Source organism: Cryptosporangium phraense, assembly GCF_006912135.1.
GTDB lineage: Bacteria > Actinomycetota > Actinomycetes > Mycobacteriales > Cryptosporangiaceae > Cryptosporangium > Cryptosporangium phraense.
Map to the genome: position 1 here is coordinate 1 of NZ_VIRS01000031.1, position 90032 is coordinate 90032.

At 71.4% G+C, this 90032-nt stretch carries 83 protein-coding genes, 1 tRNA gene and 1 pseudogene; 40 read left to right on the forward strand and 45 right to left on the reverse strand.

What is annotated here, in order from left to right:
- Positions 1-325, reverse strand: a pseudogene (locus tag FL583_RS41210) (hypothetical protein); the annotation flags it as partial.
- Positions 326-402: 77 nt separating this feature from the next.
- On the reverse strand, positions 403-1788 hold the full coding sequence (locus FL583_RS31715; protein ID WP_205752642.1) for a T3SS (YopN, CesT) and YbjN peptide-binding chaperone 1: 1386 nt from the start codon (positions 1786-1788) through the stop codon (positions 403-405).
- A 196-nt stretch (positions 1789-1984) separates the two neighbouring features.
- Between FL583_RS31715 and FL583_RS31720 the strand changes: the two genes are divergently transcribed.
- Positions 1985-2287, forward strand: coding sequence for a hypothetical protein (locus tag FL583_RS31720; protein ID WP_142708560.1), 303 nt, complete (start codon positions 1985-1987; stop codon positions 2285-2287).
- On the opposite strand, the gene FL583_RS31725 is transcribed toward FL583_RS31720, so the two are convergent.
- Genes FL583_RS31725 through mobA form a run of 3 tightly spaced genes read right to left on the reverse strand, consistent with a single transcriptional unit; the run spans position 2267 to position 3445 of the window.
- A complete protein-coding gene (locus FL583_RS31725) occupies positions 2267-2569 on the reverse strand; it encodes an MTH1187 family thiamine-binding protein (protein WP_142708561.1) in 303 nt (100 codons plus the stop codon). The genes FL583_RS31720 and FL583_RS31725 overlap by 21 nt on opposite strands.
- Before the next feature lies 1 nt (position 2570).
- Complete coding sequence (locus tag FL583_RS31730) at positions 2571-2828, reverse strand: DUF6457 domain-containing protein (RefSeq protein WP_142708562.1); 258 nt, start codon at positions 2826-2828, stop codon at positions 2571-2573.
- A complete protein-coding gene (gene mobA / locus FL583_RS31735; protein WP_240746881.1) occupies positions 2825-3445 on the reverse strand; it encodes a molybdenum cofactor guanylyltransferase in 621 nt (206 codons plus the stop codon). Before mobA ends, FL583_RS31730 begins: the two co-directional genes overlap by 4 nt.
- Before the next feature lie 45 nt (positions 3446-3490).
- Here mobA and fdhD point away from each other — a divergent pair, with 45 nt between their 5' ends.
- A complete protein-coding gene (gene fdhD / locus FL583_RS31740) occupies positions 3491-4315 on the forward strand; it encodes a formate dehydrogenase accessory sulfurtransferase FdhD (RefSeq protein ID WP_142708563.1) in 825 nt (274 codons plus the stop codon).
- Here the strand turns inward: fdhD and FL583_RS31745 are convergent.
- Positions 4312-4821, reverse strand: a complete 510-nt coding sequence (locus FL583_RS31745) for a hypothetical protein (protein WP_142708564.1) — start codon at positions 4819-4821, stop codon at positions 4312-4314. The genes fdhD and FL583_RS31745 overlap by 4 nt on opposite strands.
- A 136-nt stretch (positions 4822-4957) precedes the next feature.
- Positions 4958-5830, reverse strand: a complete 873-nt coding sequence (locus FL583_RS31750; protein WP_142708565.1) for an LLM class flavin-dependent oxidoreductase — start codon at positions 5828-5830, stop codon at positions 4958-4960.
- A 57-nt stretch (positions 5831-5887) separates the two neighbouring features.
- Between FL583_RS31750 and FL583_RS31755 the strand changes: the two genes are divergently transcribed.
- The gene (locus tag FL583_RS31755; RefSeq protein WP_142708566.1) at positions 5888-6763 is read left to right on the forward strand and encodes a fructosamine kinase family protein; all 876 of its coding nucleotides are present in this window, start codon (positions 5888-5890) and stop codon (positions 6761-6763) included.
- Here the strand turns inward: FL583_RS31755 and FL583_RS31760 are convergent.
- Positions 6753-7130 carry a MarR family transcriptional regulator gene (locus FL583_RS31760; RefSeq protein WP_142708567.1) on the reverse strand — a complete coding sequence of 126 codons (378 nt, stop codon included), beginning with the start codon at positions 7128-7130 and terminating at the stop codon, positions 6753-6755. The genes FL583_RS31755 and FL583_RS31760 overlap by 11 nt on opposite strands.
- Before the next feature lie 49 nt (positions 7131-7179).
- On the opposite strand from FL583_RS31760, the gene FL583_RS31765 reads away from it, so the two are divergent.
- Positions 7180-7629, forward strand: a complete 450-nt coding sequence (locus FL583_RS31765) for a MarR family winged helix-turn-helix transcriptional regulator (protein WP_142708568.1) — start codon at positions 7180-7182, stop codon at positions 7627-7629.
- Here the strand turns inward: FL583_RS31765 and FL583_RS31770 are convergent.
- Together FL583_RS31770 and FL583_RS31775 are read right to left on the reverse strand one after the other, a co-directional pair.
- On the reverse strand, positions 7596-8258 hold the full coding sequence (locus FL583_RS31770) for a response regulator (protein ID WP_142708569.1): 663 nt from the start codon (positions 8256-8258) through the stop codon (positions 7596-7598). The two genes, FL583_RS31765 and FL583_RS31770, sit on opposite strands and share 34 nt — an antisense overlap.
- Positions 8251-9360: a sensor histidine kinase gene (locus FL583_RS31775; protein WP_142708570.1), complete on the reverse strand. Its 1110-nt coding sequence runs from the start codon at positions 9358-9360 to the stop codon at positions 8251-8253. Before FL583_RS31775 ends, FL583_RS31770 begins: the two co-directional genes overlap by 8 nt.
- A gap of 112 nt (positions 9361-9472) precedes the next feature.
- On the opposite strand from FL583_RS31775, the gene FL583_RS31780 reads away from it, so the two are divergent.
- Positions 9473-10000 carry a hypothetical protein gene (locus FL583_RS31780; protein ID WP_142708571.1) on the forward strand — a complete coding sequence of 176 codons (528 nt, stop codon included), beginning with the start codon at positions 9473-9475 and terminating at the stop codon, positions 9998-10000.
- Here FL583_RS31780 and FL583_RS31785 read toward each other — a convergent pair.
- From FL583_RS31785 to FL583_RS31795, 3 genes are read right to left on the reverse strand one after another with little or no spacing between them, the layout of a single operon-like run.
- A complete protein-coding gene (locus FL583_RS31785; protein ID WP_205752643.1) occupies positions 9971-10375 on the reverse strand; it encodes a DUF3037 domain-containing protein in 405 nt (134 codons plus the stop codon). The two genes, FL583_RS31780 and FL583_RS31785, sit on opposite strands and share 30 nt — an antisense overlap.
- Positions 10372-11220, reverse strand: a complete 849-nt coding sequence (locus tag FL583_RS31790) for a HipA family kinase (RefSeq protein WP_142708572.1) — start codon at positions 11218-11220, stop codon at positions 10372-10374. The genes FL583_RS31785 and FL583_RS31790 overlap by 4 nt, the downstream gene beginning before the upstream one ends.
- Before the next feature lie 22 nt (positions 11221-11242).
- On the reverse strand, positions 11243-11989 hold the full coding sequence (locus FL583_RS31795; RefSeq protein ID WP_142708573.1) for a metallophosphoesterase: 747 nt from the start codon (positions 11987-11989) through the stop codon (positions 11243-11245).
- A 224-nt stretch (positions 11990-12213) separates the two neighbouring features.
- Here FL583_RS31795 and FL583_RS31800 point away from each other — a divergent pair, with 224 nt between their 5' ends.
- A complete protein-coding gene (locus FL583_RS31800) occupies positions 12214-12894 on the forward strand; it encodes a hemerythrin domain-containing protein (RefSeq protein ID WP_142708574.1) in 681 nt (226 codons plus the stop codon).
- Between the two features lie 14 nt (positions 12895-12908).
- Here FL583_RS31800 and FL583_RS31805 read toward each other — a convergent pair whose 3' ends face one another.
- Genes FL583_RS31805 through FL583_RS31820 form a run of 4 tightly spaced genes read right to left on the reverse strand, consistent with a single transcriptional unit; the run spans position 12909 to position 18055 of the window.
- The gene (locus FL583_RS31805) at positions 12909-16193 is read right to left on the reverse strand and encodes an ATP-binding protein (protein ID WP_205752644.1); all 3285 of its coding nucleotides are present in this window, start codon (positions 16191-16193) and stop codon (positions 12909-12911) included.
- A 27-nt stretch (positions 16194-16220) separates the two neighbouring features.
- Positions 16221-16505, reverse strand: coding sequence for a DUF6510 family protein (locus FL583_RS31810; protein ID WP_205752645.1), 285 nt, complete (start codon positions 16503-16505; stop codon positions 16221-16223).
- Positions 16506-16544: 39 nt separating this feature from the next.
- Positions 16545-17705: an AbrB family transcriptional regulator gene (locus tag FL583_RS31815; protein ID WP_142708576.1), complete on the reverse strand. Its 1161-nt coding sequence runs from the start codon at positions 17703-17705 to the stop codon at positions 16545-16547.
- The gene (locus FL583_RS31820) at positions 17666-18055 is read right to left on the reverse strand and encodes a protein-tyrosine phosphatase family protein (protein ID WP_142708577.1); all 390 of its coding nucleotides are present in this window, start codon (positions 18053-18055) and stop codon (positions 17666-17668) included. Before FL583_RS31820 ends, FL583_RS31815 begins: the two co-directional genes overlap by 40 nt.
- 38 nt (positions 18056-18093) lie before the next feature.
- Here FL583_RS31820 and FL583_RS31825 point away from each other — a divergent pair, with 38 nt between their 5' ends.
- The gene (locus FL583_RS31825; RefSeq protein WP_142708578.1) at positions 18094-18723 is read left to right on the forward strand and encodes a class I SAM-dependent DNA methyltransferase; all 630 of its coding nucleotides are present in this window, start codon (positions 18094-18096) and stop codon (positions 18721-18723) included.
- Positions 18724-18744: 21 nt separating this feature from the next.
- Positions 18745-19392: a TetR family transcriptional regulator gene (locus tag FL583_RS31830; RefSeq protein WP_142708579.1), complete on the forward strand. Its 648-nt coding sequence runs from the start codon at positions 18745-18747 to the stop codon at positions 19390-19392.
- Here the strand turns inward: FL583_RS31830 and FL583_RS31835 are convergent.
- Positions 19381-20007 carry a VOC family protein gene (locus tag FL583_RS31835; protein ID WP_142708580.1) on the reverse strand — a complete coding sequence of 209 codons (627 nt, stop codon included), beginning with the start codon at positions 20005-20007 and terminating at the stop codon, positions 19381-19383. The two genes, FL583_RS31830 and FL583_RS31835, sit on opposite strands and share 12 nt — an antisense overlap.
- Positions 20004-20579 (reverse strand): TetR/AcrR family transcriptional regulator, encoded by a 576-nt coding sequence (locus FL583_RS31840; protein WP_205752646.1) that lies wholly within the window; start codon positions 20577-20579, stop codon positions 20004-20006. The genes FL583_RS31835 and FL583_RS31840 overlap by 4 nt, the downstream gene beginning before the upstream one ends.
- A gap of 50 nt (positions 20580-20629) precedes the next feature.
- Here FL583_RS31840 and FL583_RS31845 point away from each other — a divergent pair, with 50 nt between their 5' ends.
- Entirely contained in the window at positions 20630-21478 is an 849-nt protein-coding gene (locus FL583_RS31845) for an SDR family NAD(P)-dependent oxidoreductase (RefSeq protein ID WP_142708581.1), read from the forward strand.
- 219 nt (positions 21479-21697) lie between these two features.
- On the opposite strand, the gene FL583_RS31850 is transcribed toward FL583_RS31845, so the two are convergent.
- The 4 genes from FL583_RS31850 to FL583_RS31865 form a co-directional block, all read right to left on the reverse strand.
- On the reverse strand, positions 21698-22306 hold the full coding sequence (locus FL583_RS31850) for a DUF6518 family protein (RefSeq protein WP_142708582.1): 609 nt from the start codon (positions 22304-22306) through the stop codon (positions 21698-21700).
- A gap of 141 nt (positions 22307-22447) precedes the next feature.
- The gene (locus FL583_RS31855; RefSeq protein ID WP_142708583.1) at positions 22448-23122 is read right to left on the reverse strand and encodes a TetR/AcrR family transcriptional regulator; all 675 of its coding nucleotides are present in this window, start codon (positions 23120-23122) and stop codon (positions 22448-22450) included.
- 9 nt (positions 23123-23131) lie between these two features.
- The gene (locus FL583_RS31860; protein WP_142708584.1) at positions 23132-23959 is read right to left on the reverse strand and encodes a phosphoenolpyruvate hydrolase family protein; all 828 of its coding nucleotides are present in this window, start codon (positions 23957-23959) and stop codon (positions 23132-23134) included.
- Positions 23956-25542 carry a Tm-1-like ATP-binding domain-containing protein gene (locus FL583_RS31865; protein WP_142708585.1) on the reverse strand — a complete coding sequence of 529 codons (1587 nt, stop codon included), beginning with the start codon at positions 25540-25542 and terminating at the stop codon, positions 23956-23958. The genes FL583_RS31860 and FL583_RS31865 overlap by 4 nt, the downstream gene beginning before the upstream one ends.
- Positions 25543-25664: 122 nt before the next feature.
- On the opposite strand from FL583_RS31865, the gene FL583_RS31870 reads away from it, so the two are divergent.
- Entirely contained in the window at positions 25665-27035 is a 1371-nt protein-coding gene (locus FL583_RS31870; RefSeq protein ID WP_142708638.1) for an aminotransferase-like domain-containing protein, read from the forward strand.
- A 21-nt stretch (positions 27036-27056) separates the two neighbouring features.
- Positions 27057-27488, forward strand: coding sequence for an SRPBCC family protein (locus tag FL583_RS31875; RefSeq protein WP_142708586.1), 432 nt, complete (start codon positions 27057-27059; stop codon positions 27486-27488).
- On the opposite strand, the gene FL583_RS31880 is transcribed toward FL583_RS31875, so the two are convergent.
- Positions 27413-28456, reverse strand: a complete 1044-nt coding sequence (locus FL583_RS31880; protein ID WP_142708587.1) for a helix-turn-helix transcriptional regulator — start codon at positions 28454-28456, stop codon at positions 27413-27415. The genes FL583_RS31875 and FL583_RS31880 overlap by 76 nt on opposite strands.
- 87 nt (positions 28457-28543) lie before the next feature.
- On the opposite strand from FL583_RS31880, the gene FL583_RS31885 reads away from it, so the two are divergent.
- A complete protein-coding gene (locus FL583_RS31885) occupies positions 28544-28957 on the forward strand; it encodes a VOC family protein (RefSeq protein ID WP_142708588.1) in 414 nt (137 codons plus the stop codon).
- A 682-nt stretch (positions 28958-29639) separates the two neighbouring features.
- On the opposite strand, the gene FL583_RS31890 is transcribed toward FL583_RS31885, so the two are convergent.
- Together FL583_RS31890 and FL583_RS31895 are read right to left on the reverse strand one after the other, a co-directional pair.
- Positions 29640-29888: a DUF2283 domain-containing protein gene (locus tag FL583_RS31890; RefSeq protein WP_205752648.1), complete on the reverse strand. Its 249-nt coding sequence runs from the start codon at positions 29886-29888 to the stop codon at positions 29640-29642.
- A 452-nt stretch (positions 29889-30340) separates the two neighbouring features.
- Positions 30341-30411: transfer RNA gene (locus tag FL583_RS31895), tRNA-Gly, on the reverse strand.
- A 68-nt stretch (positions 30412-30479) separates the two neighbouring features.
- Between FL583_RS31895 and dcd the strand changes: the two genes are divergently transcribed.
- Positions 30480-31061 carry a dCTP deaminase gene (gene dcd, locus FL583_RS31900; protein ID WP_142708589.1) on the forward strand — a complete coding sequence of 194 codons (582 nt, stop codon included), beginning with the start codon at positions 30480-30482 and terminating at the stop codon, positions 31059-31061.
- Here dcd and FL583_RS31905 read toward each other — a convergent pair.
- From FL583_RS31905 to FL583_RS31925, 5 genes are all read right to left on the reverse strand, one after another.
- The gene (locus FL583_RS31905) at positions 31058-32086 is read right to left on the reverse strand and encodes a hemolysin family protein (protein ID WP_170323972.1); all 1029 of its coding nucleotides are present in this window, start codon (positions 32084-32086) and stop codon (positions 31058-31060) included. The genes dcd and FL583_RS31905 overlap by 4 nt on opposite strands.
- Positions 32083-33471 carry a hemolysin family protein gene (locus FL583_RS31910; RefSeq protein WP_142708590.1) on the reverse strand — a complete coding sequence of 463 codons (1389 nt, stop codon included), beginning with the start codon at positions 33469-33471 and terminating at the stop codon, positions 32083-32085. The genes FL583_RS31905 and FL583_RS31910 overlap by 4 nt, the downstream gene beginning before the upstream one ends.
- A 171-nt stretch (positions 33472-33642) precedes the next feature.
- Complete coding sequence (locus FL583_RS31915; RefSeq protein ID WP_142708591.1) at positions 33643-35931, reverse strand: (Fe-S)-binding protein; 2289 nt, start codon at positions 35929-35931, stop codon at positions 33643-33645.
- A gap of 118 nt (positions 35932-36049) precedes the next feature.
- Positions 36050-36346 (reverse strand): DUF4235 domain-containing protein, encoded by a 297-nt coding sequence (locus FL583_RS31920; protein WP_205752650.1) that lies wholly within the window; start codon positions 36344-36346, stop codon positions 36050-36052.
- Between the two features lie 63 nt (positions 36347-36409).
- Positions 36410-38314, reverse strand: coding sequence for a serine/threonine-protein kinase (locus tag FL583_RS31925; protein WP_142708592.1), 1905 nt, complete (start codon positions 38312-38314; stop codon positions 36410-36412).
- A 286-nt stretch (positions 38315-38600) separates the two neighbouring features.
- On the opposite strand from FL583_RS31925, the gene dnaK reads away from it, so the two are divergent.
- The 4 genes from dnaK to FL583_RS31945 are packed head-to-tail and all read left to right on the forward strand — an operon-like array spanning position 38601 to position 42906.
- Positions 38601-40490 carry a molecular chaperone DnaK gene (gene dnaK / locus FL583_RS31930; RefSeq protein ID WP_142708593.1) on the forward strand — a complete coding sequence of 630 codons (1890 nt, stop codon included), beginning with the start codon at positions 38601-38603 and terminating at the stop codon, positions 40488-40490.
- Positions 40487-41260, forward strand: coding sequence for a nucleotide exchange factor GrpE (gene grpE, locus FL583_RS31935; protein ID WP_142708594.1), 774 nt, complete (start codon positions 40487-40489; stop codon positions 41258-41260). The genes dnaK and grpE overlap by 4 nt, the downstream gene beginning before the upstream one ends.
- Before the next feature lie 18 nt (positions 41261-41278).
- A complete protein-coding gene (gene dnaJ / locus FL583_RS31940; protein ID WP_142708595.1) occupies positions 41279-42472 on the forward strand; it encodes a molecular chaperone DnaJ in 1194 nt (397 codons plus the stop codon).
- Positions 42469-42906 carry a heat shock protein transcriptional repressor HspR gene (locus FL583_RS31945; protein WP_142708596.1) on the forward strand — a complete coding sequence of 146 codons (438 nt, stop codon included), beginning with the start codon at positions 42469-42471 and terminating at the stop codon, positions 42904-42906. The genes dnaJ and FL583_RS31945 overlap by 4 nt, the downstream gene beginning before the upstream one ends.
- Before the next feature lie 502 nt (positions 42907-43408).
- Here FL583_RS31945 and FL583_RS31950 read toward each other — a convergent pair.
- Both FL583_RS31950 and FL583_RS31955 read right to left on the reverse strand, forming a co-directional pair.
- Entirely contained in the window at positions 43409-43762 is a 354-nt protein-coding gene (locus FL583_RS31950) for a hypothetical protein (protein WP_205752651.1), read from the reverse strand.
- 316 nt (positions 43763-44078) lie between these two features.
- The gene (locus tag FL583_RS31955) at positions 44079-44816 is read right to left on the reverse strand and encodes an SDR family NAD(P)-dependent oxidoreductase (protein ID WP_205752652.1); all 738 of its coding nucleotides are present in this window, start codon (positions 44814-44816) and stop codon (positions 44079-44081) included.
- Between the two features lie 64 nt (positions 44817-44880).
- Between FL583_RS31955 and FL583_RS31960 the strand changes: the two genes are divergently transcribed.
- From FL583_RS31960 to FL583_RS31970, 3 genes are all read left to right on the forward strand, one after another.
- Positions 44881-46398, forward strand: coding sequence for an SDR family oxidoreductase (locus FL583_RS31960; RefSeq protein ID WP_142708599.1), 1518 nt, complete (start codon positions 44881-44883; stop codon positions 46396-46398).
- 81 nt (positions 46399-46479) lie between these two features.
- On the forward strand, positions 46480-46914 hold the full coding sequence (locus FL583_RS31965) for a MarR family winged helix-turn-helix transcriptional regulator (RefSeq protein ID WP_142708600.1): 435 nt from the start codon (positions 46480-46482) through the stop codon (positions 46912-46914).
- A gap of 31 nt (positions 46915-46945) precedes the next feature.
- Positions 46946-47440, forward strand: coding sequence for a hypothetical protein (locus FL583_RS31970; protein ID WP_142708601.1), 495 nt, complete (start codon positions 46946-46948; stop codon positions 47438-47440).
- On the opposite strand, the gene FL583_RS31975 is transcribed toward FL583_RS31970, so the two are convergent.
- On the reverse strand, positions 47434-47976 hold the full coding sequence (locus FL583_RS31975) for a hypothetical protein (protein WP_142708602.1): 543 nt from the start codon (positions 47974-47976) through the stop codon (positions 47434-47436). The genes FL583_RS31970 and FL583_RS31975 overlap by 7 nt on opposite strands.
- A gap of 108 nt (positions 47977-48084) precedes the next feature.
- Here FL583_RS31975 and clpB point away from each other — a divergent pair, with 108 nt between their 5' ends.
- Entirely contained in the window at positions 48085-50685 is a 2601-nt protein-coding gene (gene clpB, locus FL583_RS31980) for an ATP-dependent chaperone ClpB (protein WP_142708603.1), read from the forward strand.
- 39 nt (positions 50686-50724) lie between these two features.
- On the opposite strand, the gene FL583_RS31985 is transcribed toward clpB, so the two are convergent.
- Both FL583_RS31985 and FL583_RS31990 read right to left on the reverse strand, forming a co-directional pair.
- Positions 50725-51549, reverse strand: coding sequence for an aldo/keto reductase (locus FL583_RS31985; protein ID WP_142708604.1), 825 nt, complete (start codon positions 51547-51549; stop codon positions 50725-50727).
- Positions 51550-51608: 59 nt separating this feature from the next.
- On the reverse strand, positions 51609-52961 hold the full coding sequence (locus tag FL583_RS31990; protein ID WP_142708605.1) for a hypothetical protein: 1353 nt from the start codon (positions 52959-52961) through the stop codon (positions 51609-51611).
- Between the two features lie 191 nt (positions 52962-53152).
- Here FL583_RS31990 and FL583_RS31995 point away from each other — a divergent pair, with 191 nt between their 5' ends.
- The 6 genes from FL583_RS31995 to pyrE all read left to right on the forward strand — a co-directional run bounded on the left by FL583_RS31995 (position 53153) and on the right by pyrE (position 58322).
- Positions 53153-54148 (forward strand): DUF695 domain-containing protein, encoded by a 996-nt coding sequence (locus FL583_RS31995; RefSeq protein ID WP_142708606.1) that lies wholly within the window; start codon positions 53153-53155, stop codon positions 54146-54148.
- 108 nt (positions 54149-54256) lie between these two features.
- Entirely contained in the window at positions 54257-54805 is a 549-nt protein-coding gene (locus FL583_RS32000) for a hypothetical protein (protein ID WP_142708607.1), read from the forward strand.
- 58 nt (positions 54806-54863) lie between these two features.
- Complete coding sequence (locus tag FL583_RS32005; protein WP_142708608.1) at positions 54864-55643, forward strand: SDR family NAD(P)-dependent oxidoreductase; 780 nt, start codon at positions 54864-54866, stop codon at positions 55641-55643.
- A gap of 40 nt (positions 55644-55683) precedes the next feature.
- Positions 55684-56676 carry a GNAT family N-acetyltransferase gene (locus FL583_RS32010; RefSeq protein WP_142708609.1) on the forward strand — a complete coding sequence of 331 codons (993 nt, stop codon included), beginning with the start codon at positions 55684-55686 and terminating at the stop codon, positions 56674-56676.
- 44 nt (positions 56677-56720) lie between these two features.
- Positions 56721-57716: an NAD-dependent epimerase/dehydratase family protein gene (locus FL583_RS32015; protein WP_142708610.1), complete on the forward strand. Its 996-nt coding sequence runs from the start codon at positions 56721-56723 to the stop codon at positions 57714-57716.
- A gap of 72 nt (positions 57717-57788) precedes the next feature.
- Complete coding sequence (gene pyrE, locus FL583_RS32020) at positions 57789-58322, forward strand: orotate phosphoribosyltransferase (protein WP_142708611.1); 534 nt, start codon at positions 57789-57791, stop codon at positions 58320-58322.
- A 3-nt stretch (positions 58323-58325) separates the two neighbouring features.
- Here the strand turns inward: pyrE and FL583_RS40505 are convergent, their stop codons facing one another.
- The 3 genes from FL583_RS40505 to FL583_RS32040 form a co-directional block, all read right to left on the reverse strand.
- On the reverse strand, positions 58326-59888 hold the full coding sequence (locus FL583_RS40505) for a flagellar basal body-associated FliL family protein (RefSeq protein ID WP_205752654.1): 1563 nt from the start codon (positions 59886-59888) through the stop codon (positions 58326-58328).
- A 144-nt stretch (positions 59889-60032) separates the two neighbouring features.
- The gene (locus tag FL583_RS32035) at positions 60033-60656 is read right to left on the reverse strand and encodes a hypothetical protein (RefSeq protein ID WP_142708614.1); all 624 of its coding nucleotides are present in this window, start codon (positions 60654-60656) and stop codon (positions 60033-60035) included.
- 2254 nt (positions 60657-62910) lie between these two features.
- Entirely contained in the window at positions 62911-63636 is a 726-nt protein-coding gene (locus FL583_RS32040) for a DedA family protein (protein ID WP_240746883.1), read from the reverse strand.
- A 96-nt stretch (positions 63637-63732) separates the two neighbouring features.
- Between FL583_RS32040 and FL583_RS32045 the strand changes: the two genes are divergently transcribed.
- The gene (locus FL583_RS32045) at positions 63733-65082 is read left to right on the forward strand and encodes an FAD-dependent oxidoreductase (RefSeq protein WP_142708615.1); all 1350 of its coding nucleotides are present in this window, start codon (positions 63733-63735) and stop codon (positions 65080-65082) included.
- Between the two features lie 97 nt (positions 65083-65179).
- On the opposite strand, the gene FL583_RS32050 is transcribed toward FL583_RS32045, so the two are convergent.
- Positions 65180-65797, reverse strand: coding sequence for a TetR/AcrR family transcriptional regulator (locus FL583_RS32050; protein WP_142708616.1), 618 nt, complete (start codon positions 65795-65797; stop codon positions 65180-65182).
- A 94-nt stretch (positions 65798-65891) separates the two neighbouring features.
- Between FL583_RS32050 and FL583_RS32055 the strand changes: the two genes are divergently transcribed.
- Both FL583_RS32055 and fbaA read left to right on the forward strand, forming a co-directional pair.
- Entirely contained in the window at positions 65892-67454 is a 1563-nt protein-coding gene (locus tag FL583_RS32055; protein WP_142708617.1) for an MFS transporter, read from the forward strand.
- Positions 67455-67547: 93 nt separating this feature from the next.
- Positions 67548-68576 (forward strand): class II fructose-bisphosphate aldolase, encoded by a 1029-nt coding sequence (gene fbaA, locus FL583_RS32060; RefSeq protein ID WP_142708618.1) that lies wholly within the window; start codon positions 67548-67550, stop codon positions 68574-68576.
- Positions 68577-68603: 27 nt separating this feature from the next.
- Here the strand turns inward: fbaA and FL583_RS32065 are convergent, their stop codons facing one another.
- Positions 68604-69689 carry an LOG family protein gene (locus FL583_RS32065; protein ID WP_170323974.1) on the reverse strand — a complete coding sequence of 362 codons (1086 nt, stop codon included), beginning with the start codon at positions 69687-69689 and terminating at the stop codon, positions 68604-68606.
- Positions 69690-69876: 187 nt separating this feature from the next.
- Here FL583_RS32065 and FL583_RS32070 point away from each other — a divergent pair, with 187 nt between their 5' ends.
- On the forward strand, positions 69877-70299 hold the full coding sequence (locus FL583_RS32070; RefSeq protein ID WP_142708620.1) for a DUF3151 domain-containing protein: 423 nt from the start codon (positions 69877-69879) through the stop codon (positions 70297-70299).
- 48 nt (positions 70300-70347) lie between these two features.
- Here the strand turns inward: FL583_RS32070 and FL583_RS32075 are convergent, their stop codons facing one another.
- Positions 70348-72069 carry an MFS transporter gene (locus tag FL583_RS32075; RefSeq protein WP_142708621.1) on the reverse strand — a complete coding sequence of 574 codons (1722 nt, stop codon included), beginning with the start codon at positions 72067-72069 and terminating at the stop codon, positions 70348-70350.
- A gap of 142 nt (positions 72070-72211) precedes the next feature.
- On the opposite strand from FL583_RS32075, the gene FL583_RS32080 reads away from it, so the two are divergent.
- Positions 72212-72952, forward strand: a complete 741-nt coding sequence (locus FL583_RS32080; RefSeq protein WP_240746884.1) for a TetR/AcrR family transcriptional regulator — start codon at positions 72212-72214, stop codon at positions 72950-72952.
- On the opposite strand, the gene FL583_RS32085 is transcribed toward FL583_RS32080, so the two are convergent.
- Together FL583_RS32085 and FL583_RS32090 are read right to left on the reverse strand one after the other, a co-directional pair.
- Positions 72917-75274 carry a hypothetical protein gene (locus FL583_RS32085; RefSeq protein WP_205752655.1) on the reverse strand — a complete coding sequence of 786 codons (2358 nt, stop codon included), beginning with the start codon at positions 75272-75274 and terminating at the stop codon, positions 72917-72919. The two genes, FL583_RS32080 and FL583_RS32085, sit on opposite strands and share 36 nt — an antisense overlap.
- A 240-nt stretch (positions 75275-75514) precedes the next feature.
- Complete coding sequence (locus tag FL583_RS32090) at positions 75515-76375, reverse strand: diacylglycerol/lipid kinase family protein (RefSeq protein ID WP_170323975.1); 861 nt, start codon at positions 76373-76375, stop codon at positions 75515-75517.
- A gap of 48 nt (positions 76376-76423) precedes the next feature.
- Between FL583_RS32090 and FL583_RS32095 the strand changes: the two genes are divergently transcribed.
- The 5 genes from FL583_RS32095 to FL583_RS32115 are packed head-to-tail and all read left to right on the forward strand — an operon-like array spanning position 76424 to position 82194.
- On the forward strand, positions 76424-77710 hold the full coding sequence (locus FL583_RS32095) for an adenylosuccinate synthase (protein ID WP_142708624.1): 1287 nt from the start codon (positions 76424-76426) through the stop codon (positions 77708-77710).
- 57 nt (positions 77711-77767) lie between these two features.
- Positions 77768-78958 carry a baeRF2 domain-containing protein gene (locus FL583_RS32100; protein ID WP_142708625.1) on the forward strand — a complete coding sequence of 397 codons (1191 nt, stop codon included), beginning with the start codon at positions 77768-77770 and terminating at the stop codon, positions 78956-78958.
- A 10-nt stretch (positions 78959-78968) separates the two neighbouring features.
- Positions 78969-80069, forward strand: a complete 1101-nt coding sequence (locus FL583_RS32105; RefSeq protein ID WP_142708626.1) for a low temperature requirement protein A — start codon at positions 78969-78971, stop codon at positions 80067-80069.
- 41 nt (positions 80070-80110) lie between these two features.
- Positions 80111-81160, forward strand: coding sequence for a transporter substrate-binding domain-containing protein (locus FL583_RS32110; RefSeq protein WP_142708627.1), 1050 nt, complete (start codon positions 80111-80113; stop codon positions 81158-81160).
- On the forward strand, positions 81157-82194 hold the full coding sequence (locus FL583_RS32115; RefSeq protein ID WP_142708628.1) for a hypothetical protein: 1038 nt from the start codon (positions 81157-81159) through the stop codon (positions 82192-82194). The genes FL583_RS32110 and FL583_RS32115 overlap by 4 nt, the downstream gene beginning before the upstream one ends.
- Here FL583_RS32115 and pdxR read toward each other — a convergent pair.
- On the reverse strand, positions 82165-83601 hold the full coding sequence (gene pdxR, locus FL583_RS32120; RefSeq protein ID WP_142708629.1) for a MocR-like pyridoxine biosynthesis transcription factor PdxR: 1437 nt from the start codon (positions 83599-83601) through the stop codon (positions 82165-82167). The genes FL583_RS32115 and pdxR overlap by 30 nt on opposite strands.
- Positions 83602-83679: 78 nt before the next feature.
- Here pdxR and FL583_RS32125 point away from each other — a divergent pair, with 78 nt between their 5' ends.
- The 3 genes from FL583_RS32125 to purD all read left to right on the forward strand — a co-directional run bounded on the left by FL583_RS32125 (position 83680) and on the right by purD (position 89051).
- Entirely contained in the window at positions 83680-85161 is a 1482-nt protein-coding gene (locus tag FL583_RS32125) for a CoA-acylating methylmalonate-semialdehyde dehydrogenase (protein ID WP_142708630.1), read from the forward strand.
- Between the two features lie 10 nt (positions 85162-85171).
- Entirely contained in the window at positions 85172-86500 is a 1329-nt protein-coding gene (locus FL583_RS32130; RefSeq protein ID WP_142708631.1) for an aspartate aminotransferase family protein, read from the forward strand.
- Positions 86501-87806: 1306 nt separating this feature from the next.
- Entirely contained in the window at positions 87807-89051 is a 1245-nt protein-coding gene (gene purD / locus FL583_RS32135; RefSeq protein WP_142708632.1) for a phosphoribosylamine--glycine ligase, read from the forward strand.
- The last annotated feature ends 981 nt before the right edge of the window (positions 89052-90032 follow it).

Below are 90032 nucleotides of genomic sequence, written 5' to 3' on the forward strand. Positions count from 1 at the left end.
CCGACCCGCCACCCGGCGCAGCGTCGGCCGCCGGCGACGCGTCGGCCACGGCGGCGGACGCCTTCCCGGACGCCTTCGGACGCGGCGCGGCCTTCGGCGCGAGTTGCAGGTCAGTGGGCGCGAACGGCAGTTCGTCACGCCCGAACCGCACCACCACCCACTCGTCGGACGACGGATCGTCGAACCGGACAACCTGCCCGATCTGCCCGGCCACCTGCCCGGCGGCCGAGGTGAACTGAACCTTGGGCTTGCGTCCGGCCTCGACCTGCGTGCGGAGCGTGTCGAGGTCGGCAGTGGACAGCCCTCGGCTGCGGGTGGTCGGCATCCTGCCTCCTCCAAAGCGTTCTTGGGGGAGTTACTACCAGAGCCCCCCGACGAAACCGCGCACCGGGAAGGCCGACATCACAGGTACATCCCGGTCCGCTCCCCGTGCGTCCCCGGTTCGCGCCGCTCCGGCAGTGCCTCCCCGAAGAACACCTTGCCCCCGAAGTCGCCCTGCAACCGGTCGTCGAGCACGTCGGCGAGCCCGGTCATCACCCGGATCGCCGTCGACAGGTGCGTCGGCTGGAAGTCGGTGCCGAACACCGCGACCGCGGCCCAGACCGTGTCGTCTTCCAGGTACAGCCGCCCCACCGGCAGCGTCTTGGTGAGCGCCGACAGTCGCTCGTACAGCCGCTGCGTCGCCCGGACCTCGGTCAACACCGGCGACGACACCTCGACCAGCGGCGGGTCGTCGGTGATCCGGACGAACACCATCGCCGACCCGCTGCGGATCGCGATGTCGCCGTCGGCGTCCACCGGCAACTCGTCCACCGGGCGGGCCAGCAGCTCGGACACGACCGCCCGCACCCGATCCGGCAGCGGAGCCGACGGGTCGTGTGCGGCCGGAGCCGACGCCACACCGGTTCCGGGCACCCGCCGGGCCGCCCCCAACGGCGGCAGCTCCACTTCGCCTTCGAGAGCCGTCGCCGAGTACGTCAGGAACGCCGGGTGCGGGGTGCCGTAGACCTCCCGCAGCGTCCGGATCGCGATCGCGGCCAACCGGCCGGCGTCGGACGTCGGCATCTGCAGGCCGAAGTTGTCGGTCGTGCCGTCGACGACGCCGGGCGGCGACCAGCCGAGCGCGACCAGGTCGGCGATCGCGTGCCGGTCGAGCCGGTGCCCGGGCGGGAGCGCCGCGTTGCCGACGGCCTCGGCGTGCAGCAGGTTCTCGTCGAACATGACGAACTCGACCGTGTAGGTCGCGTCGCCGGTGCCGCCCGCGGTCGGGTCGAGGGTGAGGGTCAGCTGGGTCCCGAGCTCCAGCTCCCGCAGGGCGCCGGCGAGCGCGGTCCGCAGCTCGGCCCAGGCCGCCTCGACCTTCGCACCCAGGTCGACGGTCGTCGGGTCTTCTGGCAGCGGCAACGGCTCGATGATCGGCACGGACGACGTCTCCGAGGAGTCCCCGAGCTCGACGAACCGCTCCAGCACGACCCGGCGCAGCCGTCCGGTGTTCCGGCATCCGCGCAGGTAGGCGAGCTGGGCGTCCAGACCGCGAGGGGGCGTTTCGTGGTCGCCCAGGCCGGCGGCCCGCAGGCCGGCGACCACGTCGGCGCGGGCGTCGGCGTCGTTGGTCAGCCAGCCGTCACGCAGCACCGGCCAGGCGATTCGGACGAAATCGGCGCGCGGCACCGGTCCGAACGTGGCGCTCAGTGCCGCGGCCGGACTGCCCGCCTCTTCCAGCGCGAGTTCGCGCGCTAGTTCGGCGGCCAGCCTGGACGGCACTCGCGACCAGTCGAATCCCGGCATGGCGCCTCCTGTTTCACACGTCCCCACACGGGTGCGCCCCGCCACCCTAGTGCGGCCTCTCCTAGCGCCCATCAGACCACTGGACCCGACCAGGGGTATGACGCGTGGCTGACTCAACAATCCTTCCCTCGCGATTTCACCGCACACTCGTGCGGGATCGGACACGGAACCCACTGGTGAAGGAGTAATGAGAGTCATGCGGTTAGGGGGCGCTCTCCTGACGGCGGCTGCGGTGGCGACGATGCTCACCGGCTGCTCGTCGTCGGACGAGAGCAACGTTCGGACGGCGCTGTCCGAGTACGTCGACGGCTCCACCGCCCGGGTCCGCGACGGCGACCTCGAGGTCACGACGAAGACCAGGGTCACCAAGAAGGACAAGGACGGCAAGAAGAAGACGACGACGAAGACGTCGCACCACACCGCGCCCGACGTGAGCAGCGGTGACGGCTTCACGCTCGTGAAGAGCGGCGACCACTGGCTAGTCAGCGCCGGTATCTAGGAATCGCTCCACGGTCGCGACCTTGCTGGTCAGGCCGTCGGTGACGCCCGGGCGGATGTCGGCCTTGAGCACCAGGCTGACCCGCCCGGCCCCCTCGCCGGCGGCTTCGCAGGCCCGCTTCACGACGTCCATCACCTCGTCCCACTCACCCTCGATCGACGTGAACATCGCGTCGGTGTGATTTGGCAGACCACTCTCCCGGACGACCCGGACGGCGCGCGCGACCGCCTCGCCCACCGACTCGCCGGTCCCCATCGGGCTGACCGAGAACGCCACTATCACGTCAGTCCTCCAGGACGGTGTCGGAGACGCGGTCGGGGTCCCACCCCTCGGCCAGCGCCGCGATCTTGTCCGCGGCCTCCCGCGGGTCCGCTCCCGCGCCCACGGCCAGGCCGAGGAGGTAGGTGGTCAGCGGCGCGGCCGGCCGGGCGACCCCGTGTGCGACGTCCCGAGCCAGGTCCAGCACCAGCGATCGGTCCACCGGGCCTTCCAGGCCCAGGTCCACGGTGACCGCGGCCACCCAGTCGTCCAGCGTGCTCATCCGTCTGCCTCCTTCGATTCGGACGTCTCCCGAGCGAGCGTTTCGGCGATCCGGACGTCGTCGGCATCGTCGCAGTCGAGCCAGGGAGGTGCCCCGCCGGGAGCGGCCGTAACCCGGGCCAGCGAGAGGCGTCCGATCACCCGGCGAAGCGGCGCCCCGCCCGGTGTTCCCTGCTCGGAGACTGCGCCGGCCAGCGAAGACAGCCGGTACACCCCGGCCAGGTACTGGTCCCGTCCGGAACCGTCGACCAGCACCGCTCCGTCGGTCGACGCGGCCGCCGCACGCAGCGACGACACCACCGCCGGGGTGAGGAACGGCAGGTCTCCGGCCAGCAGCGCCAGCCAGGTGATCGGCTGCTGGGAGACGTCCACCAAAGCATTGAGACCGGCGGCCAGGGCCGCGACCGGGCCACCGCCCGGGGGGTTCTCGCGCACCACCAGCACGTCGGCCGGGGCCGGCTGCGGCGGACCCACGACGAGGCGGGGCGCCGCATCGGCGACGGCGGCGAGCACGCGGTCGAGCAGCGAGACGCCGGCGATCAGCAGGCCGGGCTTGTGGACACCGCCCAGCCGCCGGGCCTGACCACCGGCCAGCACCAGCGCCCCGTACGGATCCACGGATCTCAACGTACGCTGCATACTGTCGACCGCAAGGAGGACGCCATGGGCAGGGTGACCGGGCGCCGGCCGGTAATTCGGGTGAACGGCTCGGAACAGACCAGAAGGCCCGACACGCTCGTGGCCGAGGAACCGCTGGAGATCCGGGTCGGCGGCCAGCCGTACGCGGTCACGATGCGGACGCCCGGTGACGATGTGGACCTCGTGCACGGGTTCCTGCTCAGCGAAGGCGTGATCACGTCGGCTTCGCAGGTCGCCGGAGCGCGCTACTGCACCGGCACCGGCCCCGACGGTCAGAACACCTACAACGTGCTCGACGTGGCCCTGGCCGACGGAGTGGCGCCGCCGTCGCCGGACATCGCCCGGAACGTCTACACGACCAGCTCGTGCGGGATCTGCGGCAAGGCCTCGATCGATGCCGTGCGCACGCAGAGTGCGTTCTCGGTGGCCGAGGACCCGTTCCGGATCGGCGTCGACGTGCTGGCCAAGCTGCCCGACCGGCTGCGCGCCGCTCAGCGCGTCTTCGACCGCACCGGCGGGCTGCACGCGGCCGCGCTGGCCGGGGCCGACGGCGAGCTGATCGAGGTCCGCGAGGACGTCGGCCGGCACAACGCGGTCGACAAGGTGCTGGGCTCGGCGCTGCGCGCGGGTTCGACGCCGGCGACCGGGCGGGTGCTGATGGTGTCGGGGCGGGCGTCGTTCGAGCTGGTGCAGAAGGCGGTGATGGCTGGGGTTCCGGCGCTGGCGGCGGTTTCTGCGCCGTCGACGCTGGCCGTCGACCTGGCGGTCGAGGCCGGGCTGACCCTGGTCGGGTTCCTGCGCGGCGAGACGATGAACGTCTACACCGGCGAGCAACGGCTCGTCTTCTAACCGATCTCCAGGATCTCCGGTCCGTCGACCGGTCCGGTCGTCGGCGGCTTCCGTTTCTTGGTGGACGCCTGCTCGGCGTGCTTCTTGCGTCGCGGTCGCAGTTCGACGGTCGTGAGCTGCGCGAGTACCGAGCGGGGAGCCGCCGACAGGTAGTCGTTCGGGAGGACCAGGCCGAGCCAGCCGCCGACCGCGGTGCAGACGCCGCCACCGAGCGCGGCCGGGATCGCGGGCAGCGCGGGGTGGAGCAGCGTCGCGTCGTGGCCCCAGCCGATGAGCGCGGCGGCCGTGACCGCGACGACGAGCACGGCCGGCCAGGCCCGCTGTGCGCGACCGGTGAGCGAGACCGCGGCGTGCCCGGTGGCAGCTCCGATCACGACATAGGACAGGAGCAGGAACAGCGCTGGGAGTACGTCGGGACCATTTGTGGTCACCCAAGCGAGCGCGCTCTCGTAGAGCAGGAGCGCGAGGAACGCGGCCGCCCCTCCGACGGCCCAAGCCCGTGCCATGGCCCGGACGCTAGCGCGAACGCCGTTCGCAAGTCGCGCATTTGATCATTACGGTCGCGCGCTCGGGGAGAGCGACTGGCACGGCGCGCGGCGGTCGATGGCGGCAGGCGGCGCACCTCGAGATCGTCACGGATGCTCATAGCAAGCGGCCGGCCTCGGCCAGGAGCTCGCACTGGCGTCGCCAGTCGCCGGCCGCGAAGCCGATGACCAGGTGAGTCGCTCCGGCTCGGGTGTATTCGGCTATGCGTTCGGCGGCCTGGGCGGGCGAGCCGGTGATCGGGATCTTCGCGGCCCGCTCCGGGGCGTGCCCGTAGGCCGCGCTCAGCCGAGCGCCGATCTCGGCGGCGGTCGGCCCGCCGTCCCCGAGCATGCCGGTAGCCCCAATCGCCACCACCGGCCGCCCGCCGCTGCCCCCGAGACCGCCGCCGCCGGCGAGCTCGGTCAGGCGGCGGACGCCGGCGGCTAGTTCGTCGGCCTCGATCACACTCGGGAACCATCCGTCGCCCAAGGTCGCGGCCCGGCGGATCGCCACCTCCGACGCGTTTCCCACCCAGAACGGCGGCCTCGGCACCGCCGGGGTCAGCCTCACCTCGGCGCGCTCGTCGGGGAGGAACACCGGACGCCCGGCCAGCAGATCCGGCAACAACCGCAGCGCCGTGTCCGTCCGACGCCCGCGCTCCCGGTACGGAACACCGGCCGCCGCGAACTGCGCCGCCCCACCACCGGACCCGATCCCGAGCACCAGCCTGCCACCCGCCACCACCTGCAGGCTCGCCACCTGCTTCGCCGCCAGCGCCAGCGGCCGGATCGCCGGCACGAACACGCTGACGCCGACCCTGATCCTCGACGTCACGGCGGCCGCGACCGCCAACGCGACCGTCGGATCGAGCGACGGCGACCCGGTGGCCAGGTGATCGCCGTGCCAGACGCTGTCCAGCCCGACGTCTTCGGCGTGCGCGGCGGCCACCGCCAGATCCAACTCCCGCGGAAGAATCACTCCCAGTTCCATGACCCAGCACTCTCCGACCTGCAGCGCACTTGAGGTCAAGGGCCTACGGTCGGCGACGTGGACCTCGAGTACCTACGGACCCACCCGGAGACGATCCCGCGGCTGGTCGAGCACCAACGGATCCGGATCACCCCGCTCGGCGGCGCGAAGGGCGGCCGGATCGAACGCTGGACGCTCGACGACGGCACCGACCTGTTCGCCAAGGTCGCGGCCGAGCCCGACGACGGGCTCCCGGCCGAGGGACGCTCGCTGCGCTGGCTCGCCGAGCCCGGCGTCGCGGCCGTGCCCGACGTGCTGACCGCGATCCCGGAGATGCTGGTCACGCGGTGGGTCGAACGCGGCCCGGCCACGGCCGACGGCGCCGAACAGTTCGGACGCCAACTCGCGGCCCTGCATACCACCGGGCCGGCCCTCTTCGGCGCCGACGCCGACGGAGTACTGGCCACGCTCCCCCTCCCGAACACCCCCGAACCAGACTGGCCGACGTTCTACGTGAAACATCGGTGCCTGCCGTTCCTCCGCCTCGCCCGCGACACCGGAGCACTCTCCGCCGCCGACACGGCCACGATCGAGGCGGCCATCGGTCGAATCCCCGAGAACGCCGGACCCCCCGAGCCCCCGGCCCGGCTGCACGGCGACCTCTGGTCCGGCAACCTCCTACCGGGCCGGGTGGACGGCGTCGAGGCCTGGTGGCTGATCGACGCGGCGGCCTACGCCGGTCACCGCGAGACCGACCTGGCCATGTTGCAACTGTTCGGCGCCCCTCACCTCGACCGCATCCTCGGCGCCTACCAGGAAGCGACCCCGCTGGCCCCCGGCTGGCGCGACCGCGTCGGCATGCACCAGCTCCACCCCCTGCTCGTCCACTGCGTCCTGTTCGGAGCCGGGTACGCGGCCCAGACCGTCGCCGCGGCTCGGACGATCACGCGCTGAGGTTCTCGGTGATCCGCTGGAGCGTCGCCACCGTCGTCCGGTAGTCGTCGTCGGACAGGCCGTCGGTCGTCCGACGGCGGAGCGCGCCGACCTCCTCGCGCAGGCCCGCGAGCGCGTCCTCGCCCAGGGTGGTCAGCGCGTACGAACCCTGCACCCACCCCAAGCGGGTGAGGTCCGCGAGCGCCGATCCGAGGCCGAACGGCGCGAGCGAAGCCTCCAGCGCATCCTCCGACCGTGGTGCCTCGGCCAGCAGGTTCAGGACCTGCCAGTGCCGCCGCCCGACCCCCCGTGCTCCCAGCGCACGATCGAACGACTCGTCGATCAGCCGGTCGACGCTCTTCACCCAGTACCCGATCGGTCGCTCCATCGCCATCTCCATGTAATAAGACAACTAGTTGTATGAGAGTATGCACTCGATGGACGAGCCTCTGCACCAGATCGAGCGAGCGATGGTCGCGATAAGGCGCCGGGCGACCCGCCGCACACTCGCCGGCGCCCACGCCGCCGGCCGCCCGAACGACCCGATCTACGACGTCCTCGACGTGGTCGAGGCGGAAGCCGACGCGGCGACCGTCACCACCGTGGCGACCGCCCTCCAGGTCGACCAGCCCCGGGCCAGCCGCCTGGTCGCGGCGGCCGTCGAGGCCGGCCTGATCCGCCGGGTCGCCGACCAGTCCGACGGACGCCGAGCCCGGCTGGAACGCACCGACCAGGGCCGCGCGGCCGCCGAGCACATCCACGCCTACCGGAGGGACGTCTTCGACGGAGCGATGTCCGGCTGGTCCGACGACGACCGGGCCACGTTCGCCCGCCTGCTGACCAGCTTCGTCGCTCAGCTGCCGGGAACGACCAGGCCGCTCTCGTAGGCCAGCACCACGAGCTGCGCCCGGTCCCGCGCCGCCAGCTTGAACAGCAACCGGCTGACGTGCGTCTTCACGGTGTTCAGGCTGACGACGAAGTGCTCGGCGATCTCCGCGTTCGACTTGCCCGCCGCGACCTGGACCAGCACCTCCCGTTCGCGTTCGGTCAACTCGTCCAGACCGGCCGGAGCGGAGGTGACCGGGCGGGAGGCCGACCGCCGGACGAACTCCGCCACCAGGCGGGTCGTGACCCGCGGGGTCAGTAGGGCCTCGCCCTCGGCCACCACCCGGATCGCGGCGACCAGGCCCTCCGGCGGGGTGTCCTTGAGGACGAAGCCGCTCGCCCCGGCGCGCAGCGCCGCGAACACGTGCGCGTCCTCGCCGAACGTGGTGACGATCAGGACGCGGGCGTCGTCGACGACGTAGCGGGTGGCCTCGAGCCCATCCATGACCGGCATTCGGATGTCCATCAGCACGACGTCCGGGTGGAGCGCCCGGGTCTGGCGGACGGCCGTGGCCCCGTCGGCCGCCTCGCCGACCACGGTCAGGCCGGGTGAGGCCTCCAGCAGCACCCGGAACCCGGCCCGGATCAGCGCCTCGTCGTCGGCGATCAGGACGCGGATCGGGTCAGCCACGAGAGGCCCCGGTCGGGAACCGGGCCACGACCGCGAAGCTGCCGTCGGGCCGGGGACCCGCGACGAGGGTCCCGTCGTGCAGCGCGGCCCGCTCCCTCATGCCGACGAGTCCGAAGCCGGCGCCCTTCCGCGGCGGCTGCGGGTCTCCGGCGGAGTTCACGACCGAGACCGTGAGTTCATCGTCGTCGCAGGTCACGTCCACCGTGGTCGGGACGTGGCCGGCGTGCCGGACCACGTTCGTCAGTGCCTCCTGCACCACCCGGTAGGCCGACTCTTCGACCAGCGGCGGCGCACTCACCGCGCCGACGTGGAGCACGATGTCGTAGCCGTCGGCGCGCAGGCGCTCGACCAGCTCGGGCAGGTCGGCCAGCGTCGGGGCGTCGACCGAATCCTCGTCGCGCACCGACTTCAGCACCGTGCGCAGCTCGTCGAGCGCGGTCCGGCTCGCGGTCTCGATCGCGCCGAGCGCGGCGCGCGCCTCGTCCGGCCGTTGATCGAGGACCACCCGGGCGACCCCGGACCGCACCGCGATCATGCTCAGCGTGTGCGACACGATGTCGTGCACGTCGGCCGAGACCCGCAGCCGCTCCTCGGCCCGGATCCGGCGGTCCGCCTCGGCCCGCAGCCGCTCCTCGTACTGCCGCCGCGTCTGCACGACGTACCCGGCCAGCCAGGCCGGGATGGCCAGGACCAGCTGGACCGCGTCCTGCTCGGTACCGGGGTGGATCGCCATCGCGATCAGCTCGCTCGCGGTCACCGCGGCGACCGCTCCGCCGGCGATCGCCAGCGATCGCCGCCACGGCAGTTGGTCGGCCACCGTCAGCACGGCGACGACGAGCGCGGGCCCGGCGTTGCTGACGTACAACGTGAAGCGGACGTCGCTCAGCGCGCCGACGATGAGCACGGCCGACACCGCGGCCAGCACCAGCACGGGGGCACGGCGCCGGAGGGCCAGCGGCGCGGCCGCCAGCAGCCCGAGCCCGACGATCGCCGCCGTCGGCCCGTGACCCGACGCCGCTCCGGCCAGGATCGGCCCCGTGTAGAGCACGAAGCTGCCCACGGCCAGGGCGACGTCGATCAGCCCGATGTTCGGCTTCCTCATGCGATCGACGCTAATGAGCACCCTGGTAGGGGGTCGTCACTCCAGAGAATGACGGCACTGATCACCACCTGGTGCGACGCCTCGACGGCCGCCCGGCGCCAGGGTCGACGGCATGACTCCTCGACTCTCTCGTCCCGCCCTCGTCGTCGCCGGCGTCTCTCTCGCGGCCGGGCTGCTCAGCGGCTTCGCCCTCTACGGACGCTCGCCGGAGAAGGCCCACGTCGACGGCACCGCCGCCTGGATTCCGCACTTGATCATCACCGCGGTGGTCGTCGTCTGGTTCGTGCTGGCCGCTCGTCGGAGTCCGTACGGGTGGCGGGTGGTGCTGGCGCCGCTGGCCCGGGCGACCAGCCAGCGCGTCCTGGCCACGTTCCGCTCGGTCGCCGGTCCGGTCGGTCTGCTGCGCTGTCTGGCCGTCGCGTTTCTGCTGTTCTTTGAGGCGTATCTGGCCTGGCGGATCGGGACCCAGGTGATCGCCGGGCTCGATCCGAACTTCACCGCGAACGCCTGGGGCGGCCCGGGTTACGTAGGCGCGCTGTACTGCCACTACATCGACGGCGCGCTGATCTGCACGGTGTGCCACCTGCTGTTGATCGCGGTGACCCGGCCGTCACGTGACCGGCAGCACCAGGACGCGTAGGAGGCGCTCGGCGTCGGCGTCCGGGTCGTTGGTGAGGCCGGTGTGCACCGGCCCGGGCTGGATCACCGTGCTCCGGGGCGCGGTGAGCCAGCGGAACCGGCGTCCGATGTCGTCCTCGCCCGCCGGACCGGTGGGCGAGGGCGAACACGTCTCCGCGGCCGCCTGCAGCGCCCGTTCGATCGCGTCGAGGTCGGCGGCCGGGTCGAGCGCCCGGAGGCGGTCGCGGTCCAGGTGGACGCGGGAGCCGAGGTAGCTGAGCGGGCGGCTGTAGAGCAGCACCCCGGCATTGATCGACTCACCCCGCTCGACCCGCGGCACCACCCGCAACACCGCGTACTCGAACACGTGCCGCTGAGCCGCCCCGGCGGCCGTCACTTCGACCCCTCCAGCCAGGCCGGACGCTGCGAGGCCACGCCACGGCGGGTGCCGCGGGCGGTGGCGGCCTGCTCGACCAGCGGCGGGAGCCAGGCCGGGCGGGCGTCCAGGCGGGCCTGCAACCGGCCGACGTAGGCCTCGCGGACCGCGTCCACCGAGTCGAAGCCGGGTTCGTCGGCCAGCCAGACGTCCGGGACCTCGTCCACCGCGGCCCGCAGGGCCTGCTCCGTCACCAGCGGACTCAGCGCAGCGTCGGCCGCGTCGAGGGCGGCCGGTTCGCCGCCGGCCGGAGCGCACGCGATCAGCGCGTGCTGGGACGCGTCGTAGGGCCGGTCGGCCGACTTCGCCGCCCCGGGCCAGTTGTGGTGGAAGGTCAGCGTGGCCCCGTGGTCGATCAGGTACAGATGGCCGTGCCAGTAGAGCATGTTCGGGTTCCGCCACGAACGGTCGACGTTGCCGACCAGGGCGTCGAACCAGAGCACGCGGCCGGCCAGTCCCGGGTCGACGCCGAACGCGGTCGCGTCGAAGTCCAGCGCCCGGGGCAGGTAGTCCAGGCCGAGGTTCAGCCCGGCGCTCGCGCGCAGCAGGTCCTGCACCTCCTGGTCGGGCTCCCCACCCGCCAGCGCGGGATCGACCTCGACCGTGACCAGGTCGGGCACCGGCAGGCCGAGCGTTTTCGCCAGCGTGCCGCAGATGATCTCGGCGATCAGCGTCTTCCGGCCCTGACCGGCGCCGACGAACTTCACCACGTAGGTTCCGAGGTCGTCGGCCTCCATCAGGCCGGGAAGCGACCCACCCTCGCGGAGCGGCGTCACGTAGCGGACGGCGGTGACATGGGGGAGCACAGTCCCCGAGCCTAGGCCGCGCCTACGGGACGACGATCCGATAGTGCGTGGTGAGCCGCCCGTCGTCGGACAGGACGTGGAACGCGATGCTGGGTGGCAGGTCGAGGTCCATGACCTGGTCGCTCTCCCAGGGCAGTAGCAGGGTCGAGACGACGCCGGGGGCGATCAGCAGCGGCCGGCCCGCGAACGTGGACGCCGCCGCGGTGTGCGCGTGACCGGTGAGGACGGCTCTCACCTGGGGAAAGTCGGCCAGCACGGTAGCCAGGCGCCGCTCGTCGCCCAGCTTGATGGCGTCCAGATAGGGCTGGTGCACCACGACGGGCGGGTGGTGGAACGCGACCAGGGCCGGGACGTCGTCCGGGAGGTCGGAGAGGGTCGCGGTGATCCAGGCGAGCGTCTCGTCGGCGAGGCGCCCCTCGCTGCGGCCGGGGATCGACGAGTCGCAGAGCAGGAGCGCGGTGCCGCCGACGTGGTGCAGCCGGTTGATGGGCTCGTCGGAGCCGCTCGGGTCGCCGTGCAGCACCGCGCGGTAGGCCGGGCGGCGGTCGTGGTTGCCGGGGCAGTGCAGTAGGCGGTCGCGCCCGGCGAACAGCTTGGCCGCCTCCTCGTACTCGGCCGGTTCGCCGTGGTCGGCGATGTCACCGGTGACCAGGATCGCGTCGACCGGGCGGCGGAGCCGGTCGAGGTAGTCGAAGACGGCGCCGGCCCGGCGGGCGGCGCGCGGGCCGCCGTCGAAATGGAGGTCGCTGACGTGCGCGATCAAGGTCATGAGCGGCAGCGAAGCACGGACCGGCGCGGTCGATCGGCCGTTTCACGGGAAACATGAACTCTCGGCGAGCGCTGCCCGTGCCTGTTGGGCCCGGCCGGGGCGGTGAGGGCGCTCCGGCCGGGCCCGTCGCCGCTTGCGACGGCGGTCGCAGGCGGACGACAAGCCGACTGCAAGCGGGTCCGCGCAGTGTTCCGGGTGTCACCCCGACCCGGAAGGAATCCCTCATGACCCGCCCGATCGACGTCCGCCCCCGCACCGCAGGCGAGCCCGTTCCCGACATCATCGGCATGAAGCTGGCCCACCGCGTGATGCTCGAGGACGCGGCCCGGCTGACCGCGCTGGCCGAGGCCCTGGCGGCCGGCCGCACCCGCTGCGACGCGACCCGGGCCAAGGCGGTGGCCGCGTACGTGACGGACTTCGCCGACTCCGTGCACCACCACCACACCGCCGAGGACGACATCCTGTGGCCGGTGATCGAGGCGTCGGCCGGGCCGCACGTCGACCTCACCGCGCTGACCGACGACCACAGCGCGCTCGACCCACGGCTGGACCAGCTCCGTGCGGCGGCGATCCGATTCGCGGCGAGCCCGGGCGAGGACACCGCGACCGTGCTCGCGGTCGGCCTGGCCGAGCTGCGTGACCTGCTCGACGAGCACATCGCCGACGAGGAGGTGTCGGTCTTCCCGGTGATCGAGGAGTACGTGTCGGTCGCGAACTGGAAGGAGGTCGAGACGCGGATCCAGAAGCGCGCGTCGCTGACGTTCGAGGCCCCCCGGGTGGTCGCGGCGATGACGCCCGAGGAGTACGCCGCTCTCCGGGCCGAGGCCCCGCTGCCGATCCGGATCATGATCAAGCTGCTGGTCCCTCGATTCGCCAAGCGCGAACGCCTGGTCTTCGCCGGGTGACGCCCACGCGGGCGTCAGAAACCGAGCGCTCGGAGTTCGTCCGCCACCCGGTCGTGGACCCGCTCCGCGCCGGCCCGGTGGGCGGCGGCCGCGGTGGTGTCGCCGAGCAGGTCGGCCACCGCGGCCAGCGCGTCGTCGACCGGGCCGACCGGCATCGTGCCGGAATCGAGCCCGGCGACCCGGCCCGCGTACGGCACCAGCGCGTCCCGGGCGGCGGTCGCCTCGGCCACGTCGCCGAGGCGGACGGCCGTGTGCGCCCGCAGCGCCATGGTCACCAGCCAGTAGTAGTCCCGGGCGACCGTCGGCGCCCGGACCGGCCAGGCGGCCCGCGCGTCCGCCTCGCGCCCGGCGTCCAGCAGGATCAGGACCACGACCTCGGTGAGCGCGCCCGGCAGCGCGCCGTGCAGCCAGATCGCGTCGGCCTCCATCGGCGAGAGGTCGCCGCGGGCGAACCCGGCCGCGAAGCGGCCGACCATCGCCATCAGCCCACCGTTCGTCGCACCCGCCTCGGCCAGCCGGGCCGCGACCGTCTCGTACCGCTCCCGGCCCTCGTCGAACCGGCCGGCGAGCACCAGCAGCACCCCGGAGAAGATCCCCAGCACCCCGACCAGGTGCCCCAGCTGACCGCTGTTCGACAGCGCGATCGCCTGGTCGACGTGCGCTTTCGCCTGCACCAGGTCGGTGTGCGCGGCCGCGGCCAGGAACAACAGCCAGTGCGCGACCGCCTGGTACTCCACCAACCCGGCCGCGGTCGCGACGTCGAGCAGCTCCGCGGCCAGCGCGTCGCGCTGCTCGACCAGGTCCGGCCCGAGCGACTGGTACGTGCGCACGTTGAGCGCCTCGCACAGCAGCCTCGGGTTCCCCTCGGCCCGGGCCAGCTCGAGCGCTTCCGCGCTCGCGCGCAGCGCCTCGTCGTCGTCCTCGCCCTCGATCTCCCGGAACAGCGCGGTCAACAACGTGATTCGGACGCTTCGCGGAAGCGCGTTCCCGTCCTCTAGTTTCACGTGAAGCAGCTCGATCAGCTCGGGGCTGACCGTGCTCTGATCGCGGACCCGCCACACGAGCGGGGCGTCCCAGGCCGCCAGCGCGGCGACCAGACGGTCGTCGTCACCGCGCCCGACGGCGATCCGGACCGCGGTGTGCTGCTGGGCCCGCGCGGTCACCGCGTCACCGGCTCTGGCGTGCGCGGAGATCGATCCGAGCAGCAGGTCGAGCAGGTCCGCGTCGGTCCGGGTGCCGGACAGGTCGTGCAGCCGGACCGCGGTGGCCCACTGGCGGGCGGCTTCACCGAGTGCGCCGAGCGACTCGGCCGCGCGGGCCGCCGCGACGACGTACCCGATCGCGTCGTCGGCCGTGGCGGCACTCGCCGACGCGACCGCGTGGTGGGCGAGCGTCGTCGCGTCGGCCCGCTGGGCGGCCAGCGTCTGCAGCGCGGCGGCGTGCAGGCGGGTCCGGCGCAGGACCGGGGTGTCGGCGTACAGCGTGTCGCGGATCAGCGCGTGCGCGAACCGCACCCGGCCCGGCGCCGGCTCGTCGAGCAACCCGGCCAGCACCGCGCTCTCCAGGGCGTCGATCACCTCGTCGGGATCGCGGTGGGCGACGTCGGCCAGCAGGTCGACGTCGACCTCACGACCGAGGACCGCAGCCTGACGCAGGACGGTCACCGACGGACCGGGCAGCCGGGCGATCCGGCGGCGCAGGACGTCGCCGACGCCGGTCGGGACCGTCTCGCGGGCCGCCGCGGTGCCCTCGGCGGCCATCAGCCGGGCCAGCTCGCGGACGAACAGCGGGTTGCCGCCGGTGCGCTCGCGCAGCAGCGCGATGACCTCGCCGTCGACGTGCGGAAGCCCGGCGGTGCGGGCGAGCTGCTCGATTCCGGTGTCGTCGAGGCCGGTCAGCGACTCGCGGTGAGCGCTGGCGACGGCGAGCGCGGCGCGGGTGGCGGCGAGCTGGTCGTCGGCCTCCGAGGCCCGGTAGGTGGCGAGCACGACGACCGGCTCCGGCCCGATCTGGTCGACGATCTGGCGCAGCAGTTGGAGCGTGAGGCCGTCGGCGCGGTGGACGTCGTCGAGCACGACCAGGACCGGGGCGCGCTCCGCGGCCGCGGTGACCTGCGCAGCCACCGCGCGGGCCAGCCAGAACGCATCTCCGGCCGAGCCCTCGGCCGGTCGGTCGGCGAGCAGGGGCGCGAGTGACGGGTGGTCGGCGTCACCGGGGAGCGCGCGGACGACCTCGCTCCAGGCCCAGGCGGGCGGAGCGCCGTCGACCTCGGGGCAGCGGCCCCAGGCGATCTGCCAGCCCTGGCTCCGCAGGTGGGCGGTGATCGCCTCGGCGAGGGTCGTCTTGCCTGCCCCGGCCTCGCCGGCGATCCAGACGACGCCCGCACCGGCCCGGCCGTCGATGGTCTGAAGAATGCGGCCGGCCGCCGGGGAGGGCGCGGGGTCGCCGGACGCTGGGGTGGCCGACGCGGGGGTGGCGGACGCGGGGGCAGCCGGGTCGGGGGCGGCCACGCGGGCCGGGCGGGCCGGGCGGGCTGGGGCGAGCAGATCCGGGGACTGGGCCAGCATCGCCGACTCGAGATCGCGCAGCGCCGGGCCGGGATCGATGCCCAGTTCGTCGGCCAGGTGGCGGCGGGCCCGGCGCAGCGTCGCCAGCGCGTCCGCCTGACGTCCGCTGCGATAGAGCGCGAGGCTCAGCAGCCGGACGGCGTCCTCGCGGGTGGGGTGGTCGTGCAGGTGACGTTCCAGGTCCGGCACGAGCACTGCGGCCTCGCCGAGCGCGAGCTCGGCGTCCGCCCGGCTCTCCAGGGCCACCAGACGCAGACCGTTCAGCCGGGTGATCTCGGGACCGGCCCAGGACGTGTCCGCGGCCTCGGCGTAAGCCGGGCCGGACCAGCAGTCGAGCGCTTCGGTCAGCAGTGCACTGCGGGTCGCCGGATCGGCGGTGGCCTGGGCCCGGGTGAGGAGCGCGTCGAAGCGCCAGGCGTCGACCGCGTCGTCGGGGAGCGCGAGCGCGTAGCCCGGAGCGGCGCTGACCAGGACGGTCGCGGCCGTGCGGCGGGCCCGGTCGGGCTCCAGCGCGCGTCGCAGGTGGGAGATGTGCACCTGGAGCGTGGCCAGGGCCTTGGGCGGCGGCTCGCCCTCCCAGAGGTCGTCGATCAGACGGTCGGTCGAGACCACGTGGCCGCCGGCGACCGCGAGCCGGGCGACGACCGACCGCTGACGAGGTCCACCCAGGTCAACGGGGACGCCGTCGAGCGTGGCCCGCACCGGACCGAGCACCGACAGCGAGGGGGTCACGAGTGGAGAACATAACCCGGAACGGGTTCAGACGGTCGGGTCGGCCGGAATGCTCAGGCAGGACAGACCGCTGACGTCGAGCCAGGTGCCGCTCGGGGTGGTGACGAGGCTGAGCAGCTCGGAGCCGCAGCCGCGACAGCGCATGACCAGGCCGGGCCCACCGAAGTAGACGCGGGTGTCGGCGAGCATCGACGTGCGACCGCACGTGGAGCACTGGCCGCGGACGGTCGTCGGCTCGACCGCGAGCAGCTCCTGGAGCGGACCGGCGGCGGCGTTGCCGTCGACGTAGCCGTAATCGGTCTCGGTCTCCACGGGGGTCATCTTGCCGCGTGCGGGAGCGGCCGTCGAGCGTCAGTTGTCCGTGTCCGTGGGGTGCAGGCGTTTACTTCGGCTGAGCAGGGCAGCGACGGCGGGCGCCAGCAACAGCATGACGAGCAGCCGCAGGACCTGGACCGTGAGGATCAGCGTGGTGTCGGCGCCGGTGCTGGTGGCGGTCGCGAGCACCGCGTAGAGGCCGCCCGGTGTCGTGGCCAGGTAGCCGTCGAGCGGGGACGCGCCGGCCAGGCTCAGCAGCGGGATGCCGACCGCGGCGGTGGCCACGATCAGCGCGACGACCAGCGTGATCGCCAGTGGGAGGACGCGGCGGACGGCCTTGAGGCTCTCGCGGGTGAACGAGAGGCCGACCTGGAGCCCGATCAGCGCGTAGGCGACCTGTTCGACGGGGCCGGGCACGGTGGCGTGGGCGGAGAGGCCGGTGGCGGTGAGGACGGCGGCCAGGACCATCGGGCCGAGCAGGGAGACGGCGGGGATTTTCGGGAGATATCTCGCCAGGAGGAGGCCGGCGGTCACGCAGACGGCGGTGAAGAGCAGGCTCCCGTGCTGGGTGGGCAGTTGAGCGGGGCCGTGGTGGCCGGCCGGGAGCGCGCTGGCCACCGCGGGCATGGCGACGACGATGATCAGCACCCGCAGGTACTGGACGACCGCGACGACGCGCTGGTCGGCGCCGAGTTCCGAACTGATCGCGGTGAGCCCCGACGCACCACCGGCGACCAGGGAGAACGACCCGGTGATCGGGTCGAGGTCTCGGTGCAGGCCGAGCAGGATGCCGCCGAGGACGCTGATCACGAGCGTGGCCAGGGTGGCGGCGAGAACGATCAGCCAGTCGCTCGCCAGCGCGCCGATCGCGCTCGGCTGGACCAGTGCGCCGATCAGGACGCCGATGCAGGCCTGGGCGAGCCGGTTGGCGAGGCTCGGGAGTTTGACCGGCGGATGGTCGGGCCAGCGGGACCGGAACGGACGGACCGAGACCACGACGCCGACCAGTAGCGCGGCGAACAGGGTCGCGGAGGGGAGCCCGAGGGCGGTGAACGCGTAGGCGAGGGCGGTAGTCGCGGCGGCGACGAAGATCCAGGTTCTCAGCGTGGTTTCTTCTCCGAGCGAAGCGTGGTTCTTTTCGGGGCCAGCGCGTTTTTTTAGGGCTGGACGAGCCGCCGGAGCCAGCGGGCCTGCCATGGGGTTTCCACGGCGTGGCGGTCGTATTCGCGGCGGACCCAGGAAACCGCTTCGGCCGGAGGCAGGCCGTCGAGGATGGCCAGCGCGGCTATCGCGGTGCCGGTCCGGCCCCGGCCGCCACGGCAGGCGACCTCGACGAACTCGCCCGCATGGGCGCGACGGAGTCCCTCGGCCAGCGCGTCGATCGCGTCGGCCCGGTCGCGGGGGATCCAGAAGTCGGGCCAGTCGATCCGGCGGTGCGGCCAGGGTGGGAGCGGGCCCGGGGCGAGGGCCAGCAGGAAGTCGGCCGGCGTCTCAGGGGCGTCACGCAGGCGCCGACCGCGAATTCTGGCGCCGGACGGCAGTTCCATGGCTCCATTTTGTCAGGGGGTCTGGGCACTCTGTCGGCGTGACTGAGCCACAGCTGATTCGGGCCGGGTACGACTCTCTCGCCGTCGACTGCGCCGATCATTGGGCCGACGAGCTCGACACTCGCCCCGTCGACCGCGCGATCGTCGACGCGTTCGCCGAGCTCGTCGGCAGCGGCCGAGTGGCCGACGTCGGGTGTGGGCCGGGGATCAAGACCGCTTATCTGCACGAGCGGGGCCTCGACGCGTTCGGTATCGATCTGTCGCCACAGATGGTCGCGGTCGCTCGGGAGCGGCATCCGCACGTGCGGTTCGAGGTCGGCACGATGCTCGCGCTCGACGTCCCGGACGCCTCGCTGGCCGGCGTCGCGGCGATGTTCTCGATCATCCACGTCACCGAAGACCGGCTGCCGACGGTGTTCGCCGAGTTCGCGCGGGTGCTGGCGCCGGGCGGCCAGGTGCTGCTGGTGTTCCAGACCGACGCCGAGACGCTGCACAAGTCCGAGGCGTTCGGCCGGCCGATCGACATCGACTTCCTGAGGCACCCGGTGGAGCTCGTCGTCGACCTGCTGTCCGCGGCCGGATTGGCCGTGCACGCGCGCCTGATCCGTGAGCGGGACGAGACGATGACCGCCCGCTACGCGTACCTCCTCGCGCGGAAGGAGGAGTAGGAGAGCTGCCAAGATGGGCGGATGGCAGGTCTTTCGCGGTCGCGCATCGTCGAGGCCGCGATCGCGTTGCTCGACGAGGCGGGGGAGAGCGGGCTGACGTTTCGGGCGTTGTCGGCCGCGTTGAAGACCGGGCCGGGGGCGATCTACTGGCACGTGGCGAACAAGAGTGAGCTGCTGGTGGCGGCTACCGAGGCAGTGCTGGAGGCGGTGCTGGAGGCGCCGCCGGGGCCTGGGCCCGAGGGGCCGCGGGGGCCTGAGGGGGCGATCCGGACGTTGGCGCTCGGGGTGTTCGATGCGATCGATGCTCATCCGTGGGTCGGTACCCAGGTCGCCCGGCCGGAGTCGCAGCCCATGGCGCTGGCGATCTTCGAACGCTTCGGGCAGCAGATCCAGGTGATCGGCGCGCCGATCGAGGCTCAGTTCGACGCCGCATCGGCGCTGCTGTACTACACGCTCGGCGTCGCCGGGCAGAACGCCGCGAACGCCCGCGCCCAGGATCCGGGCACGAGCCGCACCGACGTCCTGGCCGGCGCCTCGGCCGAGCTCGACCCGGCCGACTTCCCGTTCCTCCACGCCGTCGCCGGTCAGCTCCGTGACCACGACGACCGGGCTCAGTTCCTGGCCGGCGTCGACCTGATCCTGGCCGGTATCCGCAGCTCAGCCCGGTAGGACGCGGAAGACGTTGCCGTCCGGATCGGCCAACCGGTCGGAGCCCTCGACGCGCGTCGCGCCGAGCGACAGCAACCACCCGACGTCGGCCGAGGAGAGCTCGAACCAGATCCGGTCGGGACCGGTCCGCGGCATCAACGGCGGGCCGCCCCAGGAAATTTTCGGGCCGCCCTGCGGTGACTGGATCGCGGTCTCCTCACCCTGGTCCCAGACCAGCGGCCAGCCGAGCGCCGCGCTCCAGAACTCGCCTACCTGCCGGGACCCGTCGCAGGCCAGCGCACCGATGAACCCGCAGCCGGCGAGGAACTGGTTGCCGGGCTCGATGACGCAGAACTCGTTGCCCTCCGGGTCGGCGAGCACGACGTGCCCCTCTTCTGGCCGCTGTCCGACGTCGACGTGCCGGGCCCCGAGCCGGAGCGCCCGCGCGACCGTTTCGCGCTGGTCGTCGAGCGAGGTGCTCGTCAGGTCGAAGTGGGCGCGGTTCTGGCTCGTCTTCAGGGTTGTCGTTCTTTCGAACTTGGTGGTGAACCCGGGGTTCGGACCCAGTAATTCGGCCCAGAATCGCTCCTGCCGCTCGGGATGGAGCGCAGCGAAGCAGATCGCGGAGAGGCTCATCCCAGCTTTGTACCCGTCCAGACCGCCACGGTGTCGATCGCTCGGGTGATGACCTCGTCCGGCACCGCTCCGCGCTGCATGGCCGTCCGGTAGACCAGCGGCCCGATGAGCAGGGCGGCGGCATCGGCCGGTTTCACGGCCGGTTGCGCCTCGCCGGATTCGGACGCCAGCCTCAGCGCCACGCCGACCCGGTCGTTGAGGTTCGCGACCGACGCGTCGCGCTGTTTGGCGATCTCGACGTCCCACAGCGCCCCGTGCATCAGCGTCAGCGTGACCGCCGCGACCTCGGGTTGGGCCATCTCGTCGGCCAGCCCGCGGAGCTCCCGGTGGAGCCAGGCCCGCACCGGGGTCCGCGGTTCCCGGAACCACGGCAGGTCCGACCCGGACATCGCGTCGAGCAGCAGCGCTTCGGTGCGCGCCCAGTGTCGGTAGACGGTGGCCCGCCCGACGCCGGCCTGTTCGGCCACCCGCTGGTGGGTGACCGCGGTGGGTCCGTGGCGGAGCAGCAGTTCGCGAGCGGCGGCCAGGATCGCCTCCCGGCTGCGGGTCGCGCGTGGGTCTGTCTGCTTCACGAGACCGATTCTATGAGACACGTTGACTCATGTCGTCTACTCTCTGAGACATGATGTCTCAGAAATCGATAGCCCTGGTGACCGGCGCGACCGGGGGTATGGGTCGCGTGCTGGTGAGGTCGCTCGCCGGGGCCGGCAACACGGTCGTGGCGGTTGCCCGGAGCGCGGCCCGCGCGGACGAGCTCCGAGAGGCGGTCGCACCGTTACCCGTGGAGGTGCTGATCGGGGATCTGTCTTCGCGCGACGACGTGTTCCGGCTGGCTCAGCGGTTCACGACGCTCAACCTGTTGATCAACAACGCCGGTGCGCATTTCCGTCATCGGACGGTCAACGCTGACGGCATCGAGATGCACGTGGCCGTCAACTATCTCGGTGGATATCTGTTGACCGAGTTACTTCGCCCGGCGCTGCTCGCGGGGGCGCCGGCTCGGGTCGTGAACGTCGTGTCGGCGTCGCTGGCCGACACCCGGCAGGTCAAGATCCGTCGTCGGCCCCGGCCGGTCGGCCTCGGCGACCTCCGCGCGCTCACCGACGTCAACCCCGAGGCCGGTTTCACGGCCTACGCGCGGTCCAAGCTCCTGACACTGATGGCCGGCTACCGGCTCGCGGAGGAACTCGACGGAACCGGTGTGACGGTCAACTCCGTGCATCCCGGGGTCGTCGGCACCGACATCGTCGACGACATGACTCCGGCGTACCTGAGGCTGTTCGGCGGCTTGATCAAGCGGTCGTTGCTGACGCCCGAGGAGGGGGCCGCGTCGATCCTTCGCGTCGCCGGTCTATCGGGTGTGACCGGCCGGTATTTCGACCGGGACGTCGAGGCACGATCGTCGGAGGTGTCGTACGACCGGGCTCTTCAGGAGCGTCTTCTGGCGATCAGTCGGCCCTATCTTTCGTGAGCGGGGTCACACGCGTCGGCGGGGAATGATCGGGCGGCCCTCGTGCTTACATGAGGTGCCGGTTCGGTCCATGCCCCCGGGCCTCACCATTCGCCGCTGCGAGCGGCCACTCGCCGAGAGGCGGCTGCCGGGCCGGCACTGACGTTCCTTCGGGCGCGGTCTCAGTTCGAGTCCGCGCCCGAAGAAGTTTTCAGGCGAAGCCGTTCAGGCGGAGCCGTTTTAGGCGAAGCCGGCTGTTCGGAAGAGCCCGTAGCCGACCGCCGCGAACGGAACCGCGAGCAGCAGGGCCGCTCCGCGCCGAGGCCAGGGCGCGCGGAACAGCAGGGCGAGCGCGATCCCGATTCCGACGTCGAGCAGCGTCGCTTCCAGGCTCTCGGACACCCGGTACGACGGATCACCGAGGCGACCCGCGTACAGCAGCGCCTCGGCGAACAACACCGCGGGCGGAACGGCGAGCGCGGCGATCTGCCACCGGTCCGTCCGGCGCGCGACAACTCCGGCCGCACCGAAGATCACGCCCGCGATCAGGCCGAACGTCGTCCACGTCGGGCTCCACAGCGCGCCGATCCGATCGTGCTGAATGAGGAACGCGGCCAGGTAGTAACTCGGCACCGCGACGACGAGCAGCCCGACCGCGGCCGGGATCGCCCAGCGACCACCCACCCAGTACGCGAACAGGAACGCCGCCACCGCCCAGACCGCGCTGGAGTTGCCCAGACCGCCGAGCGCGGACGGCACGAACTTGATCCAGACGAAGTCCAGGAAGCCGAGGAGGAACCCGGCCACCAGGGTCGTCGCCGGGAGCCGCCACCCATTACGGAATCGCATGCCGTCACGGTCGCAGCAGACCCACCCGTCCCGCGTCTGCCGCGTCGGGTATATCGGTATCCGTCCAACGACCTACGTGTGCGAGAGCGACCAACCTTCGTGTGGGAGACCGACCGATCGACGTGTGCGAGAGCGACCGATCTAGGTGTGCGAGAGCGACCGACCGACCCACTCGGCCATCAGCGCGCGCTCGGCGTCAGTGAGGGCGGGCAGATCGTCGATCACGGTTCCGAAGGTCACCGCTACCGCGCTCACGTCGCCCTCCGGCGTCACCGGGGCCGAGCCGAGGATGCTGGCGCACACGGCGTCGAACATCGCGTCGGCCAGGTCGAGGCTCCGTCCCTCGGCCGGCATCGACAGCAGCGTGAGGATGCTCCCGACCCCGGCGGCCTGGATCATCTGGAACGCGCGCTCCTCGTCGACGCGCAGCAGCCCGGCCTGGGCCAACCGGTGCACGCGCCGGCGCAGCACGGCCGAGCCCGCAGCGACCGCGGGCGAGGTCCGCTCGGGGTTGAACAGGAGCGTGAACAGCCCGGGGTTGGCCAGCCCGAACTCGGTGTTGACCCGCCACCCGGCCCGCAGGTCCACGACCGGGTCTTCGTCGACCGAGACCGACTTCGAGGCGACGTACGTCGACATGACGTGCTCGGCCACGGCCTCGACCAGCCCGTCCTTGTCGCCGAACAGGCGGTAGATCGTCGGCGCCTGCACGCCTGCGGCCTGCGCGACCGCGCGTGTGGTCACTCCGCGGGGGCCCTCTTCGCGGAGGATTCGTGCAGCGGCCTCAATGATCGCGTCACGCGTCTCCGAGGACATAAAACGATGCTAACGCGAAAACGTTAGCGCCTTGAACTGTTCGGTCTGCTGACGGATCCCGACCTCGGTGGGCAGTCGCTCGATCGACGACGCCCCGAAGAAGCCCACGACGCCCTCGGTGTTCGCGAGCACGTACTGGGCGTCGGCCGGCTCGGCGATCGGGCCGCCGTGGCACAGGCACAGGATGTCGGGGTTGATTCGGCGGGCGGCGTCCGCGAGGGCTTGGACCCGTTCGGCGGCCTGGTCCAGGGTGAGCGCGGTCTGCGCCCCGATCGTCCCGGACGTCGTCAGGCCCATGTGCGGTACCAGGATGTCCGCGCCCGCCCGAGCCATGTCCGCGGCCTGCTCCTCGTCGAAGACGTACGGCGCGGTCAGCAGATCCATCTCGTGGGCCGCCCGGATCATGTCGACCTCGAGCCCGAACCCCATCCCGGTCTCTTCGAGGTTCGCCCGGAACACCCCGTCGATCAGCCCGACCGTCGGAAAGTTCTGCACCCCGGCGAACCCGATGTCGCGCACCTGGCGCAGGAAGTGCGGCATCACCCGGAACGGATCGGTGCCGCACACGCCGGCCAGCACTGGCGTCCGCGATACGACCGGGAGCACCTCGTTGGCCATCTCGAGCACGATCGCGTTCGCGTCCCCGTAGGGCAGCAGGCCGGACAGCGACCCGCGGCCGGCCATCCGGAAGCGCCCCGAGTTGTAGATGATCAGGAGGTCGATGCCGCCGGCCTCGGCCGACTTGGCGGTGATGCCGGTGCCCGCGCCCCCGCCGATGATCGGCCGGCCCGCCGCCACCTGGGCCCGGAACCGATCGAGCACGTCCTGCCTGTTCATGCTTTCTCCTTGATGAACGCGTCCAGCGCGTCGGCGGCCGCCGCGCCGAAGCCGGTGTCGTTGATCGCCTGGTCTCGCTCGACCACCGACACGGACGAGCCGGCCAGCCCGGTCCGCAGGGCGTCGAACAGTGCCTCGTCCGCCTTCGGGTCGCGGAACGGGCCACCGTCGACGTCGATCGCGCTCACCCCGCGCAGGGGCAGGACCAGCGTTACCGGGCCGGTTGCGGCGCTCAGTTTGCGGGCGATCCGCCGGCCCAGCTCGGCCATTTCGTCCGGCGTCGTGCGCATGAGCGTGACCGTGGGGTTGTGGACGAACAGGTTCCGGTGCTCGAACTCGGCCGGCACGGTGTCGCGCGGCCCGAAGTTGACCATGTCGAGCGCGCCGACGCTCACCACCTGGGGCAGGCCTCGGTGCCCGGCGATCTCCAACCGGTGCGGGCCCGCGCTGAGTACGCCGCCGACCAGGTCGTCGGCCAGTTCGGTCGTCGTCAGGTCGCAGACCCCGGCTAGTAGGCCGCTCTCGATGAGCTTCTCCATGGCCCGCCCGCCGGTGCCGGTCGCATGGAACACCAGGACCTCGTACCCGAGGTCGGTGAGGCGTGCGCGCGCTTCGTCGGCGGCTGGGGTCGTGACGCCGAACATCGTCAGGCCTATTAGGGGCTTCTTGCCTGTTGGCGTCTTTAGGCCGGTTGGCGGGAGTTGGCCGGTTGGCGGGAGTTGGCTTGTCGGCGGGAGCTGGCCTGTTGGAGGCTGCTGGTTTGGTGCCGGTAGTCGTTGTTCGTAGGCGGCTGCCATGCCGGCGATGCCGGCCGCGGCGTTGCCGAGGACGGCCTCCGACACGGAGTTGATGCCGGCCACGTCTACTACCGAGTACATCAGCGTCGCGTCCACCTCGCCGACGTACGGCTGTACGTCGCCGCTGGCCATCGTCGAAACGAGCAACTTGGGGACGCCGATGGGCAGCGCCTGCATGGCCGGCGCCGCGACCGAGGAGCCACCGGAGCCGCCCACGGCGAGCAACCCGTGCAGCCGCCCTGCGTCGAAGAGCCGGCGGACGACGATGGCCGCACCGGTGCCCATGGCGGCCATCATCTCGCCGCGGTCGCGACGGCTTCGGAGGTCGGCCGGGTCGACGCCAGCCGCGCTCAGCACGTCGTCGGAGCTGACGTGGCCGGGGCTGGCGGTGGCGGGGCTGGAGCTGGCGTCGTCGGAGCCGAGGTAGTCGGGGCTGGCGGTGGCGGGGCTGGCGTGGCCGGGGCTGAGGTGGTCGGAGCTGGCGTGGTCGCGGCCGGCGGGGCCTGAGCTGGCGTCGTCGGGATTGGTGGCGGGGCTGGCGTTGGCAGGGCTGGCGTCGTCGGGATTGGTGGCGGGGCTGGCGTGGTCGGGGCTGGCGTTGGCGGGGCTGGGGTCGTCGGGGGTGGGGTTGGTGGGGGCGGAGCTCGCGTTGGGGAGTGGGCTGGTCGAGAACGAGCCGACATCGATCGTGATCACGTCGGCGCCGTACTCGCGCAGCCGATCGCGGAGCCAGGCGTACTCGTCGCCTTTGGTGTCGAACGTGCCGAGCAGACCGATGGTCGGCATGGTCTTCCTCCTTGGCTCTTTCCGCCCGAGGCTAGGCCCGGACGCCGTCGCAGGGCTGGACCAATTCCCGGTGATTGGCCCATTGGCGCGCCGCCTTTCAGTGGGACAGTGCTGCTGTGGCGATGACGGCACTGGACGCGAGCGAGCTCTGCCGCCTGCTCGGCCCATGGACGACCGGCACCACCACGCTCACCGACGACCTGGTCACCGCACTCGTCGAGCTGATCGACGCGGGGCTCGTCCCGGCCGGTTCCCGGCTGCCGCCGCAGCGAGGACTCGCCACCGCGCTCCTCGTTTCACGGGGAACGGTCACCGCTGCATACGAGGCGCTCGAGGCCCGCGGCTATCTGGCGACCAGCCGGGGCTCTGGCTCGCGCGTGCGGTCGGCCCGCAACTCGCTGAACAGCCATCCCTCGGGCCGGCTGTTCTCGTTCACCAGCGCGCCGGCCGACGTCATCGACCTGTCGACGGGCTCGCTGCCCGCGTCGCCGGTGGCCGCCGAGGTGCTCGGACGCCCGATCGACGTCGGCGCGTACCTCCCAACCGACGGCTATTTCCCGGCCGGGCTCCCGGTACTGCGCCAGGCGATCGCCGACCAGTACTCCCGGGACGGCCTGCCGACGCGTCCGCAGCAGATCCTCGTGACGTCCGGCGCCCAGCACGCGACCTGGCTGGCGATGACCGCGCTGGCGGGTAGCGGCGACCTCGTCCTGACCGAGGAACCGACGTACCGGGGTGCGCTGGAGGCGGTCCGCGCCACCGGGGCCCGCGTCGAGGGGCTGCCGCTGATCACCGGTGGCCTGGACGTCGACCTGCTCCGGCACGCGCTCGCCCGGAAGCCGCAGGTGCTCTTCTGCCAGACCGCGATCCACAATCCGACCGGCCGGAGCATGGCCGACGCCGCCCGAGCCGAGCTCGCCCAGGTGCTGAACGACGCCGGGCTGATGACGATCGAGGACACGTGCTCCGCTGACCTGACGCTGGCCGGCCCCCCGGTCGCCCGCACGCTGGCCGGGCTCGTCGACCCGTCGCTTCTGCTGACGATCGGCAGTGCGTCGAAATTGTTCTGGGGTGGCGTCCGGATCGGCTGGATCAGGGCGAGTGAGACGCGCATCCACGGGCTGGTGGAGCTGCGGAAGGCCGTCGACCTGGCGTCGTCCGTCGTGGATCAGTTGGTGGCCGCGGACCTGATCGGGCGCACCGACGTCGCCCGAAGGCAACGGCGGGAGATGCTCGGCGAGGCGCTGAAGGCGACGGAGGCGGGGCTCGCGGACGCGTTCCCGGACTGGCGCTGGCAGTCGATCGACGGCGGGTCGGGACTCTGGGTCGATACCGGTCAGGACGCCGTCGCGCTGGCCGAACGCGGCAAACGGGCCGGTGTGCGGCTGGCCGCCGGGCCGAGCTTCTCCACCTACGCCGGACAACGCACGTACCTGCGGCTGCCCGTCTGGCACGAGCCGACCATGCTGCGATCCGCACTGTTCGTTTTGTAGTTCTCGTTCCGGGAGGTTCCGATGGCGAAGTCCTACTACAGCACGGTTCTCGACCACGACGCTGAGACGGTGTGGGCCGTCGTCCGCGACTTCAACGGGCTGGCGACGTGGTGGTCGGCCTCGGTCAGCGAGAGTCACATCGAGGACGGGAAGGCCGGAGACCAAGTCGGGGCGATCCGCTCGTTCAAGCTCGGCGACGCGACGATTCGGGAGCGGCTGATGGCGCTCTCGGACCTCGACCGGTCGTTCAGCTACGCGTTCGAGGAGCCGAGGCCGTTCCCGGTGGACAACTACGTGGCGACGGCGCGCGTGCGGCCGGTTGCGGACGGGCGCAGTTTCGTGGAGTACTACGCGGAGTTCGATCACGCGGACGTAGATCATTGGACGGCCTTCTTCGCGGCTGAGGTGTTCGCGCCGGCGCTGGCCGCGTTGTCGGAATATCTCGGGCGGTAGTCGGGGGCGGGGTCGGCCGGGGCGTAGCCAGCGACGAGCTCGGCGCCGATGCGGGCGAGGTGGGCCTGCACGGCGTCGGGTTCGAGCACCTGGACGTGGCCGCCCCATCCGGCCAGGGTGCGGGCGATATCGAGCGGCGTGGGCGCGGCGACGCGTACCCGCGAACGGGTGGTCGTCCCGTCCTCGAACTCTTCCTCGACGTGGCAGTGCAGGCCGAAGTGGTCGCGGAGGATCGGAACGAACTTCGTCTCGATCAGAACCACGGCCTCGGTGCCGGACCGTTTCTGCTCCACCTCGCCGACGACGCTCTTCCACGCCTCGGCGAGCTCGAAGTCACTCGGCCGCTCGAAGGACTCGTCGGTGAGCTGCGGGCCGGCGATCCGGTCGACGCGGAACGTCCGCTGGCCCTTCTCGGTGCCCGCGATCAGGTACCAGACCTCGTCCTTGTCGACGAGGCCCCAGGGCTCGACCAGGCGGGTGGACCGTTCGCGGGCGCCGCTCGTGTACTCGAACCGGAGTTTGCGCTGCTTCACCACTGCCGTCTGGAGCTGATCGACGAGCTGTGGACGCTGCCGGGCGCGCTCGCCCCAGCGGGTGGTGTCGATCATCGTGGCGGCGGCCGCCGCTTCGGCCTCGGCCCGGAACGTCTTGGGCAGGGCCTGAACGAGCTTGCGCAGGGCGGTCTTCGCTTCGTCGGAAATGGCCGCCGCCGGGCCCACCAGGAGGAACAAGGCCTGGGCTTCGGAGGCCGACAAGCCGCTCAGGTCGGTGCGGGCGCCGCCGACCAGCGACCACCCGCCGCCTCGCCCGGCCTGCGGATACACCGGAATACCGGCCGCGGACAGCGCCTCCAGGTCGCGACGGGCGGTCGCGACCGAGGTCTCCAGCTCGCCCGCGAGCTGGGCCGCAGTCACGCGCCCCTTCGACTGCAGGAGCAGAAGGGTGGCGACGAGTCGATCGGCACGCATGGGTTTGATTTTGGGTGAGAAAGTGCTCAGGGGGTGAGCAGTTTTATTTGCAGGATGGCGTTATTCGATCTTCGAGGGAGCGAAACCATGCTGCGAGGACTCACGACCATCACGTACTTCGCCGCCGACGTGGCGGCGGCGGTCGCCTGGTACGCCGAGGTACTGGTTGTCGAGCCGTACTTCGTCCGCCCGGTCGACGGCCCGCCCGCGTATGTGGAGTTTCGTATCGGCGACTACCAGCACGAACTGGGTTTGCTCGACCGCCGCTTCGCCCCGCCGGTGTCGCCCGGCGCTGGTCCGATCGCGTACTGGGCGGTGGATGACGTGGAGGCGGCATACGGGCGGCTGTTGGTGCTGGGCGCGACGCCGCACGACAAACCCACCGAACGAGGAGAGGGCTTCGTGACCGCGTCGGTGACCGACCCATTCGGCAACGTCCTGGGCGTGATGTACAACCAGCACTATCTGAACGTCCTGGCCGCGTCTACTCCCCGAACCTGAAGCCCAGCCGCGGCTCAGGAGGGCCCCGCCCGACGCAGAGGCCCTCGCTCCGAGGGGGCCCGGCGGGCACCGCCGGCGGATGGTCGGCGGGGAGCACCGGCGGATGACCGGCGGGGCCGGGGTCGGGGCCGACGATCGGGGACGGCCGTCGGGGGCGGCCGGGAAAGAACGGCGGCCTGTACGCGGCGGCTCGGGCGGGGGCGGCGGCCCGGAGGAGGAACGCGGCCGGCAGGAGCGGTGGCCGGGAAGGAGCGGCGGCCTGTGGGCGGCGGCTCGGACGGCGGTGGCGGCCCGGAGGAGGAAGGCGGACGGTACGAGGGGCGGCCGGGAAGGAGCAGGCCAGGTGGGCCTCACGGCTATCGGTGCCATCGAGACCTCGAAGTCAGGTCACCCCCCTCCTCCGATGTGGCCGAATCGGTCTACGAGCATCAGAGTGGGTGCAAATGGCGCCAACGCGTCCAGCCGAGCAGTGGCCGCCGCGACCTCAACCGCTGCGGTTGAGGTCACCGCGAAGGTCCAACACGGCCAAGCGCACTGCGAAGGCGCTCCGACTGCGAGGCCGCGTCCGCCTGCAAGGCCGCCTCCGACACGGCCGAGCCAGACGGGAACGCCCAACCGGTCCTGAGCAATTTGAAGCAGGCCCGGCGGCATCGCGGTCGATGCTCGGCGCAGCCGGGGACGGCTAGGTGCGATCGGCTGCCACGAGAACAGACCTGCGGAGCAGACCAGCAGCGCCGATGATCTCAACGCCCAGGAGGTGACCGTCAACGTCGAAGTCGAGCACCACGTCACCTCGTCCAGGCCGATCAATGACGACCTGCTCGACGGCCTCCCCGTCCTTCACGTCATCGGCTATCTCGACGTAAGCCGCATCAGCTTCCAAATCAACAGTGACTCGCACACCAATCAGTTGACCACGAACCAGCTCCACAGCTCAGCCGTGAGCGGCGCGGCTACCCCAGTCAGATCTCTAGCAGCAGCGGGCTGTCCCACGGTTCCGATGGTGGGAAAGCGATCCGGACTTTCGTCCCGGTCGCCACGTTCGCGAGCATGCGGTGAGGTGAACCGACTGCACGACGCCGCCAGGACGTCAACCTCGCCATGGTCGGCACGATCCAGGTCGGGCTCACCTACATCGAGCACTCGACCAGGGACACCGCGCAGCGACAACCCACCAGCCCCGAACGAAAAGATCGACCCCGAGATCAGCAAGCCGCCCGGCCACCAACCCTCCACGCACGCCACCCCCCCGAAGAAGCAATGAGCCCAAGACGGCCGCGCGACGGCACCACCGCACCGTGGGGTCCGGGGCTCGGCCCCGGAGCGAAATGGCGAGGGGGCCGCAAGTCCGCGCCTTCCGCGGACACACGGCCCCCAACCACGAGCGGGTGACGAGAATCGAACTCGCACTGTCAGCTTGGGAAGCTGATGTTCTGCCATTGAACTACACCCGCAACGCCCACCACCTTAGCGTCTCGCCGCGGTCGATGGGGCAGCACCCCTTACAAGTAGGCTCCGACCCATGCTGCTCTCCGACCGCGACCTCCGGGCCGAGATCGACGCCGGCCGGCTGGGCCTCGACCCCTACGAACCGGAACTCGTGCAGCCCTCCAGCATCGACGTCCGGCTCGACCGCTGGTTCCGGGTCTTCCGCAACATGCAGTACACGCACATCGACCCGGCCGAGCAGCAGGACGACCTCACCGAGCTGGTCGAGACCCCCGACAAGAACCCGTTCGTGCTGCACCCCGGCGAGTTCGTCCTCGGCTCCACGTTCGAGCTGGTCACGCTGCCCGACGACCTCGCCGGGCGGCTCGAGGGCAAGTCGAGCCTGGGGCGCCTCGGGCTGCTCACCCACTCGACCGCCGGCTTCATCGACCCCGGGTTCTCCGGTCACGTGACGCTGGAGCTGTCCAACGTCGCCAACCTGCCGATCACGCTGTGGCCGGGCATGAAGATCGGCCAGCTCTGCCTGTTCCGTCTCTCCAGCCCGGCCACCGAGCCTTACGGCTCGGCCGTCTTCGGCTCCCGCTACCAGGGCCAGCGCGGCCCCACCCCGTCCCGCTCCTGGAAGAACTTCCGGACGTGGTCCACCGAGCGTTAGACGGCCGCCGACGTCTCCCCGAACACCGCGTGCAGCACGTCGTCCAGCGTCACGACCCCCACCGGCTTCACCCCGTCCGTCACCAGCACGAAGTGCACCCGCTCGCGGCGCATCAGCACCAGCAGATCAGCCAGCGTCATCGACGGCGGCACGGCTTTCAACGTCCGGATCTTCGACGGCGGGAGCGGCGCACGGCGCTCGGCGCCGCTCATCCCCAGGATGTCCTTGACGTGGACGAACCCGACGATCTCCAGCGTGAACCGGTCGACGACCGGGAAGCGGGAGCGTCGCACGCGGGTCGCCAGAACCTCCAGCGCGGCCGGACTGATCTCCTGGTTGACGGTGTCGACCTGCGGCCACGGAACCGCAACGGTTCCGGCGGTCTTCTCGGCCAGTGAGAGCGCACCGGTGATCCGCTTGTGGTCCTCGGCGTCGAGCAGCCCCTCGGTGCGTGACTCGGCGACCAGGCTGGCCAGCTCGTCCGCCGTGTAGACGGTCTTCACCGCGTCCTGCGACTCGATGCCCAGCAGCCCGAGCAGCATCCGCGACACCCACTTCAGCGCCACCAGCACCGGCCGCGTGGCCTGCGCGAACCAGAGCATCGGCGCACCCAGCCAGAGCACGGCCTTCTCCGGGCCGGCCAGCGCGATGTTCTTCGGCACCATCTCGCCGAGCACCGTGTGGAGGAACACGACGATCGCCAGCGCGAGCACGAACGCGATCGGGTGCAGCAGATCCTCGGAGATCCCCAGGGCCGCGAACGGCGACTCCAGCAGATGCGCCAGCGTCGGCTCGGCGATCGCGCCCAGGCCCAGCGAGCAGATCGTGATGCCCAGCTGGGCTCCGGCGATCATCAGCGGGATCTGCGTCATCGCCTTGAGCGCGGCCGAGGCCCGGCGCGAGCCGAGCGCGGCCAGCGGCTCGAGCTGCGTACGCCGGGAGGCGATCAGCGCGAACTCGCCGGCCACGAAGAACGCGTTGCCGAGCAACAACAGGAACGTCACGGCCAACTTGAACGTGCTCACTGCGCCTTCCCTCGCGACCCGACCGAGGAGAGGTCCTCGTCCGATTCTTCGACCGACGTCTCGTCCGGGGCGGCCGCGGCGGCCTGCTCGGCGAGCCACTCCGCCGACGGGCGCACCTTCACCTGCTCGATCCGGTGCCGCTCGACCGACGTCACGATGAACGTCCAGCCGTGGTACTCGACCCGCTCGCCTTCGACCGGGATGTGTCCGAGCTGGGACATCACGAACCCGGCCAGCGTCTCGTACGGGCCGTCCGGCAGCCGGAACCCGGTCTCCTCGGCCAGCTCGTCCTCGCGCAGCAGACCGGGCACGAGCCGGGCCTGGTCGGCGTCGGGAGCGGTGATGAGCGGGGCCGACAACGGCGTCGGCGGGTCGTACTCGTCGTCGATCTCGCCGACGAGTTCCTCGACCAGGTCCTCGGTGGTGACTATGCCGTCGGTGCCGCCGTACTCGTCGACGACGACGGCCAGCTCGGCCTGCGCGTCACGCAGGGCGGCCAGCACCCCGTCGAGGTCCAGGCTGTCGGGCACCTGCACCGGATCCCGCGCGATCGACCGCGCCAGGGTCTCGGCCCGCCGCTGCGCGGGCACGCCGAGCGCGTCGATGACGCCGACGACGCCGACGACCTGGTCGAGCGTGTCGACGTAGATCGGGAACCGGGTGTGCCCGGACGAGGTGGCCAGCGCCAGCAGGTCCTCGACCGTGGCCGTCTCCTCCAGCCCGACGACGTCCACGCGGGGCGTCATCGCCTCGGCCGCGCGCTTGTCGCCGAACCGGATCGTCCGCTGGAGCAGCGTCGCGGTCTCGGTGGGCAGCGCGCCCGCGCGGGCCGAGATCGCGGCCAGCAGGCCGAGCTCCTCCGGCGAGCGGGCGCTGGCCAGCTCCTCCTGCGGCTCGATGCCCAGCCGCCGGACGACGACGTTCGCGGTGCCGTTGAGCAGCGCGATGATCGGCCGGAAGACCACCGAGAAGATCCGCAGCGGCCCGACCGTCCAGAGCGCCAGGCCACGCGGACGGGCCAGCGCCGCGTTCTTCGGCACGAGCTCGCCGAACAGCATCGAGATCAGCGTCGCGATGATCAGCGCCAGCGCCACCGCGATACCGTCGGCCAGGTCTTCGCCGCCGGGGATCACCGGCTCGATCAACTCCGCGATCGCCGGCTCGGCCAGGTAACCGGTGAGCAGCGCGGACAGCGTGATGCCGAGTTGCGCGCCGGACAGCTGGAACGACAGCGAGTGCAGCGCGTTCGAGAGACGGCGCGCGGACCGGTCGCCCGCCGCGGCCTGTTCCTCGATGCTCGCCCGGTCGACCGTGACGAGAGAGAACTCCGCTGCCACGAAGAATGCGTTCGCCGCGGTCAGCAGAGCGAACGCGATCAGGGGTATTAGAACGTCAATGACCGGTCACCTCTTCGCGAGGCAACTATGTCGGGGTCTCACAAGTGCCAATGGTACGGCTCGATGTCTCGCCGCACCCGTATCAGTTCCGCCCGGCATGTAACGCATTTAATAACGGCGGCCACTCCGTATTCGAGTGGCGGCCGTACGTAAACGAAATCAGGCGTTGGGTCCGATCTCCTCCGCCGACACCGGGTTTCCGAGCGGCGTGTCGGCCGGCTTGGCCGGCTCGGCGGCCGGCTGGATCGACTTCAGCAGCAACTGCGAGACGTCCATCACTTCGACCGCGTCGGACGCCGTTCCGGCGGCCTTCGCGCCGGTCACGCCGTCCGAAAGCATCGTCAGGCAGAACGGGCAACCGATCGCGACGACCTCCGCGCCGGTCGACAGCGCCTCCTCGGTCCTCTCGACGTTGATCCGCTTGCCGATGCGCTCTTCCATCCACATCCGCGCACCACCGGCGCCGCAGCAGAACGAGCGCTCCTTGAACCGCGGCATCTCGGTGAGGGTCGCGTTCGGCGACGCGTCGACGACGGCGCCCAGCACCTCGCGCGGCGCCGAGAACACCCGGTTGTGCCGCCCCAGGTAACACGGGTCGTGGTACGTGACGTTCTGCTCCAGCGGCGTCACCGGCGTGAGCTTTCCGTCGCGCACGAGCGTCGACAGCAACTCGGTGTGGTGAACGACCTCGTAATTCCCGCCGTCCTCGCCGATCTCCGGGTACTCGTTCTTCAGCGTGTTGAAGCAGTGGGCGCAGGTGGCCACGATCTTCCGTGCGCCCGGCTGCCGCTCCTCGAACGCCGCGTTCAGCACCTCGACGTTCTGCATCGCCTGCATCTGGAACACGAACTCGTTGCCGATCCGCCGGGCCGGGTCACCGGTGCAGGTCTCGCCGTTGCCGAGCACGGCGAAGGAGACGGACGCCTCGTGCAGCAGCGTCGCGACCGCCTTGGTGACCTTCTTGGCCCGGTCTTCCAGCGCACCCGCGCAGCCGACCCAGAACAGGTACTCGACGTCCTCGGGCAGCGGCTCGCCCTGCTCGACCTTCCGGACGTCGAACCCGAGGTTCTTCATCCAGTCCTCGCGGTCGTTCGGGTTCGCGCCCCAGGGGTTGCCCTTGTTCTCGATGTTCCGGAGCATGACGCCGGCCTCGGACGGGAAGCTCGACTCGATCATCACCTGGTAGCGGCGCATGTCGACGATGTGGTCGACGTGCTCGATGTCGACCGGGCACTGCTCGACGCAGGCCCCGCAGGTGGTGCACGACCACAGCACGTCCGGGTCGATGACGCCGAGCGAGTCGAGGCCCCCGATCAGCGGACGCTCGGCCTCGGCCAGCGCCGCCGCGGGCACGCCGGCAAGCGCCTCCGCCGACCCCTTCTCCTCGCCCTCCATGGTCTTGCCACCGCCGGCGGCCAGGTAGGGAGCCTTCGCGTAGGCGTGGTCACGCAGCCCGGTGATCAGCAGCTTCGGCGAGAGCGGCTTGCCGGTGTTCCAGGCCGGGCACTGCGACTGGCACCGACCGCACTCGGTGCACGTCGTGAAGTCGAGCATGCCCTTCCAGCTGAAGTGCTCGACCTGGCTGACGCCGAAGACGTCCTTCTCCGGGTCGGCCTCCTCGAAGTCCAGCGGCTTGCCCTCGCTGGTCATCGGCCGCAGCGCGCCGAGCGCGACCGCGCCGTCGGCGTGGCGCTTGAAGAAGATGTTGAAGAACGCGCTGAACCGGTGCCAGGCGACGCCCATCGTCGGGTTCAGGCCGAGGACGATCATCCAGGCGAACGAGACGACGACCTTGACCGCGGCGGTGAGCACGATCGCGGTCTCCAGCGCGCCGTGCGACGCGCCCTCGAAGAGGGCGCCGAGCGGGTAGCTGAACGCGAAATGAATGCTCCAGCTGGAAGCGTGCCCGGTCAGCGCCGCCTCGAAGCCGCGGATCAGCAGGATGCAGATCGGCACCGCGATGATCACGAACTCGACGAAGTACGCCTGCCAGAAGTTCGAGCCGGCGAACCGCGACTTCCGCTCCGGCTTCCGCGGGTGGGCCCGCTGCCGGATGACGATCAGCGTGGCGATGCCGACGATCGTCGCGACCGAGAAGAACTCGGTGACCAGCTCGTAGGGCCACCAGTGCCCGATGATCGGCAACACGAACTCGGGCGAGAACAGCTGCCCGATCGCGTTGGCCAGCGTCGCGACCAGCAGGATGAAGCCGAACGCCACGAACCAGTGGGCCACGCCCACGGCCTGCCACTTCACCATCTTGGTGTGGCCGACGAACTCGCGGAGCATCGTCTTCGTTCGTGCGCCCTTGTCGTTCGTCCGGCTGAAGTCCGGCGAACCGAGCTTGATCGTCCGGACGATCGTGACGATCGCGCGGACGAACAGAACGAGACCGACGACGGCCACCCCGAGGGCGACAACCGCGGCAATTACCTGGACGGCGTCCATCGCTGACGATCCTCCTGCGGGATCAGCGCGCTCTCCATCGAACGCACAACGGGCGTTCTGGCACCCTACGCCGAGCAGTACCCGTCAGTAACGTGACACCGCTCTCGTTGTGCCCTAACTAACCCACGTCCCGCAGGCCGGGCGGGAGCGCGCCGCGCCGCTTGCGCCAGTACTTCGCCGCGTTCCGGGCCGCCAGCAGCTGGGCCAGGCCGATCACCGCGCCGGAGAGCAGCGCGAACCCGATCGCCTCTTTCCAGGCCACGTCCGGGTCTTCCGGGTTGTTCGGCGGCGGGTTGCCGGTGGCCGCGCGCCAGGTGCCGTCGAGCGCCTTCTTGGCCACGAAAGCGGCGGCGGCGACCGCGCCTCCACCGACGACCTTCCAGACCAGCTTGTCGCTGATCGTGTCCTGCGCCACGGGTTCCTCCTCGAGACGATTGCTGGGTCACTGCCCGCTCGAACCGCACCCTACGCAGGTCTCTCATTTCGGAGTCAGCGAGCCCGCGATCTGCTCGAAGCCGGCTAAGAAGTCGTCGTAGCTGGCCTGCGGCGAGCGCAGCGAGATCTCGTAGAACTTGTCGCCGTCGTTGAAGCGGAAGATCCGGACCCGGTTCGGCTGGTCGATCACCGCGCCCCGGTGCGTGAACTCCAGCACCGCGCCCTGGTGGTCGCCGTAGCTCGCCTCCTGGAGCGCGACCCGCTGGTAGTCGGGGAACGCGCCCTTCTCGCGGGCGAACGTCTCCTCGCCCTGCAGCTGCTCCAGCGGCGTCCGGCCCTTGGCGTCGCCGACGATCACCAGGACGTATGGACTGCGCCGCAGGTCGGTGTTGTCGTCGGTGTGCTGGTCGGCGGCCAGCTGGTCGAAGTAGCAGCCGCTGTGCTCCTGCTTCTCGATCTCCCCCGGGTCGGTCAGGCAGTACTGGTTCCAGGTGGTGGGGTAGGTCAGCGAGTAGAGGTTCCCGTCGAACTTCTTCCCGGTGGGCTTCCCCGTGGGCGCGGTGCTGCTGGGCTCACCCGAGGTGGGTGGCGCGGTCGCGGTCGGGCTCTCGGTCGGGGTGCTGCCGCCGGACAGGTCCAGCCAGCCGTTCTTCCGCGCGACCACGCCGGCTCCGCCGGCCAACAACACGACCACGAGGGCCGCGAGCAGCCAGAGGCCGACCCGACTGCCTCCTGATTTCGACGGTGCTGGGCCCGGTCCGGACGGCGGCGCGGACGCCGGACGAGTCGCGCCGCCGGACACTTGCCGAGCCGTGAGGTCGACGCCCGGCGAGCCGGCGAGCGGCCGCGGACCGGACAGGTCGGGCACCCGCGGCGCCTGGTTCCAGTCGGGGCGGCTCCGGCTCCACTCGCCGCCCGGCGACCCGGCGTCCAACCGGTACTCGGCCGGCGTCCCACTGATCGGAGCGGTGCCTGAGACCGGCGCGCTTCCGGAGACCGGCGCGGTCGGCCCGCCGTTCACCACCGCGGAGCCGGAGGCGGGACCGCCTGGGTCGCTGGGCATCCAGAAGTCACCGGTCACCGGGGGCGTACCCCAGGACGTCGCGGACAGGTTCTCCACCGGCCGGCCGTCGGCGACGCGCCGCAGCCCGGCGCGGGTGCGGACCGCGTCCCAGCGCTGACCGGGGTCCTTGTCGAGCAGGCCGGCGATGACCGGCCCCAGGTTCCCGGCCCGGTGGGCCGGCGGCACCGGCTCCAGCGTGATCGCGGTGATCACTGCGAAGTGCTCGTCGCGCGCGAACGGGGACTTGCCCTCGACCGCGGCGAACAGCGTGCAGCCGAGCGCCCAGAGGTCGGCCGGCGGCCCGACCGTGCCGCCGGTGAGCCGCTCGGGCGAGAGGTAGGCGGGCGACCCGACCAGGTGCCCGGTGCGGGTCAGCGAGGCGTCGCCGGAGACCGAGGCGACGCCGAAGTCGGTGAGTACCGCCCGTTCCTCGTGGTCCACCAGCACGTTGGCCGGCTTCACGTCGCGGTGCAGTACGCCGGCCCGGTGCGCGTGATCGAGCGCGTCCAGGACCTGGAGACCGAGGACCGCGGCGCGCTCGGGAGACATCGGGCCGTCCTGCCGGAGGATCTCGGCCAGGTTCCGCGCCGCGATGAACTCCATGACGATCCAGACCCGGTCGGGCTCGGGCAGCACGTCGTACACGCCGACGACGCCGGCGTGGCGCAACCGGGCCGCGGCCCGGGCTTCCCGCAGGTAGCGCTCGCGCAGACGCTCGGCCTCGTCGTCCGGGAGCCCGTGCGGGATCGGCACCTCCTTGACCGCGACGTCGCGGTGGAGGAGGTCGTCGGTCGCGCGCCAGACCGTGCCCATACCCCCGGAGCCCAGGTGCGGGCCCAGGCGGTAGCGCCCGCCGACGAGTTGACCGTTTGCCCCGTCCGTCACGGTGACGAGGCTATTGGGTCGTGCCGCAGTCGTGTCACCCACAAGACAGGGAGGTGACAGAGCTGTCGTTTGGGTAACCCGAGATCGGCACTGTTGTATGGGGGAGTCCGATTTTTGGCCCCCAAGGTGAGGAACAAGCGTGGGGGAGCTATCGTTGGGCTGATCAGAAAACTTGCGCGAGGTTGACTCAAGTTCGGTGAGCCCGAACGACGAGCAGTACAACAACCCTCGAACGAGACAACTCTGCGGAGTCGAAACCTCCGCAACCCCCTAGGAGGAGGGATCCATGGCACGAGCGGTCGGCATCGACCTCGGTACCACCAACTCGGTCGTCAGCGTCCTCGAGGGTGGCGAGCCGACGGTCATCGCCAACGCCGAGGGCAAGCGGACCACTCCGTCGATCGTCGCTTTCGCTAAGAACGGTGAAGTTCTCGTCGGTGAGGTAGCCAAGCGGCAGGCCGTCACCAACGTCGAGCGCACGATCCGGTCGGTCAAGCGGCACATCGGCACGGACTGGACCGTCGACATCGACGGAAAGAAGTACACCCCGCAGGAGATCAGCGCCCGCGTGCTGCAGAAGCTCAAGCGGGACGCGGAGTCGTACCTGGGTGAGCCGGTCACCGACGCGGTGATCACGGTCCCGGCGTACTTCTCCGACCACCAGCGTCAGGCCACCAAGGAGGCCGGCACGATCGCCGGTCTGAACGTGCTGCGGATCGTGAACGAGCCGACCGCGGCGGCGCTGGCCTACGGCCTCGACAAGGGCGAGACCGAGCAGACCATCCTGGTCTTCGACCTCGGTGGCGGTACGTTCGACGTCTCGCTGCTGGAGATCGGTGACGGCGTCGTCGAGGTGAAGGCCACCTCCGGTGACACCAACCTCGGTGGTGACGACTGGGACCAGCGCCTGGTCGACTACCTGGTCAAGCAGTTCTCGCAGGCCAACGGCATCGACCTGTCCAGCGACAAGATCGCGATGCAGCGCATTCGTGAGGCGGCCGAGGTCGCCAAGATCGAGCTCTCCGGGCAGCAGTCGACGAACGTGAACCTGCCGTACATCACCGGTGGCCCCAACGGTGCGCTGCACCTGGACGTCAACGTGTCGCGCGCGGAGTTCCAGCGGATGACCGCTGACCTGCTCGACCGCTGCAAGGGCCCGTTCCACCAGGCCATCAAGGACGCCCAGATCCGGGTCGCCGACATCGACCACGTGGTCCTCGTCGGTGGTTCCACCCGTATGCCGGCCGTCACCGACCTGGTCAAGGAGCTGACCGGCGGCAAGGAGCCGAACAAGGGCGTCAACCCGGACGAGGTCGTCGCCGTCGGTGCCGCGCTGCAGGCCGGTGTCCTCAAGGGTGAGGTCAAGGACGTCCTGCTTCTCGACGTGACCCCGCTGTCGCTGGGCATCGAGACCAAGGGCGGCATCATGACCCGCCTGATCGAGCGGAACACGACGATCCCGACCAAGCGTTCGGAGATCTTCACGACCGCCGACGACAACCAGCCCTCGGTGCAGATCCAGGTCTACCAGGGCGAGCGCGAGATGGCCGCGTACAACAAGAAGCTCGGAATGTTCGAGCTGACCGGCATCCCGCCGGCGCCGCGCGGCGTCCCGCAGATCGAGGTCACGTTCGACATCGACGCGAACGGCATCGTCAACGTGTCCGCCAAGGACCTCGCGACGTCCCGTGAGCAGAAGATGGTCATCTCCGGTGGCTCGGCCCTGAACAAGGACGAGATCGACCGGATGATGCGCGACGCCGAGGCCCACGCGGAGGAAGACAAGCAGCGCCGCGAGCAGGCCGAGGTGCGCAACGTCGCCGAGTCCCTGCAGTACCAGACCGAGAAGTTCCTGGCCGAGAACGGCGACAAGATCCCGGCCGACAAGAAGACCGAGCTGTCCGACGCTCTGAGCGAGCTGCGGTCGGCCCTGGGTGGCAGCGACCTCGAGGCGATCAAGACCGCCCAGGAGAAGGTCGCGAAGATCTCCCAGGAGGTCGGCACCGCGATGTACGCCAACTCGCAGGCCGCGACCGGGGCCGGCGAAGCGGGCGAGGGCCCGGAGGCGCCCGGTGGCGCCACTCCGCCGCCGTCGGCTGCGGCGGCCGGTGGCAATGACGACGTCGTCGACGCCGAGATCGTCGACGACGAGGGCCGCGGGGGCGCTCAGAAGTGAGTGCCACCAACGACGGGCACTCCGAGGAGCAGCCGAAGGTCGTAATTCGCGACCGGCGCCGCATCGATCCGGAGACCGGGGCACCGCGTGAGGTTGCGGTGGCCAGCGTCGGTGGCGACGCGGCGGGGGCTTCGGCCCCCGCCGGCGCGGCCGACGCTCCGTCGGACGGCGGCAGCTTGGTCGACACCCCGGCCGATCACGCGGCCGGGGCGCACGACGGCGTGGGGGAAGGAGGCGGTATGGGCGCGACCGAGGTCTCGGAGCAGACTTCTGGCGGTGAGGCGGTTGCCAAGCTGACGACCGAGTTGGCCGAGCGCACCGCCGACCTGAAGCGTGTGACGGCGGAGTACGCGAACTACCGGCGTCGGGTCGACCGCGACCGGCAGGTCGGGGCCGAGCAGGCCCGCGGCGAGGTGCTGACCGCACTGCTGCCGGTACTCGACGACCTCGACCGGGCTCGCGCGCACGGCGACCTGACCGGCCCGTTCGGTGCGGTCGCCGAGCAGTTGACGGCGATCCTCACCAAGCTGGGCCTGAACGCTTTCGGGGAGAAGGGCGACCCGTTCGACCCGACGTTCCACGAGGCGGTCGCGCACACCACGAGTCCGGACGTCACCGAGACGGCCTGCATCGAGGTGCTGCGCAAGGGCTACACGCTGGGTGACCGGTTGCTTCGCGCGGCGATGGTGGCGGTGGCGGATCCGGCCGGTGGCTCCGGGTCGGAGCAAAATAGTGGCGTCGAGACGTCCGGTGAGTCGTCCGCCGAGTGACGAAGGGAGGCGCGCCCGGTGAGTACCAAAGACTGGATCGAAAAGGACTACTACGCAGTCCTGGGCGTGTCCAAGGACGCCTCCCCGGAGGTCATCAAGCGGTCGTATCGCAAGCTCGCGCGGGATCTGCACCCGGACAAGAACCCGGGTAACAGCGAAGCCGAGGCACGGTTCAAGGAGGTGTCCGAGGCGTACGGCGTCCTCTCGGACGAGCGCAAACGTCGTGAGTACGACGAGGCGCGGACGCTGTTCGGCTCGGGCGCCTTCCGGCGTCAGGCGGGTGCCGGCGGGTTCGGTGGTACCGGGCCCGGCGGCATGCCGTTCGATTTCACCGACCTGTTCAACGCGCAGAATGCCGGGGGCCCACAGGCTCCCGGCGGTGCTCATCGGGCCCGCAGCGGGGGCCTCGGTGATCTGTTCGGGGCGATGTTCGGCGGTGGACGGCAACCGGGCGCGTCCAATCGCGGCGGCGACATCGAGACCGAGGCGACGCTCGACTTCGCCGAGGCCGCTCGGGGCGTCACCGTGCCGCTGCGGTTGCACGCGCCGGGAGTCTGCGAGACCTGTCAGGGCAGCGGGGCAAAGCCCGGCACGAAGCCGCGCACCTGTCCGCTGTGTCTGGGTACCGGCCTGGTCAGCCGCAACCAGGGCGCGTTCTCGTTCTCCGAGCCGTGCCGTGAGTGCCAGGGTGCCGGTTCGGTGGTCGACGAGAAGTGCGTCGACTGCAAGGGCACCGGAGGCGTCACCAAGACCCGGACGATGCACGTGCGGATCCCGGCCGGGGTCAGCGACGGGCAGCGCATCCGGCTCAAGGGCAAGGGCCAGCCCGGCCAGCGCGGTGGGCCGCCCGGTGACCTGTACGTCGTCGTCCACGTACGGGGACACAACCTGTTCGGGCGCAGTGGCCTCAACCTGACGCTGACCGTGCCGGTCACGTTCCCCGAGGCGGTCACCGGAACCGAGATCCGGGTGCCGACCCTCGACGGGTCGGTCACGCTGCGGGTCGCGCCGGGGACGCCGAGCGGGCGCGTGCTGCGGGTCCGCGGAAAGGGCGTCCGGAAGGGCGATGCCCCTCCGGGCGACCTGTTGGTCACCATTGAGGTCGAAGTGCCCAGCAACCTCAACGAGGCCGCACGGAAGGCGCTAGCCGACTACGCGGCCGCGACGCCGGGTAATCCCCGGGCCCACCTGGAACGGGAGGGAGCGCGATGAGCCAGCCCAGCCGCAACGGGGATCTCGAGATCGAGATCGACGTGGCGTTCGAGGGCCCGGTCTTCGTGATCTCGATCGCCGCCCAGTTGTCCGGGATGCACCCGCAGACGCTTCGCCAGTACGACCGGCTCGGGCTGGTACAGCCCGGCCGGTCGGCCGGCGGGGGTCGCAGGTACAGCGCCAGGGATGTGGTCCTCCTGCGCGAGATCGCCCGGTTGTCGCAGGAAGAGGGCGTCAATCTGGCCGGCATCAAGCGGATCATTGCGCTGACCAAACAGGTGCGTGATCTGGAAGAGCGCACCGAACAGTTGGTCGCCGAGTTGCGGGCGGCGAGGCAGGAGTCGGCGGAGATGCGCGCTTCGATGCCGTATCGGGGTGAGCTGGTACCGCTGGATCAGTCGGTGCTGCCGGTTTGGCGCCCGAAGGGCCGTTGATCTGACCGGCCGGGACCAGCGGCGCGCCTGACCGGATCTTCCGCTCGAGCAGCCCTCCGGCGGTCTTCGCAGTGTTCGGCCTAGGGATTCACTTGCATGAGCGGCCCAGATCAAGCAGCTTCCCGGTGCGCTGTCGCCGGTCGACGCAGACTGGGGCCGCTGGTGGGTGAGGACAGCGGCTACTACGACACCTGACTGGTTGCGACCGACGACCGAGTAGTGGGCTGCTTAGTGGTCAACTGATCGGCGTGCGAATCACCGTTGATGCGGAGGCGATAGGACGCCGTCGGCGTGACGCGCCCGGAGCATGCGGCCTCTGGCCGGTCACCGTCCGCGCTGCAGCGGCGTCGCATACGACGCGCGCGTGCCGGCCGCCGTCGGCGTGCCGAGCAGACCGACGTCGGGGTTGCCAGTCTCCGGAGGACAGCTGTACGACGCCGGAGCAGTGGCGAACCCGACGGCGGCCCTCTCCCGGTGGGTGGAACGACGGCAGACGGGATGCCTAGGGCTGAAGATCGGTCGAGGGGTCGGGCCTCACGAGGGCGGCGAAGTCGTCGATGCGGTCGGCGGTGTCCCAGGCGTGGCACAGGCGCTCGATGATCGCAAACTCGTCGGGGGAGATCGAGAGGTTCCAGCCGAGGAGGCCGCCGGCCAGGTGGTCGATCGCGGTGTCAGGCTCGTCGACTCTCGCCAGGTCCTTGACGGAGTCCAAGAAGCTGTACGTGCCTTCGCGGCGGGTGATCGAGTCGACCACGTGCGCGAGTGCCTGGACGTCGGCCGGTTCAAATCTGGGCATCGCTCCGCCTCGTGTCGCCGTGCCGTCAGCGTGCCAATGGTGACGGAATTCAAGGTTCATCGACGGACACCCCGCACCGCAGGTCAGAGCTCACGACGGCCCCGGCGGCACCGGTTCCCAAGCTGAGTTCGATTCCCGTCACCCGCTCGTCGTCGTTCCAGGCTGGAACGCCCGCCGTGCCATTAGGCCGTCGGGGCGAGGTCGCCGTGCCCTGGGAGCCCGTCCGCTTTGGCGACGCTGGTCAGTGACGGCCTTCCCTCTCACCATCGCCAGCGCGGCCGTCGTACCTGTCTGGTACGGAACCGAGTTGGCCTCCTGGAGCCCCTGAGCAGGTCCCCTCGCCATGTCGCTCCGGGCTGGCGTTAGGTGGGTCTGGCTACCACGGCAGAACCTCGTGGTCCTGCCAGAGCAGGCCCGTTGGGGCCGGCGACCCATCCGCCTGCACCGCCGGGCGGGTGCACAGCCAGATCGCCGTCTCGGCACCCTCCGCGGCCGACCTCGGCGCCCCCGACCCGCCCAGATCCGTCCGGCTCCGGCCCGGCGCCACCGCGTCCACGAACAGCCCCCGCCGGCCCAGCCCCGTCTCGTACGCGAAATTCCTCGTCAGCGCGTTCAGGCCCGCCTTGGCCACCCGGTACGGGGCCACCCCACCCGTGTTCCCCGGGCCGGTCATCCGGCCCTCGTCCGCCGAGACGTTCACGATCCGGCCGGAGCGTCGGGCCATCATCGCCGGGGCGAACGCCTGGATGAGCAGGAACGGCGCGTCCAGGACGACCGCCGAGACCGCTCGCCATTCGCGGTAGCTGGCCTTCAACGTCTTCGAGGTCCGGCTGCCCAGTACTCCGGCCCCGTTGACCAGGATCTCCACCTCACCGATGGCGGCCACCTGCGACGGGAGACGAACGACCGCACCCGGCTGAGCCAGGTCGCACGGCGCGGCCACCGCGTCGATCGACTCCGTGCGCAATTTGAACACCGCCTCGTCGAGGCGTTCGGGGTCCCGGGCCACGCACACCACGGTGGCCCCCGCCCGCCCGAGACCGAGCGCGATCTCGTTTCCGATGCCCCGGCTCGCGCCGGTGACCAGTGCGACCTTGCCGTCCAGAGTCCCCACGGCTACCAGCCTTTCATGTCCGGCCCGAGATGCAGACTTGGACAAACGGCGCGAGGATCGAGCTATGCGCATACTCGTGACGGGCGCTACCGGCTACATCGGCGGACGTTTGGTGCCCAGGCTGCTCGAGCAGGGACACACCGTCCGCTGCCTGGTCCGGACGCCCTCGAAACTCCGCGACGTTCCCTGGGCCAAGCACATCGAGATCGTCCAGGGCGACGTCACCGACCCGGAGTCCGTCCAGAACGCGGCCCAGGGCATCGACGTCCTCTACTACCTCGTCCACAGCCTCGGCACCAAAGGCTTCGACGACCTCGACCGCCGGGCGGCGGAAACCGTCGCCGACGCCGCCGCGCACCAGAACGTCCAAAGGATCGTTTATCTGGGCGGATTGACCCCCGAAGGGGTGTCCGCCCGAGACCTCTCGCCCCACCTGCGGTCCCGGACCGAGGTCGGGCAGATCTTTCTCGACTCGTCGGTCCCCACCGTCGTGTTGAACGCGGCGGTCATCATCGGGTCGGGGTCGGCCTCGTTCGAGATGCTCCGCTACCTCACCGAACGCCTTCCGGCGATGGTGACGCCCCGGTGGGTGCGCAACCGGATCCAGCCGATCGCGGTCCGGGACGTGCTGCGCTACCTGGTCGAGTCGGCCGAGATCGACAGCACGGTCAACCGGGCGTTCGACATCGGTGGCCCCGACGTCCTGACCTACCGGGACATGATGCAGCGCTACGCCCGGGTCGCCGGGCTGCCGCGGCGGTTCATCGTGCCGGTCGGGGTGCTGTCGCCGACGCTCTCGGCGCAGTGGGTGAACGTGGTGACGCCGGTTCCGCGGGCGATCGCGATCCCGCTCGTGCAGTCGTTGATCCACGAGGTCGTCTGCCACGAGCACGACATCGCCGAGTACGTCCCCGACCTGCCCGAGGGGCTGACCCCCTACGACCACGCGGTCGAGCTCGCGCTGCGTCGCATCCGCGACGATGCGGTCGAGACGACCTGGTCCTGGGCCTCGACGCCGGGTGCGCCGAGCGACCCGCTGCCCAGCGACCCGGAGTGGTCCGGTGGCAGCGCCTATGTCGACGTCCGGGAGCGCGTCACCAAGGCGCACCCGCAGACGCTCTGGCGAGTGATCGAGGGCATCGGCGGAGAGAACGGCTGGTACTCGTTCCCGCTGGCCTGGTCGGTGCGCGGCTGGATGGACCGGGTGATCGGCGGGGCCGGCCTGCGCCGCGGACGCCGGGATCGGGACCAGATCTACGTCGGCGAGGCGCTGGACTGGTGGCGGGTCGAGGAGATCGAGCCCGGCCACCTGCTGCGGCTGCGGGCGGAGATGCGGGTGCCCGGCCGGGCCTGGCTGGAGCTGACCGTGGCGCCCGATCCGGTCGGCGCACGCTATAGGCAGCGGGCCGTCTTCCTGCCCCGCGGACTGGCCGGCCACGCATATTGGATCGCGATCGTGCCGTTCCATGGCATCGTTTTCGGAGGAATGGTCCGTAATATCACTAGGGCGGCCGAGCGGGCGGAGACCGGTGAACCCATGGTCACGGCCACCGGGTTGCCGCTGCAATCTCCAATTCGTTGAGAATGGGCTGAGCTGCGGCGTCACTAAGTAGGTACAGCCAAGTACCCTGCTCGGAATACTGTGGCCGACGGAGGAGCGCCGGTGAGCGAGCAGGACCATGACCGGGTCGAACGGGAGCTCTCCCTCCTCATCCGGCAATACCGGACGTTGATGGTGACGAGCGCGTCGACGGTTCACACCGGTCTGGAGCTCAGCGCGTACGCGACGCTGCGGCTGCTCGACACGGACGGACCGCTCCGCGCGTCGACGATCGGCGAGCGGTTCGCGCTGGACAAGTCGACGGTGAGCCGCCAGCTGAGCCGGCTGATCGACTGGGGACTCGTCGAGCGCACCCCAGATCCCTCGGACGGCCGGGCGCACCTGGTCGCGATCACGCCGACCGGCCACGACCGGCTGACCGGCGTCAGCAACGATCGCAAGCAGGAGATCCGGCGCCTGCTGGAGCTGTGGGACGAGAAGGACGTCGCCGAGTTCGGTAGGTTGCTCGAGCTTTTCAACCGGACGAACGCCGGGTGATACTCCGTTATCGGGCGGGGATAGTGGGGTTATGCGACGCAGAAATTGGCTGGCGATCCAGGTCGAGGTGATCGCCGGTGCGGACAGCCCGCTGTGGCCACGGCCCGGACGGCTGTTCGCGGTGGCCCGCTCGCACTCGTTCGCCGAGTTCGGAGCGGCCGTCGACCAGGCGCTGGCGCGCTGGGATCTCCCCAAGCCGGCCCAGTTCGTGCTGGCCGACGGCGTCCGGGTGGAGGACACCGAGCTCACCAAGATGGGCGAGCTGAACCAGGACGACCAGTTCGCCTACGTGTTCGACGGGAGCTGGGCCCACCTCTGCACGGTGATCGAGCGTCCGTTCGACCCGCGGAAGACCCGCCTCGGCGGGGTCCCCGAGCTCCCGACGCCCTACTGGGGCTGGGGTGCGCTGCCCGACCAGCACGGCCTGCGCTGGCCCAAGGACGACGGGCAGAAGCCCGGCCCCCGGCAGCCGGCCCAGCCCTACGACGACCTTCCGCCGCTGCTCCCCGGCTGGGGCGGTCAGTAGCGGTAGGCCTGCAGGCGCTTCTTGTGCGACGACCGGCGCAGCCCGACGACCAGCGCGATGATGCCGCCGATCGTGATGCCGAGGCAGGGCAGCCCGGCCAGCGCAGCGATGCCGCCGGCCACGCTCCCGGCGAACATCCCGAGCTCGGGCTTCCCGCCGAGCGCGTACCGGCCCGCGTCACACTTGATCGAGTAGGTGCCCGCCTTCTCGACCGTGATCGTCGAGGCCCAGGTCCAGCTGCTGCCGTCGCGGGTGAACGTGAACGTCCCGCCCGGGGTGGTGGCGGTGATGCCGTCGCCGTAGCTGCAGGACGTGGACGAGCCCTCGGGGACGAAGATGCCGTAGACGCCGGGTTGGAGGTCGATCTCCCCGCTCTGCGCCGTGCGGGTGAAGTCGGGGATCGACTTGACCGCCGACACGACGCCCAGGGCGAACGCCCCGACGCCGACCGCGGTGAAGAGTACGGCGATGAGCACCGCGACGACGTACCAGACGCGGCGGGGGCGGAGTTGACGGGAGTCGACCGGGTAGGCCATGCCGACATCTTGCCGTGCTCTGGCAAAGTTGAGTGGAATACACTCAAGTTTGTTGCCGTTCTTCGAATCGACTAAGACCTTCGTCCGACGGGAGCCACGCAGCCCGATATGAACGCTGAGACCCTTACCACCAAGAGCCGCGAGGTGCTGGCCACTGCTCTGTCCGCGGCGTCCGAGGCCGGGCACGCGACGATGGAGCCCGCCCACCTGTTGATCTCGTTGCTCGACGTCGACGGTTCTACGGCGCCCGCCCTGCTGCGTGCGGTGGGCGCGAGCCCGGAGAACCTGCGAACCCGGGCCACCACCGCGCTCAAGCGCATGCCGAGCGCGTCCGGCGCCAGCGTCGCCCAGCCGCAGATCGCGCGGGCGGCCCTGAACGCCATCGAGGCGGCCGAGCGCATCGCGAAGCCGCTGGGCGACGAGTACGTGTCCACCGAACACCTGCTGGCCGGCCTGGCCAAGGCCGGTGGCGAGGTCAGCGACTGGCTCCGCAGCGTCGGCGCCGGGGAAGACGCGCTGGTCAGCGCATTCACCGCGGTCCGCGGAGGCAACCAGCGGGTGACGTCCCCCGACCCCGAGGGCACCTACAAGGCTCTCGAGAAGTACGGCATCGACCTCACCGCCCGCGCCCGCGAGGGCAAGATCGACCCGGTCATCGGCCGTAACTCGGAGATCCGCCGGGTCGTGCAGGTGCTGTCCCGCCGCACCAAGAACAACCCGGTGCTCATCGGTGAGCCGGGCGTCGGTAAGACCGCGGTCGTCGAGGGCCTGGCCCAGCGCATCGTGGCCGGTGACGTCCCCGAGTCGCTGCGCAACAAGCGGCTCATCTCGCTCGACCTGGGCGCGATGGTCGCGGGCGCCAAGTACCGCGGCGAGTTCGAGGAGCGGCTGAAGAGCGTCCTCGAGGAGATCAAGAGCTCCGACGGGCAGATCGTCACGTTCATCGACGAGCTGCACACGGTCGTGGGCGCCGGTGCGTCCGGCGACTCGTCGATGGACGCAGGCAACATGCTCAAGCCGATGCTGGCCCGCGGCGAGCTCCGCATGGTCGGCGCCACCACGCTCGACGAGTACCGCGAGCGCATCGAGAAGGACCCGGCGCTCGAGCGTCGCTTCCAGCAGGTGCTGGTGGGCGAGCCGAGCGTGGAAGACACGATCGGCATCCTGCGTGGCCTGCGCGAGCGGTACGAGGCGCACCACCGCGTGCGCATCACCGACGCCGCCCTGGTCGCCGCGGCCGCGCTGTCCGACCGGTACATCACGTCCCGCTTCCTGCCCGACAAGGCGATCGACCTGGTCGACGAGTCGGCGTCCCGGTTGCGGATGGAGATCGACTCCCGTCCCGTCGAGATCGACGAGAAGCAGCGCGCGGTCGACCGTCTGCACATGGAGGAGCTCGCGCTCGAGAAGGAGTCCGACGCGGCCTCGGTCGAGCGTCTGAAGCGGATCCGGCAGGATCTGGCCGACCGGCAGGAGGAGCTCTCCGAGCTCAACGCCCGCTGGGAGCAGGAGAAGGCCGGTCTGAACCGGGTCGGTGAGCTCAAGCAGCAGCTCGACGACGTCCGCGGGCAGGCCGAGCGGGCCCAGCGCGAGGGTGACCTCGGCCGGGCGTCCGAGCTGCTCTACGGGCAGATCCCGGCGCTGGAGAAGGAGCTGGCCGAGGCGTCGAGCACGGCCGAGGCCACCACTCCGATGGTCAAGGAGGAGGTCGGCCCGGACGACATCGCCGACGTCGTCGCGCAGTGGACCGGCATCCCGGCCGGGCGGCTGCTCGAGGGCGAGACCGCCAAGCTGCTCCGGATGGAGGACGAGCTCGGCCGCCGGCTGATCGGGCAGAAGGAGGCCGTCTCCGCGGTCTCGGACGCGGTGCGCCGGGCTCGTTCCGGCGTGGCCGACCCCGACCGTCCGACCGGGTCGTTCCTGTTCCTGGGCCCCACCGGGGTCGGTAAGACCGAGCTGGCCAAGGCGCTGGCCGAGTTCCTGTTCGACGACGAGCGCGCGATGGTGCGCATCGACATGAGCGAGTACGCCGAGAAGCACTCGGTGGCCCGGCTCGTCGGTGCCCCTCCGGGCTACGTCGGCTACGAGGAGGGCGGTCAGCTCACCGAGGCGATCCGGCGGCGTCCGTACACGGTCGTCCTCCTCGACGAGGTCGAGAAGGCCCATCCGGACGTCTTCGACATCCTCCTGCAGGTGCTGGACGACGGTCGGCTGACCGACGGACAGGGCCGCACGGTCGACTTCCGGAACACGATCCTCGTGCTGACGTCGAACCTGGGCTCGCAGGCCATCACCGACCCGGCGCTGGACGACAAGGGCCGGCGCGAGGCGGTCATGGAGGTCGTGCGGGCGCGGTTCAAGCCCGAGTTCCTCAACCGGCTCGACGACGTGGTCGTGTTCCACGCGCTCGGCACCGAGGAGCTCACCCGGATCGTCGACATCCAGCTCGACCGGCTGGGTTCGCGCCTGGCCGACCGGCGGCTGACGCTGCAGGTCACCGACGCGGCCCGGGAGTGGCTGGCGATCGGCGGGTTCGACCCGGTCTACGGCGCGCGGCCGCTGCGCCGGCTGGTGCAGTCGGCGATCGGCGACCAGCTGGCGCGGGCGCTGCTCGCGGGTGAGGTGGTCGACGGTGACACGGTCTACGTGGACGTCGACGCCGAGCGGGACTCGTTGGTCGTGAGTTCGGAGCCGATCATTCAGCTGTGATTTTCAAGGGGCGCCCCGGCCGGGGCGCCCCTTGGGCGACTAGAAGAAGTCCTTCTCCGGGTTCCCGCCGATGCGGTGGCCGGGCAGTGCGCTGATCGCGTCCATCTGGGCGTCGGTCAGCTCGAAGTCGAAGACCTCGAAGTTCTCCTTGATCCGCGACGGGGTCACGGACTTCGGGAACACGATGTTGCCGAGCTGGACGTGCCAGCGCAGCACGGTCTGGGCCGGGGTGCGGCCGACCTCGTCGGCGATCTTCGCCAGCGCCGGCTCCTCGAGCAGGCCCTGGCCCTGGCCGATCGGGCTCCAGGCCTCGGTCAGGATGCCGTGCTCCGCGTTGAACGCGCGCAGCTCGTCCTGGTTGAAGCCGGGGTGCAGCTCGATCTGGTTCACCGCCGGGGTGACGTCGGTCTTCTCCAGCAGGTTGAACAGCTGCGCCTGGTGGAAGTTCGACACGCCGATCGCGCGCGCCCGGCCTTCGGCCAGGACCTTCTCCAGCTCCCGCCAGGCCTCGACGTACAGGTCACCGCGGTCCGGCCGCGGCCAGTGGATCAGGTACAGGTCGACGTGGTCGACGCCGAGGTTCTGCAGGCTGGTCTCGAACGCTTCCCGGGCCCGGGCGTGGTCGGGGTTCGCCAGCTTCGTCGTGATGAAGATGTCTTCGCGCGGGACGCCGGAGTCCCGGATCGCCTGGCCGACGCCCTGCTCGTTGCCGTACGCGGCGGCCGTGTCGACGTGCCGGTAGCCCGTCTCCAGTGCGACCCGGAGCGCGTCGACGATCTCGTCCGACGAGACCTGCCACACCCCGAAGCCGAGCTGAGGGATCTGGACCCCGTTGTTCAAGGTCAGGTTAGGCACGTTGCCCATGTGGGTCCTTCCTCTGATCAGTACCGATCAAGGATCACCCACGAGCCCGGACGAGAAACCTAGGGGCCGGTGATCGCCTGGCGGAGGGCGGTTGCTTCGGCGGGGTCGGGGCCGTAGGCGGCGACCAGCTTCCCGTCCTGCCGGTCGAACTGCGCGACGAACGGGCGGCCGCCCTGCGTCCCCAGGTACGCGACGGTCGGCTGGCCGTCGGTCGCCCACGGCACGCGGTCGGGGCCGGCCGCCGTCACCTCGATCATCCGGCGCCAGTCGGCCAGCTCGGAGTCGGCCGGCGTCCGCTCGTACCAGGCCTGGGCGCTGCGGTCGAACGTGTCCATCACGTCGCCGTCGTCCAGGTCGTTCGTGGCGCAGCCCTTCCCGTCGCGGAGGCACTCGGTGGCCAGCGGAGCACGGGCGATCGCGCTCGCGCTGGCCGTCACCTGGTACTTCGTCGTCGACATGGGGGCGCCGGGCGCGGTCGCCGACGCGTAGAACTTCCGCCAGGCCGGCGTCGTCACCCGGCAGCTGACGTCGGCCGCGGCCGACGCGGGCACCTCGGCACGCCCGGACCGGCAGCGGCCCAGCACGGTGCGGTTGCCGGTGACCCGGCCGTCGAGCACCGCGGTGACCGGCTCCTCGTCCGACGGGTTGCGGACCCGGCCGGTCACCGTGCAGCCCTGGGCGTCGCAGGTGTGGCGCAGCGCGCCCTCGAACTGCAGGGTCGTGTACGCGTCGTAGCTGCCGGTCCGCAGCGCGGGCAGCCCGAGCGCGACGTCCCGCGCGATCTGCGCGGTGGGCCCGGGCGGCGTGATCACGAAGTTCACCGCGGTGCGCGGGCCGAGCAGGCTGCCCTCGGTGCGCACCACCTGGTACGGCTTCTCGGCCGTCACCCAGAGCGTCCCGGCGGTCGCCTCGACCTTGCGCACCTGCACCTTGTCGACCTCGGTCACCGGCGGCATGCCCTCGATCTGCAGCGAGCCGAACGCGTCGTCGACGAGCTTCCCCAGTGCCTCGGGCTTGAGCTTCGCGGCCGGGTCGAACCCGATCGTGGTCGCGGACACCGCGACCCAGACGTCGTCGTAGGTGTCGGCCCGGTTGTCCGGCGCCCACCAGGCCGCCGGGGCCTTCACGTAGGTGGTCGAGTCCACGACCAGGGTCTGGGCCGCGATCCCGTTCCGCCGGATCTTCCCCGCGCCTTCACCGGCGCCGTTGAGCCGGACGTCGACGGCGATCTCCTCGCCGCGGCCGTCCTGCACCGTCCCGTTGATCCGGACGCCGTTGGCCTGCTCGAGGTTCGACGCCGCAATTCGGACGTGATTCGCCACCGAGTCGTAGCTGACCATCTTGCCGTCGATCGGGCTGCATCCAGTCACGACCAGCGCAAGAGCCAGCAGGGCAGCTACCCGGTACCGCAAACCGAGACTCCTCCCCCGATCGTCCGGAACTCCAGCTTACGGACCCGCTGATCTCCCATGATCCGTGGCCGGACCGGTCTGTCGCCCTGCTGACCCCGAAACCAGCCGGAAATAGGAGTAACCGATCGTCGATCGGCCCTCCCGGGCGGACCGCCGGGGCGACCGCTGGCGCGGGTTGGCAAACTGCTGTCATGGCGCTGTTCGAACGTCGCTCACGTGACCCGCGTGACAGCATCGCCGCGTTCTGGACCTGGTGGGCCCGCACCCGCGATCAGGTGGGCGCCGGCCTCGACCGGGACGACCTCGGCAAGCTGCACCGCGACCTCACCGGACGTGTGCGCGCCATCCACCCCGAGCTCGCCTGGGAGCTGACGTCCGGCCGGTCGGCCAAGCACGCGCTGGTGGTCAGCCCGGAGGGGTCGCCCGCGCTGCGTCCGGTGACCGAGCGGTGGCTGCGCGCCGGCCCCGGGCCGGACGCCGACTGGGAGTACTACGCCTCCCGTCAGCCCGACCCGACCGCCTACACCGGCTCGGTGCAGCTCGGCGGCCGTCCCTTTCAGCCGGGCTCGGCCCGGTTCGGGTACGAGATCGACCTCGACCGCGCCCGGGTGCACGTCGCGGTCTGGCACCCCGACTTTCCCCGCTTGGACGAGGCGGTCCGGCTGCAGGCGTCGTTCCTGCTGCTCGACTGGGCCCTGGGCGAGGACGACGTCGAGCGCTGGCTGGGCGAGGTCAAGGTCACCGGAGAAGACCAGCCGAACGACGTCGAGGAGCTGCGGGCCGCGGTCGCCGAGCTGGCCACGCATTACAAGTTCGGCGAATGGGTGACGGTCGACGGGTTCGACGACCGGGACCGGCCGGTCACCGTGCGGGTCCGGGTGCCGTTCGCCCGCCTCGACTACCCGCTCTACGACCTGCATGGCCGGGTCCGGATGCCGTTCGAACCCGGTTCGGCCGAGGAAGCGGCGCTGGACGGCGTCCAGAACGGGTTGCTGGGGCGGCTCGGGGACTCCGCGGTGCTGGTCGCCGTCGTCACGATGGCCGGCGTCCGCACGTTGCACCTGTACGCGGACAGCAACGGCGTGGTGCCGGACCAGGTCGCGACCTGGGCCGGTCAGCAGACCATCCAGGTGACCCAGGAGTGGCGTCCGGACCCCGGCTGGGAAGCCGTGCGCGGTTTGTATTGATGTCGGGAAATTGACGGCCTGTTCTTCACAGATGTCTCTTAAGGAATCAGCGCTGTTACGGCAGGGTAGGGGACCTCAACTTCTCTGTACGGCACTGAAAGGACCCGCATGACATACAACCCGCCCCCGCCGGGTGCGGCCGGCCCGCCCCCGCCACTCCCCGGGCAGGCCCCCCGCGGACCTCGACCGGCGACCGTCACGATGGCCGCCTACGTCCTGGTCGGCGAGGCGGTGTTACTGCTGCTCGGGGCGGTGGTCTCGCTGCTCGCGCAGGACACCATCAAAGAGGCGACCGACAAGTACCTGGACGACCAGAACCTGACCAGCTCGAGCACCAACGGCACCGCGAGCCAGGTCTTCGGGATCGTGTTCGGGCTGATCTTCGCGGCCGCGTTCATCGGTCTGGCGCTCGGCGTGCTGCGCGGGGCCAACGTCGCCCGGATCATCGCCTGGGTCGTGTCCGGCCTCGCGCTGTGCTGCGTCGGCGTGTCGACCGCGTTCTCGCTCGCGGTCATCTCGAAGTACCTGCCCGGCGGGTACCTCGCGTACAGCTACCTCGTGACGTTCCTCGAACTGGCGGGCTTCGTCGCGATCATCGTTCTGCTGGCGCTCCCGGCGTCGAACGCGTACTTCCGTAAGCCGGCCGCCGGCTACTGAGGTTCGTCCGCGGGGTCGGCAGGAAGTTCCTGCCGGCCCCGTTCCCATGAGGGGGGTCATGACTACTGCACTGGTCACCGGGGCCACCGCCGGGCTGGGCGCGGCCTTCGCCCGCGCGCTCGCCGCCGAGCGGCGCGATCTCGTGCTCGTGGCTCGCGACGCCGAGCGGCTGTCCGCCACCGCGTCCGACCTGCGCGACCGCTTCTCGGTCGACGTCGAGGTCCTGCCGGCCGATCTGGCTTCGGTCGACGGGTGTGAGCTCGTCGAAAAGCGTTTGGCGGACGCCTCGCGGCCGGTCGAGCTGCTGGTGAACAACGCGGGCATCGGCCTGCGCGACGCGTTCCTGGAGAACCCGATCGAGGACGAGGAGCGGATGCTCGCGCTCAACGTCCGGGCAGTCATGCGGCTCACGCACGCGGCGGTGCCGGGCATGGTGACGCGGGGGCACGGCGACGTGCTGAACGTCGCCTCGGTGGCCGGGTTCGGCGTGACCGCGCCGGGCTCGACGTACTCGGCCACCAAGGCCTGGGTGATCACGTTCAGCGAGTCCGTGCACTTGACGCTGCGGCAGCACGGTGTGCGGGTGAGCGCGGTGTGCCCGGGGTTCGTGCGGACGGAGTTCCACTCGCGGGCGGCGATCCCGACCGAGAACATCCCCGACGTGCTGTGGCTGGACGCCGACGACGTCGTGCGAGATGCGCTCGCCGATCTGCGCCGGGGACGACCGACCAGCGTGTCGAGCGTCCGCTACAAGGTCTTGGGCGGGATCGTGCGCTACGCGCCTCGGCCCGTCTTCCTCAGGCTGATCGGACGGGCTGCCCGGACCGTCGGAAGGTAATTGCGTTGCCCGCGTAGCGGGACTGGCCGACCGTGGCGGGATGCTGACGGTGGACGCGGTCGACGTGACGGACGAGGCGGCTTTTCGGCAGTGGTTCTCGGTGCGGGTCCGGGCGCATCTCGCGGACGCTCCGTCGTTGCCGGCCACTTCGTTCGAGGAGGCCCGGAGCGATCTGCCGCGGCCCGGCGATCCGTACGACCGGTGGCATCACCTGATCGCGCTCGACGGCTCCGAACCGGTGGGGTCGGCGCGGGCCGAGCTGACGTGCGACAACCCGGACCTCGCGTACCTGACCGTGGTGGTCCGGCCCGACGCGCGTCGGCGCGGGGTCGGATCGGCGCTGCTGGGCGCGCTCGAAGACTGGTCGGCGGAGGCCGGGTGCACGGCGCTGATCGGCGACACGATGCGGCCGGCGGGGTCGGCCGTCCCGGGCGACGCGTTCGCGGCTGAGCACGGCTACCGGGCCGGGGCGGTCTCGGTGTTCCGGCTGCTCGACGTGCCCGAGGCGTTGACGCGGCTCGACGCGCTGGACCCCGGGGTGCCGTCCGGGTACCGGGTGGTGACCTGGGCCGAGCGGTGCCCGTCGGAGCTCCTGGAGTTCCGGGCCGCGCTGAACGAGGAGATCGCGGCCGACGACCCGGCGACCCGGCAGGCCGTCGAGGCCTGGGACGGGGCGCGCGTCCGGGCCTACGAGGACCGGATGATCGCGGCCGGGCGGTCCCGGCTCTGTGCCGGGGTTGTGGAGACGGCCAGCGGGGAGCTGGTCGCGGTCACCTGGTTCGTGCGGCCGCCCGGCGAGCGGGAGCACGTCAAGCAGCTGGGGACCGTGGTGGCGCGGAAGCACCGCGGGCACCGGCTGGGCCTGCTGGTGAAAGTCGCGAACCTGCGGCAGCTCGGGTCGGCGTGGCCGGGTACGCGGGTCGTGTCGTCGTGGAACGGGGACCTGAACGCGGCGATGATCGCGATCAATTCGGCGCTGGGCTACCGGGTCGCCGGGGAGGGGACCGACTGGGAGAAGAGTTTTCGCTCGTAGGGGAAGCGGTCGGCTCCGGTCGTTCCGGCTACCAGGGTGGAGGCATGCGATTACTCGTGCTCGGTGGGACGAAGCTGTTGGGCAGTGCGGTGGTGCGGACCGCCCTCGATGCCGGTTGGGACGTCACGACGCTGACCCGGGGGCGGACCGGGGCGCCGCCGCCCGAGGTGGACGCGCGGAGCGGTGACCGGAACACGTCGGCCGGCCTGGCCGCGTTGGGCGACGACACGTGGGACGTGTGCGTCGACACGTCGGGGTACGTGCCGCGGTTCGTGGCGCTGGGCGCCGAGGCGCTGGCCGGGCGGGTCGGGCGGTACGTGTTCGTGTCGACGGTGAACGTGTACCCGGACTGGCCGGACGAGCCGCTGACGTCGTCGTCGCGGGTGCACGACTGCCCGGTCGACGCCGGGCCGGACGACGGCGACTACGGGTACCTGAAGTCCGGGTGCGAGCGGGTGATCCTCGACGCGTTTCCGGGGGCCGCGACGATCAACCGGTCCGGGCTGATCTTCGGGCCGCAGGACAACATCGCCCGGGTGTCGTGGTGGGTGCAGCGCGTCGCACGCGGGGGCGACGTGCTGGCGCCGGGGCGTCCGGATCAGCCGTTGGCGCTGATCGACTCGCGGGACATGGCGGCCTGGATGCTGTCGGCCCCGCCGGGGGTGTTCGTGGTGAACTCCCGGGCCGGCACGCAGACGTTCGGGTCGCTGCTGGAGACGGCCCGGGAGGTGACCGGGTCGGACGCCCGGTTCACCTGGGTGCCCGACCAGGTGCTGCTGGACGCCTCGGTGGAGTCGTGGACGGAGATGCCGCTGTGGATGCCGGCGCCGTTGTCCGGGCACGCCTGGGACATGCCGGTGGACGGTGCTTACGACACCGGGCTGACGATCCGTCCACTGGCGTCGTCGTTGGCCGACGTCTGGGAGTGGGTGCGTGAGCACGGGCTGCCCGCGCCGGAGGCGGGGGAGCGTCCGAGTGAGCAGGAGCAGCGGCTGACGGCGGAGCGGGAGCAGGAGATCCTGGCTACGGTCGCGGGCTGACGCACGGTGGGCGCGGGTGGGCGCCGTCGGCGGGCTGACGCGGGTGGGGGCGGTCGGCCTAGGCTGAGTGGTGTGGCCGATCGAGACGAACTCCTGCAGTTGATCCGTGACCTCGCAGTGGTGCACGGCAAGGTGATCCTGAGCAGCGGCCGGGAGGCCGACTACTACGTGGACCTGCGCCGGGTGACGCTGCACCACGCGGCGGCCCCGCTGATCGGCGGTGTTCTGCTCGACGCGACGGCCGACTGGTCCTACGACGCGGTCGGTGGCTTGACGCTGGGGGCCGACCCCGTGGCGACCGCGATGCTGCACGCGGCGGCGGCGCGCGGCCGCAAACTCGACGCGTTCGTCGTCCGCAAGGAGGGGAAGGCGCACGGGTTGCAGCGCCGGATCGAGGGTCCGGACGTGGCCGGTCGACGTGTCCTCGCGGTCGAGGACACGTCGACGACGGGCGGGAGCGTGCTGGCCGCGGTCGACGCGCTCCGCGAGGCGGGGGCCGACGTCGTGGGCGTGGCGGTCGTCGTGGATCGCGGGGCCGGGCCGGCGGTCGAGGCCGCCGGCCTGTCGTATCGGGCGGCTTACTCGCCTGCCGAGCTGGGGCTCTAGCGGTCAGTTCGGCTGCGGGGCCTGGGTGCGGACGTCGTTGAGCGACTTCTGCATTTCTTCCTTGTACTTGTCCGGCGATTGGAACCAGACGCCGACCTGGTAGGTCAGCGCGCCGCCGGGCTTGTCGGCGAAGAAGTGGCTGAAGTCGACCGCGTAGAACCCGTCCTTGTTCTTGGGGATCTCGACGTAGGTCGTGGTCGCGTCGGCCTTCTTGAGGTTCGGCTCTTCGTCGTCGTCGAACCAGGCCTCGTTCATCGTCTGCTGCTCGGTCGCGGTGCAGCCGGTCGGGCAGCGCCGGAGCATGATGTTGAACTTCTGCTGGTGCTTCTCGCCGTCGGTCTTGACGCAGCCCCAGGCCTGGGCGTCGGGGAGCGCGTCGATGCTGCCGCGGAGGCAGCTCCAGCCCTCGGGCAGACGGAACGCGAACGGCCAGCCGGCCAGGTCCATCAGCTGGATCTTGTCCTCGTTCTGCCAGGTCGGCCCGACGACGCTGACGGTCCGGACGTCGCTGCGGATCGTCGGCGTGGTGCTCGGGAGGGGCGAGCGGGATGGGGTCGGGCTCGGGGCCGCGGTCTGGGCCGGGAGCCGGCTCTCGGCCGGAGCCGACGGCTTCGGGGCGGCGGTGTTCGGCTTGTCGTCGTTGCCGCTGTTGATGAAGACGACGGCGAAGCCGGCGGCGACGATGACCAGCGCGGTGACGGCCGTGATGAGGCCGATGATGAGGATGCCGCTGCGGCTTTTCTCGGGTGCGCCGACCGCGGCGGGGGCGGCGTGGGCGGCGGGGGCGTAGCCGCCGGCCGGGCTGCTCGGGACCTGGGGGTCGTAGTGCGGGGTGGCGTTGGCGAATTGGGGTTGGGCGTACGGGGGTGCGGAGTTCTGGGCGGGAGGGCTCGACATCGGTGGGGCTGACATCGGTGGGGCTGACATCGGCGGGGAGAACTGTTCGGCGGGCGGGGGGCCGGGTTGAGTGGGTACCGGGGCTGGGGGGCCCGGGTATGGGGGTTGGCCGGGGTACTGGATGTGGCCCGGGTAGGGCGCTTCGGGCTGTTGGGCGGGGTATTGCTGCTGGTACGGGCCCGGGGGTGCCCAAGGGGAGGGCTGGGGCTGGGGAGGCGCGGCGGGGGGCGGGGCGGCGGGGGGCGGGGCGGCCTGGGGAGGTGCGGGCTGCGGCGGGGCAGGGGTTCCGGCGGCGAAGAGGGCGGAACCCACCATGGCGGTCGGGTCGACACCCGGCGGCACCGCCTGCGGGATCACGTTCATGATCCGCTCGACGCCCCGGCGTCCCGGCTCGAACCGGCTGGCCACCCACGGCCGCGGCCCCTGCATCTCGCCCGCGTGCGCGGCGACGAACTGCGGATCGGCCGGGTTGACCGACGAGCGGTCCCGGTTGACGAGGTCCGCGAACGCGCTGCGCCAGGCGGTGTCGGCGCCAGCCTCGGGTGTCAGCGCGACCATGACGACCGGACGTCCGCTCTGGTCGAGGCCACTGAACAGGTCGGCCACCGCAGCGTGATGCACCAGTCTGACTTGGGTGAACGCGCCTAACTCGTCGCCGGGTTGGGTCATCGGGTTCTCGCTCCACTCGCCTCGGGGCGTGGCCCGTACCCAGGTCCGGCGTTCGGCCCGGAGACACGGGTCAACCCGGCCGAGGCTACACGCACGTCGCTCCCCAGGCGTCCGCCGAGTCCCGCCGGTAACAGCGTGGAGTGGCTAGGGAGTTTGCGTCCGGATGTCGTTTGCCACCTTTTGGACGGCCGCCCGATCGGTGTGCGGGCTGCGCGCCCGAACGACGACCTGCCAGGTCGGCTGCTCGCCGGGCTGGGGTCCGAAGAAGTGGCTCACGAGCAGGCCGTAGCGGTTGTCGCGACCGTCGGCCACCTCGGCGTAGCTCGTGCTCGCGTCGCCCTCGGTCAGCGGGGCGGGGGCGATGTCACGGTTCATGAGGTCCTGGGTCGTGGGGTCGCAGGGCCGGTCGCAGGCCCGCAGCCCGACCTGCACCAGCGTGTTCGACTCGCCGGGCGGGCGGCACTCGAGGCCGGCGCTGGCGTCGCCGTCGATGATCTGGGCCGGGGTACAGCGCCAGCCGGTCGGGACCCGGAACGCGAACGGCCACCCCGGCTCGGCGATCACCGAGACTTGTTCGCCCTGGTCGAAGACCGCGCCGGTGACGATGACCGGCAGCATCTTCTTGAACGTGGGGACGTCCGCGGTGGAGCCCGGGGTCGGCGCGGCCGTCGGGGCGGCCGGTGGGTTGGCGGCCGGCGCCGTGGCGTTGCTGGCCTGCTCTTTGTCGTTGCCGCTGACCAGGAAGAGTCCGCCGATCGCGCACACCACGACGAGGACGACGGCGAGCGCCGCGAGCCCGAGGACGAGCCCGGTGCGGGAGCGGTGCTGTGGTTGCGGTGGGAGGCCTTGGGGGAGCGCGAAGGCGCCCGTGCCGCTGGCGATGGCTGCTGCGGGGCCGGGCGGCCCGCTGTGCCCCGCGGGAACCGGGCCGTTGGGGGCGCCGTGCCCGCTGCTGGGTCCGCCAGGGGCGCCGGGGCCGCCGGGGGCAGCAGATCCGCCGGGCCCGCCTGGCGCGCCGGGACCGCCGAATCCGCCTAGACCTCCGGGGGCGCCCGGAATTCCTGGGGCGCCGGGGGTGGCGGGTAGGCCGGGTGCGCCGGACGCGGCCGCTCCGCTGGGGGTGCCGGGCCCGCCGGGCGCGGCCGGGCCGCTGGGGGTTCCGAGGAGGCCGGGGGCGCCTGGGCCGCTGGGGGTTCCGGCGAGGCCGGGGGCGGTGGGGCCAGCGGGGGCGCCGGGTGGACTTGGGGTCGTGAAGGCGCCGGGCGTGGTTGGGGCGGATCCGAGGGTGCTGGGGGCAGTGGGGGTGCCCAGGGCAGCTTGGGGGACCGAGCCGCCCGGCGTGCCGGGAGGGCCGGTGAGCGGGGGAGCTGAGCCCGGGTGGGGGATGGGAACGGTGGGGTGGCGGGCTCCCGGCGGGAGGGGGCCGAGTTTCGGGGCTCCCTCGGCGCGCGGGCCGCTGTCGCCGACCGGGCCGCCGGGGGTGCCTCGGCCGCCCGGGCTGCCCAGGGGCACCTGGATCGGCGAGCCCGGTGCCTGGATCGGGGAGCCCGGTGCCTGGACCGGCGACCCCGGTGCGTGCGGGCCACCGCCCGCGACGATCGGTGAACCTCCGGCCGCGGACGTGATCGGTTCGTTCCGGCCGGTGCCGGCGAGGTGGGCCGGTGATCCGGTCAGGGGTATCGGTCCGGTCGGCACCGAGGAGATGTTGACCGCCGGGCGGGCCGGCTCGGCCTGCGGTGCCAGGGTGTTGCCGGGCCCCGGCTGTGCGGCCTGGACCGCCCCGGGCGCCGACGACAGAGCGCCTGCCGAAGAGTGGTCCGCGGCACCGCCCCCCAGGCCGGGCTGGGCCGGGCCTGATTGCGGATGACCCTGTTGGGGGGCAGCGCTGAACGACGGCTCGGTCTGGGTGCCGGCCGCGCTGGGGTGCGGCAGCCCGCCCTGCGGCCGCGCTCCGCCCGGCTGCGCACCCGGCGCTCCGCCCGGCTGCGCCCCGCCCGGCTGCGGCCCGCCCGGCTGCGCACCCGGCGCCCCGCCCGCCTGGGGATTCGGCGGCCCGCCCGCCTGGGTGTTCGGGTACTGCACGCCCGGCAGCGCCGAGGTCTGGTTCCCGCCGTACGGCGGGCCCCCGGGGATCCCGGGCTGCTGCGGCCCGCCCGGCTGGGCGCTGAGCTGGTTACCGGCCGCCGGGTGCCCCGCCGCTCCGGCCTGCGCTCCCGGCAAAGGAAGCCCCTGCGGGCCACCGTGCTGCGACGCGCCGGGCTGCCCACCTTGCGAACCAAGCCCTTGCGAACCAAGCCCTTGCGAACCAAGCCCTTGCTGGCCGGCCGGGTGCGGTGCGCCCTGTGCGCCGTGCTGGGGCGCGTCGGCCGAGGTCCCGGGCTGCCCGCCCTGTGAACCAAGCCCCTGTGAAACGGGCCCCTGCGGGCCAGCCTGAGGCGGCAGCCCCGCTAGCCCCTGCGGGCCGGGCTGGGGCGGGCCGGGCTGGGGCGGCGCGGCCGGGGCCGGCGGCCGCGGCAATGGCGGCCCCTGGTGCGGCTGGGGCACGGGCTGGCGTTGGGTCACGAGTAGCGCGCTCGGGTCCGTCCCCTCGGGCACCGCCCCGGGCAGCGCCGACAGAATGCGCTCCGCACCCCGTCGCCCGGGCATGATGCGTGAAGCGGCCCACGGCCGGCGTCCGTATAAATCACTGACGTGCACCGGGACGTCCAACGGACCCAGCGTCGTGGCATCCTTCGCCACCGCATCGGTGAACTCGGCCGACCAGTTCGGGTCGCGCCCAGCGGTTTCCGTGAGTGCGATCAGCACCACCGGACGCCGGCCGTTGCGCTCGAAGCCAGTGAACAGCTCGACGGTGGGCGTGGCATGGATCAGGCGCAGACCGGTGAACGGACCGAGATCGCCCGCCGACGTCGTCATGTGCCTTCTCCTACGCCGATGGCCCGGCTGAGCTGGCTGGAGACTAGCAGCGCGGAGCCAGCCCGGTCCGGTGTCCGGCCGCCCCCGGTCGAGTATCCGACAGCCGTCAGTGGGTCAGCGGGGCCTCGTCCGACGTCGGCTCGGCGTCGCCGGACTTCTTCTTGTGCCGACGATTACGAATCATCTCGATCAGCACCGGAAGAATCGACAGGAAAATGATGACGGCGATACCGGGCACCAGGTACTTGTCGATCGGGAAATTCTCGTCGACGACGTCGCCCAGGAAGTAGCCCAGCAGCACGATGCCGTCGGTCCAGAGAATCGCGCCGACGACGTTCCACATGAAGAACTGCTTGGCCGGCATCCCGAGCATCCCGGCGACCGGGTTCAGGAACGTGCGCACGATCGGAATGAACCGCGCGAAGACGACGGCCTTGGCCGGGCCGAACTTCTCGAACGCGGCCTCGGCCTTCTCGACGTAGATGCCCTTGAAGATGCGGGTGTTCGGCCGGTCGAACAGCTTCCGGCCGTACCGGGAGCCGAGGAAGTGCCCGAACTGCGCACCCAGCACCGCGAAGACCGGGCCCCCGATCAGCATCCCGGTGAGGCTCAGCGGCGCGCCGACGATCTTCGCGCCGGTCGCCGACGTGGCGATGCCGGCCAGGAAGAGCAGCGAGTCACCGGGGAGGAAGAAGCCCACCAGCAGACCGGTCTCGGCGAACAGGATCGCCCAGACGCCGAACAGGCCGAACGTCGTCAGCAGATACTGCGGATCGATCGGGTTCGCGGCGAGCAGCTCGTTGGCGGCGGAAATCGTCTGGGATACCTGCACGGCCCGAGGCTACCGTGACTTCCCTAAGCACCCCCTGAGCCCCGGCTGAGCGCCACCTACCGTTCAGATTGCGCAACACGCGTTAGCGTGACGAGCGTGGGAGAACGCCTGATCGTCATCGGGGCCGACGCGGCCGGTATGAGCGCGGCCAGCCAGGCCAGGAAGCGTCGCGATCATCGCGACCTGGAGATTCTCGCGTTCGAGAAGAGCGCACACACCTCGTACTCCGCCTGCGGCATCCCGTACTGGATCGGCGGGCTCGTCGACCAGCAGGACGACCTCATCGCCCGCACCGCCGAGCAGCACCGCGACCGCCACATCGACGTCCGGATCGGCCGGACCGTGACGAGCATCGACGTCCGGAACCGGACGGTCACGGTCGACGACGACAGCACCCACGAGTTCGACCAGCTGATGATCGCGACCGGCGGGAAGCCCAAGCGTCCGGACTGGCCCGGCATCGACGCGAACGGCGTGCACGGCGTCCAGACGCTCGACGACGGCGAGGCGGTCAGCGCCTCGATCCGGCACACGAAAGCGAAGCGGGCGGTCGTCATCGGTGGCGGGTACATCGGCGTCGAGATGGCCGAGGCGCTGATCCGTCACGACCTCCAGGTGACGCTCCTCGAGCGCGGTGACCAGCCGATGCACACGCTCGACCCGGACATGGGCGCGCTGGTCGCCCAGGCGCTCCGCGACTACGGCGTCGACGTCCGCACCGGGGTCACGGTGAAGGGCATCGAGACCAGGGACGGCTGGGCCAGGGCCGTCACGACCGACGACGGCACGTTCGACGCCGACGTCGTCGTGCTCGGGCTGGGCACGACGCCGAACTCGCAGCTGGCCGCGGACGCCGGCCTGCCGATCGGCCCGACCGGGGGCATCGTCACCGACCGGCGCATGCGGCTGCCCGGGCACGAGGGGTTCTGGGCCGCAGGTGACTGCGTCGAGGTGCTGCACCGGGTCACCGGGCGGCCGGCCGCGATCCCGCTCGGGACGCACGCCAACAAGCAGGGCCGGGTGGCCGGCATCAACATCGGCGGCGGGTACGCATCGTTCCCGGGCGTCGTCGGCACCGCGGTGAGCAAGATCTGCGACCTGGAGATCGCCCGCACCGGCCTGCAGGAGAAGGAGGCCGAGGCGGCCGGGTTCGCGTACGCGACCGCGACGATCGAGTCCCACACGGTCGCCGGCTACTACCCGGACGCGGCCAAGGTCACCGTGAAGCTCCTGGCCGAGAAGAGCACCGGACGCCTGCTCGGCGGCCAGATCGTCGGCGGGGCCGGCGGCGCCAAGCGCATCGACGTCCTCGCGGTCGCGATCTGGAACCAGATGACGGTGGAGGAGATGACCGGGCTCGACCTCGGCTACGCGCCGCCGTTCTCGCCGGTCTGGGACCCGGTGCTGGTCGCCGCCCGGGCCGTTTCCGACGCCCTGCGCGCCTGAGCCGCTCAGTCTTGCGCGCCTGAGCCGCTCAGTCTTGCGCGCCTGAGCCGCTCAGCCCTGCGCGCCTGAGCCGCTCAGCCCTGCGCGCCTGAGCCGCTCAGCCGTGCGTGGCTGAGTCGATCAGCCGCGTCACCAGGTCGTCGACCTGGCCCTCCAGGTCGGGCCAGGGGAACTTCGGCCGGGCCTGGCGCAGCGTCACCAGGCCGTGCAGGCCGCACCAGAACTGCAGCGTGATCATGTCGGCCTCGGCCTCGGGCACAGCCTGCCGGACCCGCGCGAGCACCGAGTTGTAGGCCTGCACCCCCAGGTAGGGCACGCCCGGCGCGGGCGGGGTCAGCTCGGCGGTGAACAGCACCCGGTAGCGCGCGGGCTCGCGCATCGCCGCGTCCACGTACGCGTGAGCGATCGCCCGGACGCGTTTGCGCGGGTCGTCGCCGGCCTCGGAGGCCGCCGCCTCCACCTCGTCGGCCAGCATGTCGAGCCAGCGTGACTTGACCGCTCGGACCAGCGACGTCAGGTCCTCGAAGTGCAGATAGATCGATGTCGTCGCGACGCCGGTCTTCCGGGCGACGGCCCGCAGCGACAGCGTGCCCGGGTCGCCGGACTCGTTCAGCAGCGCGCAGGCGGCCAGCACGATCTCGTCGCGCAGCCGATCGCCTTCACCGCGTCGGGCTGGACGCCTCCGGGTCACCTTCCGCTGCGCCTCAGCCGTCATAACGGCGAGGATACCCCCTTGACGGTTATGGGGCTACGCGCGTACACCTACGACTGTAGGGCTACAGCCGTACACCGACAGGGAGACCACCCCGATGAAACCCAGGCATCCCGGCTGGACGCTGCTCGTCGTCTGTGCCGCCGTGTTCATGCTGTTGCTGGACCTGACCGTCGTCGCGGTCGCCCTCGGCGACCTCCAGCACGACTTCGACGCCAGCCTGAGCGAGCTCCAGTGGGTGGTCGACGCCTACACGCTCCCGCTCGCCGGCCTGCTCCTCACCGCCGCGACGCTCGGCGACCGCATCGGCCGCCGCCGGATCTTCGCCGCCGGCCTCGCGCTCTTCACGCTCGGCTCGCTGGCCTGCGCCCTCGCCTGGTCGGCCCTTTCTCTGGACGCGTTCCGCGGCCTGCAGGGCGTGGGGGCGGCGCTGCTGTTCGGCACCGCGCTGCCGCTCCTCGGGGCCGCGTTCCCGGAGCCGAAGCGCCGGGCCGGGGCGATCGGGGTGTTCGGAGCGACGCTCACCGGCGCGACCGCGGTGGGCCCGCTGGTCGGGGGTGCGCTGGTCGACGGGCCGGGCTGGCGGTGGATCTTCCTGATCAACGTCCCGATCGGGATCGCGGCCCTGGTGGTCACCGCGCTCCGGCTCGCCGAATCGCGTCCGGAGAACCCGCGCAAGGCCGACTGGCCCGGTACCGCGCTGCTCACCGGTGGGTTGTTCGCGCTGCTCCTGGGCCTGATCCGGGGCCACGAGGAGGGCTGGGGCTCGGCGCTGATCGTCGGGCTCTTCGTCGCCGCAGGCGTCCTCATTGGTGGTTTTCTCGTGCGGCAGGCAACGGCGGCGCAGCCGATGATGGACCTGAGCCTGTTCCGGTCGCCGACCTTCAGCGGGGTCTCGCTGTCGGTGTTCGTCATCTCGGCCGCGCTGGTCGGGGCCACGACGTACCTGTCGCTGTATTTCCTCAACACGCTCGGGTACACGCCGTTCGAGGCCGGCCTGCGGTTCCTGCCGCTGACCGTCGCATCGTTCGTCGCGGCGCCGATCGCGGCGCAGCTCGTGCACCGGGTCTCGCCGCGGATCCTGGTCGGCGGCAGCGTGCTGGTCGCGGCGCTCGGCATGGCGCTGATGACGCAGCTCGACGGCGACTCGGCCTGGACCGTGCTGATCCCCGGGTTCGTCGTCGCCGGGATCGGGATGGGGGTGTCCGGGGCGGTCGTGTCGTCGGTGTCGCTGGCCGCGGTCGAGCCGACCCGGGCCGGGATGGCCACCGGCGTGGTCAACACGCTGCGGCAGCTCGGGGTGGCGGCGGGCGTCGCGATCTGGGGCGTCGTGTTCCAGGCCCGGGTCGGCGACGAGCTCACCTCGCAGCTGCACGGGTCCGGGCTGCCGGTGGACAAGCTGGCCGATGCCGCCGGATCGGGAGCCGGGGCCCAGATCGCCCGGGCCGTGCCCGCTCCGCTGCAGGAGATCGTCGCCGACGCGGCCCGGGCCGCCGGAGCGGCCGGCCTCGACCGGCTGATGCTGATCGGCGCGATCGCCACCGCGGTGGTGGGGGTGGCCGCTCTGGTGCTGGTCCGGGTGCCTGCCGAGCCGCCGTCGCACGCCGACGTTTCACGTGAAGCGGACGCGACGCGCGACGAAGTGCCCGAGATGGCGTGATCCTTACCGCTTTGCGGCGCTGGGCGGCTGCGACGCGTACCCGGAGCAAGGGATACTGCGGGTCAGAGAGCAAGCGATCTGAGGAGCGCACTGATGCCTATCGCCACCCCCGAGGTGTACGCCGAGATGCTGGACAAGGCGAAGGCCGGTTCCTTCGCCTACCCGGCCATCAACGTGTCCTCCTCCCAGACCCTGAACGCGGCCATCCGCGGCTTCGCGGAGGCGGAGAGCGACGGCATCATCCAGGTCTCGACGGGTGGTGCCGAGTACCTCTCCGGCCCGACCGTGAAGGACATGGTGACCGGCTCGGTCGCGCTCGCCGCGTTCGCGCACGAGGTCGCCAAGAAGTACTCGATCAACATCGCGCTGCACACCGACCACTGCCCGAAGGACAAGCTCGACGGGTTCGTCCGGCCGCTTCTCAAGATCAGCCAGGACCGGGTCGCGGCCGGTGAGAACCCGCTGTTCCAGTCGCACATGTGGGACGGTTCGGCGATCGACCTGGACGAGAACCTGAAGCTCGCCCAGGAGTTGCTGGCCGAGGCCGTCAAAGCGAAGATCATCCTGGAAATCGAGATCGGCGTCGTCGGCGGCGAGGAAGACGGCGTCGCACACGAGATCAACGAGAAGCTGTACACCGCCGAGGGCGACTTCCTGCACACGATCGACGCGCTCGGCTCCGGCGAGAAGGGCCGCTACCTGCTGGCCGCGACGTTCGGCAACGTGCACGGCGTCTACAAGCCGGGCAACGTGAAGCTGCGCCCCGACGTGCTCAAGCGCGGCCAGGAGGTGGCGGCGTCCAAGCTCGGGTTGGCCGCCGACGCGAAGCCGTTCGACCTGGTGTTCCACGGTGGATCGGGCTCGCTCCTGGAGGAGATCCACGAGGCGCTCGACTACGGCGTCGTGAAGATGAACGTCGACACCGACACGCAGTACGCGTTCACGCGTCCGGTCGCCGACCACATGCTGAAGAACTACGACGGCGTGCTGAAGATCGACGGCGAGGTCGGCAACAAGAAGACCTACGACCCGCGGGCGTGGGGCAAGTCGGCCGAGGCCGGAATGGCCGCGCGGGTCGTCGAGGCCTGCCAGTCGCTGCGGGCCGCAGGCACCGCGAAGTAGTTCGTGGTCGGCTAGGGGCTGCGGCCCCTAGCCGACCAGCAGCGCCACCGCCTCGTCGATGTCGTCGGTCAGCGCGATCGGCGGCGGCTCCACCGGCGCGTCGGCCATCAGCGGGCGCAGGAGCGCCTCCACCGGCAGCACCTCGGTCCAGTAGCGCCGGCCCAGGAAGATCATCGGGCCGGACTGCCCGTCGCTGCCGTAGAACGACTTCGTCGCGGCCTGGAACACCTCCTGCACGGTGCCGGCCCGTCCGGGCGCGAAGACGATGCCTCCGCGGCAGGCGCGCAGGATCGTGTCTTCCCGGATCGCGTTCGAGAAGTACTTGGCGATCTGCCCGGCGAACAGGTTGGCCGGCTCGTGCCCGTACAGCCAGGTCGGGATCGACAGCCCGCCGGCCCAGGGGTCGGCGTTCGGATACCGGGCCCGGACCGCCAGCGCCGACGCGGTGAACGGGTCGTGGTCGGTGAACGACGGCACACGCGCCAGGTCGTCGATCACCGCGAGGTCGGGCACGTAGGCCCCGAGGTTCGCGGCCTCCATCACGCCCGGACCGCCGCCGGTCAGCACCAGCGCGCCGGCCGCGGTCAGCGCCCGCCCCAGCGAGGCCGCCGCCCGGTAGGCCGATGACCCGCGCGGCTCGGCGTGGCCGCCCATCACCCCGATGATCGGCCCCGACGTCCACTGCGCCAGCGCGTCGCCCAGCGCGTTGTCGATGCCGTGGTCGTGCAGCCGCTGGCCCAGCGCTTCCCGCAACGGCGGCAGCGCCCCGCCGTGTTCCACGAAGTGCCGGTACACCACCGAGTCGTACATCCCGGCGAAGCCGCCCGTTTCGAACCCGCGGGTCAGCTGCTCGGCTGTGTACAGAGCCGAGGGGTGCGTCGGGTAGGGCGAGGGCGCCAACTCGGGCACGACCGACGCGCCCCGGGCCACCAGATCGGCCGCCGTGGCGCGGTCGAGCCGGCACCCGAGGAACAGCGCGTCGCTCACGTCCACGCCGTCGAACGGGACCGCGGTGAGGTCGAGACCCTGCACCGCGAGCCCGGCCAGGGTGCGTTTGTCCAGCCAGATGCGCAGTTCGGCCAGGCTCTCTAGTTCGTCCGGAGTCGAGTCCACCAGGCCATCCTGCCGACGCACGCAACTGGCCACCCCGAGTTTCCACGGAGTTTCCACGGAACGCGCGGCATGGTTTCGGCCAATGAGTTGTTATTGCTCGCTAGTGACCAGGATGCGTCGCGTAATACTGCCCACACCTGGAGGAGCCGTGGTTCTGCCACGTCCTCCCGCCCGTCAGGATGAACCCATGAGCCTTCCTCGTGACCTCCTCCCGCAGCCGCCCGCCACGCTCCTGCCGGAGGACCCGGAGGAACTCGAGGCGGTCCGGGCGGCGGCCGCCGGCGAGGAGGACCCGTCCGCGGTCGCGGCCCGGTACCCCACCAGCAGCGGCGCCTGGGCGGTTCTCGCCGACCAGGCGTTCGGCAAGGGCGACGCGGTCGCCTCCTACGCCTACGCCCGCACCGGTTACCACCGGGGGCTCGACGCGCTCCGCCGTAACGGCTGGAAGGGCCACGGCCCGGTGCCGTTCTCGCACGAGGGCAACCAGGGCTTCCTCCGGTCGCTCAACGCGCTCGCGCGCGCCGCGCTCGAGATCGGCGAGTCCGACGAGGCCGCCCGCTGCGCCCAGTTCCTCCGCGACTCGGACCCCTCCGCGGCCGACCGCATCTGACCCACCGCCAACGGCGGGCCCCGCGAGGGTGGCCCGCCGTTGTCGTGCCTATACGGACGCCAGCTCCGCCGGCGGAACAGCGAGGTCCTCTTCCGGCCGCGCCTTCTGGGGCAGCAGGAACGACAAACCGCTCAGGACGACGAGCAGTCCGGCGTCGATCAGCAGCAGCTTCTTCGCCGCGTCGGTGAAGATCTCCCTGCTCGCCGCCTGCCCCTCCTGCGCCAGCACCGCGCCGACCTCCGGTGACACCGTCCCCCGGCAACTCGCCGGGACCGCCGCCGGGTCGTCCGCCGTGGCCCGATCGTGCACACACGTCCGGAACTGCTCGACGACCTGGGGAACCTGAGCCGCGGGCACACCGGCGGTGACCAGCTCGGCCCGCAGGGCCGGCGTCACCGACGAGACCCCACCGGACGCAGCCCCGCCGAGCAGCCCGACGAACACGGTCGTCAGCACCGCGACCCCGATCGACGCACCGAGCTGCTGAATCGCGTTGAGCAACCCGCTCGCCGACCCCACCTCGTCGTCGTCGACGTCCCCCAGCGCGATGTCGAAGAACGGCGAGACGACGCCGCCCATGCCGATGCCGGCGACCAGCAGCGCCGGGGCGAAGTCGAGGCTGCTCACCGACGAACCGGCGAGCTCGAGCGTGAGCCAGACCCCGGCGATCCCGGCCGCCATCACCAGCGACGACCCGATGATCACCCAGCGTCCGAACCGCGGCACGAGCACGGCCATCGCGAGCACGGCCCCGATCGCGATCCCGAACGGCCACGGCCCGACCGTCAGACCGGCCCGCAGCGGGCTGTAGCCGAGGCCGATCTGCAAGTAGAGCGTGAGCGCCAGCATCAGCCCGGTCATCGCCGCGAAGAACAGCAGGCCGACGATCAACGCGCTGCTGAAGCTCCGCTTACCGAACAGGCTCGGCATGACCAGCGGCGTCCGCCCCGCCCGGGAACGCCGTACGAGGTGCCGGGCCAGCACCACGAACAGCAGCACGCCGAGCGCCAGGCACCCGAAGATCCACGCCGGCCAGTCCAGCTCGTTGCCCTGCACCAGCGGGAACACGAGCAGGAACGCTCCGGCGGTGGCGAGCCCGGTCCCCACCGGGTCCAGCCCCTCGGCCGAGGACGACCGATCCTCCCGCAGAACGGTCAGCGCTCCGATCAGCGCGACGATCCCGAGCGGCAGGTTGATCAGGAAGATCATCCGCCAGCCGGTGCCGAACAGGTCGGCGTCCACCAGCGCGCCGCCGACGATCGGCCCGGCCACCGCGGACAGGCCCATCACCGGCCCGAACAGCGCGAACGCCTTGCCGAGCTGCTCGGGCGGGAACGCGGCCCGGACCAGCCCGAAGCCCTGCGGGATCAGCAGCGCGGCGAACACGCCCTGCACCATCCGGAAGCTGATCAACATGCCCGGCGAAACGGCGAGCGCGCACGCCGCCGAGCTCAGCGTGAAGCCCAGCACTCCGAGGACGAACAGCCGCTTGCGCCCGTAGAGGTCGCCCAGCCGGGCCGCGGTGATCAGACCGACCGCGAACGCCAGCGTGTACCCGGCGGCGATCCACTGGATCGACGAGTAGGTCCCGCCGAGGTCGTCCCGGATCGCCGGGGACGCCACCCCGACGATCGTGCTGTCGAGCAGGTCCATCACCTCCGCGACGAGGACGACGGCCAGCGCGAACCAGGCCAGGCGCCCGCCTGCGCGGTACCCGTCCGGCGGCCGCGATGGTGCGTCGACCGGCGATGTCGAGGCGTCGGAAGTCATGAGTTCGCTCTCTGTCGAACGATGTTCGTTTAACGAACGGTGTTCTATAACGAACACCGTTCTACGATCGAACACCGTTCGTGTCAAGTACAGTGTTCGTCGAGGCTCGTCGCCGAGTTACTGAGGAGGTCTGTTGGACGACATGCCGGCGCGGCCGTGGCGTGACGCGAAGCGGGAGTGGAAGCGCGAGCGGAAGAGGGCTGCCCCGCCCCGTCGTGCGCTGAGCTACGACCAGATCGTCGACGCGGCGCTGCGGGTGCTCGACGCCGAGGGCGTCGACGCGATGAGCATGCGCCGGGTGGCGCAGGAACTCGGCACCGGCGCCGCGTCGCTCTACGCCCACGTCGACAACAAGGACGACCTGATCGACGCGGTCATGGACCGGATCTTCAGCGAGGTCGAGATCCCCGAGCCGACCGGTGACCTCCGCCAGGACCTGCTCCGGCTGCTCTACGTCACCCGGGACGTGCTGGCCACCCACCGCGACGCGGCCAAGGCGCTCTGGGGCCGGGTGCCGACGGGTCAGAACGCGATGCGGCTGACTGACCACGTCTACGGCCTGCTGCGGAAGTTCGGCCTCCCCGACCATCTCGTCGGCTGGGCCGGCCCGCTGCTCTTCGACTACGTCACCGCGGACGCCTACGAGAGCGGCCTCTACGCGGCGACGTTCGGCGACGAACGAGGCAGCGCGAAGTACTTCGAGAACCTCGGCGACTACTTCGCAGCGCTACCGCGCGAGCGGTTCCCGAACATCGCCGAGCTGGCGCACCAGCTCACGGCCGGAGGCGGCGAGGAGCGCTTCGCGTTCGGGCTCGACGTGCTGTTGACCGGCCTGAAGGCGAAAGCCTCAGAGCCCCTCGGCGATCGCGGCGGCGATGCGTAGCCAGGCGTTGCGGGTTCGTGTCGACAGCTCGCCGTAGCGGATCGGCTCGCCCGAATCGAGCAGCTTCTCGTACGGCGCCAGCAGCACGGCCCGGGTCCGGGCGGCGAAGTGCCGCTGGATCGCCGGCAGGTCGACGTCCTTCCGGCTGGCCGCCATGGCCACGACCGTGACCGCCCGGCGCACGAGCTCGTGCCGTCCGGTCTGGTCGAGGTGGTCGAGCATGCGGGCCGCGGTTTCGGCCGAGTCGCCACGGGCCGACATCGTGACGACCAGCTGGTCGGTCGCGTCGATCGCGGCCTGCCAGTTCTCGGCCCGGACGTTGTTTCCCGTGTCGACGACGATCAGCTTGTAGAACCGGGCGACGACCTCGCGGATGTTCTTGAACGCGTCCGCGGTGAGCATCTCACCGGCGGTCGCCGACTCGTCCGACGCGAGCACGTCGAACATCGCCTCGCCCTGCGAGCGGACGAACGGGGTCAGGTCGCCGACCTTGCCGCTGGTCTGCTGGAAGCTCGGCAGCGCGCGGAGGACGTCGCGAACCGTGTGGACGTGGTAGTCCTGCTGGGAGCGCATGCCCAGCGTGCCCTGGGTCTCGTTGTTGTCCCAGGCCAGGACGTAGCCGCCCCGGTTCTGACCGAACGTCATCGCGGTCATCAGCACGGCGACGGTCTTGCCCGCGCCGCCCTTGGGGTTGACGACCGTGACCTGGCGCAGGCCGCCGAAGTTGCGGCGGACCTTGGCCACCGCGTCCCGGAAGTCGATCTCGCGCTTCGAGAGCTGCGGGCTCACCGTGCCGAACGTGACCCGGCGGATCAGCGCGGGCATGCCCATCGTGGGCTCCGGCGGCCGCGGGCGGTGCGCGCGCCGGGCCGCGAACTCCTCGGCGGTCGGGGGCGCCTCCGAGCGATCGAACGTGGGGGCGGCCGGGTTGGTGCGCCAGTCCGGCTGGCCCGCGGCCGGGTTCGGGTCGGCCGGCGGACGTTCGACGCCGGCGTCGGGCGCGGGGCGGTAGGAGTACGTGTCGGCCGGTCGATTCAGGCCGTGAGCACCGGGCGCCGGTGGGCCGGACTGGGGCGGCAACTGGTTGAGCTGCTCGGTCGGCTGGCCCTCGGCGGTCGGCCAGGTCGGGGACGTGAGCGGATCCGGCTGCCCAGAGACCGGCTGCCCCGAGACGGGCTGCCCCGAGACCGGCTGCCCCGAGATCGGCTGCCCCGAGATCGGCTGGCCCGAGATCGGCTGGCCGGAGGTCGGCTGGCCCGGGAAAGGCTGGCCTGGGAAAGGCTGGCCCGGGAAGGGCTGGCCGGAGACCGGTTGCTGGCCCGGTGGTGGGGTCCACTGCTGGTCGGCCGTGGGCGGCCACTGCGCCGCTGGCGGCTGCTGCCCCCACGACTGGTCGAACGCCGACTGCTCCCACTGCCCCGGCTGCTGCCACTGGCCCTCCGCGGGCGGCTGCGCGCCCGGCTGGCCCCAAGGCTGCCCCGCCGCCGGCTGCTCCCACTGCCCGGCGGCCGGCTGCTCCCACTGCCCCGGGGCCTGCTGCCCCCACTGCCCCGGGGCCTGCTGCCCCGGCTGCTCCCACTGCCCGGGGCTCGGCTGGCCCGGACTCGGCTGGCCCGGACTCGGCTGGCCCGGACTCGGCTGGCCCGAACCCGGCTGGCCTGGAGCCGGCTGGCCCGGACCGGGCTGGCCCGGGTGCTGCCACTGACCCTCCTGGGGCGGCTGGCCCCACTGCTGCTCTCCCGGCGCCCCGCCGGGCTGCTGCCACTGCCCGGCCCCCGGCTGACCCGGCGCCGGCCACTGGTTCTGGCCGGGCCAGTCGGACTGCGCGGGCCACTGCGACTGAGCCGGCCACTGCGATTGCGCGGGCCACTGGTTCTCCGGCCCCGGCCAGGCCGGCGGCTGCTCACCCCACTGCGGCTGAGCCTGCTGCCCGGGCCACTGCTGCTCGGGCGCCGGCCACTGCGGCGCCCCCGGCTCCCACTGCTGCTGCGGCACCCCGGACTGAGGCTGCGGCACCCCCGACTGCGGCGCAGCCGGATCCGGCTGGGTTCCCGGCCAGCCCTGGGCTGACGGCGGCTGCCAGGTCTCCTCCGGCGCCAACCCCGGCACCGTCGGCGCGTTCAACCCCGGATCAGGCACGTGCGTCGACTGGGGGCTCTCCGGCGTCGGCCACTGCGGCGGCTCCGGCGCGATCGGCGGCCCGGACACGACCCCCTCCGGCTGCGCCGGGACCTCCGGGTGCCCCGGGACGTCCGGGTGCCCCGGGACGTCCGGGTGCCCCGGGACGTCTGGGGCGCCCGGGACCTCTGGGGTCTCGGCCACTCGCACCACACCGTTGCTCCCGGTCGGCGTCTCCACCCAGCCCGACCCGGAGTGCAGGTGCGCGGCACCGTTCGGAGGCTGTTCGGGGGCGTTCGAGGACGGCTCGGGCCATCCGATCGCGGAAGGTTCGCCGGGAACGTCGTCCGTCTGCGCCCCCTGCGGAGGACGACCGTCGGCTGGCGTGCTCTGCACGGAACGGAACCCCTAACGATGTGGCTTGAAGTTCGACCCGTGAGCAGGCTACCCGGTGTAGACGGCCCAGGCTCCGCGCTCCATCCACCAGGTTCGTTTCTTGGTGACCGTTCCGTCCGCTCCGTCGTCGGTGACCGGTACCCCATCGTCCGTCTGAATGGTGAAGGCGACGGCGCGGCCGCGCGCCCGGCGGACCTCGATCTCACCGTGCGCGCGACGACGGCCGAACAGGCCGCGAGCCGGACGCGCAGGCAGCGCGAGCCCGACCTCCAGGACGCCGTCGGCCGGGTCCGCGGTGACGACGAGCGGCAGGCCGCCGACCGACCCGTAGCCGTCGGCGTTGGCGACCGCGCAGGCCAGCAGCGGCTCGGTGCCGTCGGACAGCGGGGTGTCGTCGACGTCGATCCGGGCGTGCCAGGCCACCGGCCGGCCGTGCTCGTCGGCGCCGCCGAGGAGCGCGCCGTGCAGCGTCACCGACCCGCCGTCGTTGCGCAGCAGGTCGACCCGCCGGTCGACGCCGCTGAGCACCGCGGCCGCGACGTCCGACGGGGACCGCGGCAGCCCCAGCTTCGTCGCCAGGTCGTCGTCCGCAGGGGCCAGAGGCAGCACGCCGACGGCGGGGAGGTCGGGCACGGTGCGGTCGCTCGGCAGCTCCGCCGGACGCTCGCCACCGCGCGGCAGCGAACGGCGGACCATCCGGCGCAGCACGGCGCGCAACTGCGCGTCACCGCCGGCGATCACCAGCCGAGCCTCGTCCTCCGAGGCCCGCTTGATCGCGTCGTCGACCTCGGAGTCCGAATCGAGCTCGAGAACCTCGACGTTCGCCCCCGCGCGGAGCGCATCGCGACAGGACAACACGGGTACCCGGGTGGCGACGCCAGGACCCGGGGCGAGAAGCAGCACGTCCACGTTAGTTAGCCTTACATGTAATCCATTCCTGGGTTGATGGAGGACCGTATGCCCGCGATCGTGCTTGTCGGTGCCCAATGGGGAGACGAGGGGAAGGGCAAGGCCACCGACCTCCTCGGAGACAAAGTGCAGTGGGTGGTCCGGTACCAGGGCGGTAACAACGCCGGACACACGGTCATCACGCCCGACGGCGAGAAGTACGCGCTGCACCTGATCCCGTCCGGCATCCTGACGCCCGGCGCGACCTCGGTGATCGGCAACGGTGTGGTCGTCGACCCGGCCGTGTTGATCGGCGAGATGGACGGGCTGATCGAGCGCGGGGTCGACGTCAGCAACCTGAAGATCTCGGCCGACGCGCACCTGATCATGCCGCACCACCGCGCGCTCGATAAGGTGACCGAGCGTTACCTCGGTAAGGCCCGGATCGGCACCACCGGGCGGGGCATCGGCCCGGCCTACGGCGACAAACTCGCCCGTATCGGCATCCGGGTCGCCGATCTGCTCGACCCGGGCATCCTGCGCCGCAAGCTCGACACCGTGCTCGGCGAGAAGAACCAGATCCTGGTCAAGGTCTACAACCGCAAGGCGATCGACCCGGCCGCGGTGGCCGACGAGTACCTCGGCTACGCCGAGCGGCTCCGCCCCCACATCGCCGACTCGCGGCTGCTGCTGAACAAGGCGCTCGAGCGGGGCGAGACCGTGCTGCTCGAGGGCTCCCAGGGCACGCTGCTCGACGTCGACCACGGCACCTATCCGTTCGTCACGTCGTCGAACCCGACCGCGGGCGGGGCCTGCGCGGGCAGCGGGATCGGCCCGACGCGGATCACGAAGGTGATCGGGATCCTGAAGGCGTACACGACCCGGGTGGGGTCGGGTCCGTTCCCGACCGAGCTGCTCGACGAGTACGGCGAGCGGCTGCGCAAGGTCGGCGGCGAGGTCGGCGTCACCACCGGGCGGAACCGTCGCACGGGCTGGTTCGACGCGGTGATCGCGCGGTACGCGACCCGGGTCAACGGCCTCACCGACATCTTCCTGACCAAGCTCGACGTGCTCTCCGGCCTCGACCGGGTGCCGATCTGCGTCGCCTACGACGTGGACGGCGAGCGCATGGACGACATGCCGATGACGCAGACCGACTTCCACCACGCGACGCCGGTCTACGAGTACCTCGACGGCTGGTCGGAGGATCTGTCCGACGTCCGGACGTTCGCCGACCTGCCGAAGAACGCGCAGGCGTACGTGACCCGGCTCGAGGAGCTGTCGGGGACGCAGGTCAGCGTGATCGGCGTGGGCCCGGGTCGCGAGCAGAATGTTGTGGTGCGCGACCTGGTCTGAATCGCCGGGCCGGGGTAACCCGAGGGGTACAAGCTCACCCCCGAGGAGGAGATCAGCGTGGAGCTGGAATTCCTGTCCGAGCTCGCGGTCCGGCCCGGTCCGTTCGTCACCGTCTATCTGGACGCGAGCCACAACACGCCCGGGGCGTCGCGCCAGATCGACGTCGCGTGGCAGGACGCGCGTCGGGATCTGGTCGGCCAGGGTGCGGACGAGGCCACGCTGACGGCGCTCGACAAGGCGGCTTCGGACGAGGGCCCGTCGGTGGGGTCGGCCGGGCGGGTGTTCGTGGCCGCCCACGGCGAGGTGCTGCTGGATCGGACGTTGCCCGAGCCGCCGCGCCGGCCGATCGCCCGGGTCTCCCCGCTGCCGCACCTGATGCCGCTGCTGAGGCAGTACCCGGAGCCGCTGCCGTACGTGGTGGTCGTCGTGGACCGCGCCGGGGCCGACGTCTCCGCGTTCGCGAGCCCGGGCGCTCCGCTGCTGAGCGACTCGGTCGCCGGGCCCGACCAGTGGCCGCTGCACAAGGTGCCGGGCGGCGGCTGGTCGGCGCTGCGCTACCAGCACGCGGTCGAGGTGGCCTGGGAGCACAACGCGGCCGCGGTGGCGTCCGAGGTCACCCGGGTGGTGGACGCGGTGCACGCCCGGCTCGTCGTGATCGCCGGCGACGTCCGGGCCCGCGGTCTGCTGCGCGACGAGTTGCCCCCGCACGTGTCCGAGCTGGCGGTGGAGACCGAGGCCGGCTCGCGGGCCGCCGGGTCCGACCCGTCGCGGCTGGAGTCCGAGGTGACGGCGCTGCTGGGCAACCGGGTCGCGTCGGCGCGGGCGGACCTGCTGGAGCACCTGGGCGCGGGCTACGCCCGGGACACCGCCGCTCAGGGGTTGGAAGCGCTGTTCGGGGCGCTGCGGGAGGGAATGGTCGACACCGCGTTCCTCGTCGACGATCGGCACTCGGACCTGACCGTCGCCGTGGGCCCCGAGCCGCTGCAGGTGGCGCTGGCCGATCGGACGCTCGAGGAGTTCGGCGTCTCGCCGATCGAGCACGACCGGGCCGACGCGGCGCTGGTGCGGGCGCTGGCCGCGTCCGGAGCGAAGCTCGAGATCATCGTCGACGAGCAGTCGACCGACGAAGACCTCGGAGCCGCACCGGCGCCGGCGGCGCCGGCCGACGACCTGCCGCAGCCGCCCAAGGTCGAGTTCACCGACGGGGTAGCGGTAATCCTGCGGCGTCCGGGGGCCGGTATCTACTAGAACTGGCCGGGTGACTTCGGAGACCTACGAACCGATCGTCCGCGTAACGAGCCTCGAGGTCTTCTTCGACCTGGTTTTCGTCTTCGCGATCACCCAACTCACGACCGTCCTGGTCGACGACCCGAGCTTCCGTGGGTTAGCTCGGGTCGTTCTCATGTTCGGCCTCATCCAGTGGATCTACGGCGGCTACGTGTGGCTGGCGAACGCGGTGGCGCCGGACCGGCTCGTGCGGCGGCTGCTGATGTTGCTGGGCATGGCCGGGTTCCTGCTGATCGCGCTGGGGATCCCGTCGAGCGTGACCCTGTTCGGCCTCGGGTACCTGGTCGTCGTGCTCGTCCACACCGGGCTGTTCATGCGGAGCGCGAACACCAGCTCGGTCGCGGGCATCTTCCGGATCGCGCCGTTCAACCTGGTGTCGGCCGTGCTGCTGCTGGTGGCCGGGTTCGTCGGGTACGAGTACGTGTTCTGGACGATAGCGCTGGTGCTGCTGGCCGCGACGCCGTTCCTCGCGCCGGTGCGGCTGTTCCGGGTGCAGGTGGCGCATTTCGTCGAGCGGTACGGGTTGCTGCTGATCATCGTGCTGGGTGAGTCGATCGTGGCGATCGGCGTCGGGGTGAGCGGTCTGGAGCTCTCGCCCGCGGTGGTGCTCACCGCGCTGCTCGCGCTGGCCGTGACGGCCGGGCTGTGGTGGGCGTACTACACCGACGACGAGGAGCGGGCCGAGCACGCGCTCGAGTCCCGCGCCCCGGACCAGCGGGCCCGGCCGGCGCTGAACTCGTACTTCTACTCGCTGGCGCCGATGCTGCTGGGCGTCGTCGTATTTGCGGCCGGGGTGAAGAAAACGATCGGACATCCGACCGAGGAGGCGCACTGGTTCGCCGCGGTCGCGCTGGCCGGTGGGGTCGGGCTGTATCTGCTGGGACACGGGTTGTTCCGCGTGTCCCTGGGGTTGCCGGGGGCCTCGAATCGCCTGGTCGGGGCGGTGTTGACGCTGCTCGCGATACCGCTCGGGCACGCGGTGGCCGGTGCCGCCGAGCTCGCGGTGGTGCTCGCGATCGTGGTGGCGTCGGTCGCCTCCGACGTATTCACGAAGGCCGCGGCCGAGGCGTAGCCGGGTCGGCAGCGCGTGCGACGTGCGGCTATAACGGCGGTATGACGGATGAGGAGGGCGTTGAGCCGACCGAGCTCCCGCCGCCGCTGGAGCCCCGCCTCCCACCGAGATGGGCGAGCGGGCAGCGGACCTTATCCAAATTCGACGGTCTGGGGCTCGCCGCCCGTCTGCTCCGGCTGGCGGTCGTCGTCGTGCTGCTGGTCGGGGCCGTCGTCGTCGCGGCGGTGACGGTCAGCGGCGTCGGGCCGCCGTCCGAACAGGACCTGCGACGCCAGGCCGGGCTGCTCGACAAGCGTCAGCTGCTGATCGGCGTCAAGGACGATCAGCCGGGGATGGCGCTGTTGCAGAACGGCGTCTACAAAGGCTTCGACGTCGAGATCGCGTACCTGGTCGCCGCCGATCTGGGCTTCGCGCCGGACGACGTGAAGTTCCTGACGATCGAGAGCGAGGACCGGGCCCGCCGACAGGCGCTCGACGTCAAGACGAACAAGATCGTCACGGTCGACCTCGTCGTGGCCACGTTCAGCATCACGCCCGAACGCAAGGCCGACCCCGACGTCACGTTCTCGGCGCCGTACCTGCGCACCGAGCAGTCGGTGCTGACCCGGCGTCCGCACGCGAAGGTCGAGGCGCTGTCCGACCTGGCCGGCAAGAAGGTCTGCACGCTGAACACGACGACGTCGGCGCAGAACCTCCGTCGGGCCGGCGTGGTGCCGGCCGGCAAGAACAAGATCAGCGAGTGCGTGAAGGGCCTGCGGTCCGGCGCCTACGAAGCCGTGTCGACCGACGCGGCGATCCTGGCCGGGTTCGTCGCCAAGGAACCGAAGACGTTCCAGATCCACGACATCGGCGCCGAGGGCAGCGAGCTCTACGGCATCAACGTCGGCACGAACAAGGCGCTCGCGACCCTGGTGAACCTCGCTCTGTACCGGTCCTACACCGACCCGGCCGACCGGCGCTGGGAGAACGCCTACGACACCTACCTCCGTCCGGAGCAGCCGTTCGCGATGCCGCAGCAGGTCGCGGTGGCCAAGCAGCCCGAGGTCTCACGACCGGCGGTGCGCATCTGGCCGTGGGAGGACGAGCGGTGACCGGCCCGATCATGCTGCCGCCGCGTCGACGGCGCGGGCGTGATCAGCAGTGGCTGCTCACCGCGCTGCCGGCGTTCCCGCTGCTCCTGCTCGTGCTGCGGCTCTGGTACCTGAGCCGCCAGGACCTGCAGACGATGCTGCTGCTGGTGCAGAACGTCAGCCCGCTGGGGCTGATCGGCTCGCTGCTGATCACGCTGATCTGGGCGCCGCCGGTGTTCATCCTGGTCGGGCGCGCGCTCGGCGGTCTGCTGCTGGTCAGCTCGATCGACGCCGGCCGGTCGTGGCTGGCCCGGGCGGCCGGGCGCACGCCGGGGTGGGTGGTGCTGTCGGCGTTCGCGGTGGCCGCGGTCACCTGGCAACTGCGGTTCCTGCCGACGCTCGGCATGCTGCTGATCGTCATCTTCGCGCTGGACGTCCGGCTGCGGTACGAAGACCATCCGAACCTCGTCCGGCTGGCGTGTGTGATCGTGCCGGTGGTGTGTTCGCTGCTCGGGTTGATTTTGTTCGGGCCGGCGGCCTGGGCCGCTGTTCGTGCTGGTGAGCCCGAGACCTGCTTCTTGTTGCTGGCGCCCGTGCTCGGGCTGCCGTTCCTGACCGGGCCGGTGCCCGCGCCGAGCGCCCGGCTGGTGACGCACTGGGTGGCGATGGCCGGGCTGGTGATCGGGCCGATCCTGGTCGCGGCGATCTTCGTCCAGGCGCCGGTGCTTCCCGCGGTGGCGGTGGAGATCAAGGCGCCGGTCGCGGACGCCGTCGGTACGCAGCAGAACGTCACGGTCGTGCGGGGCCAGGTCATCACGATCGACGACCGCTCGACGACGCTGCTCGAGTCCGGGGGCAAGGTCGAGTTCGTGCCGAACGACGCGGTGATCAGCCAGGTGCTGTGCCCGGATCCCCTCGACCCGCCGTACAGCGCGGTGAAGGTGCACGGCTGGCAGGTCGAGCGAGCCATGCTGTCGTGGCTGGCACCGTCCCGGTCGGTGACCGAGGAGCCCGACCCGCGCTGCCTAGGCCGACCGGTCGAAGGCCGCCGCTAGCTCGGCGATGCCGTCGGCGATCAGGTCGGTGGGGACGCTGGCGAAGCCGATCTTGACCGCGTTCAGCCGGCGCGGTTCGCGCAGGTGGTAGGCGTCGCTGGGCTCGATCAGGACGCCCCGGGCCCGCGCGGCCGCGGCCAGGTTGCGGCTGTTCAGCGACGGCGGCCCGGGCACCCACAACGCGGTGCCGCCGGCCGGGAACTGATCGGCTCTTCCCCAGCCCAGGTGCGTCTCCACCGCGGCGACCGTGCGGCGCCAGCGGTCACGCAGGATCGTCCGGGCCCGGCGCAGTGCCCGCGCGTAGTCGCCGGACGTGATGAGCAGCGCCAGCGCCCGCTGCTGCTGGCCGGGCGCGTGCCGGACCTGGAACCGGCGCCGCTCCCGCAGCGCGGCCACCAGCCGGGCGTCGGCGACCAGGAACCCCAGCCGCAGGCCGGGGGCCAGGAACTTCGAGAAGCTGCCGAGGTAGATCACCTGGCCCCGCCGGTCGAGGGCCTTCAGCGCGGGCGTCGGCGAACCCGAGTAGCGGAACTCGGCGTCGTAGTCGTCCTCGATGATCACCAGGTCCGGTGAGGCGTCCAGCAGCTGGTGGCGGCGCCCGATCGTCAGCGTCACGTTCGTCGGGTACTGGTGCGACGGCGTGACGGCCACGGCGTCGCACGAAGCCAGTTCCGGGCCGGGGACGAGCCCGGCGCCGTCGACGGCCAGCGGCACCAGCGTGGCGCCGGTGCGTACCGCGATGTGCCAGACGTCCGGGTAGCCCGGGTTTTCGACCGCCAGCCGGCGACCCGGCCCCAGCAGCTCGCCCGCGACCAGCGAGTGGCCCTGCTGCGACCCCAGCGTCACCAGCACCTGCGACGGGTCGGCGTCGATGCCCCGGGCCGGCAGGATGTGCCGGCACAGGGCGTCGACCAGCATCGGATCGTCGGCGTCGCCGAGGTCGGACAGGCTCGGCCAGAAGTTGGAGCCCTCCAGGGCACCGCGCAGGGCCCGGGCCCAGGCTCGGCGGGGGAAGAGGTCGGCCGACGGCTGGCCGGAGAGGAACGGATAGCGGTAGCGCTGCCAGTCCCGGGGGCGGTGCGAGATCGGTAGGTCGTCGTCCAGAACCGGCGCCAGCCGGGCGTCCCAATCGAACCGGACCGCGGCCGGAGGCAGCGCCGGACGCACCTCGGCGTTGACCGTGAGGCCCGACCGGGGGAGGGGCGTCACGTACCCCTCGGCGATCAGTTCCTGGTACGCGGTGACGACCGTGTTGCGGGAGACGCCGAGCGAGACCGCGAGCTCGCGGGAGGAGGGCAACCGCCCCTCGGCGCCGAGCCGCCCGGAGAGGATCTCGTCCTGCAGACCGGCCCGTAGCTGCCGGTACAGCGGCACCCCGCTGCCGCGGTCGAGGGCAACTGGACTCATTACAACAGCATGAACTGGATCTTGTGACTGGTCCAGATCCGGGTCACGGTGGCATCAAGCCAAGGACAGGAGACACCCATGCGCACCGTCCCGCACTGGATCGGCGGCAAACCGGCCGAGGGCCGGCAAACCGGGCCGATCTTCGATCCGAGCACCGGTTCGCAGATCGCGACGGTGGCCTTCGCCGCGCAATCCGACGTCGACGAGGTAGTTGCCGCCGCGCGCGCGGCCTTCCAGTCGTGGAAACGATCCTCGCTGGCCCAGCGGACCCGGATCCTGTTCGCGTTCCGCGAGCTGCTCGACCGCAACACCGACGAGCTGGCCCGGATCATCAGCCGCGAGCACGGCAAGACGATTCCCGACGCCAAGGGCGAGGTGGCCCGGGGCCTGGAGATCGTCGAATTCGCCTGCGGCATCGGCGAGCACATCAAGGGTGACAACTCCCCGAACGTCTCCACCGGCGTCGATTCGTTCTCGGTGCGCCAGCCGCTCGGGGTCGTCGCGGGCATCACGCCGTTCAACTTCCCGGTGATGGTGCCGTTGTGGATGTCGCCGATCGCGATCGCCTGCGGGAACACGTTCGTGCTCAAGCCGAGCGAGAAGGACCCGTCGGCCGGCGTGCGGCTGGCCGAGCTCTGGGCCGAGGCCGGGCTGCCGGACGGCGTCTTCAACGTGCTGCACGGCGACAAGGTCGCGGTCGACGGGCTGCTCACCCACCCGGACGTCGCCGCGGTGAGCTTCGTCGGCTCGACGCCGATCGCGAAGTACATCCACGAGACCGCGACCGCCCACGGCAAGCGCGTCCAGGCGCTCGGCGGGGCGAAGAACCACATGGTCGTGCTGCCGGACGCCGACCTCGACCTGGCCGCCGACGCGGCGGTGTCGGCGGGGTACGGCGCGGCCGGTGAGCGCTGCATGGCGATCTCGGTGGTCGTGGCCGTGGGGGCGATCGGGGATCAGCTGGTCGCCAAGATCGCCGACCGGATTCCGGCGGTGAAGGTCGGGCCGGGCGACGCTTCGGGGTCGGAAATGGGCCCGCTGGTCACCGCAGCCCACCGCGACAAGGTGCGCGGCTACATCGACGCGGGGGCGGAAGCTGGCGCCACGCTGGTGGCAGACGGGCGCGACATCGATATTGAAGGCGACGGCTACTGGGTCGGCCCCACGCTCTTCGACAACGTGCAGAAAGACCAGACGATCTACACCGACGAGATCTTCGGCCCGGTGCTCTCGGTCGTGCGCGCTTCCTCCTACGACGAGGCTCTGGACCTCGTGAACAGCAACCCGTACGCCAACGGCGTCGCGCTGTTCACCTGCGACGGCGGTGTCGCCCGCCAGTTCGGCCTGGACGTCGAGGTCGGCATGGTGGGCATCAACGTCCCGATCCCGGTGCCGGTCGCCACCTACTCTTTCGGGGGCTGGCGCAACTCGCTCTTCGGCGACGTCCACATGTACGGGGCGGAAGGCGTCCGGTTCTGGACCCGGGGGAAAGTGGTCACGACCCGGTGGCCCGACCCGTCGCACCGGGGTGTGGACCTCGGCTTCCCGCAGAACAAGTAGGAGTTTCTTCATGAGCCGGACCTACGAACTAGACCGGGCCCACGTCTTTCACTCCTGGTCGGCGCAGACGCTGATCAAGCCGATGGTGATCGACGGGGCGAAGGGCTCCTACGTCTGGGACGAGGAGGGCACCCGTTACCTCGACTTCACGTCGCAACTGGTGTTCACGAACATCGGGCACCAGCACCCGAAGGTCGTCGCCGCGATCCAGGAGCAGGCGGCTCGTCTGTGCACCGTGGCGCCGGCGTTCGCCAACGACGTCCGGAGCGAAGCGGCGCGGTTGATCGTCGAACGCGCGCCGGAAGGCCTGAACAAGGTGTTCTTCACCAACGGCGGCGCGGACGCGAACGAGAACGCGGTCCGGATGGCGCGCCTGCACACCGGGCGGCGGAAGGTCCTCACGACCTACCGCAGCTACCACGGGAACACGGCGACGGCGATCCAGATGACCGGTGACCCCCGCCGCTGGCCCAACGACGGCATCGCGACCGACGTGCACCATTTCTTCGGTCCGTACGCCTACCGGTCGCCGTTCTGGTCCTCCTCGGAAGAGGAGGAGGGCGTTCGGGCGCTCGAGCACCTGGAGGCGACGATCCAGCTCGAGGGCCCGTCGACGATCGCGGCCATCGTGCTCGAGACGATCCCGGGCACGGCCGGCATCCTCGTGCCGCCGGGGTCGTACCTGGCCGGCGTGCGTGAGCTGTGCGACCGGTACGGGATCGTGTTCATCGCCGACGAGGTGATGGCGGGATTCGGCCGGGCCGGCGAGTGGTTCGCGGTCGACCACTGGGGCGTCACCCCGGACCTGATCACGTTCGCGAAGGGCGTGAACTCGGGATACGTGCCCATGGGTGGCGTCATCATCTCGGACGAGATCGCGGCGACGTTCGCGGAGCGTCCGTTCCCGGGTGGGCTGACCTACTCGGGGCACCCGCTGGCGGCGGCGGCCGCGGTCGCGACGATCAACGCGATGGCCGACGAGGGCATCGTTTCGCACGCGGCCGCGGTCGGCGAGGACGTGATCGGGCCCGGGCTGCGTGAACTGGCGTCGCGGCACCCGGTGATCGGAGAGGTCCGCGGCCTGGGTGTGTTCTGGGCGCTGGACCTGGTGCGGGACCGTTCGACCCGGGAACCGCTGGTTCCGTTCAACGCCGCTGGTCCGGACAACGCCCCGATGGCGGAGCTGCTGACCGAGACGAAGAAGCGCGGTCTGATCCCGTTCGTCAACATGAACCGGATGCACGTCGTGCCTCCGTGCACGATCAGCGAGGGCGAGGTCAAAGAAGGTCTCGCGATCCTCGACGAGGTGTTCACCCTGCTGGACCGTTTTGCGGTGTAGATCTACGCCTGCCTGGTCGGGGTCGGTCGCGTTCGCGACCGGCCCCGTTCTGGTTGCGGCCGGGTCGTTCCGCTCGTCGCGTCGGGCTGGGGGAGTGCTCCTCGCGTCCTCGTTAGTACGCCTGGTGGTTACGACGCGTTAATGAAACGGTGCAGTTTATCTGTAAAGGGCATGATCTACTCAAAACGTGTCCCTACCGCTCTGTGTGCTTGCGCTGTCCCTGGGAACTGCGATCGGCGCGGCACGTGGTAGCTGCCGGTGTGCGTCGGCGTTGGTGGTTCTGGCCGTGGTCTGGGTGCTCGGGAACGGGGCCATGGAGGGTCACGTGCTGTGGACGCTGGACAGTGATCACGGGTTGACGCTGGCCGATTTGCTGACGATTCCGATGTTGGGGTTGGGCGGGTGGCGGCTCGGGCGGAGTGCTGAGGTGCAGGCTTGGGTGGCGGCTCGGGCGGAGTCTTCTGTGTCGGGGTCTTCTGCGGGCGCTTCTTCGGGGTCTTCTACGGCGGGATCTTCTAGGGCGGGATCTTCTACGGCGGGGTTTTCTTCGTCGGGGGCTTTTTCGTCCGGGGCGCTTTCCGGGGCGGTGGGGGTGGCCGCGCATCGCGCGGTGTTGGTTCGGCTCGTGGGTCGGGGGGTCGCGGGCGTCGCAGGCCTCGTGGGCCGGGGGGTCTTGGGTGTCGCGGGCGTGGCGGGTCGGGGGGTCTCGGGTGTTGCGGGCCGGAGGGCCGCGGGCCGAGGGCTGGAGGAGCGGGGATCTGTGGGCCGGGGGCTCGTGGGGCGGGGGCTCGTGGGGAGGCGGGTTCCGTTCGGGCCTCGTTCGGCGGGCCGGCTGGCAGATGCCGGGCGGGCCGGCGCGCCTGGGTCTCTGGCCGGCCGAGGCGGGCCGGGCCAGGTTGGCGTGGGTGCGTCGGGGCAGGTGGGTGTGTCGGGGCACGGCCGCGGAACGCGGCTGCCGCGGTTATGCAGTTCGTGGTCGTTGGGGTCTGCGGGTCCGCGGGTGGGGCTCGCGGAGCTGTGGGTCGCGTCCGCGGGTTGGGCGCGGGGAGCCGCGGGTGGGGTCCGGGGGTTGGGCGCGGGGAGCCGCGGGTGGGGTCCGGGGGTTGGGCGCGGGGAGCCGCGGGTGGGGTCCGGGGGTTGGGCGCGGGGAGCCGCGGGTGGGGTCCGCGGGCTCGCGGGTGCGGGTCTGCGGATCCGCGCTTCGTCTGAGCGGGTTCGGCCGGGAGGGCCGGTTCTCGTCGGGTGGTCGTCCACAGGCGGGCCGGGCGGGGCACCGGGCGGACGGGGGCGTCAGTAGGCTCGTCGCGTGCGCGTCCTCGTTATCGGATCCGGTGCCCGTGAACACGCCCTGTGCGTATCGCTGGCCGCTGACCCTGCCGTCGAGCGTCTCGTGTGCGCTCCCGGCAACGCCGGCATCGCTGCCGTCGCCCAGATCGAGCCGGTCAAAGCGACCGACCCGTACGCCGTGGCGGCCCTCGCCCGGCAGGTCGACGCCGAACTGGTGGTGATCGGCCCGGAGGCTCCGCTCATGGCGGGCGTCGCCGACATGGTGCGCGAAGAGGGCATCCCGGTGTTCGGCCCGGATGCCGCCGCCGCCCGCATCGAAGGCTCGAAGTCGTTCGCCAAGGCCGTCATGAGCGCGGCCCGGGTCCCCACCGCCGAGTCCCGCACCTGCGACGACGCGTCCCAGGTCGCCGCCGCACTCGACCTGTTCGGCGCCCCGTACGTCGTCAAGGCCGACGGTTTGGCGGCCGGCAAGGGCGTGGTGGTCACCGACGACAAAGCGGTGGCGCTCGCCCACGCCGAAGACTGCGGTCGCGTCGTCATCGAGGAGTTCCTCGATGGCCCGGAGGTGTCACTGTTCGTCATCTCCGACGGCACCACCGCGGTCCCGCTCCTCCCCGCCCAGGACTTCAAGCGCATCGGCGACGGCGACGAGGGCCCCAACACCGGCGGCATGGGCGCGTACACCCCGCTGGCCTGGCTGCCCGAGGGCTGCGTAGACCAGGTCATGCGAGACGTGGTGACGCCGACGCTCAAAGACCTGGCCAGTCGAGGCACCCCGTTCGTCGGCGTCCTGTACGTGGGCCTGGCCATCACCACCCGAGGCCCCCGGGTGATCGAGTTCAACGCCAGGTTCGGCGACCCGGAGACGCAGGTGGTCCTGGCCATGCTGGAAACGCCCCTGGGCGGCCTCCTGTGCGCAGCCGCGACCGGCAAACTGGCGTCCCACCCGCCCCTCCAGTGGCGAGACGGAGCCGCGGTCACCGTAGTGATGGCGTCGGCCGGCTACCCGGCCGGTTCTCACAGCGGAGACGTCATCACGGGCGCCGACCAGCCGGGAGTCTTCCACGCAGCCACGGCCAGGAATGAAGCCGGAGAGCTGGTGACAAGCGGCGGCCGGGTCCTGTCGGTGACGGCAGTCGGGTCGGACTTGCCGGCGGCCCGTGCGGAGGCGTACGAGAAGCTCGAACGGATCCATTTCGAGGGTGCCCAGTATCGGAATGACATTGCCGCGAAGGCCGAGTCGAACCAGGTAGCAGTCAGCTAGCCGCGCGAGCCGCGCCCCGGCGGGCCGGCCGGTCGGGGGTCGGCGGGCCGGGCTGAGGCCGGGGGTCGGCGGGCCGGGCCGAGGCCGGGGGTCGGCGGGCCGGGGTCGCCGGGCCGGGCTGAGGCCGGGGCCGGGGGTCGGTGGGCCGGGGGTCGGGCTGTGCCGGGACCGGTGCGGTCAGCCAGTGCCGGCGGGCCGGGCTGAGGTCGGCGGGCCGGGTGGGGCCGGGGCCGGGCTGAGGCCGAGGTCGGCGGGCCGGAGGTCGGGCTGGGCCGGGACCGGTGCGGTCAGCCAGTGCCAGCGGGCCGGGTTGGGGCCTGGGCTGAGGTCGGCGCGCCGGGTCGGGCTGTGCCGGGACCGGCGCGGTCAGCCAGTGCGACAGGCTGAGGCCGGGGCCGGGGGTCGGGCTGGGCCGGGACCGGTGCGGTCAGCCAGTGCCGGCGGGCCGGGTAGGGGCGGGGCTGAGGTCGGCGGGCCGGGTTGGGGCTGAGGCCCCGGGGCCGGACACAGGGTAGAGGGCCGGGGCCGGGCAGAGGGCTGGGGTCGGCGGGCTGGGGCCGCCCGGGAGTGGGTCGGCGGGCCGGAGACGGGGGGTCGGGAGCAGGTGGGTCGGCCGGGGCGGCGTCAGAGGCGGTAGGGCGGCGCCTGGGTCAGTGGCTGCGCGGCCGGCGTCGGTCTGTGCGGTACGCCTCCGCCCGCGCCTTCCGCCTCGTCCGTGACGTACCTCCTCGGACCGCGCGATTTCGTGATCTCACGACCCGCGGTCCCGATCCCGCGCCCACACTCCCACTGCCCTCGTATCTGTGCTTTGTTCCGAGCCCTCGGCACCCGCTTCGCGGCCGCGCATCGCTGATCTCTCGTCGTTACCGGGCCACCCGGCTGGCGCCGAACCCGCCTCCCGCTGCCACGCCGGCATGCCTGCGCCTCCAATCCTCGTGAAGGGCAGTCCGCGGTCTTACGAGTTTCCGGGGTCTCCGGGCC

Coding starts and splice junctions, on each gene's coding strand:
- FL583_RS31715 (WP_205752642.1), bottom strand. CDS start 1,788: ATGCCGGGATTCGACTGGTCGCGAGTGCCGTCCAGGCTGGCCGCCGAA.
- FL583_RS31720 (WP_142708560.1), top strand. CDS start 1,985: ATGCGGTTAGGGGGCGCTCTCCTGACGGCGGCTGCGGTGGCGACGATG.
- FL583_RS31730 (WP_142708562.1), bottom strand. CDS start 2,828: ATGAGCACGCTGGACGACTGGGTGGCCGCGGTCACCGTGGACCTGGGC.
- fdhD (WP_142708563.1), top strand. CDS start 3,491: ATGGGCAGGGTGACCGGGCGCCGGCCGGTAATTCGGGTGAACGGCTCG.
- FL583_RS31745 (WP_142708564.1), bottom strand. CDS start 4,821: ATGGCACGGGCTTGGGCCGTCGGAGGGGCGGCCGCGTTCCTCGCGCTC.
- FL583_RS31750 (WP_142708565.1), bottom strand. CDS start 5,830: ATGGAACTGGGAGTGATTCTTCCGCGGGAGTTGGATCTGGCGGTGGCC.
- FL583_RS31760 (WP_142708567.1), bottom strand. CDS start 7,130: ATGGAGCGACCGATCGGGTACTGGGTGAAGAGCGTCGACCGGCTGATC.
- FL583_RS31765 (WP_142708568.1), top strand. CDS start 7,180: ATGGACGAGCCTCTGCACCAGATCGAGCGAGCGATGGTCGCGATAAGG.
- FL583_RS31775 (WP_142708570.1), bottom strand. CDS start 9,360: ATGAGGAAGCCGAACATCGGGCTGATCGACGTCGCCCTGGCCGTGGGC.
- FL583_RS31780 (WP_142708571.1), top strand. CDS start 9,473: ATGACTCCTCGACTCTCTCGTCCCGCCCTCGTCGTCGCCGGCGTCTCT.
- FL583_RS31795 (WP_142708573.1), bottom strand. CDS start 11,989: ATGACCTTGATCGCGCACGTCAGCGACCTCCATTTCGACGGCGGCCCG.
- FL583_RS31800 (WP_142708574.1), top strand. CDS start 12,214: ATGACCCGCCCGATCGACGTCCGCCCCCGCACCGCAGGCGAGCCCGTT.
- FL583_RS31815 (WP_142708576.1), bottom strand. CDS start 17,705: ATGGCAGGCCCGCTGGCTCCGGCGGCTCGTCCAGCCCTAAAAAAACGC.
- FL583_RS31820 (WP_142708577.1), bottom strand. CDS start 18,055: ATGGAACTGCCGTCCGGCGCCAGAATTCGCGGTCGGCGCCTGCGTGAC.
- FL583_RS31830 (WP_142708579.1), top strand. CDS start 18,745: ATGGCAGGTCTTTCGCGGTCGCGCATCGTCGAGGCCGCGATCGCGTTG.
- FL583_RS31835 (WP_142708580.1), bottom strand. CDS start 20,007: ATGAGCCTCTCCGCGATCTGCTTCGCTGCGCTCCATCCCGAGCGGCAG.
- FL583_RS31845 (WP_142708581.1), top strand. CDS start 20,630: ATGATGTCTCAGAAATCGATAGCCCTGGTGACCGGCGCGACCGGGGGT.
- FL583_RS31850 (WP_142708582.1), bottom strand. CDS start 22,306: ATGCGATTCCGTAATGGGTGGCGGCTCCCGGCGACGACCCTGGTGGCC.
- FL583_RS31855 (WP_142708583.1), bottom strand. CDS start 23,122: ATGTCCTCGGAGACGCGTGACGCGATCATTGAGGCCGCTGCACGAATC.
- FL583_RS31860 (WP_142708584.1), bottom strand. CDS start 23,959: ATGAACAGGCAGGACGTGCTCGATCGGTTCCGGGCCCAGGTGGCGGCG.
- FL583_RS31865 (WP_142708585.1), bottom strand. CDS start 25,542: ATGCCGACCATCGGTCTGCTCGGCACGTTCGACACCAAAGGCGACGAG.
- FL583_RS31870 (WP_142708638.1), top strand. CDS start 25,665: ATGACGGCACTGGACGCGAGCGAGCTCTGCCGCCTGCTCGGCCCATGG.
- FL583_RS31875 (WP_142708586.1), top strand. CDS start 27,057: ATGGCGAAGTCCTACTACAGCACGGTTCTCGACCACGACGCTGAGACG.
- FL583_RS31880 (WP_142708587.1), bottom strand. CDS start 28,456: ATGCGTGCCGATCGACTCGTCGCCACCCTTCTGCTCCTGCAGTCGAAG.
- FL583_RS31885 (WP_142708588.1), top strand. CDS start 28,544: ATGCTGCGAGGACTCACGACCATCACGTACTTCGCCGCCGACGTGGCG.
- dcd (WP_142708589.1), top strand. CDS start 30,480: ATGCTGCTCTCCGACCGCGACCTCCGGGCCGAGATCGACGCCGGCCGG.
- FL583_RS31915 (WP_142708591.1), bottom strand. CDS start 35,931: ATGGACGCCGTCCAGGTAATTGCCGCGGTTGTCGCCCTCGGGGTGGCC.
- dnaK (WP_142708593.1), top strand. CDS start 38,601: ATGGCACGAGCGGTCGGCATCGACCTCGGTACCACCAACTCGGTCGTC.
- FL583_RS31945 (WP_142708596.1), top strand. CDS start 42,469: ATGAGCCAGCCCAGCCGCAACGGGGATCTCGAGATCGAGATCGACGTG.
- FL583_RS31950 (WP_205752651.1), bottom strand. CDS start 43,762: ATGAACCTTGAATTCCGTCACCATTGGCACGCTGACGGCACGGCGACA.
- FL583_RS31960 (WP_142708599.1), top strand. CDS start 44,881: ATGCGCATACTCGTGACGGGCGCTACCGGCTACATCGGCGGACGTTTG.
- FL583_RS31970 (WP_142708601.1), top strand. CDS start 46,946: ATGCGACGCAGAAATTGGCTGGCGATCCAGGTCGAGGTGATCGCCGGT.
- FL583_RS31975 (WP_142708602.1), bottom strand. CDS start 47,976: ATGGCCTACCCGGTCGACTCCCGTCAACTCCGCCCCCGCCGCGTCTGG.
- clpB (WP_142708603.1), top strand. CDS start 48,085: ATGAACGCTGAGACCCTTACCACCAAGAGCCGCGAGGTGCTGGCCACT.
- FL583_RS31985 (WP_142708604.1), bottom strand. CDS start 51,549: ATGGGCAACGTGCCTAACCTGACCTTGAACAACGGGGTCCAGATCCCT.
- FL583_RS31995 (WP_142708606.1), top strand. CDS start 53,153: ATGGCGCTGTTCGAACGTCGCTCACGTGACCCGCGTGACAGCATCGCC.
- FL583_RS32000 (WP_142708607.1), top strand. CDS start 54,257: ATGACATACAACCCGCCCCCGCCGGGTGCGGCCGGCCCGCCCCCGCCA.
- FL583_RS32005 (WP_142708608.1), top strand. CDS start 54,864: ATGACTACTGCACTGGTCACCGGGGCCACCGCCGGGCTGGGCGCGGCC.
- FL583_RS32010 (WP_142708609.1), top strand. CDS start 55,684: ATGCTGACGGTGGACGCGGTCGACGTGACGGACGAGGCGGCTTTTCGG.
- FL583_RS32015 (WP_142708610.1), top strand. CDS start 56,721: ATGCGATTACTCGTGCTCGGTGGGACGAAGCTGTTGGGCAGTGCGGTG.
- FL583_RS40505 (WP_205752654.1), bottom strand. CDS start 59,888: ATGACCCAACCCGGCGACGAGTTAGGCGCGTTCACCCAAGTCAGACTG.
- FL583_RS32050 (WP_142708616.1), bottom strand. CDS start 65,797: ATGACGGCTGAGGCGCAGCGGAAGGTGACCCGGAGGCGTCCAGCCCGA.
- FL583_RS32055 (WP_142708617.1), top strand. CDS start 65,892: ATGAAACCCAGGCATCCCGGCTGGACGCTGCTCGTCGTCTGTGCCGCC.
- fbaA (WP_142708618.1), top strand. CDS start 67,548: ATGCCTATCGCCACCCCCGAGGTGTACGCCGAGATGCTGGACAAGGCG.
- FL583_RS32070 (WP_142708620.1), top strand. CDS start 69,877: ATGAGCCTTCCTCGTGACCTCCTCCCGCAGCCGCCCGCCACGCTCCTG.
- FL583_RS32075 (WP_142708621.1), bottom strand. CDS start 72,069: ATGACTTCCGACGCCTCGACATCGCCGGTCGACGCACCATCGCGGCCG.
- FL583_RS32080 (WP_240746884.1), top strand. CDS start 72,212: ATGCCGGCGCGGCCGTGGCGTGACGCGAAGCGGGAGTGGAAGCGCGAG.
- FL583_RS32095 (WP_142708624.1), top strand. CDS start 76,424: ATGCCCGCGATCGTGCTTGTCGGTGCCCAATGGGGAGACGAGGGGAAG.
- FL583_RS32110 (WP_142708627.1), top strand. CDS start 80,111: ATGACGGATGAGGAGGGCGTTGAGCCGACCGAGCTCCCGCCGCCGCTG.
- pdxR (WP_142708629.1), bottom strand. CDS start 83,601: ATGAGTCCAGTTGCCCTCGACCGCGGCAGCGGGGTGCCGCTGTACCGG.
- FL583_RS32125 (WP_142708630.1), top strand. CDS start 83,680: ATGCGCACCGTCCCGCACTGGATCGGCGGCAAACCGGCCGAGGGCCGG.
- FL583_RS32130 (WP_142708631.1), top strand. CDS start 85,172: ATGAGCCGGACCTACGAACTAGACCGGGCCCACGTCTTTCACTCCTGG.